This window comes from Duganella kummerowiae, from assembly GCF_053572355.1.
This window is the reverse complement of record NZ_JBKFEH010000014.1, coordinates 1-112,716: the sequence shown is the minus strand read 5'-3', so window position 1 is coordinate 112,716 and position 112,716 is coordinate 1. Positions and strand designations below refer to the sequence as shown.

The following is a 112,716-nucleotide window of genomic DNA, read 5'->3' as shown; positions in this document are numbered from 1 at the left end:
GTTCGCCGGCGCGGGCAGGGGGCAGGGCGTCCAGGTCCACGCTGCGCGCCTGCGCCCCGGCCGGGCCGGTGAATCCGCCGCTGCTGCTCAGGCGCAGGTGCATGACTACCTCCTTCAGATCACGCCAACCACTTTCCACGCCGCCTGCACCGCGTGCTGCTCGGCCGAATTGGCGCCGTACAGCAGGGCGGCGGCGTCACTGGTGGCCTGGGCGAATTCGGCAAAGGTGGCGGTCGACGTTACCAGCGGCAGGGCCTTGTACCAGATCGGCGCCGCCTTGTCCCAGGAATTGCCCTTCAAGGCGATGGCGGCCGCATAGAAGGCGTGGTTGGGGATGCCGGAATTGGTGTGCACGTCGCCGCCTTCCACATAGCCGGCCATGGTCTTGGGCTGGTCGTCGCCGGACCAGGTCAGGGCGGTGTTGCCCGGATCGGCCATCGAGCGCAGCGCCTTGCCCACGGCCGGCGCCATGATGCCGGCGCCGATCAGCCAGTCGGCCTGCTCCACGCTTTGCTTGAGACGCCATTGCTTGACCACGCTGCCGAACACGTCCGAGATGGATTCGTTCAGGGCGCCGCTCTGGTCCTCGTACACCAGCCCGCCCGGCACGGTGTACTGGGTCACGCCGTGGGTCAGCTCGTGGGCGATCACGTCGATGGCGCCGGTAAAGCCGAGGAAGGACTTGCCGTCGCCATCGCCGTACACCATTTGCTGGCCGTTCCAGAAGGCGTTGTTGAACTTCGTGCTGTAGTGGACCGTGGAATCGAGCCGCAGTCCCTTGCCATCGATGGAATTGCGCTTCAGGACTTCCAGGTAGAAATCGTAGGTGGCGCCGGCGCCGTCGAAAGCCTGGTTCACTGCCTCGTCCTTGACGGCGGCATCGGCTTCGCCGCGCGCCAGTTTGCCGGGCAGGGTGGTCTTGTGTTTCGCGTCGTACACGGTGCGGCGTTTTTCGCCTGTGCTCTGGGTGCTCAGCGACAGCTGCGGCGAGGCCATGCGCTGGCCGCGCAGCAAGGCCGAACGTTCGATCTGCAGCAGCAACTGCTTGCGTTCCTCGGCATCGCTGCAGGCCTCGGCCAGCTTGCGCAGCAGTTTGGACGGGATGATGAAGCAGGTGCAGTGGCGGGAATGGACGTGCATGGGGCGGCTCCTTGACATTGCATTCTCATCATTATGCACAGAAGTGCAATGCCGCGCCCTTGCCGTTCAACGGTGCGGCCGCAGCGGGGCCAGCAAGTGGCGCAGGTTGTTGTGGTCCAGCTCGTACATGAGGGCCAGCAGCCCGCCCAGCTCGCCGCTGGGATAGCCCTCGCGGGCGAACCAGGCCAGGTAATTGCCCGGCAAGTCCGCCAGCAGCGTGCCCTTGTGCTTCCCGAACGGCATTTCCCGCTTGACCAGCAGGGCGAGTTTTTCAGAAGAGTCCATAAAGTCCCGTTAGATTCGTCTCAATGCGGATTGTAGTGCCCCGACTACGATCATGGCATTATGCAGATTATCCAATCCAGGACGTACAGCCTGTGGTACGCAAAGTTACGGGACCGGCGCGTCAAAGACCAGATTACGGTGCGCTTATCCCGTCTGGCGAGTGGGTTGATAGGCGATGTTGCTTTTGTCGGCGAGGGCTTGCGTGAGCTGCGCATACATGCTGGCCCCGGATACCGGATTTATTATCTGGAACATGGCGGCACAGTGGTGGTCTTACTGTGCGGCGGCGACAAGAGTAGCCAGAAGCGGGATATCGAAAAGGAGCACGAGCTTGCGCGACAGTGGAGGCGCGATCATGGCTGAAGAATTCTTTCCTCTCGATTTGGCGGACTTGCTGGATAGCCCTGAAACTATCCAGTTCTTCGTAGCGGATGCTTTCGAGTCCGGTAACCCGGCTTACATTGAACAAGCTTTCGAACTGGTAGCGCGGGCCAAGGGCCTGGGTGAATTCGCCGCCCGGACCGGCTTGTCAGTCGAAGAGCTGATGGTGGAACTGAAGGCGGGCAGCGTTTACTGCCAGTTATGACTCAAGGTCAAATATTATATGAATTTTTTGGCCTATATCGAAATATCCTAAATAAGCATACTGCACGACATTATCTTTTCATGGAGTGCAGCCATGCCTATCGCTTTGCTGGCGCTGACCATCAGCGCCTTTGCCATCGGGACTACCGAATTCGTCATTGTCGGCCTGTTGCCGACCATCGCCGCCGATCTCGGCGTCGCCCTGCCTTCCGCCGGTCTGCTGGTCAGCCTGTACGCCATGGGCGTGGCCGTCGGTGCGCCCGTGCTGACCGCCCTGACCGGCAAGTTGCCGCGCAAGACCCTGCTGCTGGCGCTGATGGTGCTGTTCACCATCGGCAACCTGCTGGCCTGGCAGGCGCCCGGGTATACCTCGCTGATCGTGGCGCGCATTCTGACCGGGCTGGCGCACGGCGTGTTCTTCTCGATAGGTTCCACCATCGCCACCTCGCTGGTGCCGCGCGAGAAGGCCGCCAGCGCCATCGCCATCATGTTTACCGGCCTGACCGTGGCCCTGGTCACCGGCGTGCCGCTGGGCACCTTCATCGGCCAGCACTTCGGCTGGCGCGCCACCTTCCTGGCCGTCTCGGCCCTGGGCGTGGCCGCCTTCCTCGGCAGCCTGGCCTTCGTGCCGTCCAACATCGCGCACAGCAAGCCGGCCTCGCTGCTGCAGCAGGCAAGAGTACTGGCACAGCCGCGCCTGCTGCTGGTGTACGCCATGACGGCGGTCGGCTATGGCGGCTCCTTCATTGCCTTTACCTATCTGGCGCCCATCCTGCAGCAGGTGAGCGGCTTCAGCGAGAACGCGGTCGGGCTGGTGATGCTGGTGTACGGCGTGTCTGTCGCGGTGGGCAATATCTGGGGCGGCAAGCTGGCCGACCGGCGCGGCCCGGTGGGCGCCCTGAAGCTCATCTTCCTGGGCCTGGCCGCGGTTCTGCTGGCGCTCAGCTTTACCGCGCCGTATCAGTGGGCGGTGCTGCTCACGGTGCTGCTGTGGGGCGCGGTCGCCTTCGGCAACGTGGCCGGCCTGCAGGTGTACGTGGTGCAGCAAGCCGAGCACTATACGCCGCAAGCGGTGGACGTGGCCTCGGGCCTGAACATCGCCGCCTTCAACCTCGGCATCGCCGGCGGCGCCTGGGGCGGCGGCCTGATCGTCGACCACCTGGGCCTGGCGCACACCGGCTGGATAGGTGCGCTGACCGTGCTGGGCGCCTACGGCCTGACCGCCCTCAGCGGCCGCTTGGACCGGCTGTATCCGCGTCCGGCCGGCAGCGGCGCGCGATCGGTACACGCCGCCGCACACTAACTGGCATCAGCGCCAGTAGATGGCATCCAGGCTGCCCTTGCCGAAGTATTTTTCGTATTCCTGGGCAGCGTAGGAATCCATCATGCCGGCGATGTAGTCGACCACCAGCCGCTCGCGGCTGTCCTTCAGGCAGCGCAGCTCGGGCGGCAACAGCACGTTATTCTTGTTGTACTGGCGGTCGGTCAGCACCTCGTACAGGCCGCGGATGATTTTCTCGCCGCGCTTTTCGTACAGCTGCACTTCCTTCTTGCGCAGGATGGCTTTCCACAGCAGGCTTTTCAGGCCCTTGGCCAGCGGCGCCATGCTGCGGTAGCCCAGCTCCGGGCCGTGATCTCCGTCCACCACGGCGATGTCGCGGCACAGCTCATGCACGATCTGGCCGGTCAGCTCCTTGCGCAGCACGATGGAGTATTCCTCCGAACTGTCCTGCGCCTCGCACTTCAAGGCTTCCTCGTGCGCGTGGTGGGCGATGCGCGAGAACGGTTCGTAGGCCGCCGCAAACTCCCTGCTGATCTTGAACTCGTGGACGATCTCGCCCCAAGTGATGATGCCGAAGCTGAGCGCATCCTCGACGTCGTGCGCGGCGTAGGCGATTTCGTCGGACAGGTCCATGATTTGCGCATCGATGCTCTTGCGCTGGGTGATGCCGTGGCGCGCCAGCTCGGCCGCCAGGAAATCGTGATCTTCGTCGTACAGGAACTTGCGCCGGTTGTCGGCGCGCCGGTGGAAGTATTTCGTGATGCCGAACAGCGAACGCACCGTCAGGTTCAGACCCGGATAAGCATGATGCTTCTTCTCCAGCGTACGCAGGATGCGGAAAGCCTGGGCGTTGCCCTCGAAGCCGCCGTGCTCCGCGCAGAGCTCGTTCAATATCTTCTCGCCGTAATGGCCGAAGGGCGGGTTGCCGATATCGTGCGCCAGCGCGCAGGTTTCCGACACCACGCTGCGCTCCAGTCCCAGGTCGGCCGCGATCGAACGGGCGATCTGCGCCACCTCCAGGCTGTGGGTCAGGCGGTTCCGGTTGGAGCGGTTGGCGTCCATGCCCAGCAGCTGCATCTTTCCCTGCAGGCAGCGGAAGGAGGTCGAATACAGTACCCGCGCGTAGTCGCGCATGCCTTCCTCGCGTCCGGCGCCGCGCTGGTCGGACTGGGCGTGCACCCGGTATTCCAGCGGTAGCACCAGCGCTTCCTGTTGCTTGGCAAATGCGATGGTGTCGTCTGCGTACATGGTCTTCCTTTCATGGTCCGCCAGCGATTCTAAGCGAGGCAGTGTATATTGCTGGCGAATTTTATCTTCGCATTGAAAGTTTTACATGTCGCCAGTCTTCTTGTCCGCCATCGTGGTTGCCTATTTCTGCCTGCTGCTGGCGGTGGCCTGGGCCACCGGCCGCCGCGCCAATGACGACGGCTACTTCATCGGCAACAAGAGCAGCAACTGGGTGGTGGTGGCCTTCGGGATGGTGGGCGCCACCATGAGCGGCGTCACCTTCGTCAGCGTGCCGGGCGCCGTGGGGCGCGACGGTTTCGGCTACCTGCAGGTGGTGCTCGGCTATGTGCTGGGCTACGCGGCCGTGGCCCTGTTCCTGCTGCCACTGTACTACCGGCTCGGCCTGACCTCGATCTACCGCTATCTCGATATGCGCCTGGGGCGCCGCGCCTACCAGAGCGGGGCCGCCTTTTTCATGCTGTCGCGCACCCTGTCCTCGACGGCGCGGCTGTACCTGGTGGTGCACGTGCTGCAGGCAGCCATCCTGGACAGCCTGGGCGTGCCGTTCTGGCTGACCACCGCTGCCATCCTTGCCATGATACTGCTGTACACCTACCAGGGCGGGGTCAAGACCATCGTCTGGACCGACACCCTGCAGACCGCCGCCATGCTGCTCGGCCTGGGCGCCTGCATCGTGTTCCTGCTGCGGGCGCTGGACATGGACGTGGGCGCCAGCCTGGCGCGCATGGGGGAGCTGGACATCTCGCGCATCTGGACCTGGGATGGCGACAGTCCGGCCAACGCGTGGAAGCAGATCGCGGCCGGCTTCTTCATCGTGCTGGCCATGACCGGCATGGACCAGGAGATGATGCAGAAGAATATCTCGGTGCGCACCCTGCGCGATTCGCAGAAAAACATGCTGCTGCTGACCGTGGTGCTGACCGCCGTGCTGGCGCTGCTGGTCTACCTGGGCGGCCTGCTGCAGCTGTACCGGCCCGTGGCGGGTGTCACGGCCGGCGGCGACCAGCTGTTCCCGGCCGTCGTCATGGGCCACATGCCGGCCGCCATGCAGCTGGTGTTCCTGGTGGCCCTGGTCTCGGCCTTGTTCCCCAGCGCGGACGGCGCCATCACGGCGCTCACTTCCAGCTTCTGCAACGACATCCTGCGCCTGCCCGAGCGTGGCTTGGATGAGCGCGAGCGCCGCCGCTGGCGCCATGGCGTGCACCTGGGCTACTGCGCCCTGTTCCTCCTGCTGGTGCTGGTGTTCAAATGGGTGGACAACCCCAGCATGGTGGGCCTGGTGCTGAAGCTGGCCGGGTATACCTACGGCCCCTTGCTGGGCCTGTTCGCCTTCGGCCTGCTGACCCGGCGCGCGGTGCGCGACCGCTGGGTGCCGCTGGTGGCCGTGGCCAGCCCCGCGCTATGCTATTTGATCGACGTCAACCAGCCCTTGCTTTTGGGCAGCTACCGGATAGGCCTGGAACTGCTTATCCTGAACGGACTGCTGGTGTTTGCCGGACTGCTATTCATTTCCAAAGCGCAACGCTTGCAAACATAGTAAGATTGCCACTTCATTTGAACGACAGGAGCACAGATGTCCCGATCGCCTTTTGCTTATCTCCGTAGCGGCCTGGCCTGGTTGTGGCGGGCCGTGGACGCCGGCCGCCGCACGGTGCTCAACCTGATTTTCCTGCTGATCGTCGCGGCGCTGCTGTACGCCCTGTTTGGCGGCGGCGCCAAGCCGCTGCAGCCCAAGACCACGCTGGTGCTGGACCTCAAGGGCCAGCTGGTGGAGCAATCCAGCGTCAACGCGCGCGAAGCCCTGCTGGCCGGCGCCAGCGGCGGCGAGGTGCACAAGATGCTGCAGCTGCGCGACGTTCTGGCCGTGCTGGAGACGGCCGCCAAGGATCCCGACGTCAGCGGCGCCGTGCTGCTGGTGGACGAGATGGAAGGCGGCGGCCAGGCCATGCTGCGCGAAGTCGCGGCCGGGCTGGAACGCTTCAAGAAGGCCGGCAAGCCGGTGGTGGCCTGGGGCGCCAGCTATGACCAGCGCCAGTATTTGCTGGCGGCGCACGCCAGCGAAGTCTATGTCCATCCCATGGGCGCCGTGATGCTGCAGGGCTTCGGCCGCTACCGCAACTACTACCGCGACGCGCTGGACAAGCTGGGCGTGACCGTGAACCTAATGCGGGTCGGCACCTACAAGAGCTTTGCCGAGCCGTACATCGCCAACGGCCCGTCGCCGGCCGCCACCGAGGCCGAAAACTACCTGAACGGCGCCCTGTGGGCGGCCTACACGGGCGAGGTGGAAACGGCGCGCAAGCTGCCGCAGGGCGCGGTGATGCAGTTGATCGACGATTTGCCGGCGCGCGTCACCGCCGTCAACGGCGACCTGGCCAAGCTGACCCTGCAGGCCAAGCTGGTGGACGGCCTCAAGACCAAGGATGAAATCCGCCAGCTGATGATCTCGCGCGGCTCGCTGGACGCCGACGGCAAGACCTTCCGCCAGATCTCGTACGAGGATTACCTGTCGCGCATCCACCCCAGGCTGACCGGCGACGCCGTGGGCGTGATCGTGGCCCAGGGCGAGATCAGCGACGGCAGCGCCGGTCCGGGCTCCATCGGCGGCGACTCCACTTCCAAGCTGATACGCATGGCGCGCGAGGATGACCATATCAAGGCCGTGGTGCTGCGCGTGGATTCGCCCGGCGGCAGCGCCTTTGCCTCCGAGCTGATACGGCGCGAACTGGAGCTGACGCGCGCGGCTGGCAAGCCGGTGGTGGTCTCCATGGGCAATGTGGCGGCCTCGGGCGGCTACTGGATCTCCATGGCCTCGGATGAAGTGATCGCCGATCCGACCACGGTGACCGGTTCGATCGGCGTGTTCGCCATCCTGCCCACGGCCGAGAAAGTGATCGACAAGCTGGGCATCCACACGGCCGGTTCGCCGACCACCTGGCTGGCCGACGCCACCAATCCGCTGCGTCCGCTGGACCCGCGCATGCAGCAGGTGGTGCAGGGCTCGATCAACCACATCTACGCCGAATTCACCAGCAAGGCCGCGCAGGCGCGCAAGACCACGCCGGAGAAGATTGACGCCGTGGCCCAGGGCCGGGTCTGGACCGGGGCCCAGGCCAAGGAGCGCGGCCTGGTCGACACGCTGGGCAACTTCGGCGACGCGCTGAAGTCGGCCGCGCAGCGCGCCAAGCTGGGGCCGGACTACCGCGTGGCCTACATCGAGCGCGAGAGCAGCAAGCTGGAACGCCTGTTCAACATGTTCGGCGACTCGGCCCGCGCCAGTGTTGCCCGGGCGGTGCTGGGCGACGTGAAGCTGGGCCTGTCCACCACCGGCCTGCCGCTGGGCGCCGCCACCGGCATCGCACGCGACATGGGCTGGCTGAACGAAGTCAGCAGCGGCCGCAAACCCTTCGAGGCAGTCACCCACTGCCTGTGCGAGTCCCCGTAAGCACCGGCGCAGGCACGCGCTTGCTGCCGCGCCTGTGTCACCCCACCCTGGTGTCCACCCCACCCTGGTGTCCACCCTGGTGTCCACCCTGGCACCCTGGTGTCAGATCTGCCATTGGTACATGAGGCTGCTTCGTTAAAGCAAGCTCATGTACTTTTGGCAGATCTGACACCAAGGGGTGGACAGCAAGGGGTTCAGCGGGCGGGCAGGGTGATGATGAAGCGGCTGCGGCCTTCGGGGGCGGGGACGCAGACGGCGTCGCCGCCGTGGCGGCGGGCGATCTGGCGCACCAGGGCCAGGCCCAGCCCGGCGCCGTCGTTGTCGCGCGTGCGGCGGCGCCGGTAGAACGGTTCGAAGATGCGCTCGAATTCGTCGCGCGGGATGCCGCTGCCGCCATCCCATACAGTCAGCCTGACCTCGGCGCCGGCGCGCTCGATCAGCACATGCACCGGCGGGGCGCCGTGGCGGCGCGCGTTTTCCAGCAGGTTGCGCAGCAGGCGCCGCAGCAGTCGGGCATCGCCCAGCACCGTCGCCGGCACCCCGTCCAGCACCGCGTCGTCGTAGTGCGCGCATTCCTCCGCCGCCAGCGCCAGCAGGTCGATTTCTTCCTGCACCATGCTCTCGTGGCGCGCATCGAGCCGGCTGGCCAGCAGGATTTCGTCCAGCAGCTGGTCCAGTTCCGCGATATCCTGTTCCAGCCCGGCCTTGCGCCGGGGCGACAGCTCGTCCTCGCTCAGCTCCAGCGCCAGGCGGATGCGCGCCAGCGGCGTGCGCAGCTCGTGCGAGGCATTGGCCAGCAGCGTCTTGTGCGAGCGCATCAGCTGCTCGATGCGGTCGGCCGCGCGGTTGAAGCTGTGCGCCAGCTGGCCGATTTCATCCTTGCCCTCGACCGCCACCCGCACCGACAAATCGCCCGCGCCCAGGCTCTCGACCCCGCGCTGCAGCCGCTCCAGGCGCCCGGTCAGGTAGCGCACCAGCGGATAGGCAATGATGGCGATGGCCGCCGCCAGCAACAGCAGCACGGTGTGCAGCAGGGCGCGCGGGCGGCCATAGCCCAGCGGCTCGCTGGACAGCAGGCGGCGCCCGTCCGGCAGGCGCAAATAGGTGGCCGAGAATGGCGCCCATGCATAGCGCGCCCCGCCCCAGCGGGCCGGCCGCAGGGGCGGGCCGATGCTGGCGACCAGCCGCCAGTCGCGGTCATACAGCGACAGGTCGGCCCGTATGGTGATAGCCAGCCGCAGCAGCGCCGCCTCCTGCTCGGCCGCCGGCGCGCCGGCCGGGGCGATGCCATGCTGGACCAGGCGCGCCATGGTCATGTCCACGCGGCCCAGCGGCCCGCCGGTGCGCTGCCACATCAGGCCCACGGCCAGGGCAAACAGCAGCAGGGCGGCCAGCAGCGCCAGGTAGATGCGGAAGTACAGGCGCGAGAACGGCCAGGCCAGCCAGGCGCGCCAGTTGCGCCAGGCCGGGGCCGGACCGGGACGGGCCCGCATCAATCCTGCACCTTGGCGAACACGTAGCCGGCCCCGCGCACGGTGATGATGCGGCGCGGTTTCTTGGGATCGTCCTCGACGGCGGCGCGGATGCGCGACATGTGCACGTCGATGGAACGGTCGAAGGCGTCCATGGATTCGCCGCGTACCAGCTCCATCAGCGCCTCGCGCGACAACACCCGGCCGGCGCTGTGCGCCATCGCTGCCAGCAGCTCGAACTGGTGGGCGGTCAGCTCGCAGGGCTTGCCGTCCAGGCGCGCCTGGTGGCCGCGGGTATCGATTTCCAGGCGGCCGAAGCGCAGCACATGGCCGTCCGGCTGGCGCGCGCCGCTGTCGACGCGGCGGCGCAGGATGGCGCGCAGGCGCGCCAGCAGCTCGCGCGGCTCGAACGGCTTGGGCAGGTAATCGTCGGCGCCCAGTTCCAGGCCGATGATGCGGTCGACGGCGTCGCCGCGCGCGGTCAGCATCAGCACCGGGAGGTCGGCCCCGGGACCGCCGCTGCCGCGCAGCTGGCGGCACAGGTCCAGGCCGTCCATGTCGGGCAGCATCAGGTCCAGCACCACGGCGTCGCTCTGGCCCGTGGCCAGGTGCTCCAGGGCGGCGCGGCCGGTGGCGGCGTGGTGCACGCGCAGCCCGGCCTTGCCCAGGTATTCGGCCAGCATGTCGGCCAGGCGCGGGTCGTCTTCCACCAATAAAATACGGTCAGTCATGCGGGATGTCTCAATCTTGCAGTGTTGGAGCGATTGTCAGCGTCCAGCGTAAATCAGTGATGTCGGTTCTGTAAATATTTGTAAAGCGTTTTAAAGCCCTGGCAGGGAAAACACGGGTTTTGTAGCGAGTTTGTATCGTGCATTGGAGCCAACTGCCATTGCCTTGCGGCTTGTGCTAGAGTCCACGGATTCAGGCCTGGCACCTTTTTTGCCCAGGACAGCAAGCTTATAAAAGGATAATCGATGGATTCGCAAGTCAAGCCGCCCCAGAGTGCCGCTCAACCCCGCAGCCGCCGTTCCAAAGTGTTAGGCGGCGTCGTCGTCGTCGCCGCCATGGCCGGCCTGGCCGGCCTGGCCTGGCACCTGACCCACGGCGCCGCCGCCGGGGCGCAAGGCGGCCCTGGCGGGGCGGGCGGTCCAGGCGCCCCCGGCGGCCCTGGCGGTCCGGGAGGCCCCGGTGGTCCTGGCGGCGGGCGCCGCATGCCGTCCACCACGGTGGGCGTGGCGACCGCGCAGCTGGCCGATATCCCGGTCACCATCAACGCCCTGGGTACGGTGACGGCCGCCGCCACCAGCACGGTGCGCCCGCAGGTGTCCGGCATCCTGCAAAAAGTGCTGTTCAAGGAAGGCCAGATGGTCAAGGCCGGCCAGGTGCTGGCCCAGATCGATGCGCGCCAGTTTGAAATGGCGCTGCTGCAGGCCAGCGGCACCCGCCAGCGCGACGAGGCCCAGCTGGAAAACGCCAAACTGACCCTGGAACGCTACCGCACCCTGCTGAGCCAGGACTCGATCGCGCGCCAGGATGTCGATACCCAGGCTGCCCTGGTCAAGCAGCTGGAGGGCACGGTCATGACCGACCGCGCGGCCGAAGGCACGGCCAGGATCAACCTGGGCTACACCAAGGTGGTGGCGCCGATCTCGGGCCGGGTCGGCCTGCGCACGGTCGATATCGGCAACCTGGTCAGCTCCAGCGACAGCACCGGCCTGGCCGTGATCACCCAGCTCTCGCCCATCGACGTGGAATTCACCGTGCCGCAGGACGCCGTGCAGGAAGTGCAGGCGCGCGCGCTGGGCGGCGCCGAGCTGCCGGCCCTGGCTTTCGACCGCACCCGCACCGTGCAGCTGGCCGCCGGCCGCTTCTTCGCGCTGGACAACCAGGTCGATACCGCCACCGGCACCGTCAAGGCCAAGGCCCGCTTCAACAATGACAAGCTGGCCCTGTTCCCCAGCCAGTTCGTCAACGTGCGGCTGGAACTGCGTACCATCAAGGATGCCGTCATGGTTCCCGTCACGGCCCTGCGCCATGGCACCAAGGGTGATTTCGTCTATGTGCTGGGGGCCGACAAGACCGCCGTCATGCGCCCCGTCACGGTGGGCGAATCGACCACCGACAAGGTGCAGATACGCACCGGCGTGAAGGCGGGCGAGCAGGTCATCACGGAAGGCGCCGACCGCCTCAAGGATGGCGCCAAGGTGACCCTGCCGGGCGACCGTCCGGCCGGCGGCCGGCGTGGCCAGGGCGGCCAGGGCGGCCAAGCTGGCCAGGGCGGCCAGCAGGGCGCCGCCGCTGACGGCGCACCAGGTGCGCAGGGTGGCTGGAAAGGCCGCAAGTCCGCAGAGGGAGAGGCCTCCGGTGCTCCGGCCGCCGGGGCGCCGGCCGCCGGTTCGCCGGCCGCCGATGGCGCCAGCGCGCCTGCCGGCGCCGGCGAGCGCCGCCACCGCCAGAAGGAAGGCGCAGCGCAGCAATGAGTCCATCCCGTCCCTTCATCCAGCGTCCGGTAGCGACTTCGCTGCTGATGCTGGCGATCGTGCTGGCAGGCCTGGTCGGCTTCAAGTTCCTGCCGCTGTCGGCCCTGCCGCAGGTCGATTTCCCGACCATCCAGGTCCAGACCCTGTACCCGGGCGGCAGTCCCGAGGTCATGGGCCAGACCGTGACCGCGCCGCTGGAAGCCCAGTTCGGCCAGATGGCCGGCTTGCAGCGCATGAGTTCCACCAGCGCCGCCGGGGTCTCCATCATCACCCTGCAGTTCAACCTGGGCATAGGCCTGGACGTGGCCGAGCAGCAGGTGCAGGCCGCCATCAACGCGGCCAACTCGCTGATGCCGACCGACCTGCCGGCGCCGCCCGTGTACGCCAAGGTCAACCCGGCCGACGCGCCGGTGCTGACCCTGGCCATCACCTCGGACACCATGCCGCTGACCGAGGTGCAGAACATCGTCAACACCCGGCTGGCCCTGAAGATCAGCCAGGTCAACGGCGTCGGCCTGGTGTCGCTGAGCGGCGGCCAGCGTCCGGCCGTGCGCATCCAGGCCGACACCCGCGCCCTGGCCTCGTACGGCCTGGGCCTCGCCACCCTAAAGAGCGCCATCACGGCCGCCAACGCCAACAGCGCCAAGGGCAGTTTCGACGGCCCGACCCGCTCCTTCACCATCAACGCCAACGACCAGCTGCTGACCGCCAACGACTACAAGTCCATGATCGTGTCGTACAAGAACGGCGCCCCGGTGCGCCTGTCCGACGTGGCCCAGGTGGTGGACAGCGCCGAAAACGTCAAGCTGGGCGCCTGGTCCGGCCTGAAGCCGGCCATCATCCTGAACGTGCAGCGCCAGCCCGGCGCCAACGTGATCGCCACTGTGGACGCCATCAAGAAGCGCCTGCCCGAACTGCAGGCCGGCCTGCCGGAAGCGCTGCACGTGGAGGTGCTGAGCGACCGCACCAACGGCATCCGCGCCTCGGTCGAACACGTGGAATTCGAGCTGGTGCTGGCCGTGGTGCTGGTGGTGCTGGTGATTTTCTTCTTCCTGCACAGCGTGCGCGCCACCGTGATCGCCAGCCTGTCGGTGCCGATCTCGCTGATCGGCAGCTGCGGCCTGATGTACTTGCTCGGCTACAGCCTGAACAACCTGTCGCTGATGGCGCTCACCATCGCCACCGGCTTCGTGGTGGACGACGCCATCGTCATGATAGAGAACATTGCGCGCTACATCGAGGAGGGCGAGAAGCCCATGGCCGCCGCGCTCAAGGGCGCCAGCCAGATCGGCTTCACCATCATTTCGCTGACGGTGTCGCTGATCGCGGTGCTGATCCCGCTGCTGTTCATGGGCGACGTGGTGGGACGGCTGTTCCGTGAATTCGCCGTCACCCTGTCGATCACCATCCTGATCTCCGCCGTGGTGTCGCTGACCCTGGTGCCCATGATGTCGGCGCGCTGGCTCAAGAGCCATGACGAAGAGCGTCCGACCCGCTTCGCGCGCGCCACCCAGCGCTTCTTCGACCAGGTCATCGCCAGGTACGACGTGGCGCTGCAATGGGTGTTCCGCCACAGCGGCCTGACCCTACTGATCGCGCTGGCCACCCTGGTGCTGACCGTGCTGCTGTACATCGTCATTCCCAAGGGCCTGTTCCCGACACAGGACACCGGCCAGCTGCAGGCCCGCGTCGAAACCGCGCAGGCGGTGTCCTATGACCGCATGGCCGACCTGCAGCAGCAGGCCGCGCGCGCCATCCTGGACGATCCAGACGTGGAGTCGCTCAGTTCCCTGGTGGGCGTGGACGCGTCCAACAACACCATGCTGCATACCGGCCGCATGCTGATCAACCTGAAGAAAAAGCGCAGCACCGGCCAGCCGGAAACCATGGAGCGGTTGCGCCGCCGCGTCAGCGAGGTGGCCGGCGTCACCCTGTACCTGCAGCCTACCCAGGACCTGACCATCGACGCCGAAACCGGCCCCACCCAGTACCGGGTCTCGCTGGAAGGCGCCGACACCGTCACCGTCACCACCTGGGCCACCAGGCTGGCGCAACAGATGGCCACCCACAAGCAGCTGCGCAACGTGGTGTCGGACGCCGGCGCCACCGCGCCCGGCGCCTATGTCAGCATAGACCGCGACAGCGCTTCGCGCCTGTCGATCACCGCGTCCGCCATCGACGACGCCCTGTACAGCGCCTTCGGCCAGCGCATCGTGTCCACCATCTTCACCGAGACCAACCAGTACCGCGTGATCCTGGAGGCGGCGCCGCATACGCTGACCACCCCGCAGTCGCTGAGCGACCTGCAGCTGATCACCGGTTCCGGCAAGGCCACGCCGCTCTCGGCCGTCGCCAGCGTGATCGAGAAGCCGGCGCCGCTGCAGATCACCCACGTGGCCCAGTATCCGGCCACCACGCTGGGCTTCGACACCGCCGACGGCGTGTCGCTGGGCCGCGCGGTGGACGAAATCCGCGCCGCCGCCCAGGAAATCGGCCTGCCGGCCTCGGTCACCATGACTTTCCTGGGCGCGGCCGGCGCCTACCAGAACTCGCTGTCCAACCAGCTGTGGCTGATTTTGGCGGCCGTGATCTGCGTCTACATCGTGCTGGGCGTGCTATACGAAAGCTATATCCACCCGCTGACCATCCTGTCCACCCTGCCGTCGGCCGGCGTGGGCGCGCTGCTGGCCCTGTGGCTGAGCGGCCAGGACCTGGGCGTGATCGGCATCATCGGCATCATTCTCTTGATCGGTATCGTCAAGAAGAACGCCATCATGATGATCGACTTCGCCATCGAGGCCGAACGCGACGAAGGAAAATCGCCGCGCGAAGCCATCCACCAGGCCGCGCTGCTGCGCTTCCGCCCCATCCTGATGACCACCCTGGCCGCGTTGTTTGCCGCCGTGCCGCTGATGCTGGGCTGGGGCGAGGGCGCCGAGCTGCGCCGCCCGCTGGGCCTGGCCATCTTCGGCGGCCTGATCCTGAGCCAGCTGCTGACCCTGTTCACCACCCCGGTGATCTACCTGGGCTTCGACAGCCTGGGCCAGCGCTGGCGCAAGCGCTTTGGCGATGGCGGCAAAGGGGGCAACCCGCCGGCCGTGCCTGACGGAGCCGCACCGTGAACCTGTCGGAACCGTTCGTACGGCGGCCCATCGCCACCGTCCTCCTGACCGTCGGCCTGGCGCTGGCCGGCATAGGCGCGTTCTTCGCGCTGCCGGTGTCGCCGCTGCCGCAGGTGGATTTTCCTGCCATCTTCGTCAGCGCTTCGCTGCCGGGCGGCAGTCCGGACACCATGGCGTCCAGCGTCGCTACGCCGCTGGAGCGGCGGCTGGGCATCATCGCCGGGGTCAACGAGATGACCTCGACCTCCAGCACCAGTTCGGCCCAGATCAACCTGCAGTTCGACCTGACCCGCAATATCGACGCCGCCGCGCGCGAGGTGCAGGCCGCCATCAACGCCTCGCGCGCCGACCTGCCGGCCACGCTGAAAAGCAATCCGACCTACCGCAAGGCCAATCCATCCGATGCGCCCATCGTCATCCTGGCGCTGACCTCGCCGACCCGCAGCCCGGGCCAGATCTACGAGGCGGTATCCAACCTGGTGCAGCAGAAGATGGCCCAGGTCCAGGGCGTGGGCGACGTGGAGGTGGGCGGCGGTTCGCTGCCGGCGGTGCGGGTCGAGCTCAATCCGTATCAACTGAACCACTACGGGGTGTCGGCCGAGGACGTGCGCGCCGCCCTGCAGGCGGCCAACGCCAACCGGCCCAAGGGCGCGCTGGAAGGGGAGGGCAAGCGCTACCAGATCTATTCCGCGCCCAGCACCGCCCACGGCGGCCGCAGCGCCTCGGACTACCGCGACCTGATCGTGGCCTGGCGCGACAACGCCGCCATCCGCCTGCAGGACGTGGCCGAGGTCGAGGATGGGGTCGAGAACAAGAACACCCTGGGCCTGTTCAACGGCAATCCGGCCGTGATCGTGCTGGTCAAGCGCCAGCCCGGCGCCAACGTGATCGCCACCGTGGACGGGGTGCGCAAGCTGTTGCCCCAGCTGCAGGCGCAGTTGCCGCAGGACATCACTATCCAGGTGGCCTCGGACAGCACCAATTCCATTCGCGCCTCGCTGCACGAGATCGAAGTCACCCTCATCATTTCCATCATCCTGGTGGTGATCGTGGTCAGCGCCTTCCTGCGCAGCGTGCGCGCCACCATCGTGCCCACCGTGGCTACCATCGTGTCGCTGCTGGGCACCTTCGGCGCCATGTATCTGCTGGGCTTCAGCCTGAACAACCTGTCGCTGATGGCGCTCACGGTAGCCACCGGCTTCGTGGTCGATGACGCCATCGTGGTGCTGGAAAACACCCAGCGCCACATCGAGGCCGGCATGGACCGCTTCAAGGCGGCCCTGCTGGGCGCGCGCGAGGTGGGCTTCACGGTGCTGTCGATCAGCCTGTCGCTGGTGGCCGTATTCATTCCGCTGCTGTTCATGGGCGGCCAGGTGGGACGCCTGTTCCGGGAGTTCGCCGTGACCCTGTCGGTGGCGGTCATGATCTCGCTGCTGATCTCGCTCACCACCACGCCCATGATGTGCGCCTGGCTGCTCAAGAGCGGCCACGATCCCAAGCCGCAGGGCCGCATCGCGCGCGCCTTCGAGAACACTTTCCTGTGGACCCAGCGCATGTACGAGCATGCGCTGGACTGGGCCCTGCACAGCGCCGGCATGGTGATGCTGATACTGGTGTTCGTGATCGGCCTGAACGTCTACCTGTTCGCGGCCGCGCCCAAGGGTTTCTTCCCGCAGCAGGACACGGGCCAGATCAACGGCGGCATGCGCGCCGACCAGAGCATCTCGTTCCAGGCCATGCAGGGCAAGCTGCGCCAGCTGGTCAACATCGTCAAGGACGATCCGGCCGTGGCCACCGTGGTCGGCTTCACCGGCGGTTCGCGCGCCGGCGGCGGCTTCATGTTCGTCGACCTCAAGCCGGCCTCGCAGCGCAAGGACGCCGGCCAGGCCGTGATCGCCCGCCTGCGCCCCAAGCTGGCCAAGGTCACCGGCGTGTCGCTGTTCCTCAACCCGGTGCAGGACCTGCGCATGGGCGGGCGCTCCAGCAACTCGACCTACCAGTACACGCTCAAGAGCGACAACCGGGCCGACCTGAAAAAATGGGCGGCGCGCCTGGCCGACGCCATGAAAGCCCAGCCGGAATTGGTGGACATCGATTCCGACCAGGCCGACAACGGCGTCGAAACCTTCGTCACCATCGACAAGGACGCCGCCTCGCGCCTGGGCATGACGGTCACCAACGTGGACAACGCCCTGTACAACAGCTTCGGCCAGCGCCAGGTGTCGACCATCTACGATGAGTTGAACCAGTACCACGTGGTGATGGAAGTGGCGCCGCGCTTTGCCCAGAGCCCGCTGGCGCTGAAGGATGTGTACGTGCCGCGCGGCGTCAGCGCCAGCGTCACCAACGGCGCCGCCGCTACCGCCAACAGTACCGCCTCCACTGCCACCGCCGCCGCCACCACGGCGACTGTCACGGCCAACGGCGGCAACAACACGGCAGCGCGCGACGCCGCCACCGGCACCGCGCTCAACACCTCGGCCAGCACCATGGTGCCGCTGTCGGCCATCGCCTCGGTCAGGGAGCAGTCGACGCCCAGCGCCATCAACCACCAGGATGGCGAGCTGGCGACCACCGTGTCCTTCAACCTGAACCCGGGCTACAGCCTGGGCCAGGGGCAGGCCGCCGTCAAGCAGGCCGAGGCCGACATCGGCATGCCCAACAATGTGCGCGGCAGCTTCCAGGGCACGGCCAAGAGCGCGGAGGACAGCAACCGCGAGCAGCCGCTGCTGATCCTGGCCGCCATCGTCGTGATCTACATCGTGCTGGGCATCCTGTACGAAAGCCTGGTGCACCCCATCACCGTGCTGTCCACCCTGCCGTCGGCCGGCGTGGGCGCCGTGCTGGCCCTGTTGATGTTCAAGATGGAGTTCTCCATTATTGCCCTGATCGGCGTGTTCCTGCTGATCGGCATCGTCAAGAAGAATGCCATCCTGATCATCGACTTTGCGCTGGAGACCGAGCGGGCGCGCGGCATCAGCGCCATCGAGGCGGTGCGCGAAGCCTGTCTGCTGCGCTTCCGGCCCATCCTGATGACCACCCTGGCCGCCGCCCTTGGGGCGCTGCCGCTGGCCATCGGCTTCGGCGAAGGTTCGGAGCTGCGCCAGCCGCTGGGCATCGCCATCATCGGCGGCCTGGTGGCCAGCCAGCTGCTGACCCTGTTCACCACGCCGGTGGTCTACATCCTGATGGACAAGCTGCGCCGCCGCAGTCCGTCCGAACAACACCTGAGCCGCATCCATAGCGAGCCCACTACCGCATCGCCGACTTCGCCATGATCACACACCGTCATTTTCGCCTCACCCTGATCGCCCTGGGCGCCAGCCTGGCCGCCGGCTGCGCCGTCACGCCCGAGTACCAGGTGCCATCCACGCCGCAGGCGGCGGCCTACAAGGAAACCGTGGGCGCCGCCGAGAAGGCGGCCGCCGGCTGGGCCCCGGCCGCGCCGGCCGACACCCTGGAACGCGGTCCCTGGTGGACCCTGTTCGGCGACGCCACCCTGAACCAGCTGATGGAGGGCATCGAAGTCTCCAACCAGAACGTGGCCGCCGCCGTCGCCAACTACGCCCAGGCGCGCGCGCTGGTGGCCGAGCAGCGCGCCAGCCTGTTCCCGTCCGTGACCCTGGACGGCAGCGCCACCCGCTCCGGCGGCGGTGGCGACACCCGTACCGCCAACGCCTACCGCGCCGCCATCGGCGCCAGCTGGGAACCCGACGTGTGGGGCAAGCTGCGCGCTTCCACCAGCGGCGCCGAGGCCAGCGCCCAGGCCAGCGCCGCCGACCTGGCCGCCGCCCGCCTGTCGGCCCAGGGCGAGCTGGCCACCAACTATTTCAACCTGCGGCTGGCAGACGCCACCAAGGCCATGCTGGACGCCACCGTGGAAGGCTATGAGCGGGTCCTGAAGATCACCCAGAACCGCTTCGACGCCGGCATCGCCGCCAAGTCGGACGTGTTGCAGGCCCAGACCCAGCTGGCCAGCGCCCGCATCGACCAGGTCACCCAGCAGCGTTCGCGCGCCGTGCTGGAACATGCGATCGCGGTCCTGCTGGGCAAATCGGCCAGCGACTTCAGTCTGCCGCCGGCGCCGTGGAAGGTGGTGGTGCCGGACGTGCCGGCCGGGATCCCATCGACGCTGCTGCAGCGCCGCCCCGACATCGCCGCCGCCGAGCGCCGCGTGGCCTACGCCAACCAGCAGATCGGCGTGGCGCGCAGCGCCTACTTCCCCTCGCTCAGCCTGAGCGGCTCTTACGGTTACAGCGCGGCCCAGACCGGCGGCTTGTTCAACGCCTCCAACAACCTGTGGTCGCTGGGGCTGTCGGCGGCGCAAACCCTGTTCGACGCCGGCGCCATCAAGGCCAGGGTGGAGGCGGCCCAGGCCTCGCGCGACGCCGCCATTGCCAGCTACCGCCAGACCGTGCTGAACGCCTTTGCCGACGTCGAGGACCAGCTGGCCGCCACCCGCGCCCTGATCCAGCAGCAGGACCTGCGCCGCGCCGCCTCCGAGGCTGCCGACCAGGTCGAGGTGCAGATGCTGAACCGCTACCGTGCCGGCCAGGTCAGCTACAGCGACGTGGTGACGGCCCAGACCACGGCCCTGACCGCGCGCCGCGCCCTGGTGCAGGCCCAGGCCGACCGCCAGACCACGGCCATCGCCCTGATCCAGTCGCTGGGCGGCGGCTGGCACGCCGGGATCGCTTCCAACTGACCCGGCGCGCCGCACCGGACTGCCTCCCGCCGCGCCCCCAACGCCGGGCGGGATGTTGGAGATGTCAGCCGGCCACGCTTGGTCAGGCTTGGTTTTTGGGGGGCGTCTTTGTATAATCGTCTGACAAGATTGACAATGGCCGCCGGGCCGGCCCGCCCCCCATGAACCATCCCGCTCCCATTTTCACGACGCCAGCGTCGGACGACGCCCAGGCCGGGGCGGAGCTGGCCCAGGCGCAGGCGCGTCCGCTGCCGCTGGTGGCCCTGGGCGCCTCGGCCGGCGGCCTGGAACCCATTTCGGAATTCCTGGCCAGCGTGCCGCCCAACTGCGGCGCCGCCTACGTCGTCATCCAGCACATCGATCCGCATCACAAGGGCATGCTGCCCGAGCTGCTGCAGCGTGTCACCTGCATGCCGGTGCACGAGATCAGCGACGGCATGGAGATTGCGGCCGACAGTGTGTACGTGATCCCGCCCGGCCATGAACTGGAGCTGGAGGACGGCCGCCTGGCGTTGCGCCAACCCGGCGCGCCGCTGGGCCAGCGCATGCCCATCGACGTCTTCCTGCAGGCGCTGGCGCGCGAGCGGCAGGACCTGGCGGCCGGGGTGATCCTGTCCGGCATGGGCAACGACGGCACGCGCGGGCTGCAGGCCATCCGCGAGGCAGGCGGGCTGGCGCTGGTGCAGCAGCCATCCTCGGCGCGCTTCGAGGCGATGCCGGCGGCCGCCATCGCGGCCGGAGCGGCCGACCTGGTGGCGCCGCCGGCCGAGCTGGCGGCGCGCCTGGCCGGGCACTGGATTTCGCCGGCGGCATCGGCGGTGCCGCACCTGCTGCACACCGGCAGCCAGCGCGAGGCCCTGCAGCAGGTGTTCCAGCTGGTGCTGCAGCAGACCGGCGCCAACTTCTCCGACTACAAGCTCAACACGGTGCTGCGCCGCATCGAGCGCCGCATGAAGCTGCACGGGGTGCGCACCCTGCGCGACTACCTGGCCTTCCTGCGGCAGAACGGCGGCGAAACCGAATTGCTGTTCAAGGAAATGCTGATCGGCGTGACCAGCTTCTTCCGCGATCCCAAGGTGTGGGCCCATTTGCAGAACGTCGCGCTGCCGCACATGCTCGACAGCCATCCGGACGGCGCCGCGCTCAAGGCCTGGGTGCCGGCTTGCTCCACCGGCGAGGAAGCCTATTCGCTGGCGATCGCCTTCAGCGAGGCGGTGCGCCTGCTGCGGCCCCAGGTGCGCTACACCCTGCAGATCTTCGCCACCGACCTCGATCCGGACGCCATCGACCGCGCCCGCCTGGGCGAGTTCGGCGCCGCCGCCGTCGAGGGCATGGACCCGGAACTGCTGCAGCGTTACTTCCAGCCAGCCGAGAAGGGCGGCTACCGCATCTGCAAGGAACTGCGCAACTCCATCATTTTCGCGTGCCAGAACGTGATCTCCGATCCGCCGTTCACCAAGCTCGATATCCTGTGCTGCCGCAACCTGTTGATCTACTTCAACGCCAAGCTGCAGGAGCAGATGATCCCGTTGTTCCATTACGCCCTCAAGCCCAACGGCCTGCTGATGCTGGGCAGCGCCGATACGCCGGGCCAGTACACCGAGCTGTTCGCGCCGCTGCCGGGCTCGGGCCGGCTGTACCGGCGCATGCAGGCATCGTCGGGCCGCATGGCGCCCTATTTTCCCACCCGTGCCGGCGCCGTCACCGCCCCGGCACCCATCGAGGCCAGACTTCCATCCATGAGCAGCAACCTGCAAACCCTGGTCGAGCGCCAACTGCTGAAAAAGCATACCCCCGCCGCAGTCCTGCTCAACGCGCACGGGGACATCCTGTACATCCACGGCCGCACCGGCGTGTTCCTGGAGCCGGCCGCCGGCAAGGCCAACTGGAACATCCACGCCATGGCGCGCGACAGCCTGCGCTACGAGCTGGCCGAGCTGCTCAAGCGGGTCACGGCCGGCGCCGGCATGCTGACGGTGCGCGGCCCGGTGCTGGTGGACGCGCAGGGCAGGCCGGCCCAGCTGGTCGAGATGACGGCCGAGGCGGTCGATGACGGCGCGGTGCTGCTGACCATGATGGCGCTGCCGCTGCCGGCCGAGAAGCGCAGCGCACGCTCGGCCAACCCGCGCGTGGCGGAGCTGGAACAGCAGCTGGCCCAGGCCCGGCTGGAAATCCAGGCCGTGCGCGACGAAATGCAAGCGTCGCGCGAAGACCTGAAATCGTCCAACGAGGAACTGCAGTCCACCAACGAGGAACTGCAGTCGGCCAACGAGGAGCTGACCACTTCCAAGGAAGAGATGCAGTCGCTGAACGAGGAACTGTACACCCTGAACGCCGAGCTGCAGTCCAAGCTGGACGACCTGTCGGTGGTGAACGGCGACATGAAGAACCTGCTCAACAGCACCGACATCGCCACCATCTTCCTGGATGGCGAACTGCACATCCGCCGCTACACCGACAAGGCCACCCAGCTGTACAAGCTGATCCCGAGCGACATCAACCGCCCCCTGGGCGACATCGTCAGCGACCTGATTTATCCGGACCTGGAAAAGGATGCGCGCGAGGTGTTGCGCACCCTGGTGTTCAGCGAACGCGAGATTCCCACGCACAGCCAGCGCTGGTACATGGTGCGCATCATGCCCTGCCGCACGGTGGATAACGTGATCGACGGCGTGGTGGTCACCTTCATCAACATCACCGACGCCAAGCTGCTGGAAGCGCAGCTGCGGGCGGTGCAGCCAGACGCGGACCAGCCATGAAACGCAAGCCGCCAGCGCAGGACAGTGAACTGCGGCGCCGGTGGCATGAGCTGCAGGTCAGCCAAATCGAGCTGGAACTGCAGCATGCGGCCCTGCAGCGGCTGCAGGACGAAAAAGCCGCCGCCGAAAGCGGACTGGAGCACTATTCGGTCCTGTACGACCAGGCCCCGGCCTGCTACTACTCGGTGGACGAGGACGGCGCCATCGTGCGCGCCAACCAGGCCGCCGCCGCGCTGGCCGGCCTGCCGCGCGAGGCCCTGCTGGGCAAGCGCTACGAGCAGTTCGTGGCGCCGCAGCAGCAGACGCGCTGGCGCGGCTTCCTGGCCGCCCTGTTTGCCGGCGGCGGCCACCGGGTGCTGGAGCTGCAGCTGTTCGAGCGCGCGGCGGCCGACGGCTGCGGGCGGCGGGTGCGCATCGAGGCCAACCTGGACGGCGAAGCAGCCCAGTGCCGCATGATCGTCACCGATATCAGCAGCGAGGATGCGCGCGACCTGGAACGGCGGCGCGCCCAGCTGGTATGGGAGCACATGGGCGAGGGCGTCATGATCACGGACGCCGACCAGGCCATCGTGGCCGTCAATCCAGCCTTTACCCGCCTGACCGGCTACCCGGCCGAGGAAGTGTTGGGACGCGACGCCGCCTTCCTGCCCGACGGCCAGGCCTCGTTCGCGGCGCGGGTGGCGCTGGCGCTGCGCCGCAGCGGGCGCTGGCAGGGCGAGGCCGAGTACCTGCGGCGCGATGGCGGGCGTTTCACGGCGGCGCTGTCGGTGACGGCTGCCCATGCGCCGGATGGCAGCCTGCTGCACCACATCACGGTGTTTTCCGACATTACGGCGCGCAAGCTGGCCGAGGGCGCGTTGCGCACCCTGAGCCGCGACCTCGATGCGCGCGTCGCCACGCGCACGGCCGAGCTGAGCGCCGCCAACGAACGCCTGCGCAGCGAAATGGCCGAGCGCGAACGGGCCCAGGCCGAGCTGCACGCCTCGCGCGAGCAGCTGCGCCGGCTGGCCCGGCACATGGAGCAGGTCAAGGAGAGCGAGCGGCGCCGCATCGCGCGCGACATTCACGACCAGCTGGGACAGTCGCTGCTGGCCATGCGCATCGACCTGTCCCTGCTGCGCGAGCGCACCGGCGCGCGCCATCCGCGCCTGCATGAACGGACCGGCGCCATGCTGGAGCAGGTCGACGGCGCCCTGCGCAGTGTGCGCGGCATCATGAACGCACTGCGCCCGGCGGTGCTGGACCTGGGCCTGGAGGCGGCCATCGAATGGCAGGTGCAGCAGTTCCGCTCCCGCAGCGGCCTGGCCTGCAGCCTGGCGCTGCCGGCCCCCGGGACGCTGGACCACGTGGGCGCGGAAGGGCAAATCGCCCTGTTCCGCAGCCTGCAGGAGGCGCTGGCCAATGTGCTGCAGCATGCGCGCGCCACCCGTGTCGAGGTGGTGCTGGAGGCGGATGGGGGCGGCGTGATGCTGTCGGTGCGCGATGACGGCGTGGGCATCGCGCCACAGGAGCGCGACAAGCCGGGCTGCTTCGGCCTGATTGGCATGGCGGAACGGGCCGCCGCGCAGGGGGGCGGCTGCCAGGCCGCGCGCCGGGCGCCCGGCGGCGGCACCGTGGTGACCATCTGGCTGGCGGCCTGAAACAGTGGTCCCGGCGCGGCGTAGGGTCTATACTGCCGCAGGAATCCACACCCCGAGGTCTATCTTGTATAAAAATCTAGTCTTGCCGGTGGTCCTGCTGGCTACCGCCGCAGCCCACGCCGACGAAGGCCAGTGGCAGCCACACCAGCTGCCCCAGCTGAAATCCGAACTCAAACGCATCGGCATCCAGATCCCCGCAGAAAAGCTGGCGGACCTGTCCAAACACCCGATGAGCGCCATCGTTTCGCTGGGCGGCTGCTCGGCCTCCTTCGTGTCCGACGCCGGCCTGATCGTCACCAACCACCATTGCGGCTATGGCGCCATCCAGCGCAATTCCACGCCGGAGCACAACTACATCGCCAACGGCTTCCTGGCCAGGACCCGCGCCGAGGAACTGCCGGGCGGCCCCAACACCCTGGTGTACGTGACCGACAAGGTGGAAAACGTCACCGCGCGCGTGCTCAAGGACGTGCAGCCCTCGATGAGTGGACGGCAGCGCCACGAAACGGTGGAAAACGCCATCAAGCAGCTGGTGGCCGAATGCGAAAGCGACAAGATGTACCGCTGCTCGGTGCCGGCTTTCCACCGAGGCCTGGAGTATTACCGCATCCGCCAGATGCTGATACGCGACGTGCGCCTGGTGTACGCCCCGGCCAACTCGCTGGGCGACTTCGGCGGCGACATCGACAACTATGAATGGCCGCGCCACGTGGGCGACTACTCCTTCCTGCGCGCCTACGTGGGCAAGGACGGCCGTCCGGCCGATCCCTCGCCGGACAACGTGCCGTACCACTCCAGGGACTTCCTGGTGGTGTCGGCCGAGGGCCTGAAGAACGGTGACCCGATCCTGCTGGCCGGCTATCCGGGCCGCACCAGCCGCTACAAGCTGGCCAGCGAGATCCGCGCTGCGCGCGACGTGTCGTATCCGGCCAAGGCGGCCGACCTGATCGCCGACCTGGACGTGATCGCCAAGGCCACCCAGGGCAGCCAGGCCGACCAGGTGCGCTACGCCAGCGTGGCCAAGAGCATGCATAACGTGCTGAAGAAAACCCAGGGCCTGCTGGACGGCTTCAAGCGCAAGGACATCGCCGCCATCAAGGATGTCCAGGAAGCGGAATTCCGCGCCTGGTACGCCCGGCAGCCCAAGGTGTCGCCCACCATGCTGGCCGAACTGGACGCCGTGATCGCCGCCGACCTGGCGCTGTCCGACGAGGAATTCGGCTGGTCGGTGGCCACCAACAGCGACCTGCTGAAATCCGGCCGCACCCTGTACCGGCTGGCGCTGGAAGGCAGGAAGCCCGATGCGCAGCGGGAGCCGGGCTACCAGCAGCGCGACGTCAGCTTCATCAAGGCGCGCCTGAACCGCCTGGAGCAATCCTATGTGGGCGCGGTCGACCAGGCGCGCTACACGGCCAGCCTGCAGCGCTACGCCAAACTGCCGGCCTCCATGCACGTGCCGGGCCTGGACGCGCTGCTGCCCACCGCCGATGCGGTGCCGGCCCTGTACCGCCAGTCGCAGCTGGGCGACACCGCCAAACGCATCGGCTGGCTGGGCCAGGACGCCGGCGCCATCGCCGCCGCGGACGACGCCTTCCTGCGCCTGGCCGTCAAGCTGCACGCCGTGGGGCAGTCGCTGGAAGAGCGCCGCAAGGAAGTGGACGGCAACCTGGAACGGGTCATTCCGCAGTACATGCAAGCCGTGATCGCGTTCAAGCAGTCGCAGGGCAAGCCGGTGTATCCGGACGCGAACTCCACGCTGCGCGTGACCTACGGCACCGTGTCGCCGTACTCGCCCAGGGATGGCCTGACCAAGGGCCCATTCACCACGGTCGAAGGCATCGTCGAGAAGCACACCGGCGTGGCCCCGTTCGACGCGCCGCAATCCCTGCTGGAGGCGATCAAGGCCAAGCGCTACGGTGTGTTCAAGGACCCGGTGCTGGGCACGGTGCCGGTCGATTTCCTCACCAGCGCCGACACCACCGGCGGCAATTCCGGCTCCGCCGTGATGAACAAACGCGGTGAGCTGGTCGGCCTGAACTTTGACTCCACCTACGAGTCCATCACCAAGGACTGGTACTTCGACCGCGACATCACGCGCGCCATCCACATGGATATCCGCTACATGCTGTGGGTGATGAAGGAAGTCGACCATGCCGACAACGTGCTGGGCGAAATGACCGTCAGGTATCCGAAAAAATAATGAGCACGCCGCTGTCCCTGCTGCTGGAAGCCGCCAACCGCCCCGTATCGCTGGCCGGCCTGCCAACCACTGCGCTGGAGCTGGCATCCTTTGTGCTCTCGGTGGCCACGGTGGCGCTGAACATACGCCAGAACCACTGGGCCTGGCTGTTCGCCATCGTGTCCTCGGCTGCCTACGGCCTGGTGTTCTACGGTTCGCGGCTGTATGGCGACATGGGATTGCAGCTGGTGTTCATCGCAGTCTCCATCTGGGGCTGGCGCCAATGGCTGCGCGGCGACGGCGGGCATGACCGCCTGCCGGTCACCTGGGCCACGGGGCGCCAGCGCACCGGCGCGGCGGCGGGCTGGCTGCTGGGTTTCGCGCTGCTGGCCTGGTTCCTGCAGCGCTGGACCGACACCGACGTGCCGGGCACGGACGGCTTCCTGACCGCCGGCAGCCTGGTGGGGCAGGTGCTGCTGTCGCGGAAAAAGGTCGAGAACTGGCATGTGTGGATCTTTGTGGACGTGATTTACGTGGGCCTGTACCTGCACAAGAACCTGCTCCTGACGGCCATTTTGTACGGCGTATTCGTGCTGATGGCGGTGGCCGGCATGCGCGCCTGGGCGCGCGCCGCGGCAGATGGGGGCGGCCAGGACCAGGGGGGCGAGGGTGGTGGCGGCCGCAAGGCTGGTCCGCCGGAGCAGCCGGAGGCCGCGCCGCGCATGGTGCTGGAATGACGGACCCACGCGGCCCGCTGCGCATCGCCATCCTGGGTCCGGCATCCTCCGGCAAGTCCACCCTGGCAGGCGCGCTGGCAGAGCGTTACGGCACTTTGTGGGTGCCGGAATACCTGCGCGAATTCTGCGAGGAGCGCGGCCGTGCTCCGGTCGCGGACGAGCAATTCCCCATTGCCAGCACGCAGGCGGCGCGCGAGGATGCGGCCGCGCTGGAGGTGGCGCGGCGCGGCGGGCGCTATCTGTTCTGCGACACCACGCCGTTGATGACGGCGGTCTACAGCCGCCACTACTTTGGGGGCATCGACAGCCAGCTGGCCGTGCTGGCCGGGGCGCATGCGCGGCATTACGGCCTGACGCTGGTGATGGCCGCCGATTTCCCCTGGGTGCAGCAGGGCAGGCAGCACGAGCCGGAGGCGGTCAGCCGCATCATCGAAGCGATGCTGCTGGAGGAGCTGGCGGCGCGGGCGATACCGTATCACCTGATCGGCGGCCCGCCGCAGCAGCGCCTGGCGCAGGTGGAGCGGCTGCTATGAACAAGCGCACCGCGCTGCTGCTGGCGCTGGGCGCCTGCTGGCCGGCGTGCGCGCTGGCCGACACCGGCTACTACCTGGTCTCCACCTACGACGTGGAGGACCAGCTGGCCCTGGACTACAAATACTGGAACGCCCACTATCGCGGGCGCACCGTGGCCGCGCCGGAAATCGGCATCTCCTACGGGGTGACGTCGCGCTGGTACACCGAGGTGTACGCCAAGTGGGTCAAGCTCAATGGCGCCGCGCCGCACATGAGCGAACTGGCCTGGCAGAACGACTATATGCTGACCCAGGGCCAGTATCCCTTTGACCTTGCGCTGCATACCAAGGTCGGCAAGGCGCGCAATGCGGACAATGGCTACACCCTGGAATGGGGACCGGTGCTGCAGACCGAGGTCTGGCGCACGCAGTTCAACGCCAACCTGTTCTTGCAGCGCGACTACCGCGTGGCGGGAGGAGACGGGCCGGTGGAGCTGGTGTACCAGCTGCAGGTCAAGCAGCGCTGGCAAAGCTGGCTGCAGCCGGGCCTGCAGGCGTTCGGCGAAGTGGGGCAGTGGAACGACTGGAGCCCGTACCGGCAGCAATCGCACCGCGCCGGGCCCATGGTGTATGGCTACCGCGACATCGGCCGGCAGCAGCTCAAATACGAAGCGGCCTATCTGATCGGCCGCAATTCCGCACGCGCGGCGAAAAGCTTCACCATGCGCGTGCAGTACATCTTTTAAACCCCGAGGGTTTACAGGTCGAACTGGGCCGAGAGGCGCAGGGTGCGGCCCAGGCCCGGCATCAGGTAGCCGCCCAGGTCGGGCGTGACATCGCGCCAGTACAGCTTGTCGGCCACGTTGTCGACCCGCGCCCGCAGCGTGGTGGCGACCTGGCCGACCCTGGTCGCGTAGGAAGCGCCCAGGTTGACCACGTGGTAGTCCGGCACCATCACGCGGTTGGTGACGTCGAAGGCTTTCCTGCCCACGTATTGCCAGTTGGCGTTCAGCTTCAGCCCCGGCACCGCCGCCAGCGCATAATCCGCGTACACATTCGATTTGAACGAGGGCACGTTGGTGACGCGCTTGCCGTCGATGTCGGCCTGGCCGGTGCCGCTTTGCCGGGTGTTGAGCGCCGCCACCGACACGCCCAGCTGCAGCTCGCGCGTGGCTTTGCCATTGAGCCCCAGCTCCAGGCCGCGGTGCTGTTCCACGCCGTTGCGCACATAGGTGCCGTTGGCGTCCGTGTATTCCAGGCCCTTGCGGATCTGGAACAGGGCGGCCGTCAGGTTCAGGTCGGGCGTGATGTCGTCCTTGACGCCGACTTCCAGCTGGCGCGACTTGCTGGGGTCCAGCGCGCGCTTCTGGTTGGTGGTGCCCTTGGGCGCCACGCCGCCATGCTCCAGGCCTTGCGCGTACGAGCCGTACACCGACAGCGACGCCAGCGGGCTATACACCAGCGCCACATTCGGCAGCCAGAAGCCGCTGTCGGTCTTGGCATTGGGCAGGCCGCCGCCCACGTATTCGTCGCGCTTGACCCGGGCGTAGCGCGCGCCGGCGTGCAGCTTGAGCTGCTCGTTCAAGCTCATGACGTCCTGCGCGAACACGCCGCGCTCGTGGGTGCTGCGCCGTTCCGTCACCGGGCCGCTGCTGCCAGGGACTTCGGCCACCACCACCGGGTGGTAGATGTTGCTCACGCCCGCCCATTCATACAGGTCGTCGCCCCATTTCTCGCTATTCTGGTAGTAGGAGACGCCACCGGTCACCTCGTGCTGCACGCCGCCCGCCACGTAGCGGCCCTGCAGCATGGCTTGCACCGTCAGCGGCGATTTTTTCTCGCCCAGGCTGATGTAGTCGTACACGTCGTAGTCGCCATTGCCGCAGAAGCCGGGATACAGTTCCTGGGCGCTGCAGCCATAGGGGAAGGCGGTGTAGTCGTCGCGCTTGAACCAATGCTGGTTGGCGCTGACGGTGGCGCGCCAGTCGGACGAGAACTGGTACTCGAAGCGCGCGCCCAGGTTGGAGCTGGTGGTCTCCACCGGCTTGCTCCAGGGCTGGTTGTTGAGCATGTTGTCGGCGCTGATGTCGGGCAGGGTGGCGTTGTTGATGAGCTGGAAGCCGGGCGCGGTCACCTGCGACTTCTTCTGGAAGTCGGCGTCCAGCTGGAGCAGGGCCTGGGGAGAAATCTGCCAGTCGAAGGCGCCGGAGATGAACTTGCGGTTGCCGTCCGCGCCCTTGATGTAGGAGCGCAGGCGCTCGGCCGCCACGTTGACGCGGTAGCCGAAGCGGGTGTCGTCGAAACGTCCGCCCAGGTCCACCGCGCCGTACAGCGTGCCGCGCTCGCGCTCCTCGATGAGCACCGAACGCAGGGTGGATGCGGTGGGGCGCTTGGTGACGTAGTTGATGATGCCGCCCGGCGCCGAGATGCCGGCTTGCAGTCCGGAGAGACCTTTGAGTACTTCCAGGCGCTCCTTGTTCTCCAGCGGTATCTGGGTGTCGCCGGGGATGGCCAGGCCATCCTTGCGGTAGCTGGAGGCGTTGTCCAGCTTGAAGCCACGGATGGAGAACTGCTCGGCATAGCCGACCGCGTTGTAGGCGTCGCTGATGCTGGCGTCGTAGCGGGTGGCGTCGGTGGTGGAGCGGATCTCGCGGTCCAGCATCTGCTGGGTGGTCAGCACGCTGACCGAGGCTGGCGTCTGCAGCAGCGGCGCTTCGGCAAAGCCGGCCACGCTGGCCCGGGTGGGCGAAACGCGCGCGCCGCTGACGATCACTTCGGGCATGGCCTGGGCCTCGGCGGCAGGGGCGTCATCGGGGGCGGCGGCCCGGGCGGACAGGGACAGGGCCTGCAGCACGGCCAGGGCCAGCACGGACAGGGTGAATTGCGGTTGATGCGGTTTATACATGGTGTGCTTTCTGCGTGTGAGGCGGAAAGCCAACGCAGGAGCACTCTAGGGGCGGGGAACACGACCGTTGCGCTTTCCTTCGCTGGCATTATCCAGATCAGGTACGAAGGGTATCTCTCACCCGGAATTGCGTTCCAGGACCCCTAGCGAATGCGCGAGTGTAGCACAGGGAAACGGCGGCTGGTCAAATCCGCAACGGGCGCTAGCCGTGCGCCCCGTTTGCCGGTGGGCAGCTACACTGCTGCCATGGACGCATTGCGGCGGTAGTGCGCCATCAATCAACCATCGAACGGAGCACCATCCATGTCCATGCATTTCGACGCCACGCTGTTGCCCCGTTCGTGCGAAAGGGTAGTAATGAAGCAGTCGTATCAAGAGGGCAGCTGGTTTGCCATTCCGCTGCTGAGCGGCGGATATGGCGTCGGCCTGGTGGCCCGCCTGGCGCCCGGCAGCAAGATCATGCTGGCCTACCTGTTCGGGCAGCGCCATGCGGTGCTGCCGCGCCTGGAGGAGCTGGACGGCCTGGAGCCGCAGCATGCAGTCAAGATCATCCGCGTCGGCGACATGGCGCTGGCCAGCGGCCACTGGCCGGTGCTGGGCGGCACGCTGGACTGGAATCCGGCCGACTGGCCCATGCCGCAATTCCTGCGCCGCTCCGAGGCGCGGCGCTGGGCCTGGCGGGTGACGTATTCGGAAACCGATCCCAGCCGCTCGGAGCGCGAGGAATCCGTGCCCTATGATACCGACGGGCTGGAGCCGGATTCGCTGTACGGCTACGGCTCCACCGAATTGTTGCTGACCCGGCTGTTGGAGCTGCATTGACGCCGCGTGGCGGGCAGCTGTGCATGGGCTGCCGCCTGCGCGGCAGCGACGTATCCGGGGCGCCAGCCCTTGGCGGGCCTGTCGCTGGCAGCTCCTATACGCTGCAGTCCACGTTCCATGCCGTGAACTGGGCGCGCGCCTTGCGCACGTAGACCCGGGCGCGGCTGCCGCGGTCGCTCTGGAATTCCATCGCATACATCACCATGGCGCCGCTGGCCGGCGGCGCCGTCGCCAGCGACGCCAGCGTGAAGTTCAGCGAGCGCACCCGGGCGCAGCTGGTGTTCCCGGCAAACAGCAGGCGTGCCCGCGCCAGCAGCTCGCCGTGCTGCTGCAGCAGGCTGAGCACATCCTCGGGCGGTATGCCCTGGCCCAGCCACACCGCCTCGGCCGGCGCGCTGCAGGGCGTGGCGCCGGGCGCCATCCACACATAATGGTCGGGCGGACCGTCGGGATGCCAGCGCTGCGCCGCCGGCGCCTTGGGATCGTAGCCATAGTTGCGCTGCTCCATGCGGCACAAACTGCCCGCGTAGCGCTGCGGCGCGCCGTTGACGCGGGCGACAAGGCGCCATGCACCGCCCTGGATACGCTCGGCCGTGATGGCGGGGCGGCCCATGGGCTGGCCGGGATAAGCCGACTGGTAATACTGCTCGAAGGAGGCCGCCTCGGCGGCGCTGGCCTCCCGCTGCTGCTGCGCCTTCCCGGCCGGCGGCGCGGCGTGGACGGCGGCCGGCCCCAGCGCCGCCAAGAGCAGGAGGCGCCTCATCCCTGCGCCTTCAGCACGATCTGGATCAGCAAGCCGCCGCCCTCGCGGTTGCGCACGTGCAGCTCGGCTCCGTGGCGCAGCAGCACGCGGTCGACGATGGCCAGGCCCAGGCCGGCGCCGTTGGCCTGGCCGCGCGCCGCGTCCAGCCGGGTGAAGGGCTTGAGCAGCTGGCCGATCTGGTCTTCCGGCACGCCGGCGCCGTGGTCCTGCACTTCCACCGTGACCCGCCTGGCCGTGGGCAAGCCCTTGACGCTGCACTTGATGTCGATCTCGGCCACGTCCGTGCCCGGGGTCTTGCCGTAGCGGCGGGCGTTTTCAATCAGGTTGTTGATCACCCGTTTCAGGTCGGTGCCGTTGCCCAGCACTTGGCAGTGCGGCGCGATGTCGGTGGTGATGCGCACGTCGGGCAGGCGGCCGGCCTCGTGCGCGGTTTCGATCAGCAGTTCGCTGAGGTCGACCTCGGTGAAGCTGGCGGCCTCGGTGGGTTTGGCGTAGTCGAGGAACTGGCCGATGATGGCGTCCATCTGGCCTATGTCGGACTGCATGCCCTCGCGCGCTTCCCTGGACAGGTCGGCCATCTCGACTTCCAGCTGCATGCGGGCCAGCGGCGTGCGCAGGTCGTGCGAGATGCCGGCCAGGATCACGGCGCGGTCCGACTCGACCTGCTGCAGCTCTTCCACCATCTGGTTGAAGCTGCGGTTGGCCTCGATGATCTCGGCCGGGCCTTTTTCCGGCAGCGGCTCCGGCCGCTTGCCCTGGGCGAAGGCGCGGGTGGCCTCGGTCAATCGCCGCAGCGGCAGGTTGACCAGGCTGGAAATCACGGCCGCGCCCAGCAGCGACACCAGCGACACCACGCTGGCCCAGCCCACCCACTGGATGCCGCTCCAGCCCGGGATGCGCTCGCGCTCGAGCATCAGCCAGTACTGGTCGTCGTCGATCTTGAAGCTGACCCAGAAGCCCGGCACCCCGTTCACGCTGGAGGAAAAGCGCGTGTCGGCGCCCAGCTTGGCCTTGACCAGGGCTGCGATGTCGGGCATCAGGGCGTTGGCGGGCGGCGGATCGACCTTGTCGTCCTCCTCCAGCGTGAACACCCGTATGCCCTCATTGGCCACCAGGTCGAACAGCAATTCCTTGCGCAATTCGGGCGCGGAGTGGGTCAGGGCGGCGTGCGTGATGGTGACGATGGAAATCACCTGGGCCGAGATCTGCTGTACCTGCGGCTCGTGCTGGACCACGCTGATCATGCCGACCCAGGCCGACATACTCATGGTCATCAGGGCGCCCAGCAGCACGAAGGTGCGCCAGAACAAGCCGCTTTTCAGGCGGCTGGTGTCGAAGGACAGGGGAGACTTCATGCGCTGCCTTGTTTACCGCGGCTGCCCCTCCGGGATGAACACATAGCCCAGGCCCCACACGGTCTGGATGTACAGGGGGCTGGAGGGATCGGGTTCGATCAGCTTGCGCAGGCGCGAGATCTGCACGTCCAGGCTGCGGTCGAACACCTCGTATTCGCGGCCGCGCGCCAGTTCCATCAGCTTCTCGCGCGACAGCGGCTGGCGCGCATGGCGCGCGAACACCTTGAGCACCGAGAATTCGCCGGTGGTCAGGGGCACGGTTTCGCCATTCTTTTTCAGGGTGCGGGTCCCCAGGTCCAGCACGAACTGGCCGAACTCGAAGGTCTGCGGGGTCTCGGACGGCGCGCCGGGGATTTCATCCGGACCGCGGCGGCGCAGCACGGCGCCGATGCGGGCCACCAGTTCGCGCGGATTGAAGGGCTTGGGCAGGTAGTCGTCCGCGCCCATTTCCAGGCCGACGATGCGGTCCACGTCCTCGCCTTTGGCGGTCAGCATGATGATGGGGGTCTGGTCGCCGGCCCCGCGCAGGCGGCGGCAGATCGACAGGCCATCCTCGCCGGGCAGCATCAGGTCCAGCACCAGCAGGTCGTAGCGTTCGCGCAGCCACAGCTTGTTCATGGCGGTCGCGTTTTCAGCCGTGAACACATTGAAGCCTTGCTCGGTGAGGTAGCGCCGCAGCAGGTCGCGCAGGCGTACATCGTCGTCCACTACCATAATCTTGGCCTGGTGGCCATGCTGATTGGCGGAGGTGTTGCCGGATTCAGTCGTTGTGCTAGTCATAAGCTGGTGAGATTTGTCAGATTCATGTTGCTATGGTAACGTCATAATCGTCTTGCGAAAACGTCTTGTCCTACCCATTACAAAGTGTTACAAACTTTACGCTAACGCTCTTACCGCCCCTGGTAAAGCATTCTACACTCTGGCTATAGATTCAGTTTTTAGGAACGCCATGTCCATCCGTCCGCCATCCCATCCTGCTGTCAGCCTGCCGCGCCGCATTTGCGCGTGCGTGGCCGTGTCGCTGGTCTGCGCGGGCGTGGCGGGGGGCGTGCAGGCCGATCCCGGCGACCGCCAGCCATTGCGTGAAGCGCGCGAGGCGCAGCGCCAGCAGTTGCAGCCGGTCCCGCGTTCCGCCGAAGTCCGCAGCGAATCCCGCGCCGCCGATCCACGCGCGCTCGATCCGCGTTCCTTCGAGGCGCGCGCGGAAGAGCAGCGCAAGGCCATGCAGGAAGCGGCCAGCCGCAACGCCGAAATGGGCCGCCGCGTGGGCCGCATGACGCCTGACGAGCGCCGCGACCTGCGCCGCCAGATCAATGAGGCCGGCCAGGATATCTACGCCAGTCCTCCGCGCCGCTGATCGGCTGTTTCAAGTGGCCACTTGCCCTTGCGGCGCCTGGCCGTGCTGACGCACCGTACTGCCCCGCCCGCGGCCTGGACGTATAGTTGACGCATAACAACATTCCCGCTCATTTTGCCTAAAGTTGCCTGATAGGTAACCACATCCCCTTGACCTGCGTGTAAGATTAATTTATTAAACGCAACTCTTGGAGGACAGCGTGGCGCCAGACCTATCGCCGGCGGGGCCGCAGGCCCATGGCGGCGCCTTGCCCGCCGGCTTGCTGCAGCACGACCATGGAGTCTACCTGGATCCGGCCGCGACCGGCGCCACCCTGCTGGCGGCGGTCGACCATGTGTATTCCTCGCAAGCCTATTTCGTTGGCCTGGATTACGCCGTGCTGATGCATGGCCTGTACGGCATCGACCAGGCGCCGTCCGGAGCGGCGCGGGTGGCGGCCGGCGTGGCCCTGTTCGGCGAGGCGCGCCGCCAGCTGTACCAGGCGCCGAAGATGGGACGCGGCTATGCCGAATACGGCTTCGGGCCGCTGTACCTGGAGGCCGAGGAACTGCCGGACGGCAGCGTGCTGCCGGAACGCCCGGCCAGGCTGGATGTGGACGAGTTCGCCGCCGCCATGTGGCTGCACGGCATACGCTATGGCCTGGACCTGGCGGCGGTGGCGGCCGCCATCGCTTCCGGCAAGCCGGAGCGCATCACCATCGCCATGGACCTGGAGCCGGTACCAGGCCAGGACGCCATGGTGGTCGAGGTGTCGCAGGATCTGCATCGCAGCAATGCCCCGCGCGAGCGCGCAGACGGCCGCGTCGACCTGCTCAGTTTCCAGAACCGCTACCCGCAAATCAAGCAGGGCATGCGCCTGCTGAAGAAGCAGCCCGCCGTCCCCGGCCTGCCGGGTATCGACATGGCCGGCCGCATCACCATGCCGGCGCCGCCCAGGGACCTGGAGCTGCGCTTCTGGGCCGGCGAGGGCACCGCCGCCGAACAGCACGAGGATGGCGAATACCTGGTGTCGCTGCGCGAAGGTTTCCTCAGCGTGGACCCCAGGACCAGCCGGATCTCCATCACCGACAAGATCGTCAGCCTGGAAGGCGTCAGCGGACGCACCACCGGCAACCTGGAACTGAAGGGCGCCTACGAGGAGTACGGCGACGTGCAGGAGTTGCGCGAGCTGACCGGCGGCGACATCACGGTGCACGGCCATGTCTACGGCCATATCGTTTCGCGCGGCGGCATGGTGGTCCTGGACCGCAACCTGGTGGGCGGGAGCGTGCACGGCGCCGGCGGCGAGATCCACATCAAGGGCGTGGCCTCGGGCGCCGTGGTGCAGGCCAGCGCGGGCAAGGTGGTCATTGCGCGCGCCGAGAATTGCGTCATCGCCGCCCCGCAGGTGGAGGTGGAGCATGCCGTCAACTGCGAGATCGCGGCCGACCAGCTGCGCATCGGCGTGGCCGAGGGCTGCGCCGTGGCCGGCCGCCTGGTGGAGATCGACAGCTGCGGTCCGCGCAAGCGCGCCGAGATGCTGGTGTATGCCCTGGTCAAGGATGTGGCGCGCCATGACCGCGAGATCGCCGGACTGGAAGGGCGGCTGCAGGCGCTGCAGCGCGCCATCCAGTCCGGCCAGGCCGAACTGGAGCGCATCGCGGCGCTGCCCGATGTGCGGCGCTACCTGGCGCTGGCCGCCAGGCTGCGTTCCCAGGAGCTGCAGGTGACGGCCGATCAGGCCCGGTTCCTGCGCACGATCACGGCCGCCGTGGCGCCGCAGATGCAGGCCATGGCCCGCATCAGGCAGGAACTGCAGGCCGCGCAGGCCGACTGCAAGGTGAGCGGCGAGCGGCTGTCCGGCGCCCATGCGCAGCGTCTGCAGGCGGCCGGCGCGGGCCGCTGCACGCTCAAGCTGGTCAGTGGCGACGTCATTGCGCGCACCATGCCCAGCCAGGACGAGGCGCCGCTGTACCTGCTGCCGCCCAGGGATATCCAGCAGCGCTTGCGCGGCGCGCCGTCCGGGGAGCTGTTGTTTGCCGCCGCGCTGGGCGCGCTGGACTGGCACCTGGACCTGCGCCGCGCGGCGCCGCCCGCACAGGATGGCACGGCTTGAACACCGTGGGCGCCATCGCGGGCGTTTGCTCATGTAACATGGTGGCGCTTGCGCTGGCGCCATGAATCACGGATCATGCTAATCTGCAACAAGGTGAAAAAGGTGAAAGGCGCCGTGGCGCCTGACGTACATAATTTCGGGGATAACCGTGCCTAGCGACGACCAGGCGACAGAACAAGCCGATCACGGCGACACCGCCATCGTCCGGCGCGGCGACGGCGCGTATTTCAACGCCGCGGCCACGCCTGCGGCGCTGCTGGCGGCCGTCAACGACACCTTCCTGGGCAGCGCCTATTTCTCCGGCCTCGATTACCAGGTTTTCATCCGTGTGCTGTACAACTGCGGCAGCGAGCTGCCGGCCGCCATGCGCGGCCAGCCCTTGTGGCGTTTCGCCGATCGGGTCGAGCCGTTCGAGCCGGTGCGGCGCGCGCTGTACAAGTCGGTGCGCATCATCAATGGCGAGGCCGAATACTATTTCGAACCGGTGTACTTCGATGCGCCCGGCATGCCGGCGCAGCCGGCCAAGCTCAATTTCGACGAGTTCGTGGCCGATATGTGGATCAAGGGGGTGCGCTTCGGCATCGACGCGGCGGCCGTCAAGGAAGCCCTGGTGGCCGGGCGTGCGGCGCGCGTGGTGGTGGCGCGCCGGCTGCCGGCGCTGCCGGGGCGCGACGCCACCATTGCCGAGGTGTCGCGCGAGCTGCACCGCAGCAATGCGCCGCGCGAGACCGGGCTGGGGCGCTTCGACCTGCACACCTTCCAGAACCGCTTCCCGCAGGTCAAGCCCCACATCCAGCTGCTGCGCAAGGTCCCGCCGGTGCCGGGGCAGCGCGGCTACGAGCTGTCCGGCATGCCGATCGAACCGGCCGCGCCGCGCGACCTGGAGCTGACCAGGGTGGCGGGCGAGGGCACGGTGATACAGCATATCGACGGCGTGGACTACCTGGTGTCGGCCGCCGAGGGGTTTGTCAGCATCGATCCGGCCACCCGGCGCATCTCCATCGGTTCCAAGATCATCAGCCGCGAGGGCGTGAGCGCGCGCACCACGGGCAACTTGCAGCTGACCGGCGAGTACGAGGAATTCGGCGAGGTGCAGGAACAGCGTACCGTGGAAGGCGGTAACATCACCATCCACGGCGACGTGTTCGGCAAGTTGTCCTCGCGCGGCGGCAATATCGTCCTGAACCGCAACCTGATCGGCGGCACCGTCACCAATGCCGACGGTGACATCCGCACCAAGGGCGTGGCCTCGGGCGCGGTGCTGCAGACCAAAAAGGGCGAGATCACGGTGGCGCGCGCCGAGAGCTGCATCATTTCCGGCACGCGGGTGGTGATCGGGGAGGCCAGCAACTGCGAGATCATCGCCGACGAGGTGGTGATCAAGCTGGCCCAGGGCTGCGCCATCGCGGCGCGCAGGATGGAAATCATCAGCGCCGGGCCGCGCAAGCAGGCCGAGATGCTGCTCTATCCCCTGGTGCCGGACACGTCCAAGTACGACAGGAAGATCGCCGAGCTCGGTGGCCAGCTGGCCAGGCACGAACGGGAGGCGGCCCAGCGCAAGCAGGAGATCGATTCCATCACCAGCCAGCCCGAGATGCGCAAGTACCTGACCCTGGCCACGCGCATCCGCAAGCGCGAACTGGTGCTGACGCCGGAACAGGAGCCGTTGTTCGAGAAGATGGCGATCGGGGTAGGGCCGTCGCTGAAGGAGATCGCCAGGATCTCGCTGGCCATGAAGGCGGCCCAGGCGCAGCGCGACCAGGTGGCGGCGCAGATTGCCGTGGTGGAGCAGCAGAAGCAGACCGTGGTACGCGGCTCGCGCTGCTCGGTCAAGATGTTCAGCGGCGACGTGCTGGTGCGCGGCATGTGCTACAACCCGGACACCGGCGCTCCCTATGACTTGCCGCCCAAGGAACTCAAGGCCAGGGTACGGGCCGCGGCGGCGGCCGGCCTGCAGCCCATCTATGCGGGCGCCTCCGGCGCGCTGGAGTGGGCGCTGGAGGGCTAGGCCGCCTCAGTATATTCCACATGTCGCTACCGCGCCCATGGTGGCAGAATGCAGGGCATGGAAAACCTGATCTTCATCACCCTGGTGTTCATCCTGGCCGGCACGGTCAAGGGCGTGACCGGAATGGGGCTGCCGACCGTCGCCGTGGCCCTGCTGACCCTGCGCCTGGCGCCCATGGAGGCGGCCGGGCTGCTGATCGTGCCTTCGGTTTTAACGAATGTCTGGCAGCTGCTGTCCGGCCCCCGGCTGTATGCCCTGCTGCTGCGCATGCGCAGCCTGCTGCTGGGCTGCTGCCTGGGCATCGCCGTGGTGGGCGCCGTGGGCGTGAGCGCGGCCTGGAGCGCCGGCGCGCTGGGGCTGGCGCTGCTGGCCTATGGCGCGCTGGGACTGGGCGCCTGGCGCTGGCGCGTGCCGGCACGGCGGCAGCGCTGGATGGCGCCGCTGGCGGGCGCCGCCACCGGCCTGCTGGGCGGCGGCACCGGCGTGTTCGTGATGCCGGTGGTGCCGTATTTGCAGGCGCTGGAACTGGAGCGCGACGAGCTGGTGCAGGCCATGGGGTTGTCGTTCTGCGTCTCGACCATGGCCATGGCCGTGATGCTGGCCAGCCGCGGCCAGTGGCATCCGGTGGCGGCCGGCTCGTCCTTCCTGGCGCTGTTGCCCGCCCTGGCCGGCATGCGGCTGGGCCAGTGGCTGCGCGGCAAGATGCCGGCCCTGCTGTTCCGGCGCTGCCTGTTCGTCACGCTGATGGTGTTGGGCCTGAACCTGCTGTGGCGCGCGCTGCACAGCTGAGGCATCAGAAGCTGACCTTGCCGCGCAGCTGCTTGCGCTCCGCATCCCTGGATTTGCCCTCCAACCGGCGCCGCTTCGATCCCAACGTGGGCCGCGTGGGCCGGCGCGGCGGCGGCAGCACGGCTACGCTGTCGACCATTTCCTGCAGGCGCCGCAGCGCCTCCTCCTTGTTGGCCTCCAGGCTGCGCGCCTGCTGCGCCTTCAGCACCACCACGCCTTCCCTGGTGATGCGCTGGTCGCGCAGGGCCAGCAGACGCTCCTTGATGTGCGCGGGCAGCGAGGAACGCGCGATATCGAAACGCAGGTGCACCGCGTTCGACACCTTGTTCACATTCTGGCCGCCCGGCCCCTGGGCCCGGATGGCGCTGAACTCCACTTCGCCGGGAACGATGCTGATCATGCTTTGCCTGCGTTAAAGATTGATGGTCGTCAATATTGCTCTGCCGCTATTGGATACGATGGTCATTGCCTGCCACCCCGCGCAACCCGAAAGGAAGACCATGCAAGCCACCGTTCCCACCACGACCAGCGACAGCTCCGCGTCCCTGCAATACCTGGTATTCCGCCTGGGCGGGCTCGAATATGCGCTCGATTTCCGCAAGGTGCAAGAGCTGCGCCCGCTCAAGGCGCTGGAGCGCTTCGCCTCGGACGGCGAGATCATCAGCGGCGTGGCGGTCTCGCGCGGCGTGATCATGCCCATTGTCGACATGCGCATCGCCTTCGGCCCGCGCCCGCTGCAGCACGATCCCAGCACCGACTGCATCATCCTCAAGCTGTCCAGCTGCGTCATGGGAATGGTGGTGGACGGCGTCACCGACATCGTGACGCTGGCGCCCGGGCAAATCAAGCCGATTCCGGGTGCGGGGACGGGCGTCGGCCAGCAGGTCGATTACCTGCTGGGCCTGGGCGACATCGAAGGACGGCGCCTGATCGTGGTCGATATCGACAAGCTGATGTCGATCCGCAAAGTGCCCTACGGTGCGCGCCAGGCCGCGTAATTACCCCAAACTTTCCAGCTGTTCCTGCAATTCCAGCCACTGCGCTTCCAGCTCGCCCAGGTCCTTGGTGTAGAAAGCCTGGTCGGTCAGCAGCTGCTTGAGTTTGGCCTTGTTGGCGGCTTCGTAGATGGCCGGATCGCCCAATGCCGCATCGGTTTCCGCTTTCTGCGCGCTGCGCTTGGCGATCTGCTCGTCCAGGCGCTTGATCTTCTGCTCCAGCGGCTTGCGCAGCGCGGCCAGGCGCTGGCGCTGCTCGGCTTCCTGGCGCTTCTGGTCCTTGCGGTCCGCCACCGGGGCCGGCGGCGCCACCGGCGAGGTGGCCGGATAGGCGGTCTTGTTGGCCTTGCCCGCCGCCGGCAGCACTTCGGTGCCCTTGCCCAGCTTGGTCTGGAACAGCCAATCCTTGTAGTCGTCCAGGTCGCCGTCGAAAGGCTGCAGCTTGCCGTCGGCGACGATGATGAACTGGTCGGTGGTGGCGCGCAGCAGGTGGCGGTCGTGCGACACCACCACCAGCGTGCCCTCGAACTGGGCCAGGGCCTCGGTCAGCGCCTCTCGGGTTTCCAGGTCCAGGTGGTTGGTCGGTTCGTCCAGCAGCAGCAGGTTGGGGCGCTGCCACACGATCAGGGCCAGCGCCAGTCGCGCCTTCTCGCCGCCCGAGAACGGGGCGATGGAGCTGGTCACCATGGTGCCCGGGAAGTTGAAGCCGCCCAGGAAGTTGCGCAGTTCCTGTTCGCGCGTGGTGGGCGCGATTTTCGCCAGATGCCACAGCGGCGATTCGTCGTGGCGCAGCATCTCCACCTGGTGCTGGGCGAAATAGCCTATGGTCAGGCCCTTGCCGGTGGTGGAGGTGCCGGTGAGCGGATCGAGGTCGCCGGCGATGGTCTTGATCAGGGTGGATTTACCGGCGCCGTTCACGCCCAGCAGGCCGATACGCTGGCCTATCTGCAGCGAGAAATTCACATCGTGGACGATGGTGGTCTCGCTGATGGCGCCGGTCTTCTGGTCCTCGATGCGGTAGCCGGCGTTGACATCCTCCAGCACCAGCAGCGGATTCGGCGCGCTGAGCGGTTCGCGGAATTCGAACGAGAATTCGGCGGCGGCGCGCAGCGGCGCCAGTTCCTCCATTTTGGCCAGCGCCTTCATGCGGCTCTGCGCCTGGCGCGCCTTGGAAGCCTTGGCCTTGAAGCGCTCGATGAAGGATTCCAGGTGGGCGCGCTTGCGCTGCTGCTTTTCCAGGGCGCCGGCCGCCAGCGCCATTTGCGCGGCGCGCTGGCGTTCGAAGGCCGAATAGTTGCCCGAATAGCGTTTCAGCTTGCGGTCGTCGATGTGCACCACCACGTTCACCACTTCATCCAGGAAGTCGCGGTCGTGGGAGATGATGATCAGGGTGCCGGCGTAGCGCTTGAGCCAGTCCTCCAGCCAGATGATGGCGTCCAGGTCCAGGTGGTTGGTCGGCTCGTCCAGCAGCAGCAGGTCGGAAGGGCACATCAGGGCCTGCGCCAGGTTCAAACGCATGCGCCAGCCGCCCGAGAAACTGGCCACCGGGCGCTGCATCTGGTCCAGCGAGAAGCCCAGGCCCAGCAGCAGCTGTTCGCCGCGCGACTGCACGGTGTAGGCGTCGGCGTCGGCCAGGGCGCTGTACAGCTCACCGATGCGCATGCCGTTCTCGGCGCTTTCCGGCTGCGCTTCCAGCGCCTCCAGCTCGGCCTGCAGCTTGCGCAGGTTGACGTCGCCGTCGATGGCGTAATCGAGGGCGGCGCGCTCCAGCGGCGGGGTTTCCTGGGCCACGTAAGCCATGCGCCACTTGGCCGGGAAGTCGATCTCGCCCTGGTCGGGGTGCAGCTCGCCGCGCAGCATGGCGAACAGGCTGGATTTGCCGGCGCCGTTGGCGCCGATCAGGCCGATCTTGTCGCCGGGGTTGAGGGTGACGTCGACTTGTTCCAGCAGCGGCTTCACGCCGCGCATCAGGCTTACATTGATAAAACGTATCATCTTCTTTTCGGTGTCGTTACAGCTTGAGCTGGTCGGCGGTCAGCAGGAACACGGACTGGTCGCCGGCGCTCACGGTCAGCCAGGTCAGGCCCAGGTGGCCAAAGGCCGCTTCCGCGTAGTCATATTCGTTGCCGATTTCGACGATCAAGAGTCCATCGTCGGTCAGGCGCTCGGCGGCGCCTGCAACGATCTTGCGCACCAGGTCCATGCCATCCCTGCCGCCGTCCAGGGCCAGTTCCGGCTCGGCGCGGTATTCCATGGGCAGCTTGCTCATCGAGGCCGAATTCACATAGGGCGGGTTGGTGATGATCAGGTCATACTTCTTGGACGGTACGTTGGCGTACAGGTCGGACTGGATCAGCGTCAGCCGGTCTTCCAGTTCATAGGAGGCCACGTTGCGGCGCGCCACTTCCAGCGCGTCGGCCGAAATGTCCACCGCGTCCACGGCAGCGTCGGGGAAAGCGTCGGCCAGCATGATGGCCAGGCAGCCGGACCCGGTGCACAGCTCCAGGATGTTGGCCACGTTCTCAGGCTCATTGACCCAGGGCGCGAAGTACTCGGGGATCAGCTCGGCGATGAAGGAGCGCGGCACGATGGTGCGCTCGTCCACGTAGAAGCGGTAGCTGCCCAGCCAGGCCTCGTTGGTGATGTAGGCGGCCGGTACGCGCTCCACGGTGCGGCGCTCGATCACGGCCAGCACGGCCGCCACTTCCTCCGGCAGCAGGCGCGCGTCCAGGAAGGGATCGAGCTTGTCCAGCGGCAGCTTGAGGGTGTGCAGGATCAGGTAGGCCGCCTCGTCGAACGCCTCCGCGCTGCCGTGGCCGAAGAACAGCTGGGCGGTGTTGAAACGGGTGACGGCGTAGCGCAGCAGGTCGCGCGGCGTGGTGAAGGGCGTGGTGGTCATGGCTATCTCGGTCTGTGATCCTGGTACGTCGTACCCGCGCAGGCGGCGGTCCGCCGCTGCGGTACCCATGCTGAGCCGGATCGGATACTCGGCATGGGCTCCCGCCTGCGCGGGAGCGACGCTAGCGCAGCAGGTTTTCCAGCGTGCGGCGGTAAATATTCTTCAGCGGGTCCACGAAGCGCAGCTCGATGTGTTCATCGATCTTGTGGATGCTGGCGTTGGGAGGCCCGAATTCTATCACCTGGGGGCAGATCTGGGCGATAAAGCGGCCGTCCGAGGTGCCGCCGGTGGTCGACAGTTCCGCTTCCACGCCGGTCTCGCTGCGGATGGCGGCGCACAGGGCGTCGCTCAGGGAGCCGCGCGGGGTCAGGAAGGGCAGGCCGCTGAGCGCCCATTTCAGTTCGTAGTGCAGTCCGTGCTTGTCGAGGATGGCGTGCACGCGCTGCTTGAGGCCCTCGTGTGTGCTGGCGGTCGAGAAGCGGAAGTTGAAGTCCACCACCAACTCGCCCGGGATCACGTTGTTGGCGCCGGTGCCGGCGTGGATGTTGGACATCTGCCAGGACGTCGGCAGGTAGTATTCATTGCCCTCGTCCCAGCGCTCGGCCGCCAGCTCGGCCAGCGCCGGCGCGGCCAGGTGGATGGGGTTCCTGGCCAGCTGGGGGTAGGCGATGTGGCCTTGCACGCCCTTGATGGTCAGCTTGCCGGACAGCGAGCCGCGGCGGCCGTTCTTGATCACGTCGCCCAGGGTTTCGTCGGAAGTCGGTTCGCCGACGATGCAGTAGTCGAGCTGCTCGCCGCGTTCCTTCAGCATGTTACACACCACCACGGTGCCGTCGGTGGCCGGGCCTTCCTCGTCGCTGGTGATCAGGAAGCCGATCGAGCCTTGATGGTCGGCGTTGGCGGCGATGAATTCCTCGCACGCCACCACGAAGGCGGCAATCGAGGTTTTCATGTCGGCCGCGCCGCGGCCATACAGTTTGCCGTCGCGGTGGGTGGGGGTGAAGGGCTGCGATTGCCACTGGTCGACCGGGCCGGTGGGCACCACGTCGGTGTGGCCGGCGAAAACCAGCAGCGGCTGGGCCGTGCCCTTGCGCGCCCACAGGTTGGTCACGCCATTGGAGGCTATCACTTCGCACACGAAGCCCAGCGGCTCCAGCAGGTCGATCAGGTGGCGCTGGCAGCCCTTGTCGTCCGGCGTCACGGAGGACAGGGAAATCAGCTTTTCGGTCAGCGCCAGGGTCTTGGATGGGGTCATGGTGATTATTTATTAAAGATCTGTTGGTACTGGGCGTCGGAAAAGCCGACCGAGAACTGGCCGTCGCGGGCCAGCACGGGGCGCTTGATGATGGAGGGATTTTCCAGCATCAGGGCGATGGCGGCCTCGTCGTCGGTAATGGACGCCTTGCGCTCGTCGCTGAGGGCGCGCCAGGTGGTGCCCTTCTTGTTGACCAGGGTGTCGCGCGGGATCTGGGCCAGCCAGGCTGCCACGGTGGCGCGCTCCAGGCCCTGCTTCTTGAAGTCGTGGAAAACGACATCCTGCTGCTGGTCCGCCAGCCAGGTGCGGGCTTTCTTGACGGTGTCGCAGTTGGGGATGCCGTAGAGGGTAATGGTCATGGTGAGTCCGAAAGCGGGTGTGAACAGCGGAAAGCGTAACCCGCTAGCATACCATGCAGGCATGCCGCTGCGGCGGGTTCACCTTACGGATCGGTAAGCTGACCTGGCCGCCAAAGCGCGCTAGCATGCATGCAACCGTAGAGGAGGCTGAAGGACGCTGATGAAAACACGCTTGCATCTTGCCCTGTTGCTATGCGCCACCGCTTCGGCGGCCGGCGCCGCCTGCCTGAAATATGAGCCCGACACCGTGACGCTGGCTGGCCGGCTACACCGGGGCACATTTCCCGGCAGCCCAAACTTCGAGAGTATCGCCGCCGGCGACGAAGCCGAGACCGGCTACTACCTGACCCTGGACACGCCCATCTGCACCCAGGGCGACAACGCGGACCCTGAGGCGCATGAGGGCGTGCGCGAGGTCCAGCTGGTGCTGACGGAAAAACAATATGCCGCCCTGCGGCCGGAACTGGGCAAGCAGGTGCAACTGCATGGACAGCTGTACTCCGCGTTTTCCGGCCACCATCATGCTCCGGTATTACTTAGGGTGAAGCAATAGGGTGTTATCATATTTGTAATTTCAGGTTGGGCCGGGTATTGACAGGCAGATGCTTGGGCAAATTATTGGGTAGCTGTATCAAGGCCGCCTTATTCGGAAGGACCGAGAAACTGGGCGCATCCAGCAGGGGGAGCTATCCCAAAAATGACCGCTTTTTTCAATGCGCCATATTGCCGCGCCTGGCCGTTCGTGATGGTGTGGAGCGTGCTCGCCATATTGCTGGCGTGGGCTGGCACCCTGCCTGACGATTATTTGATTTACGTGCGGGCATCAAGGAGCCGCAACCGTACTTATTTCTGCCGGTTATCATCGCATGCGTAATCGCCGGCTTGGTACTAAGCGGAATTGCCTGGGCGCTAAGGGCCGGCGGCTGGCGGCGTATATGGCGTCTGGTATTCTGTTGGATCGCAAGCGCGATTATCGCCGTGTGCGCCATGGCGGGCGCCATGCATGCCTCCCGGTTATACGCTTATTTTATCTTGGCCATGATCCTGTTATCTCTGCTGATATTCATCGCCACCTTGGCTTTGATCGCGGCCGGTTTGCGTAGCCGCAGCCATTAATAATCGTACCCATTGATTTGCATGAACGGACTCCCGGATATGCGGCGGCCGACCTGGTCTGGCCGCGTATGCCCGACGCGCTGCGCCTGGGCGCAGCTATGTTGCCTGGACCTGATCAAACCAGAACTTGGCATGAACCTGCCGCTTTTTGGCTCGCAGCAGGGGCAAGCACGCGGCGCCAGGGTTGGCGAGGGCCGAATCGGCACCACACAGGAATGGCAGTGCAGGACGCGCCGCCGCAGAATGGCGGATGCAAGGTGAAATATTGGGGCTTGGTGCCGCAGGGGCGGAGAGTGAATCGCTGCCAAGCCTGGGGAGCCGGAGCTATCTTCAACGATGGCTGCGTTCCGTTTGGTTCGGCTAATCAGGAGAGCCCGGCAGGAAGCGGATATTATCTAGTTATATATTCTGCGGTGGGAATGGGATAGTATTCCCATTGAGTTTCAAGGGGCGGGAGTATCAGGCCTTGTCGGCCCTGATATTCTCCCGCCAGGTGGACGTTAAACGCCGCGCAGCAGTTCGTTAATGCCGGTCTTGGCGCGGGTTTGCGCATCCACGCGTTTGACGATCACGGCGCAATACAGCGAATATTTACCGTCGGCCGAAGGCAGCGAGCCCGATACCACCACGGAACCGGCCGGGATGCGGCCATAACTGACTTCGCCGGTGGCGCGGTCATAAATCTTGGTCGATTGGCCGATATACACGCCCATGGAAATGACCGAGTTTTCTTCCACGATCACGCCTTCCACGATTTCCGAGCGGGCGCCGATAAAGCAGTTATCTTCGATAATGGTGGGATTGGCCTGCATGGGTTCCAGCACGCCGCCTATGCCGACGCCGCCGGACAGGTGCACGTTCTTGCCGATCTGGGCGCAGGAGCCCACGGTGGCCCAGGTATCGACCATGGCGCCTTCATCGACGTAGGCGCCGATGTTGACGTAGGACGGCATCAGGACCACGTTCTTGCCGATGAAGGAACCACGGCGGGCCACGGCCGGCGGCACCACGCGGAAGCCGCCCTTGGCGAAATCTTCCGGGGTGTAGCTGGCGAACTTGGTCGGGACCTTGTCGTAGAACTGCATGGTGCCGTCGGACGGCATGGCAACGTTGTTTTCCAGACGGAACGACAGCAGCACGGCCTTCTTGACCCACTGGTTGACGGTCCAGTCGGCGCCGGTTTTCTGGGCCACGCGGATGGTGCCGGCGTCCAGGCCCGCGATCACGTGCGAGACGGCGTCGCGAACTTCGGCGCTGGCGTTGGACGGGTTGATGCTGGCGCGGTCTTCCCAGGCCTGGTTGATGATCTGTTCGAGTTGTTGGGTCATGATGTCGTTTCTTTATTGAGACAGGTTTTTGCAGAATTGGACGATGCGGCGGGCCGCTTCCAGGCCCTCGGCCGTCTCGGCCACCAGCGCCATGCGGATGCGGTTGCGGCCCGGGTTGATGCCGTGCGCCTCGCGCGCCAGGTAGCTGCCCGGCAGGACCGTGACATTATATTGGGCGTACAGGCGCTGGGCGAATTCGGTGTCGGACAGTCCCGTGCGGCTGACGTCGGCCCACAGGTAGAAGCCGGCGTCCGGCAGTTCGACGTCCATCACCTCCTGCAGCAGGGGCGTGATGGCGGCAAACTTGGCGCGGTATTGTTCGCGGTTCTGTTCGACGTGGGTTTCGTCGTTCCAGGCCGCGATAGACGCAGCCTGCACGGACAGGCTCATGGCGCCGCCGTGATAGGTGCGGTACAGCAGGAATTTCTTCAGGATGGCCGCGTCGCCGGCCACGAAGCCGGAGCGCATGCCGGGCACGTTGGAGCGCTTGGACAGGCTGCTGAACACCACCAGGCGGGCATATGGCGTGTCGGTCGTGGCCAGGCCCAGGATGTGGGCCGCCTGCATGGCGCCCAGCGGCTTTTCCTCGCCATGGTAGATCTCGGAATAGCACTCGTCGGCGGCAATCACGAAGCCGTAGCGCTCGGACAGGGCGAACAGGTGTTCCCATTCCGTCAGCGAGAGCACGGCGCCGGTCGGATTGCCGGGCGAGCAGACGAACAGCAGCTGCACCCGTTTCCAGATGTCGGCCGGGATGCTGTCGTAGTCGCAGCCGAAGTTGCGGGCCGGGTCGGAGTTGACGAAATACGGTTCGGCGCCGGCCAGGTAGGCCGCGCCTTCGTAGATCTGGTAGAACGGGTTCGGACTGACCACCAGCGCGCCGGGCTGGCTGGCGTCGACCACGGTCTGGGCCAGGGCGAACAGGGCCTCGCGCGAGCCGTTAATCGGCAGCACCTGGGTGGCCGGATTGAGCGGCGGCAGGCCATAGCGGCGCTCCAGCCAGCCGGCGATGGCGGCGCGCATGGCGTCCGAGCCGGCCGTGGTGGGGTAGATCGCCAGGCCGTCCAGGTTGTCGGCCAGGGCTTGCTGGATGAAGGCCGGGGTGGGGTGCTTGGGTTCGCCCATGCCCAGGCTGACGGCCTTGTATTCGGGATTGGGCTTCACCTGTTCGAACAGCAGGCGCAGTTTTTCAAACGGATAGGATTGCAGCTTGGCGAGGAGCGGATTCACGTGTGGCACCGGTGCGGATGAGTGGAGACGGCTTTGCAACTGTCCATTATAGCGCCTGGGGACGCAGCGGGCACTCCTCCATCTGCTCGCCGAGGCGGCGCGCCAGTTCACCGCGCAGCTGGGCCAGGCCGGCCATGCGCTGGTCGATATCGGCCAGCTTGCGCTCCAGCGCGGCGCGCAGCAGCGGCGCCGAGGCGGCGGGAGCGGCCAGCAGCGGCAGGTCGGCCTCGATTTCCTTCAGGCTGAAGCCCAGCGTCTGCGCCAGGCGGATATAGCGCAGCCAGTCCACCGCCTCGGGCGGATAGCGGCGGTAGCCGTTGTCGCCGCGCCTGGCCCGCAGCAGGCCGCGCTTTTCGTAAAAACGCAGGGTGTCGCGGCTGATGCCCGTTGCGTCGGCGATTTCTCCTATGCGCATGTTTGACTCCAATCAATACTTGACCTTGGAGTGTACTCCAGGCTTTAGGATGGCGTCACTTTGCAAGGAGATCACCATGACCGACTACCGCCTTCATGCGGGCCGTATCGTCCGCGCCAGCGCCATTTACGACCTGGCCGTCAGCGCGCCGTTTGCCACGCCCTGGACCTTTGCCTGGGTCCACCGCCAGCTGGACCAGGTTAACACCATGCTGGGCGGCGCGCCGCTGCCGGACTTCCATCCCTTCCATGTACTGTTTGCCTGCCTGATGGCCAGTGTGGTGCTGATGTGGTCCATATTGCGGCTGGCCGATCCGCAGCCGCGCTATGGCTTGTACGATGGCGCCGCGCGGATATTGTTCACGCTGTGGATGGCATGGGCGCTGGCCCGGACCGGGGCGCCGCTGCTGTGGATGTTCATCGTGCCGGAAGCCGCCTGGGGGTTCGCGCAGCTGGCCTTATTCTTCCTCGTCGGGCAGGCCGACCCCTTGGCGCAGCCAGGCCACCAGCACCACGCCCACCAGCAGCAGGACCGTGATGGACGGCTCGGGCAGGGCGCTTAACAACAGGGAGTAGGAGTGGTCGGCGCCGAGGTCGGCGGCCACATTGGCATAGGAACGGTCGGCATTGACCTGGCTGGCGCTGAACAGCAGCGCCAAGGCGGAAATCAGTTTGAGTCCGGTCGTCACAACACGCATCAAGGCTCCAGTGGATATGGCTACCTCGATATCATAATCGCAATGCAGCAATTAAGTCATCACCTACTTGGGCGATACGCGCAAAATTCGCTCAAACTGTTCAGTGCAGCAACTCCAGCAGTTGTTCTGTGGTGCGCACCTTGCCCAGGATGGGGAACAATTTGCGCACGGCGAACTCGTGCAGTTCTGCCGAGACGCTGCTCATGGCATCCTCCGCGAACAGCAGCGCGTAGCCCAGGTCGGTGGCGGCGCGGGCCGTCGATTCGACGCCGAAGTTGGTGGCGATGCCGCCCAGGATGATGGTGCGCACGCCGCGCCGGCGCAGCAGCTGGTCCAGCCCGGTGCCGTGGAAGGCGCCCCACTGGCGCTTGGCGATCACGATGTCGCCCTCGCGCCAGCCAGCTTCCGGCGCCAGTTCCCAGGCTTGCGGCGGGAGCGGCGGGGCCGAGGGATCGCGCCCTACCCGGACATCCGACGGAAGGCTCAGCAGTTCGTTCACGAGTACACGCACATAAACGACGGCGCCGCCTGCTTCGCGCATGGCGCTGGCCAGGGCCGCTCCGCGCTGCACCACGTCCTGGGCGGAATGGGGCGCCAGTTGGCGCGCGACGTTGCTGTGTTGCAGATCGATTAATACCAGCGCGGTGCTGGCGGGGTCCAGGTTAAGGTCGGTCATGATCGCTCCATATGTGAGGGTATCCTCAGATAATTATACGGCTGTTTTTGCTACAATGTGAGGATGTCCTCAGATATTTCTCCACCAACTCGCCGTCAGCCGCGCCAGCAGCGCGGGGAGCAGCGCCTGGCCGCCATGCTGGACGCGGCCGCCGCCGAGTTCGCGCAAGCCGGCTACGATGCCGCCACCATGACCGCCATCGCCCGGCGCTGCGGCTCCTCGATAGGCGCCTTGTACCAGTACTTCCCCAACAAGCTGGCGCTGGCGCATGCGCTGCGCGAGCGCTACGGCGAGGAAATGGGCCGGCGCTGGACCGTGTTGACGGCGGAGGCGGCGCAACTGGGCGTAGCGGCGCTGGTGGAGCGCATCTTCGGGCTGATGGTGGGCTTCTTCGAGGAGCACCCGGCCTATTTCACGCTGCTGGGCGCGACCCTGGATTACCAGCGCAATGCCGAATCGCGCCAGCGCCTGCGGGAGCGCTTCGGCGCCGTGTTCCGCGAAATCCAGCCGGCGCTGGGCGAGGACGAGGCGCTGTTGATGGCCAAGGTGTCGCTGCAAATCGTGAAGGGCCTCAATCCGCTGTATGCCGAGGCTGATGCGCAGGAGCGGCTGCGGCTGGCGGCCGAATTCAAGCTGGCGCTGGCCGGCTACCTGGAGACGCGGCTGCGCTGAGGTGGCGATGCTTTATACTGTCGCGGTTTATTTCCACCGTCAGTAAAGGCCATCATGTCTTTTTCCACCCTGGGCCTGGTACCCTCGTTGCAGAACGCCGTCGCCGCATTGGGCTACACCGAGCCGACCGCCATCCAGCAGGCCGCCATTCCGCCCGCGCTGCGCGGCGCCGACATCCTGGGTGCGGCCCAGACCGGCTCAGGCAAGACGGCGGCCTTCGTGCTGCCGCTGCTGCAGTCGCTGATCGCCCATCGCGACGGGCCGCGCCAGTTGCATGGGCTGGTGCTGGCGCCCACGCGCGAACTGGCGGCCCAGGTGGGCGAGACCATACGGCGCCTGGCGCAGCAGCTCGATTTCCCGGTCAAGCTGTGCGTGGTGTATGGCGGCGTCTCGATCAACACCCAGATGATGGCCCTGCGCGGCGGGGCCGACATCGTGGTGGCGACGCCAGGCCGGCTGCTGGACCTGCACGAGCACAACGCCGTCAAGCTGGGCAAGGTGGCCATGCTGGTGCTGGACGAGGCCGACCGCCTGCTGGACCTGGGCTTCGCCGAGGAGCTGGAGCGCATCCTGGCGCTGCTGCCGGAGCGGCGCCAGAACCTGTTCTTTTCCGCGACCTTCCCCCGGGATGTGCAGAAGCTGGCCGGCCGCATGCTGCGCGAGCCCGAGCGCATCGAAGTGCCGGCCGAGCCGGGCCAGGCGCCGGACATAGCGCAGCGCGCCATCGTGGTCGACCTGGCGCGCCGCACGCAACTGCTGCGCCACCTGCTGCGCGAGCAAAAATGGAAACGGGCCATGGTGTTCGTGGCCACCAGGTACGCATCCGAGCACGTGGCGGACAAGCTGGCCCGCAACGGCGTGCGCGCGGCGGCCCTGCACGGCGACCTGGCCCAGGGCGCGCGCACCCAGGTACTGGAGGATTTCAAGGATGGCCGCCTGCAGGTGCTGGTGGCGACCGACGTGGCCGCGCGCGGCATCGACATCGCGCGCCTGCCGGCGGTGGTGAACTACGACCTGCCGCGCTCCACCGACGACTATGTGCACCGGATCGGCCGCACCGGGCGCGCCGGCGAGCGCGGGGTGGCGGTCAGCTTCGTCCCGGCCAGCGCCGAACAGCATTTCCGCCTGATCGAAAAGCGCCAGGGCATGCGCCTGCAGCGCGAGCAGGTGGCCGGCTTCGAACCGGCCGAGACCGAAGTCACGGCCCCGGCGCACGCCGCCACCGACACCGTCAACGGCGGCATCAAGGGCAAGCGCAAGAGCAAGAAAGACAAGCTGCGCGAAGCGGCCGCCCGCGCCGCAGAGTAAGCCCGCGAGCTGGTATCAAGCCGGTGTCATGTCAACATCACCCCTAGCACCCCTAGTGTCAGCACTCCTAGTGTCCACCCCTGGTGTCACCCCTGGTGTCAGATCTGCCATTGGTACATGAGCCTGCCTTCACCCCTGGTGTCAGATCTGCCATTGGTACATGAGCCTGCCTTTGAAAGCGCACTCATGTACCAATGGCAGATCTGACACCGGCGGCGCTAGCAGAACCCGACCGGCGCGCGTGCCTGGGCGGGCGCCAGGTCGTGGTCCTGCAGGTGGACGGCGGTGTCGCCGGCGGCGACGGCGCGCTGGGCGGCGCGGCCCAGTGCTTCGTGCAGGCCCATGCGTAGTTCGCGTACTGAACTTGCCATCACCCGCCCATGCCCGGCCGGCGGCGGCTGCCGTGGCGCCTGCGGCAGGCCAGCCCCCACTTCGGCCAGCATGGACTCGGCAATGCGCAGCAGATCGTTGGGGCCGGGAACGGCGATGTCGAATACCTTGAAGCGGCTCAGTAGCGGCGCCGGCAGTGCGCCGCTGTCGTTGGCCGTGGCCAGCCACAGCACTTGGCTGGCGTCCACCGGGATGCCGGCATATTCATCGCGGAAGGCACGCGCGCTGCCTGGCTCCAGCAGCGTGTACAGCGGGCCGTAGGGGCTGGATCGGCCTTCGGCGCTGGCTTTGTCGATTGCGTCCAGCGGGATCACCGGCGCCATGCCGGGACCGTGCTGCAGCGCTTCAAACACCATCCCGGGCCGGGCCGAGGACCAGCCCCGGTCCATGCCGCCGATGGTGAAGCCGCAGCTTTGCGCCGCCATGTTGAGCACTTCATGGCGGCTGCCCAGCAGGCCGGCCAGGGCGGCCGCGAAGCTGGTCTTGCCGCAGCCCGCAGGTCCATTCAGCAGCAGCAGTGGTGGTGGCTGGAACGGTGTCTGGCTCAGCGTGGCGTAGGCGGCCTGCTCGGCCAGGAACTGCAGCGGGCGCGCGAAGTTGGGATAGCGTTCCGCCAGCCGTAGCAGGCGCGCCGGCTCCGGTGGCCGCTGGCGGGGACGTACCAGGGGCGTGTCGGTGATCCTGGCGAGAAAGCGCGCATATTCCTTTTCCGTGTCGCTGCGCTCGGCGGCGCCGGTGCCGGCGCGCTTTTTCGCCTCCAGCAGCGCTCCCAGGTCCAGCCAGGGCTTCGCCGACGGGTCGGCCAGGCGCGCGTGGGCTGCGTTCAGCAGCAGGGCGCAGCGGTCCGGCAGAGTGTGCAACTGGGCGTCGTGCGCATCGCGTTCCAGCACCTCGGCCAGCGGCCGCACGTGCGCGTCCAGCACCACCGCCAGGCCGCCCGCTACGTGGTCCAGCGCGGCGAACACCTGTTCCAGGTAGGGCGACAGCTCGGGGTCCGGCCGCACGCCGGCGGCGTCGCACAGGGCGCCGGCCAGCGCGCGGGCCTGGGCCGCGCTGAACTTCGGCGGCGTGTTGTCGCGCTCGGGCGCGGCCAGCGAGCCATCCATACGGGTCAGGGCAATGCTCATCGTTTCCTCTTTTAGTGATGCCATGCGCCTACAACGCGGCCGCGCGCCGATTTCGAGACCCGGCTTCAATTTTTTTCGCCCGCCGCGTTATGGGAATGGCACCGGCTGGCGCCAATTGAAAAGTTCACAATAGTTAGCAAATCGATTATGCTTGAGTTTTTTATTGCCGATAATCAACCTATGACGGACGCAGATGACGCCGTCCCGGCGGGCGATGACAGCCATGCCAGGATCATCGATTACTGGAACCGCCGCCCCGCGTTGAGCCGGGAGGAATGGGGTGATTTCTACCAGCGCGCAGTGCGGCTGTTGATGCGCACCCAGTTGCCCGAGGACTACCGGAGCGACGCGGCGCGGCGCGACCTGATCAATTGCTTTTTCCAGGACAAGATCTTGCTCAATGCCGAAACTTCGCGGGCCGGTCCGCTGCACAGCGCCTACGCGCTGCACGGCTACCTGAAGAATTATGAAAAAAGCCTGCGGCGCGACCAGCCGGCCGACGCTTCGCTGGACCAGTTGTGCGAGGAGGGCTATCAGCTGCCCGAGGAGGAAGCCGGGCCGCAGGCGGGCGAGGCGCATGCCGGCCTGCTGGCCGAGGCCGGCATCGACCCGCGCGCCGCCATGCACAGCGCCGACCGTTTCATCGCCGGGCTCGGCGCGCGCGAACTGGCTTACCTGCGCCACCATTCGTGCGCCGAGGGCCGGGCGGAGCCGGTGTCCAGCATCGCCCAGCGGCTGGCGCTGGGCAGTACCTTCCACCTGCGTGCCAAGAAGCTGGGCATCACGCGCGCCAAGGGCGACACTTACCGGGGCTATGAAAACACGGCCATCGGCGGCTGGCTGCGCGCGGTGGGAGCGCAGTTGCATCCCGACTGGCGCGAGGAACTGGCGGCGCTGCTGGTGCTGCTGTGCCGGCAGGTGCGCCTGCGGGCCGGGGAGGCGCGATGAGTGCCGCGCTGCATCCGCCGTTGGCGCTGATCGAGCGTGAATTGTTCGGTCCCGTGGAGAACCCCGTGGACGCCACGCCGGAGGACGGCGCCGGCCGCGATGCCGCGCCGGCCGCGATGCCGCCCTGGCTGCTGGCGCTGGTGGAGCGCAAGGTCGCTTCGGTCCAGGCCCATGGCCCGCAGGCGCTGGCGGTCGGGCAGATCCGCTGCCTGCCCGTGCTGCCGGCGCGCGCCCTCGGCCGCACCGGCGCCGTGCTGCTGGGGCGCTGCCTTGGCGGGCGGCGCTGGGCCGGCTGGCTGGTGGCGCAGGAGGTCGATTACGCTGCTGAGCGCGATCTGGTGCTGCAGGACGATGATGGCATCCTGGCGCCGGAGGCGGCGCTGGTGCAGACCTGGAATCCGGTCGAGGTGAGCCTGCGCGGCGATGAGGCGGTGCTGGGCAAGCTGCCGGCCGCCACCTTGGGTGCGGTGCTCAAGCTGGCCGACCGGGCCGGCCAGGCGCAGGAATTCGTGGCGCCGCGCCCCGGCCGCATCGGTGCCTGGGACCTGGATGGCGAGACCACGGTGGTCACAGGCACGCCGCTGGCCGGGCCGGACGACCCGCGCGCCGCCTACCAGGCCCTGTATCTACGCCTGGCCGCCGAGTGCACGGCCGCGGCCCAGGGGCATGAGCCGCTGCCGCCGCGCGCCGCGCGCAGCTGGCGCGCCTGGCTGGAGCAGGTCTTGGTGCGCCCGGTGTGGACGTTTGGCGCGCTGGCCGTGGCGCTGCTGCAGGCGGCCTGGCTGCTGGCCGGCCCATTCGGCGGCCAGGAAGCGCTGCTGTACCGTGGTGCGCCAGCGGCTCAGGCCGAGGCGTGCCGCGTCAAGATAAGGGTCATGTTCAAGCTCGATACGCCGTATGCCGAGGTGGTGCTGGCCTTGCGCCGGGTCGATGCGACCCTGGTCAGCGGTCCGTCTGAAACCGGGGAGATCTGGATACTGGCGGCAGCCGGCCAGGACCCGCACGAGGTGGCCGCCACGCTGAGGCAAAACCGCCTGGTCGAACAAACCGATGTGATCTTGCCGGAGGGCCGTTCATGCAAGCGATGATTGCCCGCGCGGCGCGCGCCGCCGCCGGCCTGCTGTGCGGCTGGCTGCTGCTGGCCGGGGCGGTCGGCGCCGCCGGCACCGGGCAGGCCGGCCCTGTCAAGCTGGCGCTGGTGATCGGCAACAGCCAGTATGCGGGCGACCGTGGCCTGCTCAACGCTGGCAACGACGCCCGCCTGATGGCCCGCACCCTGGCAAAGCTGGGCTTTGCCGTCACCGAGCAGTATGACCTGGGCCGCGACCGCTTTGCCAGCGTGGTCAACGACTTTGCCGACCGTCTGCCGTCCGGCGCCACCGCTTTCGTGTATTACGCCGGCCACGGCATGCAGCTGGGCGGCAGCAACTACCTGACGCCGGTCGATATGCCGGTCACCAGCGAGTCGTCGGCCCGGGTGCGTTCCTACGCCCTCGGCACCCTGCTGGACCGGCTGGCGCGCGCGAAGTCGCGCCTGAACATCGTGGTGCTCGATGCCTGCCGCAACAATCCTTTCCAGCCTGGCGGCGCGGTGCGCTACCGCAGCTTCAGCGACCTGGGGCTGTCGCGCGTGCAGGCGCCGCGCGGCACCCTGATCGCCTATTCGACCTCGCCCGGCCAGCTGGCCCCGGACGGCAAGGGCGGCAACAGCCTGTACACCGCCACCCTGGCCCGTGTCCTGGCCCAGCCGGGGGTGGAGTTGGAGGCGGTGTTCCGGCGCGTCGGCAACGAAGTGCGGCGCCAGACCCACGACGACCAGATCCCGTGGTACGAGTCGTCGCTGGCCGATGGCGATGTTATCAACGCCCGGGGCCAGGCCGGCGATGCGGCCGGACCCCGCCAGCAGGCCACGCGCGGACTGCGCCCGGCAGCCGATGGGGGCCTGTGGTACCGGCAGATGATCGCGGCCGAACTCAGTGAACTGGACTGGGAGGTGCAGCAGCGCGTCAAGCGCCTGACGCCGGACGAGCTGCCGGCCCTGCGCCACCAGGCCGCCGGCGGCAGCGTGGTGGCGCAGACGGTGCTGGGGCTGGCCTACCGCGAGGGTATCGAGCCGGTGCGGCTGAGCGGTTCGTCCCAGGTGGCGCGCCACAAGGCCAACAATGGCGAGGCCTGGAAATGGCTGCAGCAGGCCGCCAATGCCGGCTTCCCCATGGCCCAGGTGGAGATCGGCGAGATGTATTACACCGGCCATGGCACCGAGCGCAATCTAGCCAAGAGTCGCCAGTGGCTGGAAGCGGCGGCCGCGGCCAACTATCCGCGCGCCAAGCTGGACCTGCTGCAGTTGCAGGCCACCACCACGCCAGGCAAGGCGGATTACGGCGATGCATTGCGTTCCGTGCTGGACAGCTTGCAGGTGCCGCAGGCGCCGCGCCGCTAAAAAAATCGCATTTTTCTTCAATATCCTGGATCGGCCGAGTTATAGGCAGGAAGAGAGCGGCAGGCTTGCGATTGATTAGTCTCTAGTGTTGTTTCCCTGCATCAACTTTAAGAAAAATGCCAATTATTTGTGATTTATCTACTCATCTAGATAAGATTCCCACTACAATGTTGCGACATATCAACGTTTCTTTATCCAATATTGCTATGAGCCGACACGCTGTTTCCCATCGCTGCCGCATGAAACCGGTGGCCTCCCTGGTGATCCTCGCCCTGACCCTGCAGGGGTGCGCCCCGATGGCGCCGGTGCAGGGCGGTGCGGCCGGCCAGCGCGCCGCCGTCGATCCCTGCGTGGATCAGAGCGCCCAGCAGATCGGGACGCTGCTGGGCGCCGTGGCCGGCGGCCTGCTGGCAAAGAAGTTTTCCGACGCCAAGTATGCGGTGCCGGTCGGCGCCGCAGTCGGTGCCCTGATCGGGCATGCCATCGGCAAGGATGTCAGCCGGCGCCGCTGCGAGCTGTCCCAGATCGCCAAGAAGCACGATCTGGAGATGCGCACCGCCGTGCTGCAACTGCCCGAGGCGGGCCCCGGCGCCAAGGGCGGCGAGCAGGAAGCGGTGGGCATGACCGCGACCCTGGTGGACAAGGGCGGCAACCAGTTCCTGCCCAACTCCGACCAGTTGACCCCGGCCGCGCGCGCTTATTTCACCGAGATCGCCGCCGCCTACACGCCGCGCGCCCGCCGGCAGGGCCTGGACAACCAGGAAGCCGGCACGCTGGACCAGAGCAAGGTGCTGATCGTCGGCCATACCGACGACCAGGAGGATACCCGCCTGGCGGCCGACCTGTCCGAGCGCCGGGCGCGCGCGGTGGCCGACGTGTTCCGCGCCGCCGGGGTGCCGGAGGCGTCGATTTATTACCAGGGCGCTGGCGAGACCTTGCCGGCGGCAGACAACCACAGCGAAGCCGGCCGCGCCGCCAACCGCCGCGTCGAGATCGTCGATGTGGCCAATGACAGCGTGATGGCCAGCTACCTGCAGTCGCGGGTGGCCACGTCCAGCTATTTCCGTCCCGTGGGCACGCCCGAGGCAGATGCCGTGGCCCAGGCGCCGGCCGCCCAGCCGGCGGCCGCACCGTCGGCCAAGCCTGCCGCGCCGGCCCGCGCCGCCGCCAAGCCGGCCGGCGGCGTTGCGCTGGCCTCTGCGCGGCAACCGGCCGCTAACGATGCGCCGGCAGCGCCCGCAGGGACGGCCAGCCAGGCCCAGTCCGGCGCCAAGCCAGCCGCCACGGCCATCGCCAGCGCCGCGCCGGCCGCGCCGCGTAAGCCAGCCGCCAGCGCCAGCCGTCCGGCGCTGGCCAAGGCCGGCAACAATACCGCGAACGCCACCGCCAGCGCCGCCGACACGGCCGGTTTCAGCCTGGGCGGCGCGCGCTTCGACCAGCGCAGCCACCAGGTCAGCGTCGGCGAACCGCTGCGCAACGACGGTTTCAGCTTGCTGCCGCTGGCAGTGGCCGACGAGGCGCCGCTGCACTCCTGCGTCAACGACCGTGCGCGCGTGTCGCACGCCGTCAAGTCGCTGCGCGGCGGGAATGAATACAAGGTGGGCGACTATCAGCCGGGCGCCTATGGCACTTCGTGGGTGGGCAAGGTCAACGGCCATCTGCTGAGCCTGAACAATGTTGCCGTGCTGCGCGCTGGCGGGCTGCCAGCCAGCAATCCGACCGTGCTGATCTTCAAGAACTTCAACGAGCAGGGCGGGGTCTCGCGCAAGCCGGACTTCAGCGTCGTGCCGGTGGTGAACACCTATGCCGGCAGCCGCGGCACCTTGTACCGCGTGTTCTTCGACAAGGGCGCGCCGCTGCGCTGCATTGACGTGGTGCTGCCGGCCTCGGGACCGTTCAAGGCCGAGCAAGGCTATGTTTACCAGGACCGCAACCAGCAGACCTTCGCCTCTGAATTCCGGCCCGAAGTGCCGGCCCGCCGCCTGTGAGCGGCATGCCGCCGGCGTACGTCATCCGATTTTTTAAGGAGTTACCATGTCATTGATTTCCCTCGGGATCACCCTGCTGTGCCTGGTGCTGGGCGTCGCCATCGCCTGGTACTGCATCAACAACACCTTCCAGGGCAAGCTGTTCTACTACCGCCTGTTCAAGCTGCGCGCCATCAGCGGCAAGACCAGCACCGGCTCGGACGGCTGGACCAAGGCCGAGAACACCCTGGGCGGCGATTTCAAGAAATTCATTCCGGCCATGGACCGGGAGGAATTTGAAAACTGCAAGACCTATCTGGCGCTGGCCGGCGACAAGGGCCGCCAGCCGCTGCCGTTCTGGCTGATCGCCATGATCGGGACCCTGATCATCGCCGAGGGCCTGGGCTTTTCCTACCTGCTGGGCACCTTCATCGCGCCCGAGGGCACGGCCGACACCTACACCCTGCTGATGGTGGCCCTGGTGCTGGTGCTGTGCGTGGTGCTGGGCATGATCACGCACGCGGCCGGCCACCAGCTGTACCGTACCCGCCTGATCAACGCCAACCGCCAGGAATGGCAGCAGACCCATACCGATGACAACCCGCAGTTCAAGACCCACGAAGTGCTGCTGCTGCAACCGCAGAACTGCGACGCCAACCAGCCACCGTACACGCGCCTGGCGAACCGGGTCGGCGACAAGGGCCAGTACACCATGGTGATCATCGCCATCATCACCATCGTGACCATTGCCGTGTTCTCCACCGCGATGCGGGTCAAGGCGCACGAAAAAGCCGAAGCGGACCGTACTGTCGGCGCCGTGGTGTCGGCCGAAGCCTCGAATCCGTTCGCGGACAAGGGCGGCAATGGCCTGCCCGAGGCCGTGACCGCGCCCAACCAGCAAGCCAATGACAACGCCGCCAAACAGATCCATGACGCCGGCACCCAGGAAGCCCTGTCGGCCTTCATCATCCTGGCCGTGATCTTCGTCATCACCCAGATCGTCGCCATCTACGCCGGCTTCAAGTGGGGCTTCGGCGGCCAGGAAAGCGCCGCCGCCTACCGCCGCACCCGTGGCTTCTCCACCTGGACCGAGGCGCGTGAAGTCAAGGATGCCTTCATCGAGCCGGTCGAGGAACTGATGACGGCGCTGCACGCGAAATTCAGCGAGAGCAACCGCAAGCTGGCGGTGCACAGCTTCAAGCAATACCTGAGCAAGACGGCGGCGGCCGCTGACGCGGAAGACCGGGAAGCCGCCGACCGCGAGGCGGCGCGCAAGGCCACCGACGCGGCCCGCTCGGCCGCCGCGGCGGCTCCTGCGCCTGCCGCCGCCGCGCCGCTGGCGCCGCAGCCTGCCGACGCCGACCCGGTGCAGGCGCACCTGGACGCGATCGACCGCCTGACCGCCAAGGAGGACAAGGAACGTTACGTGCTGGAGCTGGAGGTCGGCCAGCGCGCCGCCGTGATCCAGGCCATCAAGGCGCGCCAGCAGCGCGCCGCCGCCGCCAAGGAAGTGGAGGGGCTGTTCTGATGCGCCGGCTCGCTCCCGCCCTGGCCGCGCTGGCGCTGGCGTCAGCCCTGCCGGCCCTGGCCCGTGCTGGCGACGTGCCGTCGTGCTACGCCGCCAACCGCATGACCGAGGCGCCGGCGCCGGCGCCGCGCCGCGCCGTGTTCCTGCTCATCGACGAGACGACGCTGCTCAACACCGCCCTGCAGGGCAGCGCCTGGAAAGCCGTGGCGCCGCTGATCGAGCCCGGCACCGAGCTGACCGTGGTGCGCTTCTCGGCCTATTCGCAGTCGCGCTATACCACCACCGTGTTTTCCGGCCTGGTGGAGGAGGGCGTGCCGGAGGCGGCGCGCCACGCCATCAGCGTCAAGAAACTCAAGCAGTTCGACGACTGCCTGGCCGGCCAGCGCGGCTTCGTGGTCAAGAAGGTGCAGGCGGCCATGGCCCAGGGCTTCGCCAGCGCCAGTGGCGACCTGGCCAAGTCCGACGTCATCGCGGCCATGAACGACGTGTCGGTGTCGGTGCGCGCCAGCCAGGCGCCGCAGAAGGTGGTGCTGGCCATTTCCGACATGCTGGAAAACTCCACCATCTCCTCGTTCTACGAAAACAACGGGGTGCGCGCCATCGACCCCGCCGCCGAAATGGGACGGGTGCGCAAAGCCGGCATGCTGGGCGATTTCGCCGGCGCGCGGGTGTGGGTGATGGGCGCCGGCCTGATCGCCGCCGATACCACCGGCAAGAAGACGGTGTACCGCGATCCGATCCGCCTCAAGTCGCTGCAGAATTTCTGGACCGAGTACTTCAGCCAGTCCAAGGCCACCCTGGCCGATTTCGGCACGCCCGAGCTGAAACAGCCGATCCGCTGAGGTCCGCCATGCGCCGCGCAGCTTACACCCTGGCCGCCAGCCTGGCGCTGGCCGCAGGACCGGCCCTGGCCGCCCCCGCACCGCTCAAGCTGGGCCAAATGGAGGATGGCAGCACGCTCTATCTGGCCTCCAGCGATGGCAGCGGCGAACGCCGCCTGGTACGCACCCGCCGCGTTTATGCGGCGCCGCGCCAGGTCGGCGGCGCCAGCGGCGTGCTGGCGGAGGTCGATTGGCAGCGTATCGACTGCGTTGCCCGCACCTATGAGACCGAACGTATCGAGTGGTATGCCAACGCCGAGGGCAGCGGCGCGCCGCTGCAGGAGTACGACGTGCCGCTCAACCTGCGCCAGGTCACGGCCGTGCGCCCCGACGACCGCAGCGCGGTGGGCGTGATCGTGAACACCGTCTGCCTGGGCGGCGCCACGGCGGTGGCGGCGCAGCCGGCCACGCCGGCGCGGCCGCCGGCGGTAGCCGCACCTGCCGCGCCATCCCCTGTGCCGGTACCGCGTCCCGCTGCGCCTGCCGCTGGCAGCCCCGAGGCGCCGCCTGCCCTGGCGCAGCAGCGCAATCCGCCATTGCCGTCTGCGGCCCCGGGCGAGATGCCGGCGGCCGGTCCGGGGCCGATGGCGGCCCCGCAGCCGCTACCGGGGGTGGGGCCGATCGCCGCCATGCGGCCGTTTGCCGACAGCGTGTTCACGCTGGGCACCATGGGGCGGCTGGCGCAGTACATCTATTTCGACCAGCAGCAGGAAGCGCTGCTGGCGGCCGTGTCGGACAAGATCGCGCGCGCCCGGCCGGCCCAGCCGCCCGGCCTGATGCAAAGCCTGAGCGGCATCGCGGCCGAACGCAACGGCAAGGCGCTGCGCCGCTACCAGGCCGCCATGGACGCCAAGGCCGAGATGCTGGCGCGCGAGGGCCTGGTCAGCGAGCCGCTGCCCAAGCTGGGCGCGGCCCCGATTGCGGCGTTCCGCGCCGAGCTGTATCGGCATGCCGCCAGTGGGCAGCTTATCCTGGTGTTCCGTGGCTCGCAGGAGGCGCTGGACTGGGTCACCAATCTGTGGCTGGGCGTCGACCTGCTCAAACTGGAGGCGCCGCACTACCAGGCCGCGCGCGAACTGGCCGGGTTGATCGTCAAGAGCGGCCGCAAACCCATCGTGGTGGGCCATTCCCTGGGCGGCGGCATGGCCCAGTACGTCGGCCAGCTGTATGGGCTGAAGGTGGTTGCCTTCAACAGTTCGCCGCTGCCGGCGCGCTATATCCCGGCCAGGCAGGCCGCCGCGCCGGACCATATCCGGCTGTTCTCGGCCATCGAATACTCCGACCAGCCGAACAACACGGTGACGCGCGCCGACCCGGTCTCGCTGCGCCTGCCCAGGTTTGCCGAGGACCTGGCGGCCCAGCTGGGGCATGCGGCCGATGATGGCCTGGTCAAGGCCCACCAGCACCTGGTGCAGCCGGTCTGCGTCGCTTCGCGGCCGCAGCCGTTCCGCAACGAGGAGGAGGACGAGCAGGCCGCGCTGGCGCTGAACACGATGCTGTATCCGGGTGTCTATGGCCTGCTGCTGAAAGGGCAGAACCTCAAGGCCGCGCAGGAGCAGGGCATGCAGCTGTGGATACGCCAGCAGGTCGGACGCCAGCTCGACACGCCGGCCTGGCAGCCGGACACGCGCAGCGCCTTCGACCAGCGGGTGGCGGAACAGGCCCGGAAACTGGTGGCCACGGCCGCCATCGACGCCTACCATGAGGCGCGTGCGCTCGGCAAGCTGGGCGGCGTGATGTACGACACGGCCGCTGGCAGCACCTGGAAGGCCGTCAGCACCATGGGCTTCGCGATGGGCAAGGCGCTGGCGAAAATCCAGCTGGGGCTGCAGTTCATGCCGCACTCGATGGAGCGATTCAACCGCGGCATGCAGGCCGAGGTGGGCAACGACGTGTTCGTGGCGCAGGCGGTGACGGCCCAGTGCCGCAAGCCGGCATCGACCTACTGAAGGTGGCGCTCAGGTGGCGGGTGGTCGCTCCACCAGGGCCGGGACCTGGCGCCCTCATTCCTTGGGGCCGGCCGTGCCGGCGGCAAGCGCGATGCGGCGCTCGATGCGCTCGGCTTCTGCGGTATCGCCGGCCTGCCGGGCGCGCATCTGCTGCACGCCCAGCCACGCCAGCAGCGCGCGCCGCCAGCCCTGGTCGGATGCGGTATCGGCCGCCGCCGCCAGCACGGCCGGCGTGGCCTTGCCGGCGCGTAGCAGCACGCCGGCCGCCACCAGCCGCGCCATGGGATCGGCGATCGCCTGCATGGCCGCCTGCGCGGCGGTGTCATTGGCGGCGGCCGCCACGGCCTGGTGCTGGGCCGGCAGCAGGGCCGCCAGGGCGGCGCCGGCGCGGCCGGCCAGGTAGTCGGCATAGGCCTGGTCGGCCGCGGTGGCATCCTGGCGCAGCTCTTGGTAGCCGGGGCAGTCGTCGAACGCCAGCGCCGCCACGTGGCTGGCGCAGCGTATCAGTTCGGCCTTGATCGCAAGGCCGACCTTGCCGGTGCTGGCGATCTGTTCGCGGGCGCGCCGCGATTCGGCGGACTCGACCCGGCTGTTGCCCGCCAGGTAGGCCGACACCGACCGTTGCAGCGCGTCGTGCGCGTTCAGCTGCCAGTCCGGCGCCGGCGGCTGGCTGCCGCAGCCGGACAGCGCCGCGGCGGCGGCCGCGAGGAGCAGGGCGGTTCTCATGGCAGTTTGATCTCCGTATCGCGCTTGAAGGGCCATTTGCGGTTGATCTCGTTGACCAGCTGTTCGACCCGCCGCAAGCTGCTGTCGACCTCGCCGCGCAGGGCGCCCAAGTCCTCGGTGGCGACCCGCACGTTGGCGCCCACCGCCTGGGCCTCGGCCAGCACGGCATCCATTTTCTTCAGGCTGTTGCGGGCGTCGGCCAGCAGGCCGTTCATCTGCACGACGGTGGCCTGGGCGTCCGTCATGACCCCGGCCTGGCCGAACACGCGCTCGTCGGCGTGGACTATCAGCGTATCGGCCTTGCGCGCCACAGCGTCCACCGTTGCCAGCAGCTTGTTGGCGCGCTCGACCAGCTGCTGCGAGCTTTTCTCGTCGCCGGTGATGAGACCCATGGCGCCGCTGGGACCATTGAGCTTGCCGGTCACGCCCTGCACATCCTTGAGGGCGAGGGCCAGCGCGGAATTCTCGGCCGTCAGGTCGTTCAGGTTTTGCAGCAGGTCGCGGGCAGCCGCCAGCAGGCGCGGAATTTCCGCTCCCGGATCGCCCACCAGCAGGGCGCGCTCGGCGCCGTCCGGCAGCGGCGGATCGGTGGGGATGCCAGTGAAAGCGCGCAGCTTGGCTCCACCCACCAGGCCTTTTTCCAGCGTGAAGATGCTGCTGGTGCGCAACCAGTGGGCGTCGGCGCTGGGCACGTCCACGATCACACGCGCCTTGCCGTCCTTGCCCAGTTCGATGCGGCGCACGCGGCCGATGGGGAAGCCGGCGAAGGTCACGTCCATGCCCACCACCACGCCTTCCGAATCGTCGGCGCTGAGCACCAGGCGCTGGGTGGCCTCGAAGGCGCCGCGCGCGTACATCAGGTACAGCACCGAGAACGCCAGCAGCAGCACCATCAGCGCCAGCAGCACGGCGGCCTTGAATTCCGCATTGCGCACCGGCGCGGGATCGGGAGTGATTTGTTCTGTCATGTTGTCAGTAGTAGTTACCCATCAGCGAAGCGGTTTCGATCAGCAGGATGACGGCGAACAGGCGCACCATGTCGGACAGTCCGTGCGTGACCTTGGCCCGGTAGCTGCCGCCGAAATAGAACGAGGACGCGACCGGTATCAGCCCGGTGGCCAGGCTAAAGAACACCGCCTTGAGCACCAGGATCAGCGACACCGCCGGGTTGAAGATCTGACCCACCACCCGGGTGTAGCCGGGCAGCGCCCAGGGCGTGAAGCCATACAGCGACCAGTAGGCCAGCACCAGCGTCAGCACGCAGCTGACCACGGCCAGCATCCACACGGCGAACACGCCGGCCACCACGCGCGGGAAGTACTCGGCGTGCAGTTCGGCCGCGCTGGCGGCCTCGCGGCTGTTGCGGCGCTGGGCGTAGTCCAGCGCCCCGGGCAGGGTGGCGCGCAGGGCGACAAAGGCGGCGGCGCACAGCGGCACCAGTTCCAGTGCCAGCACCCGCACCACCATCTCCAGCGCGTAGCGCGACAGGCCATAGCTTTGCGAGGTCACCACCACGATGCGGATCAGGACCAGCCCGACCAGCGCGCACAGCACGCTGAACCAGGCCAGATTGGGCAGGGTGTACAGCACCAGCTGGCGCGACAGGGCGGGGCGGTGCGTGCGCGCGTAGCTCGATGGCGAGACCGCCATGGTCAGCATCAGCACCGCGAACAGCAGCAGCCGCCACCAGCTTTGCAGCCAGGAGACGGCGCCGCGATGCAACCGGCGCAGCACGGGGGTGGTATAGGCATCTGCGATCATGTTGGCATCTTAGCATTGAGCATTGCGGATGCGCCGCACAATCAGCCGGGCAGCTGTTCCCGGGCCAGGTAGCCGACGATGGCGTCGGCGGCGGCGCGCACCCGGGCGCTGCGGCTCAAGTCGCCGTGCATCACCAGCCACACATCGTAGTGGTCGACCCGCTCCGGCCAGATGCGCTGCAGGCGCGGATCGCGGTCGGCCATGTGGCAGGGCAGTTCGGCCACGCCCATACCCAGTGCAGCCGCCTCCTGCAGCGCCAGGCCGCTGTTGACCTCCATCGCCACGCGCGCGTGGTGCACCGGCTCGCCACAGATCTTGTCGGCATGGCGCGGCGCCACGCCGGCCGAATAGATCACGATGTCGTGCCCGTCCAGGGCCTTGCCCGGCACCGGTTCGCCGCGCTCGTGCAAATAGCCGTGCGAGGCGTACAGCGCCATGCTGCGCCGGACCAGGTGGCGCGAGACCAGGTCCGGGCTGGTGGGTTTCAAGGTACGCACCGCCAGGTCGGCCTCGCGCCGGGTCAGGCTGGTGATCCCGGTGCTGGTGGAAAGCACGATGCGGATGTCGGGATGCCGCTCGTGCAGCTCGCGCAGGGCGGCAATGACGAAGTGGCGCGCCATGGTGTCCGAGGTGGTGACGCGCACCGTGCCGGACAGGCGGTTGTCGATGCCCTGCATCTGGCGCTGGAAGCGGTCGGCGGCCTGCTCCATCTGTTCGGCCGCGCTGGCGGCCAGCTCGCCGGCCGGGGTGGCGACATAGCCGGACGGGGTGCGCAGGAACAGGCGCGCGCCCAGCGATTGCTCCAGCGCGTTCAGGCGACGCCCCACCGTGGCCTGGTCTATGCCCAGGCGGGCGGCAGCGGCGCGCAGGGTGCCGGCGCGGAAGATGGCGAGGAAGATGCGGGCGTTGTCCCAATCCATGCGCAGTCCATGAGCTTTAGGTGTGCTGATGCAATTTTGCATCAGTGCGCTGATGTTATGCGTATTTACTGCATCAGGCAAGCGGCCTACCATGCCCCCAACCTGGAGACCGCCCATGACCATCACCTGCACCAAGGCGCCGCCGCGCGCCGCCCAGCCGCCAGCCATGCTGGTGCTGCTGACCCTCGCCACCGGCTTCGTGATGGCGATGATAGACCTCACCGCCGTCAACACCGCCCTGTCCGACATCGCCCGCAGCCTGGATGCCTCGCTCACCGTCCTGGTGTGGGTGGTGGACGGCTACACGCTGGCGTTTGCCGCGCTGCTGCTGGCCGGCGGCGCGCTGGCCGACCGCTATGGCCCCAAGCCGGTGTACCAGGCTGGCCTGGTCCTGTTCATTGCCGCCTCGGTGCTGTGCGCGCTGGCGCCGTCCGGCCACGCGCTGGTGGCGGCGCGCGTGCTGCAGGGCGTGGGGGCGGCCATGTTCATGCCCAGTTCCCTCAGCCTGATGACCCACGCCTTCGAGGATGAGCGGGTGCGCACGCGCATGCTGGGCAGCTGGTCGGCCCTGGCCGGCTGCTCATCCTCGTTTGGCCCGCTGATAGGCGGCATCCTGGTGCATGGTTTTGGCTGGCGCAGCGTATTCTGGATCAATGTCCCGCTGGGCCTGGTGGGCGTGGCCATGGCGCGGTGGCTGCTGCCGGCCACGCCGCGCCAGCAGCGCGGCCTGTCCGTGGCCAGCCACGCCCTGGGGGTGTTGGCGCTGGCGGCGCTGAGCGTTGTGCTGATCGAGGGGCCGACGCTGGGCTGGGGCTCGGCGCCGGTGTTGTCGGCGGCGGCCTGCGGGCTGCTGTCGGCCACGCTGCTGGTGCGGCGCGAACGGCGCGGCATCCACCCCTTGCTGCCGCATGCGCTGTTCGAGACCGGCGCCTTTGCGGCGGCCAACGGGGTCGGCTTCCTGATCAACTTCGCCGTGTACGGCCAGCTGTTTCTATTGAGCCTGTTCCTGCAGCAGTCCGGCGGCTCGGACGCCCTGCGCACCGGGCTGCAGCTGCTACCCATGATGGCGGCCTTCGCGGTGGGGAATTTCACCTCGGGCCGGATCGCGGCCCGCACCGGACCGCGCCAGCCCATGCTGCATGGACTGGCGGTGGGACTGGTGGCGGCGCTGGGCATGCTGTTCCTGCTGAGGCCCGACACTCCCTACGCCCTGCTGATGCTGGGCGCCATGGTGATGAATGTGGCGATAGGCATCGCCATCCCCGGCATGACGGCCACGGTGATGTTGGTGGCCGGCAAGGCGCACGCCAGCAGCGCCGCCGCCGCCCTGAACGCCAACCGCCAGGTCGGCGCTTTGGTGGGCGTGGCGCTGATGGGCAGCGTGCTGCACGCGGTGCCGGACTGGCAATGGCGGCTGCCGCTGGCCTTCGGCATGATCACGGCGGCCTACGCTGGCGCGCTGCTGCTGGTGTATCGCCATATCCGCCTGGGGCGTCCGGGCGGTGCGGCCTGATTATTGACCGTGCTTGCGGCGCCAGGCGATCATCTCGGCGATGGTCAGGATGGGCATGCCGTGCCCTTCGGCGAAATGCTCGATGTCGGCGCCGCGCATCATGGTGCCGTCCGGGTTCATCAGCTCGCACAGCACAGCGGCCGCATCCAGGCCGGCCAATGTGGCCAGGTCCACCGAACCCTCGGTATGGCCGGCGCGGGCCAGCACGCCGCCCGGCGTGGCGCGTAGCGGGAACACGTGGCCCGGGTGCACCAGGTCCGTGGGCCGGGCGCCGGCCGCGATGGCGGTGCGGATGGTGGTGACGCGGTCGGCCGCCGAGACGCCGGTGGTCACGCCCTCGCGCGCCTCGATCGAGACCGTGAACGGCGTGCCATAGCGGCTGCCGTTGTCGGCCGCCATGGGCGGCAGTTCCAGGGCGCGCACCTTGTCAGCGGACAGGCACAGGCACACGATGCCGCTGCACTCGCGTATCAGCAGGGCCATGCTGGAGTTGGTGATCTTCTCGGCGGCGATGATCAGGTCGGCCTCGTTCTCGCGGTCGAAATCGTCGAGCAGGATGACCGGCACGCCATCGCGCATGGCTTGCAGGGCGGCAGCCATGCGGCCTTCGAGGTCGTCGGAGAGCAAGGCATGGCGGGGATTTACAGCGGGATTTACAGCAGTAGCGGACATGTGAAACGCTCCTCGCAATAGCGAAAAACGCATCAGGGCAAGCGTAAGCACGCGCGCCCGCGCCGGCGTGCCGGTGGCGGGTTCGCGTTTGACGCACATCTTCTTTCATCCGGACTATGACCGTCGGCCCTGGAATCGCACCAGGTCTGCTGACCTCCAGCCATGGGCTGGAGCGCTCGCGGGCTTGGTTCACGGGGAACCTTACCGCCGGTGGGGATTTCCACCCCGCCCCGAAGACGTATGATTAAAATTAAATTAAAGCGCAGGCGCCATGGGGCGCGAGCGCGAAGGATACTAACCCATTTTGCGGTTTTCGGTGTAATGTACCGATCTTCTTATCTATTTTGCAGCCTACATGAAGCTTAGCCCCCTGCGTACCCTGACCGCCGCCGTCCTGCTGGCGGCCAGCATGATGGCCGGCGCCATCGAGTTGAAAGATCCGCTGCCGGTGAATCCCGAACTGAAGGTGGGCAAACTGGCCAATGGCCTGACTTACTACATCCAGAAGAACGCCAAGCCTGAAAAGAAACTGGAGCTGCGCCTGGTGGTGAAGGCCGGCTCCATCCTGGAGGACGACGACCAGCAAGGCCTGGCCCACTTCACGGAACACATGGCCTTCAACGGCTCCACCCATTTCAAGCGCAACGAGCTGGTCTCCTACCTGCAGTCGGCCGGCGTGAAGTTCGGCGCCGACCTGAATGCCTACACCAGCTTCGACGAAACCGTGTACATGCTGCCGCTGCCAACCGACAAGCGCGAGGTGGTGGAAAAGGGCTTCCAGGTGCTGGAGGACTGGGCCCACGGCCTGACCCTGAACGACGCCGACATCGACAGCGAACGTAACATCGTGCTGGAGGAGCTACGCCTGGGCAAGGGCGCGGAAGACCGCATGAACAAGGTGCTGCTGCCCAAGCTGCTCAACGGCTCGCGCTACGCCGAACGGCTCCCGATCGGCAAGGAGGAGATACTCAAGACCTTCAAGTACGACGCCCTCAAGCGCTTCTACCGCGACTGGTACCGCCCCGACCTGATGGCGGTGATCGTGGTCGGCGACATCGACCCGGCCGATGCCCAGCAACTGATCGAGCAGCATTTCGGCAAGCTGCAGAACCCCGCCAACGAGCGCCCGCGCGTGTATGCCCAGATCCCCGAGCGCCAGGAGTCCGAGGGCGTGGTGGTGACCGACAAGGAAGCCAGCGCCAACGGCCTGTACATCCGCTATCCGATCAAGCCGGTGGCGCCCGAGGTCACCCTGGCCGACTACCGCGAGCGCATGATAGAGAGCATCTACTCCGGCATCCTGAACCAGCGCATGCATGAATTGTCCCAGAAGGCCGAACCGCCCTTCATCCAGGGCGGCAGCGGCAACAGCCGCATGACCCAGGGCTACCGCTCGTTCGGGGCTGGTGCGGTGCTGGGCAAGGGCGGCGTGGCGCCGGCCATCGCGGCCCTGGTGGCCGAGGACGAGCGCGCGCGCCAGTTCGGCTTCACCGCCTCGGAAGTGGAGCGGGCCAAGAAGAACATGCTGCGCAGCCTAGAGCGCTCCTACAATGAGCGCGAGAAAACCGATTCCGGCGCCTTCGTGGCCGAATACACCCGCAACTTCCTGGAGCAGGAAGCCATCCCCGGCATCGCCAACGAGTATGCCTACTACCAGCAGCTCATGCCCGGCATTACGGTGGAAGAGGTCAACGCCGCCGTGCGCGCCGCCATCCCGGCCGGGGACAAGAAGCTGGTGATCTACACCGGGGTGCAGCGCGAGGATGCGCCGCCGCCCAAGGCCGGCGAACTGGTGGCCATGGTGAACGCGGCCGAGCAGGTCAAGGTCAAGGCCCAGGACGAGAAAGTGTTTGCCAGCAAGCTGATGGAAACCCGTCCGGCCGGCGGCCGCATCGCCGGCACCACGCACTACCAGACGCTGGGCATCACCGAGCTCACCCTGGGCAATGGCGTCAAGGTGGTGCTCAAGCCGACCGACTTCAATAACGACCAGGTGCTGCTGGCGTCGTTCCGTTTCGGCGGCCAGTCGCTGTTCGACCAGAGCGATATCCTGAACGCGCGCTACGCCAGCACCCTGGTGGCGCAAATGGGCGTGCTGGACTATACCCCGGCCGACCTGGGCAAGGTGCTGGCCGGGCAGAGCGTCTCGGCGGCCACCTCGCTGGGTTCCATGTCGGAAGGCACGGGAGGGCGCTCGGGCAGCAACGACATCGAGGCCATGCTGCAGCTGGTGTACCTGGAAATGACCAAGCCGCGCCGCGACGAGGTGATCTTCAAGTCGGCCATGGACAGCCAGCGCGAACTGGCCAAGAGCAGCATGGCGCGCCCGGAGGCGCAGTTCAGCGACACCATCACCACCACCCTGTTCAACAACAGTCCCTATGTGCCGCGCACCGCGCGCCCCGAGGATTTCGACAAGATCCAGCTGGACCGCGTGATGCAGATCTACCGCGACCGCATGTCCAGCGCCAAGGGCTTCACTTTCTTCCTGGTCGGCAGCTTCGACGTGGAGAAGGTCAAGCCGCTGCTGGCGGCGTACCTGGGCACGCTGCCGGTGGGCGAGGTGCCGACCATGTACCGCGACCTGGGCGTGCGCCCGGTGCGCGGCGTGGTCAAGAAGGAAGTGCACGCCGGGACCGAGGCCAAGAGCACCATCTCCATCACCTTCACCGGCAACGCCGAGTATTCCAGCGCGGAGCAGATGCGCCTGCAGGCCGTGATCGAGGCCCTCAACATCAAGCTGGTCGAGGTGCTGCGCGAGAAAATGAGCCTGATCTATGGCGGCGGCATGGGCGGTAACCTGAGCAAGCTCCCCTACGGGAACTACTCGATCACCATCAGCCTGCCGTGCGGGCCGGAGAACGTGGACAAGGTGATTGCCGCCACCTTTGCCGAAATCCGGAAGGTCAAGGAGCACGGCGTCGAGCCGGGCGACCTGGAAAAGGTGCGCGCGGCCTGGCTCAAGAACCACCGCAAGAACCTGCGCGAGAATGGCTACTGGCTGAACCAGCTGCAGTCGGCGCTGATCAACGGCACCGACCCGGCCAGCTTGCTGACCTATGAGGAGCGCGTCATGGCCATCCAGCCGCAGGAGCTGGCCGCCACCGCCAAGCGCTACTTCGACATGGACAACTACGTGCAGGTGGTGCTGTACCCGGAGAAGAAGCCCGATTGATGGCGCAGCCCGCACCCTTGCGCCGCGTGCGTGAGCTGCCCGGCCCGGCCGGGCAATTCATCATGGGCGCCTCGCGCGAGATCAACCGGCGCCCGCTGCACCTGGTGCTGGAGGACTGGGCGCGCGAGTACGGGCCGCTGTACCGCTTCCACATCATGGGCCGCCAGTTCGTGGTCACGTCCGAGCGCGAGCAGGTGGCGGCCCTGCTTCGCGACCGTCCCGACGCCTTTCGCCGGCCGCTGCGCACCCAGGAAATGCTGGAGGAGATAGGCACCCGCGGCCTGTTCACGGCCGAGGGCGACGAATGGCGGCGCCAGCGCAAGCTGGTGATGCGGGCCCTGACGCCGGAAGTGGTGCACGGCTTCTTCCCCACGCTGGGCGCCATGACCGAACGCCTGCGCCTGCGCTGGCAGCGCGCCCTGGACGAGGGCCGCCCGGTCGACCTGTTGCGCGACCTCAAGGCCTATACCCTGGACGTGACGGTGGGCCTGGCCATGGGGCAGGACATCAACACGCTGGAAGTGGAGGACAATCCGCTGCAGCGCGATATCGATTTCCTGTTCAAGCTGGTGGCGCGCCGCTTGACTTCGCCATTCGCCTACTGGCGCCTGCCCTTGCTGAAACGCGCCCAGGACCGCGAGGCGGATGCTGCCGCGCGCCGCATCCAGCAGGCCATCACCGGCTTTGTGGCCCAGGCGCGCCAGCGCCTGCAGGAGCAGCCGGCGCTGCGCGCCAAGCCCTCCAACATGCTGGAAGCCCTGATTGTGGCCTGCGACGAGCCCGGCTCCGGCTTCACCGACGCGGCCGTGGTGGGCAACGCCATCACCATGGTGTTCGCGGGCGAGGACACCACCTCCAACACCCTGGCCTGGCTGATCGACTACCTGGCCGACGCGCCAGAGGCGCAGGCCGCGCTGGCCCGCGAGGCCGCCGCCGCGCTGGGAACCGATACCGTTCTGCGCCGGCACGACATGCTCGATGAGCTGCCCTACCTGGAGGCGGCCGTGCGCGAAGCCATGCGACTAAAACCGGTGGCGCCCTTCCTGCCCCTGGAGGCGGTGCGCGACACCCCGGTGGGCGATTTGGTGCTGCCGGCCGGCACCACCATCTTCCTGATGATGCGGCACGCGGCCGAGCGCGACACCGACCTGCCGGAGCCGCAGCGCTTCCAGCCCGAGCGCTGGCTGGCGCAGGCCGGCGGCAGCGGCGACGACGACCCGGCGCGCAAGCACTTTCCCTTTGGCGGCGGGCCGCGCTTCTGCCCCGGACGCTACCTGGCCATGGCCGAAATCAAGATGGTGATGTCCATGCTGGCGGCGCACTTCAGCCTGCGGCGCAACACCGCTGTGGCGCCCGCGCAGGAAAAATTCACGTTTACCATGACCCCCGGCCACCTGCCCGTCGATCTGGCGGAAAAAGCATGCTAGGCTAGCACCCATAAAAACTGGGGGAGGTAGTCATGCTGAAGAAGACAGGCCTGGCCTTGGTGGTGCTGATCCTGATCGTGCTGGGACTGGCGGCCCTGCAGCCGGCCGCCTTCAGCGTGCAGCGCTCCATCGCCATCCAGGCGCCGCCGGAGAAAATCATGCCCCTCATTAGCGACTTCCGTCAGTGGAAATCCTGGTCGCCGTGGGAGAACATCGATCCTGCCATGAAGCGCAGCTTCAGGGGCGCACCGAATGCCCAGGGAGCTTACTACGCCTGGGATGGCAACGACGAAGTGGGCGCGGGCAGCATGGAAATCACCGAGATCACGCCGCCGTCCAAGGTGGTGATCAAGCTCGATTTCATCCGTCCCTTCCCGTCGCAGAACCAGACCGTGTTCACGCTCACCCCGCAGGCGGGCGGCACCCTGGTGACCTGGACCATGTCCGGCCCGCACAGCTACCTGAGCAAGCTGATGGGACTGTTCGTCAGCATGGACAGCATGGTGGGCAAGTTCTTCGAGCAAGGCCTGGCCAGCATGAAAAGCGTCTCGGAGAAATAGGCCTGGTGTACCTGCTCGCCATCGACAATGGCACCCAGAGCGTGCGTGCGCTGCTGTTCGACCTGGATGGCAACCTGGCGGCCAGGGCCCAGGTGCCGCTGCAAGCGTATTACTCCACCCATCCCGGCTGGGCCGAGCACGACGCCGACGGCTACTGGCAGGCGGCGTGCCTGGCCTGCCGCCGCCTGTGGGACGAATCCGGCATCGCGCCCGGCGCCGTGCGCGGGGTGGCCGTCACCACCCAGCGCGGCACCGTGGTCAATGTGGATGGCGAGGGCAGGGCGCTGCGGCCGGCCATCACCTGGCTGGACCAGCGCCGCACCGGCCAGGCGCCGCCGCTGGGACCATGGTGGCGCGCCGCCTTCCGGGTGGCCGGCGTGTCGGACACGGTGGATTACTTCCGGCGCGAGGCTGAAATCAACTGGATCGCCGCGCACCAGCCGGAGATCTGGCGCCGCACCCGCAAATTCCTGCTGTTGTCCGGCTATTTGAACTACAAGCTGTGCGGGCGCATGGTTGATTCCACCGGCTCGCAGGTGGGGTATCTCCCGTTCGACTACAAGCGCCACCGCTGGGCCGGCGCGCGCGACTGGAAGTGGCAGGCCTTGGCCATCCGCCCGGACATGCTGCCGGAGCTGGCCGCGCCGGGCAGCGTGCTGGGCGCCGTCAGCGCGCAGGCGGCGCTGGACACCGGCATCCCGGCCGGCACCCCGCTGGTGGCGGCCGCCGCCGACAAGGCCTGCGAAGTGCTGGGATCGGGCGGGCTGGAACCGCACGTCGGTTGCCTGAGCTACGGCACCACGGCCACCATCAACATCACCAGCCGCCGCTACCTGGAAGTGACGCCATGGATACCGCCCTATCCGGCCGCGCTGCCGGGGTCCTACAGCGCCGAGGTGCAGATTTTCCGTGGCTACTGGATGGTGAACTGGTTCAAGGAGCAGTTCGGCCAGCTGGAACAGGAGGCGGCGGCGCGCCAGGGCATGGCGCCGGAGGCGCTGTTCGACCAGTTGGTGGAGGCGGTGCCGCCCGGCGCCATGGGCCTGATGCTGCAGCCCTACTGGAGCCCGGGCATCAAGGTGCCGGGGCCGGAAGCCAAGGGCGCCATGATAGGCTTTGGCGACGTGCACACGCGCGCCCATATGTACCGCGCCATCCTGGAAGGCCTGGCCTACGCCCTGCGCGAAGGCAAGGAGCGCATCGAGAAGCGCAGCGGAACGGCGATCACGGAGCTGCGCGTAGCCGGCGGCGGCGCGCAGAGCGACGCCGCCATGCAGCTGACGGCCGATATCTTCGGCCTGCCGGCGGCGCGCGCCCATGTGGCGGAAGCCTCCGGCCTGGGCGCCGCCATGGCGGTGGCGGCAGGATTGGGGCTGCACGCGGACTTCGGCGCGGCGGCGCGCGCCATGACGCGCCCGGGCCGGGTGTTCCAGCCGGTGGCGGACCACCGCGCCGTGTACGACCAGCTGTACCGGCGCGTCTACCTGAAGATGTACCACCGCCTGCAGTCCATGTACCGCGAGATCGCGGCCATCACCGGCTATCCGGAGCAATGGTGAGCTCCCGGCGCATGCTCAGCGCATCACCAGGGCCTTGACGGCGTCCAGGGCGGCGCTGCCGGAACGGGTGGCCTGCACCTGGTTGCGGCCACCCTCCTTGGCCACGTACATGGCGCGGTCGGCCGCCACGAACAGCGACTCGATGTTGTCCAGCTGGTGCGGGTGGATGGTGGCCACGCCGATGCTGACCGTGATCCAGTGCGAGGTGGGCGAGCGCGGATGCGGGATGCGCAACGATTCCACATGGGCGCGCACGGATTCCGCCAGCAGGTAGGCGGCGTCGGCATCGGTCTCGGCGAACAGCAGCACGAACTCCTCGCCGCCGTAGCGCGCCGCCAGGTCGGTAGGCCGCAGCGCGTGCGAGGCGATGGCTTGCGCCACCTGCTGCAGGCACAGGTCGCCGGCAGGATGGCCCAGGGTGTCGTTGTACAGCTTGAAGTGGTCCACGTCCAGCACCACCAGCGACAGCGGCGCGCCGCTGCGCATGGCGCGTTGCCATTCCTTCTCCAGGAAGGTGTCGAAGTGGCGCCGGTTGGCGATCTTGGTCAGCGGGTCCACCATCGCGGCGCGCTGCAGCGCGTCCTCCGACTGCTTGTGGTGGGCGATGTCGTGCAGCAGGCCGATGAACAGCGGCTGGCGCAAATACATGGGCGTCAGGGTCAGGTCCATGCACACCGAGCTGCCGTTGCGGTGGCGGATGATGACTTCGCGCGTGCCATGGCTGTGCGCCGTTTCCGGCGAGGCCGCGTAGCGGTCGAAATAGTCCAGGTATTCCTGCGCCACCAGGGGATTGAGCAGGTCGGCAATGCGTTTGCCGGCCAGGTCGCCTTCCATATAGCCCAGGTATTTGTCGCAGGCCGGGTTGGTGAACTGGATGCGGCCGTCCTGCTCGATGATGAGCAGGCCCTCGGCCATGTTGTTGACGATGGTGCGCAGGCGTTCGGCCTGCTCTTCCTGGGTCTCGCTCTTGCTGCGGATGCTGAGCTGGGTGCGCACCCGGGCGCACACTTCCGGCAGGCGCAGCGGCTTGACGATGTAGTCGACCGCGCCGGCGTCGAAGCCGGCCACCACGTCCTCGGTATCGCTGCGGCTGCTCATGAACAGGACGGGGATGGACTGGGTAGCGTTGTGGGCCTTGAGCTGGCGGCAGGTCTCGAAGCCGTCCATGCCGGGCATCATGACGTCCAGCAGGATCAGGTCGGGATGGGCGCGGCGCGCGATTTTCAGGGCCCGTTCGCCAGAGGTCGCGACATAGGTCTGGTAGCCCTGCTGCACCATGAGCTTGCGCAGCACGGCCAGGTTGTCGGGCGCGTCGTCCACGATCAGGATGGCGGCCTCGCGCCGTGCCGCGTAACCGGAACTGCCTGGATTCATCGCGCCTCGCCGTGGTTGACCGAGCGCTTGCTCCAGGCGCGCGCCGCCATTTGCGCTCCGGGGCAAATGTTGGTATTTCGATAGGCTATCGTGCGTTTGGACAAGTGCGGGCCTGATCAAAGAGTGGTGACTATCTGTTTAAATCATACCGCTTTGTATTCCGGAAATGTGAAAAATGTTGGGGCTGTTGCCAGGCCGGGGAGCCAGAAGGCATGCGGGGTGGGACGCACGGCGTCCGTGCCGTGGTAATGTTGACTGAACAATACGGCTTTGCAGCCGTATTGTTACTTTTGGTGATAATCCAGCGCAGCCGTGCGGTCGCGCTGTTGTATTTACATCGGCGTGATTACAGCTTGGCCTTGATCAGCTTGGCCAGGATGGCGATGCCGGCGCGGATGCGTTCCGGCGGCACCGTCACGAAGGACAGGCGCAAGGTGTTGCTGGCCGGCGCATTGGCGTAGAACGGCGAGCCGGGCACGAAGGCGACCTTCTGGGCGATGGCTTCGTCCAGCAGCTTGAGGGCGTCGATGTGCTGGGGCAGGGTGACCCAGATGAACATGCCGCCTTCCGGACGGGTCCAGGTCACGCCTTCCGGGAACTGCTCGGCCATGGCGTCCAGCATGACCTGGCACTGGTCGCCGTACAGGGCGCGGATCTTGGGAATGTGCTGGTCCAGGAAGCCATCCTTGATCACGTGGTGCACCACCATCTGGGTCAGCTGCGAGGTGTGCAGGTCGGCGGCCTGCTTGGCCAGCTCCAGGCGGCGCGCCAGCGGCAGCGGGGCCACCACATAGCCCAGGCGGATGCCGGGGGTCAGCACCTTGGAGAAGGAGCCCATGTAGATCACGCCGTCCGGGTTCATGGCCACCATCTTGGGCAGCGGTTCGCCCTTGTAGCTGAGGGCGCCGTACGGATCATCCTCGATCAGCGGCAGGCCGAGGCGGGCGCAGGTTTCCACCAGTTGCTGGCGGCGCTCGACCGACATGGTGCGGCCGGTCGGGTTCTGGAAATTGGGCAGGGAGTACAGCAGGCGGGCGCCTTCGGCCACCTTGTCCACCGAGGACGGCACCAGGCCGTGGTCGTCGGTATCGACCGAGACGAATTCGGGGCGGTACACCGAGAACGCCTGCAGGGCGCCCAGGTAGGACGGGGTCTCGACCAGCACCCGGCTGCCTTCGTCGATCAGCACCTTGCCCAGCAGGTCCAGGGCCTGCTGCGAGCCGGACACCATCAGTACCTGTTCCGGGACGATGCGCGCGCCGTCGGTGGACAGGCTGTCGGCGATCCATTGGCGCAGCGGCAGGTAGCCGTCGGTCGGGCCGTATTGCAGGGCGGTGGTGCCGGTGGTGCTCAGCACGTGGTCGAAGGCGGCCTTCATGGTGTCGACCGGGAAGGTCAGCGGGGACGGCAGGCCGCCGGCAAACGAGATGATCTCGGGCTGCTGGGTGATCTTCAGGATTTCGCGGATGAAGGAGCTTTGCAGCTGGTCCGCGCGCTCCGAGAAGCGCCACTGGATGGGGTTCTTGTTTTCGATTTTCATACGGCTCTCACTAACTAAGGCTAACAGCTATCAGGCGCGCTTGTGGCGGGCTCTCGGGAACGGGCGGCGCCCGGGTAAGAGCGCTGCCTGCGGGATTACTCGACTTCGGCGATCAGCTCGATCTCGACGCAGGCGCCGAGCGGGATCTGGGCCACGCCGAAGGCCGAACGGGCGTGCTTGCCGGCGTCGCCGAACACCTCGCCCAGCAGCTCGGAGGCGCCGTTGGTCACCAGGTGCTGCTCGGTGAAGTCGGCAGTGGAATTCACCAGGCTCATGACCTTGACGATGCGCTTGACCCGGGTCAGGTCGCCGCCTACCGCCGCCTGCAGGGTGCCCAGCAGGTCGATGGCAATGGCGCGCGCGGCGGCCTTGCCTTCGGCGGTCTCCATGTTCTTGCCCAGCTGGCCCACCCACACGCTGCCATCCGCGCGCTTGGCGATGTGGCCGGACAGGAAGACTAGGTTGCCGGTCTGTACATACATGACGTAGGCGGCGGCCGGCGTGGCCGGCGCGGCCAGGGTGATGTCTAGCGCTTTGAGTTTTTCGTAAACTGACATGGTGGTTCCAGGTTGGGGCATGAAAGAATCCATTATTGTACTCTCGAGTAGCGGCCCATTCCCATCCGGGCCGGCATCGAGGTCCGTTTTGCGGTAGCGGGATGGCGGGGACGGGTGTATCCTAATCGACAAAACCAATACAGTACCAATACACTTTCAGACATAGTTTCTCATACTGTGACGGTGAAATGACCAATACACACTCCATGCCGCTGCGTGCGGCGGCGTCCACCGCATCCACGGCATCCCTGCTGGGCCTGCTGTCGCGCGAATCCGGCGAGTCGCTGACCGACCAGATCGTGCGCTCGGTGTCGGCGCGCATCGACGACCGTTTGCTGCGCAGCGGCGCGCGCATGCCGTCCATCCGCCAGTTCGCCGCCGGCCACGGGGTGTCGGCCTTCACCGTGGTGGCGGCCTACGACAAGCTGGTGGCGCGCGGCTATCTGGAATCGCGGCGCGGCGCCGGGTTCTATGTGCGCGAGCGGGCGTCCATGCTGCCCGCCGCCGAGGCGCAGATCGGCGCCGACGCCCTGGCCGGCAGCAAGCCGATCGACGTGGTGTGGCTGGTGCGTAACATGTTCCGCCAGCTGCCGCACCAGCAGATGCCCGGTTCCGGCGTGCTGCCCGGCGACTGGCTGGACGGCGCCACCATCGCCAACGCCTTGCGCTCGGTCAGCCGCCAGAACCCCGCGCTGCTGGTCAACTACGGCCTGCCGCAGGGCTTCCTGCCGCTGCGCCAGCAGCTGCAGCACAAGCTGGCCGAGCTGGAAATCGGCGCCGCGCCCGAGCAGATCGTCACCACCCTGGGCGTGACCCAGGCGCTGGACATGGTGGCGCGCGAGTTCAGCCGCCCCGGCGACACCATCTTCGTCGACGATCCGGCCTGGTTCCTCATGTTCGGCTCCTTCGCCGCCCTGGGCGCCAAGGTGGTGGGCATCCCGCGCCTGGCCGACGGCCCGGACATCGCCCGCCTGGCCGAGCTGGCGGCCCTGCACAAGCCCCGGCTGTACATCGTCAACTCGGTGCTGCACAACCCCAGCTCCACCTCGCTGTCGGCGGCCAAGGCCTTCCAGGTGCTGCGCCTGGCCGAGGAACACGACTTCATCGTGGTGGAGGACGATATCTACGCCGACCTGCATCCGGGCAGCGCGGTGCAGCCGGCCACCCGCATGGCGGCGCTGGACCAGCTGAAGCGGGTGATCTACCTGGGCGGCTTTTCCAAGACCATGGCGGCCAACCTGCGGGTCGGCTATATCGCGGCTTCGGCCGAGCGGGCCGGGCGCCTGGCCGACCGCAAGATGCTGACCACCCTGACCACCAGCGAGATCGGCGAGCGGGTGGTGTACAAGGTCCTGTCCGAAGGCGCCTTCCGCAAGCACACCGAGCGTATCCGCACCCGGCTGGACGCGATCCGCGCCAAGACCGTGCGCCAGATGGAGCGGGTTGGGCTGAAGGTGGATGCGGTCTCGCCGGCCGGCATGTTCGTCTGGGTCGACGCCGGCTGCGACACCAACGCGCTGGCCGAGCGGGCCATGGCCCACAACCTGCTGCTGGCGCCGGGCAGCCTGTTCTCGCCCCAGCAGCTGCCTTCGGCCCGCATGCGGCTGAATGTGGCGGCCATGCAGGACCCGGCCGTGTGGCGTTTCCTGGAACGTGAACTGGGGCGCTAGCCGCCCCTTGAAATCTTGTCTATCATCCCCACCTCCTGGCTTTCCTGACCAACTTGCATAAGAGGTTCACCAAGATGAGCGAAAAACAGACCCTGGGTTTTCAGGCGGAAGTGAAGCAGCTGCTGCAGCTGATGATACACTCCCTGTACTCGAATAAAGAGATCTTCCTGCGTGAACTGATCTCGAATGCGTCCGACGCGGCCGACAAGCTGCGCTTCGAGGCCATCAACAACGACGCCCTGTATGGCAACGACCATGAACTGAAGATCAAGGTCTCGTTCGACAAGGCGGCCCGCACCGTCACCATTTCCGACAACGGCATCGGCCTGAGCCGCGACGAAGCCATTTCGCATCTGGGCACCATTGCCAAGTCGGGCACCAAGGAATTCTTCGGCAAGCTGTCCGGCGACCAGCAGAAGGACGCCGCCCTGATCGGCCAGTTCGGCGTGGGCTTCTACTCCGGCTTCATCGTGGCCGACAACATCACCGTGGAATCGCGCCGCGCCGGCCTGCCGGCCTCGGAAGGCGTGCGCTGGGAATCGGGCGGCGAGGGCGATTACTCGGTCGAGCAGATCGAGAAGGCCGGCCGCGGCACCGACATCATCCTGCACCTGCGCGAAGGCGAGGACGAGCTGCTGTCGTCCTGGAAGCTGAAGTCCATCATCCGCAAGTATTCCGACCACATCTCCCTGCCCATCGTGATGCAGAAGGAAGAGTGGGACGAAGAGAAAAAGGAAATGGCCCTGAAGGACGAGCTGGAAACCGTCAACCAGGCCAGCGCCCTGTGGGCCCGCAGCAAGTCCGACATCACCCTGGAACAGTACGACGAATTCTACAAGCACGTTTCGCACGACTTCCAGGCCCCGCTGACGCATACCCACAACCGCGTCGAAGGCCGCAGCGAATACACCCAGCTGCTGTACATCCCGGCCAAGGCGCCGTTCGACCTGTGGGACCGCAACAAGCGCGGCGGCCTTAAACTGTACGTCAAGCGCGTGTTCATCATGGACGACGCCGAGCAGTTGTTGCCGACCTACCTGCGCTTCGTCAAGGGCGTGATCGACTCGGCCGACCTGCCGCTGAACGTGTCGCGTGAAATCCTGCAGGAATCGCGCGACGTCAAGGTCATCCGCGACGGCTCCACCAAGCGCGTGATCGGCATGCTGGAGGAACTGGCCAATGCCGAAGAGCAGGAGAAAAAGGACAAGTACGCCACCTTCTGGACCGAATTCGGCCAGGTGCTGAAAGAGGGCGTGGGCGAGGACGCGGCCAACAAGGACCGCCTGGCCAAGCTGCTGCGCTTCGCCTCCACCCACGGCGACAGCGACGCCCAGACCGTGTCGCTGGAAGACTATGTGTCGCGCCTGAAGGAAGGCCAGGACAAGATCTACTACGTCACGGCCGACAGCTACGTGGCCGCCAAGAACAGCCCGCACCTGGAAATCTTCCGCAAGAAGGGCGTGGAAGTGCTGCTGCTGACCGACCGCGTGGATGAATGGATGCTGTCCTTCCTGACCGAGTTCGATGGCAAGGAACTGGTGTCGGTGGCCAAGGGCGGCCTGGACCTGGGCAAGCTGGAAGACGAGGCCGAGAAGAAGGAACACGAGGAAACCGAGACCTCGTACAAGGAACTCGTAGGCAAGATGAAGGATGCGCTGGGCGACAAGGCCAAGGACGTGCGCGTGACCTTCCGCCTGACGGACTCGCCGGCCTGCCTAGTGGCGGACGAGCATGAATTGTCCGGCAACCTGCTGCGCATGCTGAAGGCGGCCGGCCAGAATGCGCCGGAGACCAAGCCCATCCTGGAAATCAACCCGCACCACCCGCTGGTGACGCGCCTGAAATACCAGGACGCCGGCGCCCGGTTCAACGATTGGGCCCACATCCTGTTTGACCAGGCGCTGCTGGCCGAAGGCGGTTCGCTCAGCGATCCGGCCTCCTTCGTCAAGCGCCTGAACGAGATGCTGCTGGGCGGCGCCAAGTAAGCCTGCCTCAGGCTGCCTCTCGCCGCCGGGCCCGCGCCGCTGATCGAGCCGCGCGGGCCTTTTATTCTGTGCCGCCGCCTGGAACGGCTACTTAATCCGACTCGGCCGCCAGGCCCACGCCTTTCAGGTAGCCGCGGATTTCACCGTTGGGATAGTTCACGCTGTGCACGTCGAAATACGCTTTGCCGCCGCTTAGCCCTGCCAACAGCGCCGCCTCGGCGCCGGCAGTGGTGCCGCCGTGGGCGGCCAGGAAGGCAGGATCCCAGGTGGCGGGAATACTGGTGTTGAGCGTACGGGTGTACGGCCCGAAGCGGCTGCCGACCGGGAAGCCGGGCAAGTTCGGGCTGTCGATGGCGATGGCGGCGTCGCCGCCGCCGCTGACCGGGGTGCAGCAGTGGATGTGGCCACCGGTGCTGTTGGCCAGCAGGCCGGCAAAGGCCGAGTTGATGGTCAACATGTGGGTGCCCGGTTCATAGATCAGCACCACCGAGCCGGTGGCCGGCGAGTTGTTCATGGGGGACTGGGTGGGGCCGTTCATGATGGTCATGTACAGCGCCGCCTGGGATGCGGCGGCTGCCGTCATCCCCGCTACCGCAAGCGCGGCATAGATTACTTTTTTCATTTTGGTACTCCTTCGGGTGTAAGAGAGCGCGCACAAGATGTGCGCTACTCTTAGAAGCCAGTGTGGCGAAGGAGTTCGGACAGGAGTTTGACCTGCCTCAAGGCGTTGGCAGCCCAGCAGCGAACCTCGGCAGGGCCGAAAGCGCGGGTATTTACAGCGCCGTGCGCAGCTCGAACAGCTCGGGGAACAGCACCACGTCCAGCATCTTGCGCAGGTAGCTGGCGCCGGCCGTGCCGCCGGTGCCGGTCTTGAAGCCGATGATGCGCTCCACCGTGCTGACGTGGCGGAAGCGCCAGAAGCGGAAGGCGGTCTCCAGGTCGACCAGCTTTTCAGCCAGTTCGTACAGGCTCCAGTAGCGCTGCGGATCGCGGTACACGGCCAGCCACGCTTCCTTGACGGACGCGTCGGCCACGGTGGGCTGGGTCACGTCCGCCTGCAGGCGCTGCGCCGCGACGGGCAAACCGTGGCGCGCCAGCAGCTGTATGGCTTCGTCGTACACGGACGGGGTGCGCAGCGCCGTGTCCAGCAGCGCGTACAGTTCCGGCGTGGCCTGGTGGACCTCCAGCAGGGCGGCGTTCTTGTTCCCCAGGATGAATTCGATCTCGCGGTATTGGTAGGACTGGAAGCCGGACGAGGCGCCCAGGTAGGGGCGGATGGCCGTGTACTCGGGCGGCGTCATGGTGGCCAGCACGTCCCAGGCGTGCACCAGCTGGTCCATGATGCGCGCCACCCGGGCCAGCATCTTGAAGGCCGGCGGCAGGTCGCCGGCGCGCAGATGGCTGCGCACGGCGCGCATTTCGTGCAGCATCAGTTTCATCCACAGTTCGCTGGTCTGGTGCTGGACGATGAACAGCATCTCGTTGTGGTTGGGCGAGAGCGGATGCTGGGCGTTCAGGATGCGGTCCAGGGCCAGGTAGTCGCCGTAGCTCATGGACTGGCTGAAGTCCATTTGCGCGCCGTGCCATTGGGCCCCGGCGGCAGGAGCGGAGGCGGGGGCGGCGCCGAAGGGGCAGCCGGAAGCGTGTTGGGGTTGGTCGCTCATGGGTATTCCTCAGGTCACGGCGCCGCGTTCGGCGTGGATGTCATAGTCCTGGCGGTCCAGGATGTCGCGCAGGATGTCCACCGCGTCCCATACGTCGGCATGGCTGGTGTACAGGGGCGTGAAGCCGAAGCGCATGATGGACGGTTCGCGGTAGTCGCCGATCACGCCGCGCGCGATCAGGGCCGCCATCACGGCGTAGCCGTGCGGATGGGCGTAGCTGACCTGGCTGCCGCGCCGGGCATGTTCGCGCGGTGTCACCAGCTGCAGCGGATGGCCGGCGCAGCGCTGCTCCACCAGGGCGATGAACAGATCGGTCAGGGCCAGCGACTTGGCGCGGATGGCGGCCATATCGGTCTGCGCGAACACGTCCAGCCCGCATTCGACCAGGGCCAGCGAGACGATGGGCTGGGTGCCGCACAGGGCGCGCGCGATGCCGTCGGCCGGGGCGAACGCGGGCGCCATGGCGAACGGACGGGCATGGCCCCACCAGCCGGACAGCGGCTGGCGGAAGGCGGCCTGGTGGCGCTGCGGCACCCAGATGAAGGCCGGCGCGCCGGGGCCGCCGTTCAGGTACTTGTAGGTGCAGCCCACGGCCAGGTCGGCGCCGCCCGCGTGCAGGTCGACCGGCACCGCGCCGGCTGAATGGGCCAGGTCCCACACGACCAGGGCGCCGGCCGCGTGCGCCACGGCGCTGGCGGCCGCCATGTCGTACTGGTAGCCGCTGCGGTAGTTGACGTGGGTGAGCATGACCAGCGCCGTGTCGGCGCCGACGGCGCCCGCCAGTTCCTCGGGCGCATCGATCAGGCGCAGCTGGTAGCCCCGGTCCAGCCAGGCGGCCAGGCCTTCGGCCATATAGATATCGGTGGGGAAGTTGCTGCGCTCGGTGACGATCACGCGGCGCGCGGCCGTGGCCGGGTTGTCGGCCTGCATGTGCAGGGCGGCTGCCAGGGCCTTGAACAGGTTGACCGAGGTGGTGTCGGTCACCGCCACCTCGCCCGGCAGGGCGCCTACCAGCGGGGCCAGGCGGTCGCCCAGGCGGCGCGGCAGGTCGAACCAGCCGGCCGTGTTCCAGCTGCGTATCAGGTCGCGGCCCCATTCCTCGGCAATGATCTGCCGGGCGCGCTCCAGCGCGGCCCTGGGCCGGGCGCCCAAGGAGTTGCCATCCAGGTAAATCACCCCGGGCGGGAGGTCGAACTGGCCGCGCAAGGGCGCCAGCGGATCGGCGGCGTCGCGCGCCAGGCAATCGTCACGTGTTGTCATTCAAATACCTTCCAGTGCGGTGGCGCCGTGGGGCAGGCGCCGAAGCCGCGAGTGTAGCCGCTCCCGAAAAAAAATCGTCTTTTTTCAAAAAAAATTCAAAAACACCCTAAAGTTCTTCGCCGGCCTGCCGTAACCGGGTTTAGATACGCGGAAAACCGCGTTGGCATGCTCGCTAGCAACTTGTAAGCAAGCGCAAAATTTCTGAATTTTTTTTGGTTTTGACCCTAAAGTTCCAGAAACACATGCCGTTAAGAACTCAGGTGTGGCAAAAAAGAGTCGCATCGTGGTCCAGTTCGGCGCTTCAGCAAGCGGGTTTTTTGATAAGCCGACCACCCCGCAAACCCGCGCCGCAAGGGCGTCGGCCCTCGATCTGCATGCGTTTGTCAGACAAACGCTGACAGGTCGTCTCCGTTATTTCCCGACAGAAAATCCAGAGCAACACCTCTGTGCGTGCATTTATTGCTCGGGCAGAATGTATCTCACTGGAAACGCAATTGTGTTCCGCAGTTCGATACAAGGAGAGGGAAATGACCGCTAACGATATGATGGCTGAAATCCGCGACGCCAACCTGAGCTATTTGATGCTGGCCCAGCAGATGATCCGCGCGGACAAGGTGACTGCGATCTTCCGCCTGGGCATCTCCGCCGACATTGCCGACCTGATCGAAGGCATGAGCAACGCCCAGATCCTGAAACTGGCTGGCGGCAATATGATGCTGGCCCGCTTCCGCTTCGACGATGGCGCCATCCTGTCCATGCTGACCAATTACAACAAGGATCGCGTGCTGGCCCAGTCGCACGCCGCCATCCTGATGGCCGGCCAGCCGGTCGAAGAAATCGTCTGAGCCGCGCCGGGAGCCTGCCATGACCAAGAAAAGCGTCGTCTCCGAAGCCCAGGAAATCCAGCTGGCGATCGAACTGATACAGCTGGGCGCCCGCCTGCAGCTGCTGGAATCGGAAGTGTCGCTGTCGCGCGAGCGCCTGCTCAAGCTGTACAAGGAGCTGAAGGGCGTATCGCCGCCCAAGGGCATGCTGCCGTTCTCCACCGACTGGTTCCTGACCTGGCAACCGAATATCCATTCCTCGCTGTTCGTTAATATCTATCAATTCCTTGTGCTGCACGCCGGCGCCAGCGGCATCCAGGCCGTCATGAAGGCTTACAAGCTGTACCTGGAGCAAATGCCGCCGGAGCCGGGCGAGGAGCCGCTGCTGTCGCTGACCCGGGCCTGGACCCTGGTGCGCTTCTTCGGCAGCAAGATGCTGGACGTGGCGCCGTGCCAGAAATGCTCGGGCAAATTCGTGGTCAACGCCATGGACCTGCACGGCGGCTATGTGTGCGGCCTGTGCCACATGCCCTCGCGCGCCGGCAAGACCAAGAAGGCGCGCGACGCCGAGGCCGAGGTGCTGGCCGCGTGACCCCAGGCCAGGCCCAGGGCCGCCGGCGCCTGCTGCGCGCCCCCGCCGTCCAGGCGCTGCTGATCCAGGGCGGCGCCTTGCTGCTGTCCGCCATCCTGCTGTATGTGCTGAACGCCTTCCAGCTCCCCCTCACCGTGCTGCACGCGGCCCTGATCCAGGGCCTGCTGGCCATGCTGCTGACCTGGAAGCTGGGCCTGGCGCCGTGGTGGCGCGCCATCCAGCTGCTGTTTCCCGTGGCCGTGCTGGCCGCGCTGGCCCTGGGACTGCCGTCCTGGCTGTTCCTGTTGGTCTTCCTGCTGATGCTGGGCTGGTACTGGTCCACCTTCCGCACCCAGGTGCCTTACTATCCCTCCACCCCGGCCGTGTGGGATGCGGTGCGCCAACTGCTGCCGCCGCCTGATGCCGTGCGTGAACATCCGTTGCGCGTGGTAGACATCGGCAGCGGCTTGGGCGGTTTCCTGCTGTATTTGGCCCGGGTGCGTCCCGATCTGGACTATACTGGGGTCGAACTGGCGCCGCTGCCGTGGCTGGCCAGCTGGCTGCGCGCCCGTCTGGCCCGCCTGCCGGTGCAGCTACTGCGGCGCGATTACGAGCAGCTCGATTTCAGCCGGTTCGATGTGGTGTTTGCCTATCTGTCGCCGGCGGCGATGGGTCCGTTGTGGCGCAAGGCCAGGGCGGAAATGCGGCCGGGCGCCATGTTGCTCAGTTACGAATTCATAGTTGAGGTCCAAGCCCCTGACCGAACTATCCTTGCCTCAGAGGAGGGCAAGCCACTGTATGTTTGGTGCTTTTAAGCATCATTTGCGGTGATTTGCTTGCCCCGGTAGCCTTAGTCACGCTATTGTAGTTCCATAGATAAATTTGTTGAAAACGGACCAAGAGCGCGTCATAATCGCGCGCTTGTTGTTGCCGTGTGGGAATGTGCTGCCTGGCGGCCACGGCGTCCCCATCGATACAGGAGTCAGGGCACTTGTTAGTCATCATCGGATATGTGATTGTTCTGGCCGGCGTGTTCGGCGGCTATGCCGCCAGCGGCGGCCACCTGGCCGTGCTGTTCCAGCCGCTGGAACTGGTCATGATAGGCGGCGGCGCCATCGGCGCCTTCGTGGTCGGCAATAACGGCAAGGCCATCAAGGCCACCCTGGCGGCGCTGCCTACCCTGTTCAAGGGCTCGCGCTACACCAAGGACCTGTACATGGAGCTGATGTCGCTGCTGTTCGACGTGTTGTCCAAGGTCCGCAAGGAGGGCCTGATGTCGATCGAGGGCGATATCGAAAGCCCGGAAAACAGCCCGGTGTTCAGCAAGTACCCGACGGTGCTGCAGGACCACCATATCGTCGAATTCATGACCGACTACCTGCGCCTCATGGTGTCCGGCAACATGGATGCGTTCCAGATCGAGAACCTGATGGACAACGAGATCGAGACCCACCACCACGAGGGCGCCGTGCCGGCCCACTGCATCGCCAAGCTGGGCGACGGCCTGCCGGCCTTCGGCATCGTGGCGGCCGTGATGGGCGTGGTGCACACCATGGAATCGGTGGGCATCCCCCCGGCCGAGCTGGGCATCCTGATCGCACACGCCCTGGTCGGCACCTTCCTCGGCATTCTGCTGGCCTATGGCTTCATCGGCCCGCTGTCCAGCCTGCTGGAGCAGAAGCTGGAAGAATCGACCAAGATGTTCCAGTGCGTGAAAGTGACGCTGCTGGCCAGCCTGAATGGCTATGCGCCGGCGCTGGCGGTGGAATTCGGCCGCAAGGTGCTGTACTCGACCGAGCGCCCCACCTTCAGCGAGCTGGAAGACCATATCAAGAAGTCCAAGTCCAAATAAGGTGAACCATGGCTGAAGAAGGCCTGCGGCCGATTATCGTCAAACGCATCAAGAAGAGCGGCGGTGGCCACCACGGCGGCGCCTGGAAGATTGCGTATGCCGACTTCGTGACGGCCATGATGGCCTTTTTCCTGCTGATGTGGCTGCTGGGCTCCACCACCAAGGGCGACTTGAACGGCATCTCCGAATACTTCAAGACCCCGCTCAAGGTGGCCATGCAGGGCGGCTCGGGCAGCGGCGACAGCTCGTCCGTCATTCCCGGCGGCGGCAAGGACCTGACCCGGCGTGACGGCCAGGTCAACGCCAGCAGCGACCCCTCGGTCAAGAAGACCTACAACCTGACCGCCGCCAAGGCCGCGCTGGAGAAGGAGGAGGCGGGCCGCCTGCAGGCGCTCAAGGACAAGCTGGAAGCGCAGATCCTGGCCAACCCGCAGCTGCAGAAGTTCAAGGACCAGCTGCTGATGGACATCACCAGCGAAGGCTTGCGCATCCAGATCGTGGACGAGCAGAACCGCCCCATGTTCGCGCTGGCCAAGGCCGAGCTGCAGCCCTATACCAAGGAAATCCTGCACGAGATCGGCCGCGTGCTGAACGACGTGCCCAACAAGATAGGCTTGTCCGGCCACACCGATTCCACGCCCTACATGAGCGACGCCGGCTACAGCAACTGGGAATTGTCGGCCGACCGCGCCAACGCCTCGCGCCGCGAGCTGATCGTGGGCGGCATGGCCGACAACAAGGTGCTGCGCGTGGTGGGCCTGGCCTCGGCCGCCAACCTGGACCGGCAGGACCCGTTCAACCCGATCAACCGCCGCATCAGCATCATCGTGATGAACAAGCGCACCGAGGATGCGGTGTTGCGCGACAGCGGGCGCCAGATCGAAGTCGGCGCAGAGGATAGCGCCGCCGCCCCCGCAGCAGCGTCACCGGCCGCCGCACAGCGTCCCGGGAAGTAAGCCGCGGAACCAGAGACAGTTATGACAAGAAAAAAGATATTAGGCTCGCACGTCAAGCGCCTGCTGTCCGGCGTGTCGGACCACGGACGGCGCCACCTGACGGAGGTCGAGACCGATTTGATACAGACCGGCCTGCTGCTGGAGGAAGCGATCGAGAAGCTGTCCTACAACTTCATGGCCATCCACCAGGCGGTGCAGGCCGAGCAGGCCACCATCCAGCTGCTGCTGGACGGCGGCACGGCCAGCGCCGAGGCGCGCGCCAGGCTGGAGGCGCTCAGCGCCCAGGTCGGCCAGCATGTGAACGCGGCCATCACCAGCATGCAGTTCCAGGACATGACCAGCCAGCTGCTGGACCGCACCCTGAAACGCGTGACCGGGCTGCGCGAATTCCTGGGCACGCTGGGCGCGCATGGCGCCGAGATGCTGCCGGAAAGCGACAATGACACTATCGTGGAATTGCTGGGCAAGGTCAGCATGGCGCTGGCAATACAGAGTCTGGAACTGCGCAGCGTGCTGCGCAAGGCAGTGAGCCAAAAACACCTGGAAAGCGGCGACATCGAGCTGTTCTGACCGCCGACCGAACCTGAAATAACCGCGGGCCGCGCGCCCCGACCTTTATAAAGCGAGAGTGACATGGCCAAGACGATATTAGCAGTAGACGATTCCAGCTCCCTGCGCCAGATGGTGGCCTTCAGCCTGAAGGCGGCCGGTTACCAGGTGGTGGAGGCGGTGGATGGACAGGACGGCCTGGACAAGGCCAGGCAGCAGGCCGTGGACCTGGTGCTGACCGACCAGAACATGCCCAAGATGGACGGCCTGCAGCTGATCGCCGAACTGCGCGGCCTGCCCGCCTACCAGAAGACCCCGATACTGATGCTGACCACCGAATCCTCCGATGAGATGAAAGCCAAGGGCCGCGCCGCCGGCGCCAATGGCTGGCTGGTCAAGCCTTTCGATCCCCAGCGGCTGATCGAGGTCGTGAAAAAGGTCATCGGCTGAGCCGGCAATCAGACAGGGTATCACCATGACCATCGACATTAGCCAGTTCTACCAGGTCTTCTTCGACGAGGCCGAGGAGCTGCTGGCTGAAATGGAAAGGCTGCTGCTGGGCATAGACGTCGAGTCCCCGGATACCGAGGACTTGAACGCCGTGTTCCGCACCGCCCATTCCATCAAGGGCGGCGCTTCCACCTTCGGCGTCACCGACATGATAGAAGTCACGCACGTGCTGGAGACCTTGCTGGACCGCATCCGCAAGGGCGAGATGGCGCTCACCGCCGAGCACGTGGACGCCTTCCTGGCCGCCAAGGACATCCTCAAGATGCAGCTGGACGGGCACCGCAACGGCAGCGCCGTGGACCAGGACGCGGTGGGCGACGTGCGCATGATGCTGCAGTCGCTGTCGCAGGACGTGCCGGTGGCCGCCATGGCCCACGTGGCTTCGTTCGCGGCCGCGCCCGAGGCGAAATCGGTGGACCACAGCGGCGGCAGGCGCTACCGGCTGGAACTGCCGGCCATGGCGCACCGCGAGGTGACCGCGCTGGGTGCGGAACTCGGATTGATGGGCGAGGTGTCCATCACGCCGCTGGACCACGAGCGCAACGCCATGGTGGTCACCACCCACGAAAGCCTGGACGATATCCTGGCCATCTGCTCCTTCGTGGTCGACACCGACCAGATGACGGTGTCCGAACTGCCGGCCCTGAGCGAGGGCCAGGCCGCGCTGGAATCGGCCGAGCGGGCCCGGGTCGAGAATGCGTTGGGCTACGGCTTCTTCGATCCGGTCGCGCCCAAGGGGGCGGAGCAGGGCGAGGGCTATGGCTTCTTCCAGCCGCTGGACGAGATCCGCGCCAATGCCGATGCCGCCTCCGACGATGCGCGCGGCTACGGCTTCTTCCAGCCCATCGAGCAGATACGCGCCGCCGCCGGCATCGTGGCCGAGGCGCCCAGCGCCGCCGCCGTGCAGGAAGAGCAGGACAAGAAGCGCCGCAAGGAAGACAAGGAAAAGGCGGAAAAGAGCGGGGGCGGCGCCGGAAGCGCCGAATCGTCCTCGATCCGCGTATCGATCGAAAAGGTGGACCAGCTGATCAACCTGGTGGGCGAGCTGGTGATCACGCAAGCCATGATAGAGCAGCGCATCGACACCCTGGACCCCATGGTGCACCAGCGCCTGCTCAACAGCGTCAGCCAGCTGACCCGCAACACGCGCGACCTGCAGGAAGCCGTGATGTCGATCCGCATGATGCCCATGGACTTCGTGTTCTCGCGTTTCCCGCGCATGGTGCGCGACCTGGCCAACAAGATGGGCAAGAAGGTCGATTTCATCACCAACGGCGCCGCCACGGAACTGGACAAGGGCCTGATCGAGCGCATCGTCGATCCGCTCACGCACCTGGTGCGCAACTCGGTCGACCATGGCATCGAGACTCCGGCCGTGCGGCGCGCCGCCGGCAAGACCGACGCCGGCAGGCTGTTCCTGTCGGCAAGCCACCAGGGCGGCAACATCATCATCGAAGTGTCGGACGACGGCGCCGGCCTGAACCGTGAAAAAATCCTGGCCAAGGCGCAGCAGAACGGCCTGGCCGTGAGCGACTCCATGACCGACGCCGAAGTGTGGCAGCTGATCTTCGCGCCCGGCTTCTCGACCGCCGAGGTGGTGACCGACGTGTCCGGCCGCGGCGTGGGCATGGACGTGGTCAAACGGAATATCACGGCCATGGGCGGGGTGGTGGACATCCGCTCGGCCAAGGGCTTCGGCACCACCATCTCGATCTCGCTGCCGCTCACGCTGGCCATCCTGGACGGCATGTCAATCCGGGTCGGCGAGGAAGTCTACATCCTGCCGCTGGGCTTCGTGGTGGAATCGCTGCAGCCGGCGGCCGAGGATGTGAAGGAAATCAGCGGCAAGGGCCGGGTGGTCAAGGTACGCGGCGAATACCTGCCGCTGGTGCCGCTGCACCAGATGTTCGACATCACCCCCAACCACACCGATCCGACCCAGGGCATCGTGGTCATCATCGAGACCGAAGGGCGCAAGGCGGCCCTGTTCATCGACGACCTGGTGGGCCAGCAGCAGGTGGTGGTGAAGAACCTGGAATCCAATTACCGCAAGGTGGCCGGCATATCCGGCGCCACCATCCTGGGCGACGGCGGCGTGTCGCTGATCCTGGACGTGGCGGCGCTGATACGTTCGGCGCGCCAGCTGGCAGACGAATCGATTTTTTCCTGATCCAACAACCTTTAGGGTGACACCATGGCAGACCTCCTTCCCAGCGCGGCCAGCGACATCGCCGGACGCGAATTCCTGGCCTTCAAGCTCGGCTCCGAGGAATACGGCATCGACATCCTGAAGGTGCAGGAAATTCGCGGCTACGAGGCGGTGACCCGCATCGCCAACGCGCCCGAATTCATCAAGGGTGTGATCAACCTGCGCGGCATCATCATCCCGGTGGTGGACATGCGCATCAAGTTCCACCTGGGCCAGGCCACCTACGACCAGTTCACCGTGGTGATCATCCTCAATATCGGCGGACGGGTGGTGGGCATGGTGGTGGACGCCGTGTCGGACGTCACCAGCCTGGCGGCGGACCAGCTCAAGCCGGCGCCGGAAATGGGCAGCAGCTTCAGTTCCGACTACATCATCGGCCTGGGCACCATAGCCGAGCGCATGCTGATCCTGGTCGATATCGACCGCCTGATGTCCAGCCCGGAAATGGGCTTGTCGGAACAATTGGCCGCCTAGGCGCACGCGCAGCACAAGATAGATAACAAGATAGATAACAAGATAGATAACAAGCGGGAAGCAAGGGGGAGAACGGAACATGAATCTGCGCGACTTCAAGATAGGCGTGCGTCTAGGCATGGGGTTTGGCAGCATACTGCTGATACTGGTCGCGATGGTTATCCTGACCAACATCCTTAACCACAACAACAAGTCCAGCCTGAACCATGGCCTGGCCCAGGCCGACGCCAAGAGCCTGCAGGCCGGCGCCATGAAAAGCGCGATGCTGGAAACCGGTATCGCCATGCGCAATATCGGCCTGCAGTCGGACGTCAGCCTGATGCAGAAGGAAGAAGCCAAGGTCAAGGAGCAGCGCGCCCGCTACGACAAGGCCCTGAACCAGCTGAAAACCCTGGGGGTGACGGACCAGGAAAAGAAAATCCTCGATGAGCTGGCCGCCACCGATGCCCAGACCGATGCCGCCTTCAAGGAAGCCATCGGCCAGATCCTGGCCTTCAACACCGAGGGCGGCACCAAGATCATCGCCGGCCGCATCGACCCCCTGAGCAGCCAGAGCCTGGTCCTGATCAACAAGCTGGTCGAGCTGCAGCACACCGCCTCGCAGGACGTGATGGACGGTTCGGTGGCCGCCGACCGCCGCCTGATGCTGCTGCTGTTCGGCCTGGGCGCCGTGGCGGTGGGCCTGGGCGTGGTGTGCGCTGCGGTCATCACCCGCTCCATCGTGGGGCCGCTGTCGGGCGCCGTGGCAGTGGCGCAGAAGGTGGCCAGCGGCGAGCTGACCTCGCAGGTGGAAGTGGAGGGCAAGGATGAAACCAGCGAACTGCTGCAGGCGCTCAAGGACATGAATTCCAGCCTGGCCCTTACCGTGGGCGAGGTGCGCGAGGGTAGCGAATTGATCACCACGGCCTCGCAGGAAATCGCTTCCGGCAACGCCGACCTGTCGGCCCGCACCGAGTCGCAGGCCAGCTCGCTGGAGGAAACCGCCAGCTCCATGGAGGAACTGACCTCCACCGTGCGCCAGAACGCCGACAATGCGCGCCAGGCCAACCAGCTGGCGGTGTCGGCGTCCTCGGTGGCGGAAAAGGGCGGCAGCGTGGTGTCCCAGGTGGTCGAGACCATGGGCTCGATCAAGGAAAGCTCGCGCAAGATTTCCGACATCATCGGCGTGATCGACGGCATCGCGTTCCAGACCAATATCCTGGCCCTGAACGCGGCGGTGGAAGCGGCCCGTGCGGGCGAGCAGGGCCGTGGTTTCGCGGTGGTGGCGTCCGAGGTGCGCAACCTGGCCCAGCGCTCGGCCGGCGCCGCCAAGGAAATCAAGGAACTGATAGGCGATTCCGTCACCAAGGTGGACAATGGCAGCAAGCTGGTGGACGAGGCCGGCCAGACCATGGAGCTGATCGTCACCTCCATCAAGCAAGTGGCCGACATCATGGGCGAGATCACGGCCGCCACCCAGGAACAGAGCAACGGCATCGAGGAAGTCAACCGCGCCATAGGCCAGATGGATGAAATGACGCAGCAGAACGCGGCCCTGGTGGAGCAGGCCGCCGCCGCCGCCGAGAGCATGCAGGAGCAGGCCATCAAGCTGGCCGCAGCGGTCAGCATCTTCAAGCTGTCGCATGACGGGCAGCGCCGCGCCGCCGCGCCAGCGCCTGTGCCGGCCGCGCCCAAGCCGTCGCCCAAGGCCGTGGCCAAGCCGGCCGTGGCCAAGCCGGCCAGCCGCGCGGTGGCGGTGGCCGCACCGGCCCCGGCTGCGAAAAAGCAGGCCACAGCAGCCCCGTCCGGCGACGAATGGGAAGAGTTTTGAAGTAACATCGGCACTGCCGGCCAGGCATTGTTCCAGTCACCAAAGGATTTAACAAATGCCGCAGACTAAAGACACGGTCAAGGAATTCGACTTTCACGCGCGCGACTTCGAGCGCGTGCGCGCGCTGATCTACAAGCGCGCCGGCATCTCGCTGGCCGACAGCAAGCAGGAGATGGTTTACAGCCGCCTGGCGCGCCGCCTGCGCGCCACCGGCATCTCGTCCTTTGCCAAGTACCTGGACGAGCTGGAAGCCGGCCACCTGGGCGAGGAGTGGGAAGCCTTCACCAATGCGCTGACCACCAACCTGACGTCGTTCTTCCGCGAAGCCCACCATTTTCCGCTGCTGGCCGAACACATCAGGAACAAGCGCGAACCGCTCAGCATCTGGTGCTCGGCCAGTTCGACCGGCGAGGAACCATATTCGATCGCCATGACGGTGTGCGAAACCTTCAACACGCTCACGCCCAACTGCCAGATCATCGCGACCGACATCGACACCAACGTGCTGGCCACGGCCGCCAATGGCGTCTACACCATGGACCGGCTGGACAAGATGTCAGCCGAGCGCCAGCGCCGCTTTTTCCTGAAAGGGAAGGGCGACCGCGAGGGCATGGTGCGGGTGCGCAACGAGCTGCGCAACATGATCACCTTCAAGCAGCTCAACCTGCTGGCCGACGGCTGGCCCGTGAGCGGCCAGTTCGACGCCATCTTCTGCCGCAATGTGATGATTTACTTCGACAAGGCCACCCAGCGCAAGATCCTGTCGCGCTTCGTGCCCATGATGAAGCCGGATGCACTGCTGTTTGCCGGGCATTCCGAGAACTTCCTGTACGTGTCGGAATCGCTGAAACTGCGCGGCAAGACCGTGTACGAACTGGACGATGCGGCCGCGTCGGCCCGCAAACGTCCCTAGGAGCGCACATGGACCTGGAACAATTCGCCACCAATGTGTATTACGACCGGACCTTCGACTGCGAGGCTGCCAAGATACTGCCCGGGGAATATTATTTCACCAACAAGGACATGCTGATCGTGACCGTGCTGGGGTCCTGCGTGTCAGCCTGCATACGCGACCGCACCACCGGCCTGGGCGGCATGAACCACTTCATGCTGCCGGACGGCGGCGGCGAAAGCGGCCCGGCCTCGGCCTCCGCGCGCTACGGCAGCTACGCCATGGAAATCCTGATCAATGACCTGCTCAAGGCCGGCGCCAAGCGCGAGAACATGGAAGCCAAGGTGTTTGGCGGCGGCGCCGTGCTCAAGGGCTTCACCGCCATCAACGTGGGCGAGCGCAACGCAGCCTTCGTGCTCAATTTCCTCAAGACGGAGCGCATCCGCGTGGTGGCCGAGGACTTGAACGACATCCACCCGCGCAAGGTATATTTCTTTCCGCGCAGCGGCAAGGTGCTGGTCAAGAAGCTGATGCAAAGCCATAACGACACCCTGGCCAAGCGCGAAATCGAATACGCCAGCCGGCTCAAGAAGGCGCCGGTGGGGGGCGAAGTGGATCTGTTCTGATAGGGTGTGTCCCGGAAAGTAGCGTTTTATGAACAAAATCAAAGTGGTGATCGTGGATGACTCGGCGCTGATACGCAGCGTGATGAGCGAGATCGTCAACAGCCAGCCCGACATGGAGGTGGTCGGCACCGCGCCCGATCCGCTGGTGGCGCGCGAGCTGATCAAGCAAACCAATCCCCACGTGCTGACCCTGGACGTGGAAATGCCGCGCATGGATGGACTGGATTTCCTGGAAAAGCTGATGCGCTTGCGGCCCATGCCGGTGGTGATGGTGTCCTCGCTGACCGAGCGCGGCTCGGAAATCACCATGCGGGCGCTGGAACTGGGCGCGGTCGACTTTGTCACCAAGCCCAAGATCTCGATCCAGGCCGGGATGCGCGAATACACCGAGCTGATCACCGACAAGATACGCGCCGCCGCCAAGGCCAGGGTGCGCGCCCGCACCCTGCCGCAGCCGGGCGCCGACGGCGCGGCCCCGCTGCCGGCCCTGCGCAACCCGCTGATGTCGTCGGAAAAGCTGATCATCATCGGCGCCTCCACCGGCGGCACCGAGGCGATCCGCGAATTCCTCATGCAGATGCCGTCCGACTGCCCCGGCATCCTGATCACCCAGCACATGCCGGAAGGCTTCACCCGCTCGTTTGCCAAACGCCTGGACACGCTGTGCAAGATTTCGGTGCAGGAGGCCCAGGGCAACGAACGCGTGCTGCCGGGCCACGCCTACATCGCACCCGGCCATTCGCACCTGTACCTGACCCGCAGCGGCGCCAACTACATGACCCGTATCGACCAGGCCGAGCCGGTCAACCGGCACCGGCCGTCGGTGGACGTGCTGTTCCGTTCGGCGGCGCAGGCGGCCGGCAAGAACGCGGTCGGTGTTATCCTGACCGGCATGGGCAAGGATGGCGCGGCCGGCATGCTGGAGATGAAAAATGCCGGGGCGTATAATTTTGCCCAGGACGAAGCCAGCTGCGTCGTGTTCGGGATGCCGCGCGAGGCCATTGCCGTGGGCGCCGCGCACGAAATCGGTGCGTTGCAGGCCTTGCCGGGGATGGTGCTCGGTTACCTTGCACAACACGGCATGCGGGCGTTGCGGGTGTAACATGGTGGCAGTGGCGTCAACTGACGTTTTACTGCTACTTTGTTCGCGTTGCCGCAACGAAAATGCTATGCTACAACTTGCTGGCACTTGCAGGCATTATTAAATAACCGCGTAGAGAAACAACGGAGTAATTCATGGCTGATCCGAAGATGAAATTTTTGGTTGTTGACGATTTTTCGACGATGCGACGCATCGTCCGGAATCTGTTAAAAGAACTGGGTTATGCCAACGTCGACGAGGCAGAGGACGGCGTCATGGCGCTGGCCAAGCTGCGCGCCGAATCGTTCGACTTCGTCGTGTCGGACTGGAACATGCCTAACATGGACGGCCTGACCATGCTGCAGAACATACGCGCCGATCCCGCCCTGGCCAAGTTGCCGGTGCTGATGGTGACCGCCGAAGCCAAGAAGGAAAACATCATCGCGGCGGCCCAGGCCGGCGCCAATGGCTATGTGGTGAAGCCGTTCACCGCCGCCACCCTGGACGAAAAGCTCAACAAGATCTTCGAGAAGCTGGGCGCCTGAGGCGGTCAGCGGCTGCCGCCGCCAGGGCCTGCGTATGACGCGGCGCACAGGCCCTGGTCCCCATCATGCACCAGACCCACTTCCTCGTCCGCGAGGCCCTGCTTGATCCGCGCCAGCGTGTGGCCGGGTATGGACTGGGCAGGCAGCAGCCGGCCGGGGCCGTCCCCTCGGCGGACGGGCTGTAGCGTTGCTCGGCTTGGTCACCGCCAGGTGCGGGGCGGCGAGCTGGGCTGGCTGCTACGTCACAAAATCCTGTTCCTGCAGGCCGTCCCGGCCATGCTGTCCACCGATGCCCTGCACCGGCTGCCGCCCGAGCGCACCGTGCTGTCGATACGCACCAGCGAGCTGGCCCATCCCGATACCCTCGCGGCCGTGCAGGCGCTGCGCGCCGGCGGCGTGGCGTGCTGCTGCGCGAGGCCGACCTGGCGCGCATCGGCAGCCGCCTGCCCTCCATCTGTTCCTATGTGGAAGTCAAGTGCTCGGGCGCCGATAAGGCGGCCCAGGCCCGTGTGTATGCCGGTCTCAAGCACAGCAGCGTGCCCATGGTGGGTCGTCCCGTGTCCACCTGGGCCGATTTCGACGCCAGCGCCGCGCTGGGGCTGGACGCCTTTGTCGGCAAGCTGCATCTCACGCCGCGTCCCGGCAACCATGCCAGGGGGCTGAACCCCGCCCAGGCCCTGGTGCTGCAACTGATGCATATGGTGCAGCAAAATGCCGACATTGCCCAGGTCGAAGCCGCGCTGGGCCAGGGCGAGGCCGAGCAGGTTTTCGTGGCCGGCATGTTTTCGCTGCTGGACCGGCTGCTGGGCATCCCCATGGCGGAGGTGCTGGACAGCGTACAGCTGTCGGAGGATGTGGTGGCGGCCCTGCTGACGCGCGGCGGCAAGTACGGCCCCTAACTGGCGCTGGCCGAGGCCTGCGAACTGAATTCCCACCTGGTGTCCTTGCTGGCGGCCTCGCTCAAGCTGAGCCCGCTGGAAGTCAACCAGGCACATCTGTCAGCCCTGGCCTGGGCCCAGAACGTGGCGGATTGACACCGGCTTGCGGCGGGACAAACGCAGGCGCGGACCGGGTTGACAGCGGCTGCCGTGCGGCCGATCATGGTTTGATGAACAGCCCCGAGGACAATTCGCACCTGAAGGATTACCTGGACGCACGGCTTGATGCGGCCCAGACCGGCACCAGTGCGCAGATCGCCAGCGTGCGCGCCGATACGGACGTGCGCTTCGTGCAGGCCGATTCCAAGATCGACGCATTACGGGCTGACATGAATGTCCGCTTCGCTCAAATGGAAGCCAAGATGGAAGCCGGCTTTAACAATATGCTGCGCTGGATGGTGGCGATGTTCCTTGCTTTTACGACCGTGAACATCACGGTCATGGCCTTCCTGATCAACAACGCCATTCCCAGGGTGGCGGCGCCGGCGCCGCCCGTTCCCAAGGCTCAGATTTCCAGGTTGTCGATCAAGCGCGTGGTGCCCAGCTTGGCGGCGGCCAGCACCACCAGCGGCGTGCCCTGCGCCAGGTCGCCGGCGTTGGGCGGCTGCAAATCGGCGCGCTTGCGGATCGAAATATAGTCCGGCTTCCAGCCGCGCTTGGCCAGGTCGTCCATGGCCCGGTGCTCCAGCTGGAACACGTCCAGGTGGCCGGCGCGCATCTCGTTGGCGACGAAGTTCAGGCTCTGGAACAAAGCCGGCGCTTCGGCGCGCTCCGCTTCCGACAGATACATATTGCGCGACGACAGCGCCAGTCCATCCTCGGCGCGGTAGGTCTCGGCGCCGATGATCTCGGTCGGCAGCGCGAACTGGCGCGCCATGTTACGCACGATCATGAGCTGCTGGTAATCCTTCTTGCCGAACACCGCCACGCGCGGCTGCACGCAGGAAAACAGCTTGGTCACCACGGTGCACACGCCGTTGAAGAAGCCGGGGCGGAATTCGCCTTCCAGCGTGTTGCCCAGGCCGTCCGGCGGCTGCACGCGGTATTCCTGCGGCTCCGGGTACAGGTCTTTCTCGGTGGGCGCGAACAGCACGTACACGCCTTCCTTTTCCAGCTTCTCGACGTCGGCCTGGAAGGTGCGCGGGTATTTCTCGAAGTCCTCGTTGGGGCCGAACTGCAGGCGGTTGACGAAGATGGAGGCCACCACCGGGTCGCCATGCTTGCGCGCCAGGCGCATCAGCGAGAGGTGGCCCTCGTGCAGATTGCCCATGGTCGGAACGAATGCGGTGCGCAGTTGGCCGCTGAGTTGGTCGCGCAGTTCTTGGATGGTGGTGATGATTTTCATGTCATGGAGCGCGGAGGCGCTGGTTCGTGCCGGCCTAGGCCGGCGAGTAGGCCAGCCGCACGTAGATCGGTGCGAACGGCTCGGCCTGGGTGATTTCAATCAGGGTTTCCTTGGCCAGCTCCAGCAGGGCGACAAAATTGACCACCACCACCGGCACCCCGCCACCGGGCTCGAACAGCTCGGCGAATTCGACGAAGCGCGATGACTGCAGGCGGCGCAGGATGGCGGTCATGTGCTCGCGCACCGACAATTCCTCGCGGCTGATCTTGTGGTGCTGGGTGAGCTTGGCGCGCTTGAGCAGGTCGGCCCAGGCTTGCCGCAGGTCGTCCGCATCCACGTGCGGCCAGGCCGTCACCAGGCTTTGCTCGATGTGGATCTGGGTACGGACCACGTCGCGCCCGACTTGCGGGATGGCGTTGAGGTCGTGGGCGGCCAGCTTGATCTGCTCGTATTCGAGCAAGCGCCGCACCAGTTCCGCGCGCGGGTCTTCGCTGTCCACTTCCAGGTCGTGCTGGCGCTGCGGCAGCAGCATGCGCGACTTGATCTCGATCAGCATGGCGGCCATCAGCAGGTACTCGGCGGCCAGCTCCAGGTTGGACAAGCGGATCTGGTCCACGTACTGCAGGTATTGCAGCGTGACCTGGGCCATGGGGATGTCGAGGATGTTGAAGTTCTGCTTGCGTATCAGGTACAGCAGCAGGTCCAGCGGGCCTTCGAAGGCTTCCAGGAACACTTCCAGCGCATCGGGCGGGATGTAGAGGTCGGTGGGCAGTTGCAGCATGGGCTCGCCGTACAGGCGGGCCAGCGCGGCCTCGGTGGTCTTGTCGGCCGGGGCAGGCTGTGCGGGACCGGTCTCGGCGGGGGCCGGGACGGCAAGTGGTTCCGGCGGCGTTTCCACGCCGGCCGCTTGTTCTGGCAACATCCCTGCCGTCCCCGAAGCTTAGAGCTTGTTCTGGTACACGTAAGCCTGTTGCTTGACAGCCGATTCGCGCAGGCGCTGCTGGTCGGCCAGCGAGGTCGAGGGACGGTCCCACAGCAGGGCGCGGCCTTCCTGCTGGCGCTGGTCGATGCCCGGATCTTTTTCCTTCAGCGCCTTGATGAACAGGGTGTGCTCGGATTCGTACTTGCGATGTTGTTTGAAAAGCAGTTTCATGGGATGTGATGGAATAGTATCGACAACTGGTTATTTTACCGCGTGCGGGGCGGCGGCGGTAATTCTATCTTTGCCACAGCGGGGCCGCCGGGAATGGCGTATGCTCTCGGCTCCGTTGTTGCATACCTGTCACACTTTATGACGATACGACTGTCGCCGCGCGCCGCCTTCCTGCTGACTGTGGCTCCTTTGCTGTGGGCCGGCAATGCGGTGGTAGGACGCATGGTGCATGGCATGGTGCCGCCGGTGCTGCTCAACTTCCTGCGCTGGGGCATCGCCTTCCTGATCCTGCTGGCGCTGGCGGGACCGCAACTGTGGCGCGCCGGCGGGCTGTGGCCGCACTGGCGCCGCTACGCGCTGCTGGGCCTGCTCGGCATAGGCTTGTACAACGCACTGCAGTACATGGCGCTGACTACCTCCACCCCCATCAATGTGACGCTGGTGGCCTCCGGCATGCCGGTGTGGATGATGCTGACCGGCTGGGTGTGGTTCGGCGTGGCCATCTCGCGGCGCCAGGTGGCGGGCGCGGTCCTGTCCATTATCGGCGTGCTGATCGTGCTGGCGCGCGGCGAGTGGCGCCATGTGCTGGAGCTGCGCCTGGTGGCGGGCGACCTGTTCATGATACTGGCCACCATCGCGTGGTCCTTCTACAGCTGGCTGCTGATGCGCACCACGGAGCCGGCCGCCGTGCGCGCCGACTGGGCCGCCTTCCTGCTGGCCCAGGTGGGCTTTGGCGCGCTGTGGTCGGGCGGCTTCGCGCTGGCCGAGCAGGCGCTGGGCGCGGCGCCGGTACAGTGGAGCTGGCAGCTGGGCGCGGCGCTGGCCTATGTGGCGGTGTTCCCTGCCGTGATCGCCTTCCGCTGCTGGGGCGAGGGCGTGCGGCTGGCCGGGCCGGCCATCGGCAGCTTCTTTGTCAACCTGACGCCGTTGTTCACGGCGCTGCTGTCCTCGCTGCTGCTGGGCGAGCCGCCGCATGGCTATCACGCGGCGGCGTTCGCGCTGATCGTGGGCGGCATCGTGGTGTCTTCGCGCGGGCGCTAGTCGGCGCCCACGGCCTGGCGCAGGGCATCGATGAAGACGCGTACTTTCCGGGCCTGGTGGCGGGTGGCCGGATAGATGGCGTGGATGTCGCCGCGCGCCAGCGTCCACTCGGGTAGCAGCTTGACCAGGCGGCCGGCCGCCAGGTCGTCCCCGACCAGGAAACCGGTGGCCATCAGCACGCCGTCGCCAGCCAGGGCGGCGGCGCGGCAGGCATAGGCGGTGTTGGTGGCGAATACCGTGTTCTGCATGCGTACCGTGCGCTGCGTACCGTCGGTATGGGTCAGGCTGAAGCTGTAAGGCTGGGGCAGCACGGTGAGGGCGATGTGGGGCAGGGCGGCCAGCTGTTCCAGGCTGCCCGGCCGGCCGTGGCGGGCGATGAAGTCCGGACTGGCCACCAGCCAGCGCGCAAAGCTGCCCACGCGCGCGGCCATGTGGCCGGAATCGGCCAGGCGGCCCAGGCGCACCGCCACGTCCACGCCTTCGGCGATCAGGTCGACCAGGCTGTCGCCGCACACCAGTTCCACCTTCAATGCGGGATAGCGCGCCCGCAGGCGCGCCAGCAAGGGCGCCACCACCATCACGCCATAGTCGATGGCGGCGGCCACCCGCAGCGTGCCTTGCGGCGCCTCCAGGCCGGTGCGGGCTTCGGTGATGGCCTGTTCGGCGGCGGCCAGCAGCTGGCGGCTGGAGTCATGGAAGCGGCGGCCCGCATCGGTCAGGCTGAGGCGGCGCGTGGAGCGCGCCAGCAGGCTGACGCCCAGCTCGGCCTCCAGTAATTGCATGTGCTTGCTGACCATGGATTTGGCCAGGCCCAGGCGTGCGGCGGCAGCCGTCAGCGATCCCGTTTCAATCACGGTGACGAAGATGCGCAAGCGGTTCAGGTTGACGGTGCCGAGGTCTGCCATGGTGATCGTATTATGCGCGATTGTGCACTTTAAGTGAACTCTGATTGCGTGGGCGGGCAGCTTATCGAGCGCCGCCGGGCTGCCTATACTCGGTCCATCCACCCACTCACAGGAGCGCATGATGATCACCTTGTACGGTTTCCCCTTGTCCGGCCACAGCCACCGCGTCCAGCTGCTGCTCAATCTGCTGCAACTGCCATTCGAGTTCGTGGCGGTCGACCTCAAGGGCGGGGAGCACAAGCGCGCGCCCTTCCTGGCGCTTAATCCGCACGGCGAGGTGCCGGTGCTGCGCGATGGCGACGTGGTGCTGGCCGATTCCACCGCCATCCTGGTGTACCTGGCGTCCAAATATGACCGGAGCGGGCGCTGGCTGCCACGTGAGCCGGTGGCGGCAGCCAAGGTGCAGCAGTGGCTGTCCACGGCGTCCGGCAAGATCGCCTACGGCCCGGCGGCGGCGCGGCTGGTGACTGTGTTCGGCGCGCCGCTGGACCACGAGCGCGCGCTGTCCATCGCGGGCCGGGTGCTGCCGGTGCTGGACGCGGAACTGGCCGGGCGCGACTTCGTGCTGGGCCAGCATCCCAGCATCGCCGACGTGGCGGGCTACAGCTATATCGCCCATGCGCCGGAGGGCGGGGTGTCGCTGCAGCCGTATCCCCACCTGCGGGCCTGGCTGGCGCGCATCGAGGCGCTGCCGGGCTTCGTGCCCATGGTGACCAGCCGTGCCGGCCTGGTAGCGTAGGAGGCCGGCATGGACACCATCAGCCACTCCGCCGCGACGCCTGGTACGCGGACATCCGCATTGGCCGGTACTGCGCCGCCCAGCGCAGTACCGCTCGCTGCGGCGCCTGCGCAACCCATGCCCGCCGCAATGCCAGCCGCGCCGCATGAGCCCTTCCACGCCGGCGAGCGCGCCTTGCAGCAGCGCGAAGGCATGCGCGAGGCGATGGAGCGCGTCGGCCGCATTGCCGTGCGCGACTACATGCCTGAGCAGCACCGCGAGTTCTACGCCGAGCTGCCATTTTTCCTGCTCGGTGCCCGCGGCCGCGACGGCCAGCCCTGGGCCACCGTGCTGGTGGGCGAACCGGGCTTCGTCAGCAGCCCCGATGAGCGCAGCCTGGCGGTAGCGGGCGGCTGGCTGGCCGGCGATCCGCTGGCGTCCCGGCTGCGCGTTGGCGACCAGGTCGGCGGGCTGGGACTGGCGCCGATGACACGGCGGCGCAACCGCGTCAACGGCGTGATCGAGCACATGGATGGCGGCGTCATGCGCATCGCCGTACGCCAGAGCTTTGGCAACTGCCCGAAATACATCCAGAACCGGCAGCAGTCGCCGCGCGGCGAGGAGGCAGCGGTGGAAGTAAGCAGCAGCGCCCTATTGACTGCGAAGGACCGCGAACTGATCGCCCGCGCCGACACCTATTTCATCGCCAGCGCCCACGCCGATTCGGGCGCAGACGTGTCGCACCGGGGCGGGCGGCCGGGCTTCGTGCGGGTGGAGGAAGACGGCACGCTGACCGCGCCTGAATTCGCCGGCAACCACTTCTTCAACACGCTGGGGAATCTGCTGGAGGATGGCCGCGCCGGCCTGCTGTTCATCGACTTCGAACGCGGCGACCTGCTGCACCTGGCGGTGGAGGCCGGGATCATCTGGGACGGCCCGGAAGTGGGGCAATTCGCGGGAGCGGAACACCTGCTGCGCTTCCACGTGCGCGAGGCGGTGCGCCGCAGCGGCGCGCTGCCATGGCGCTGGAGCGCGCCGGTGGCGTCGCCCCATCTGGAGCGCACCGGAGTTTGGATTTAGCCGAGCGGCTGGTGCTGACAAGTGGTCCAGCACCAGTATTTGGGCATTGTCAATGCGACCATATTCTCAGCTCGTATAGTGTCACTTCTGTGTGATTAACCACGTTAAGGAGCGATAACATGAAGGAACTGAATTGCACCGAAATGCTATTCGTGGCTGGCGGTATGGGAAGTCGGGGCCAGGTGGCACCCGTGGATACGCCATGCGCCAATGCGGTCATTGGCGGCGCGATTGGAGGAAGCATTGCCGGTTCTGCTGGCGGTGCGGTAGGCGCTTTGCTTGGCGCGCTGGGCGGCGCTATCGCAGGAGCGATAGCCGCCGGCCAGAGCTGCCGCTGAGCCTCCTTATTTGCCGGGAGATGAACATGCCATTCGTTAAAATTGCTGTTCTGGGCACGCTGGGCGGCGCTGCTGCCTGGGTGGTGGCCGATCCGCATCACGTCGATACCGGTCTGCTGGGAGCCTGCCTGCTGGGAGGCTGGGCGATATCCGCAGTTGCGGGCGTCGTGCACCATCGCCTGAAACGACATTCCGCTTAACTGCGCAGCTGGCGCCGCATCACCAGCGGCGCCGGTTCGAGCGGATTGGCGTCGGTGTATTCCAGTTCCTCGGCCAGTTCGAATTCGTAGGCAGCGTAGAAGTCGATCAGCTTGGGCTGGTCGGCGCGTACCGCCAGACGGATTTCTTCCACGCCGCAGGTCTGGGCGTGGTGCACCACCGCTTCCAGCAGATGCTGCGACAGATTGCTGCCGCGCCAGCGGGGCAGCACGCCCATGCGCTTGACTTCCCAGATGTCGTGCACGCCGTCCAGCGGGCACCAGCGCACCGAGCCCACCGGTTCATGATCGATTTCCAGCACGAAGCCGCCGCCGTCGCGCAGGTGCTGTCTGACCTGCACGGCTGTCTCGCGGTGGCCGCTGGAGGTGACGGCCACCTTGTTGGACCAGGCCGCGCGGGTCAGGTCCGCGATCAGCCTGGCATCGTCATCGTTGGCTTCGCGCACCACGACGTTCATGCGGCGGCCCTTAGCGGATGCGCATGCCCGGCTCGGCGCCCGGCCACGGGTTGAGGATGTAGATGCCCGGATTGGCCTTTTCGTCGGCGGCCGACGCGGCCAGCACCATGCCCTCGGACACGCCGAACTTCATCTTGCGCGGCGCCAGGTTGGCCACCAGCACGGTCAGCTTGCCGACCAGGTCTTCCGGCTGATACATGGACTTGATGCCGGAGAAGACGTTGCGGTGGCGGCCTTCGCCCACGTCCAGGGTCAGGCGCAGCAGCTTGTCCGAGCCTTCCACGTGTTCGCAGTTGACGATCCTGGCGATGCGCAGGTCGACCTTGACGAAATCGTCGATGGAGATTTCCGGCGCCAGCACTTCGATGCCGGTCTCGGTGACGGCGGGCGCGGCGGCCTTGGCCGGCTTGGCGGCTTTCTCGGCCTTGGCGGCGGGAGCTGCGGGGGCCGCTGCAGCCGCGTTGGGAGCGTCGAACAAATCCTCGATCATCTTGGCGTCCACGCGCGTCATCAGGTGGCTGTAGGCGCCGATGGTGCGGCCCAGCATGGACTGCCACACGGCGCCGCTGGCCACGTCGGTATCGCTCCACACGGGTGCGCCGTCGTTGAGGAACTCGCGCACCTTGGCGGCCACGCCCGGCAGCACCGGCGACAGCAGGATGCTGAGCTGGCGGAACAGGATCAGGGCCGCGGTGCAGACGTTGTGCAGCTCGGCGACCTTGCTGTCATCCTTGGCCAGTATCCACGGCTTGTTCTCGTCCACGTACTGGTTGGTGATGTCGGCGATTTCCATGATCTCGCGCAGGGCCTTGCCGAATTCGCGGCTGTCGAAGTTGGCGGCGATATTGGCCTGGCGCTCCACGCCCTCGGGCGTGACCAGGGCGCGCTTGATCCAGGCCTGGGCGTTGTCGGACAGGCTGGAAGCGAGCTTGCCGTCGAACTTCTTGGTGATGAAGCCGGCGCAGCGCGAGGCGATGTTGACGTACTTGCCGATCAGGTCGGAATTGACGCGGGCCACGAAGTCCTCGCCGGTGAAGTCCAGGTCTTCCACCTTGGAGTTCAGCTTGAAGGCGATGTAGTAGCGCAGCCATTCCGGGTTCATGCCCAGGTTCAGGTAGCGCAGCGGCGAGATGCCGGTGCCGCGCGACTTGGACATTTTCTCGTTGTTGACGGTCAGGTGGCCGTGCACATTGACCTTCAGCTTGTCGATCACCGGGTGGCCGGCGAACTTCAGCATGGCGGGCCAGAACAGCAGGTGGAAGGAGACGATGTCCTTGCCGATGAAGTGGATCTGCTCGGCGGCCGGGTCGTTCAGGAAGCTGTCGAAATCCATGCCTTTCTTGCTGAAGTAGTTCTTCAGCGAAGCCAGGTAGCCGACCGGGGCGTCCAGCCAGACGTAGAAGAACTTGCCCGGCGCGTCAGGAATCGGGATGCCGAAATAGGGCGCGTCGCGCGAGATATCCCAGTCGGCCAGCTTTTCGCCGGCCTCGCCCAGCCATTCGGAGACCTTGTTGACCATTTCCGGCTGCAGGCGGCCGGGCGTGTTCAGCCAGTCCTTCAGGAACTGGTAGCAGCGCGGGTCGGACAGCTTGAAGAAATACTGTTCCGAATCCTTGAGCACCGGGGTGGCGTTGGTGAACACGGAGAACGGGTTGATGAGTTCGGTCGGCTGGTAGGCGGCGCCGCACACTTCGCAATTGTCGCCGTACTGGTCCTTGGCGTGGCACACCGGGCATTCGCCCTTGATGTTGCGGTCGGCCAGGAACATGCCCTTCACGGGGTCGTAGAAACGCGGCACCACCTTGGTCTGTATCAGGCCGGCGTCGCGCAGCTTGCGGTAGATGCCCTGCGACAGCTCGACGTTTTCCGGCGAATCGGTGGAATACCAGTTGTCGAAGGCGATATGGAAGCCGTCCAGGTATTGGGCGCGGCCGGCCGCGATCTTGGCCACGAATTCCTGGGGCGTGATGCCTTCCTTCTCGGCCGCGATCATGATGGGGGTGCCGTGGGTGTCGTCGGCGCCCACGAAGTGGACTTCGCGCAGGCTGTCGCCGTCGCGCTGCATTCGCTGGAAACGGACCCAGATGTCGGCCTGGATGTACTCCATCATGTGGCCAATATGGAAGGCGGCGTTCGCGTAGGGCAGGGCGGTGGTGACAAACAGCTTGCGGGTCATGGTCTCGACGTCTAGGGTGGGTAAAAGGGACATTTTACCAGCCGAACGGGCGGCTGCGCATGGGCGGCCGCGCCGGGGCGGCCATTTTGCGCTAGACTGCGGCCATTCAAGTGCACGGAAACCCGGAGAATTACATGAGCATCACAGTCGAAGACGTCAAGGCGGCCTTGTCCAAATTGATAGATCCAAATACAACAAAGGACTATGTCAGCGGCAAGGCGGTCAAGAACCTGAAGGCCGAAGGCGGTGCGGTCAGCGTCGATATCGAACTGGGCTATCCGGCCCTGAGCCAGCACGCCGGCATCCGCCAGCAGGTGACGCAGGCGCTGTCGGCGCTGCCGGGCGTGGGCTCGGTCAACGTCAATGTCTACAGCAAGATCATTTCGCACACCGTGCAGCGCGGGTTGAAGCTGCTGCCGGGCGTGAAGAATATCGTGGCGGTGGCCTCGGGCAAGGGCGGCGTGGGCAAATCGACCACGGCGGTCAACCTGGCGCTGGCGCTGGCGGCCGAGGGCTCCACGGTCGGCATCCTGGACGCCGACATTTATGGCCCGTCGCAGCCCATGATGCTGGGCGTGTCCGGCCGTCCCGAGACGCGCGATGGCAAGACCATGGAACCGCTGACCTCGCACGGCCTGCAGGTATCGTCGATCGGCTTCCTGATCGATCCGGATGAGCCCATGGTGTGGCGCGGCCCCATGGTGACCCAGGCCCTGCAGCAGCTGCTGGAGCAGACCAACTGGAGCGACCTTGATTATTTGATCGTCGATATGCCGCCCGGTACCGGCGACATCCAGCTGACCCTGTCGCAGAAGGTGCCGGTGACCGGTGCGGTGATCGTCACCACGCCGCAGGACATCGCCCTGCTGGACGCGCGCAAGGGCTTGAAGATGTTCGAAAAGGTCGGCATCCCGATTTTGGGCGTGGTGGAAAACATGAGCACCCACACCTGCTCGAACTGCGGCCATACCGAGGAAATCTTCGGCCATGGCGGCGGCGAGAAGATGTGCCGCGACTTCAATGTCGACTTCCTGGGCGCGCTGCCGCTGACCATGGCGATACGCGAACAGACCGATTCCGGCAAGCCCACCGTGGTGGCCGAACCGGACGGCGCCGCCGCCCAGGCTTACAAGGCGATCGCCCGCAAGGTGGCGGTCAAGATCGCCGAGAAGGCCAAGGACATGAGCAGCAAATTCCCCACCATCGTCATCAAGAACGACTGATGGGCGCGGCCGCGGCGCCTGCGCGGCGTGGCGGCCGGCCAGCGTTTGGCCAGCGGGGGCGGCGGCGGCCATCGGCCCGGCTGGCAGGGGCCGGGCCGGTGGCGGTAAAATAGCCGTTTTATATCTCGGCTTTTGCACAACCAATGACCACCGCACCCGTCCGCACCCGCTTCGCCCCCAGCCCGACCGGCTATCTGCACCTGGGCGGCGCCCGCACCGCGCTGTATTCCTGGGCCTTTGCCCGCCACCACGGCGGCACTTTCGTACTGCGCATCGAGGATACCGACCTGGAGCGTTCCACCCCGCAAGCCGTGCAAGCCATCATCGACGGCATGCAGTGGCTGGGCCTGAACCACGACGAGGGCCCGTACTACCAGATGCAGCGCATGGACCGCTACCGCGAAGTGGTGGTCCAGATGCTGGAGCAGGGCACGGCCTACCATTGCTATTGCTCTCCGGAAGAAGTACAGGAAATGCGCGACCGCGCCATGGCTGCCGGCCAGAAGCCCCGCTACGACGGCACCTGGCGCCCGGAACCGGGCAAGGTCCTGCCCGCCATTCCGGAAGGCCGCAAGCCGGTGGTGCGCTTCAAGAACCCGCTGGACGGCGAAGTGAGCTGGGACGATTTCGTCAAGGGCACCATCACCATCGCCAACAAGGAGCTGGACGACCTGGTCATCGCCCGCCCGGACGGCACGCCCACCTATAACTTCTGCGTCGCCGTCGACGACTGGGACATGAAGATTTCCCACGTGCTGCGCGGCGACGACCACGTCAACAACACCCCGCGCCAGATCAACATCCTGCGCGCCATCGGCGCCCCGCTGCCGCTGTACGGCCACCTGCCCATGATACTGGGCTCCGACGGCGCCAAGATGTCCAAGCGCAAGGACGCCGTCAACGTCATGCAATACCCGGCCGAGGGCTACCTGCCGGAAGCCATCCTGAACTACCTGGCGCGCCTGGGCTGGAGCCATGGCGATGAGGAAGTATTCTCCATGGAGCAGCTGTGCCAGTGGTTCGACGGCAGCCACCTGTCCAACTCGGCGGCCCAGTTCAACATCGAAAAGCTGAACTGGCTGAACAACCACTACATCAAGCAGGCCGACAACGGACGCCTGGCCGGGCTGGCCCAGCCGCGCATGCTGGCCAATGGCGCCGTGTTCGACGGCGCGCCGTCGCTGCCGGCCGTGCTGGGCCTGATGAAGGAACGCGTCTACACCGTCAATGAGCTGGCCGACGCCGCCATGCTGTTCTTCCGCGAGCCGCAGCCGGATGCCGCCCTGCTGGCCCAGCACCTGACGGACGCCGTCAAGCCTGCCCTGGCCCAGTTCGCCGAGCGCGTGCAGACGGTGGACTGGACCAGGGAAGCGCTGTCGGCCCTGCTCAAGGAAGTGCTGGCCGCCAACGGCCTGAAGATGCCGCAGATCGCCATGCCGCTGCGTTTGATCGTCACCGGCCAGCTTCAAACCCCGGCCATCGACGCCGTGCTGGCGCTGTTCAGCCGCGAGGCGATTGTGGCGCGCCTGGCACGTTTTGCCTGAGGGGGAATTAAACCCGCAGCAAAGTTGCAAAAGGGTATTTGCATCCTGCGGAGCCTTTGCTATAATTCTGGCTCTGCAGCACACGGGGGTATAGCTCAGCTGGGAGAGCGCTTGCATGGCATGCAAGAGGTCAGCGGTTCGATCCCGCTTACCTCCACCAGTGTGGCAGATGTAGTACGGTAGTCCAGGGTCCCCATCGTCTAGAGGCCTAGGACATCACCCTTTCACGGTGAGTACCGGGGTTCGAATCCCCGTGGGGACGCCAGTAGTAGCGAGTTGTAAAGCAGTAGGTCGTTGTTGTACTGATTGTTTTTAAGGTTTAAAACAAGTAGTCTGACAAGGGTCGCGCAAGCGACTTTTTTGTTTCTGTGCCCAGGGGGTATAGCTCAGCTGGGAGAGCGCTTGCATGGCATGCAAGAGGTCAGCGGTTCGATCCCGCTTACCTCCACCAA

Annotated in this window: 99 protein-coding genes, 3 tRNA genes and 2 riboswitches (1 of these 104 only partly in view); of the genes, 64 read left to right on the top strand and 38 right to left on the bottom strand. The window is 66.6% G+C overall.

Annotated features, from left to right (window positions below; all coding sequences use genetic code 11):
• The 3 genes from ACLB1G_RS18705 to ACLB1G_RS18695 all read right to left on the bottom strand — a co-directional run.
• Positions 1 to 103, bottom strand: the 5' end (the start) of a protein-coding gene (locus ACLB1G_RS18705) for a protealysin inhibitor emfourin (RefSeq protein ID WP_491628747.1). 200 nt of this gene lie to the left of the window's left edge; only the first 103 of its 303 coding nucleotides appear in the window; its start codon is at positions 101 to 103; its stop codon lies beyond the left edge, outside the window.
• An 11-nt stretch (positions 104 to 114) separates the two neighbouring features.
• On the bottom strand, positions 115 to 1,140 hold the full coding sequence (locus ACLB1G_RS18700; protein WP_491628746.1) for a M4 family metallopeptidase: 1,026 nt from the start codon (positions 1,138 to 1,140) through the stop codon (positions 115 to 117).
• Between the two features lie 66 nt (positions 1,141 to 1,206).
• On the bottom strand, positions 1,207 to 1,425 hold the full coding sequence (locus ACLB1G_RS18695) for a DUF3820 family protein (protein WP_491628745.1): 219 nt from the start codon (positions 1,423 to 1,425) through the stop codon (positions 1,207 to 1,209).
• Positions 1,426 to 1,485: 60 nt separating this feature from the next.
• On the opposite strand from ACLB1G_RS18695, the gene ACLB1G_RS18690 reads away from it, so the two are divergent.
• The 3 genes from ACLB1G_RS18690 (at position 1,486) to ACLB1G_RS18680 (ending at position 3,313) form a co-directional block, all read left to right on the top strand.
• On the top strand, positions 1,486 to 1,788 hold the full coding sequence (locus tag ACLB1G_RS18690; RefSeq protein ID WP_491628744.1) for a type II toxin-antitoxin system RelE/ParE family toxin: 303 nt from the start codon (positions 1,486 to 1,488) through the stop codon (positions 1,786 to 1,788).
• Positions 1,781 to 2,011 carry a helix-turn-helix domain-containing transcriptional regulator gene (locus ACLB1G_RS18685; protein ID WP_491628743.1) on the top strand — a complete coding sequence of 77 codons (231 nt, stop codon included), beginning with the start codon at positions 1,781 to 1,783 and terminating at the stop codon, positions 2,009 to 2,011. The genes ACLB1G_RS18690 and ACLB1G_RS18685 overlap by 8 nt, the downstream gene beginning before the upstream one ends.
• 93 nt (positions 2,012 to 2,104) lie before the next feature.
• On the top strand, positions 2,105 to 3,313 hold the full coding sequence (locus ACLB1G_RS18680; protein WP_491628742.1) for an MFS transporter: 1,209 nt from the start codon (positions 2,105 to 2,107) through the stop codon (positions 3,311 to 3,313).
• Between the two features lie 6 nt (positions 3,314 to 3,319).
• On the opposite strand, the gene dgt is transcribed toward ACLB1G_RS18680, so the two are convergent.
• Positions 3,320 to 4,540: a dGTP triphosphohydrolase gene (gene dgt, locus ACLB1G_RS18675; protein ID WP_491628741.1), complete on the bottom strand. Its 1,221-nt coding sequence runs from the start codon at positions 4,538 to 4,540 to the stop codon at positions 3,320 to 3,322.
• Between the two features lie 85 nt (positions 4,541 to 4,625).
• Between dgt and ACLB1G_RS18670 the strand changes: the two genes are divergently transcribed.
• Positions 4,626 to 6,077, top strand: a complete 1,452-nt coding sequence (locus tag ACLB1G_RS18670) for a sodium:solute symporter (protein ID WP_491628740.1) — start codon at positions 4,626 to 4,628, stop codon at positions 6,075 to 6,077.
• A gap of 36 nt (positions 6,078 to 6,113) precedes the next feature.
• The gene (gene sppA, locus ACLB1G_RS18665; RefSeq protein WP_491628739.1) at positions 6,114 to 7,985 is read left to right on the top strand and encodes a signal peptide peptidase SppA; all 1,872 of its coding nucleotides are present in this window, start codon (positions 6,114 to 6,116) and stop codon (positions 7,983 to 7,985) included.
• A gap of 194 nt (positions 7,986 to 8,179) precedes the next feature.
• On the opposite strand, the gene ACLB1G_RS18660 is transcribed toward sppA, so the two are convergent.
• Together ACLB1G_RS18660 and ACLB1G_RS18655 are read right to left on the bottom strand one after the other, a co-directional pair.
• Complete coding sequence (locus tag ACLB1G_RS18660) at positions 8,180 to 9,478, bottom strand: sensor histidine kinase (protein WP_491628738.1); 1,299 nt, start codon at positions 9,476 to 9,478, stop codon at positions 8,180 to 8,182.
• Positions 9,478 to 10,188, bottom strand: coding sequence for a response regulator (locus tag ACLB1G_RS18655; RefSeq protein ID WP_491628737.1), 711 nt, complete (start codon positions 10,186 to 10,188; stop codon positions 9,478 to 9,480). Before ACLB1G_RS18655 ends, ACLB1G_RS18660 begins: the two co-directional genes overlap by 1 nt.
• Before the next feature lie 243 nt (positions 10,189 to 10,431).
• Between ACLB1G_RS18655 and ACLB1G_RS18650 the strand changes: the two genes are divergently transcribed.
• From ACLB1G_RS18650 to ACLB1G_RS18605, 10 genes are all read left to right on the top strand, one after another.
• Positions 10,432 to 11,937 carry an efflux RND transporter periplasmic adaptor subunit gene (locus ACLB1G_RS18650; protein ID WP_491628736.1) on the top strand — a complete coding sequence of 502 codons (1,506 nt, stop codon included), beginning with the start codon at positions 10,432 to 10,434 and terminating at the stop codon, positions 11,935 to 11,937.
• Positions 11,934 to 15,059 (top strand): efflux RND transporter permease subunit, encoded by a 3,126-nt coding sequence (locus ACLB1G_RS18645; protein WP_491628735.1) that lies wholly within the window; start codon positions 11,934 to 11,936, stop codon positions 15,057 to 15,059. The genes ACLB1G_RS18650 and ACLB1G_RS18645 overlap by 4 nt, the downstream gene beginning before the upstream one ends.
• On the top strand, positions 15,056 to 18,337 hold the full coding sequence (locus ACLB1G_RS18640) for an efflux RND transporter permease subunit (protein WP_491628734.1): 3,282 nt from the start codon (positions 15,056 to 15,058) through the stop codon (positions 18,335 to 18,337). The genes ACLB1G_RS18645 and ACLB1G_RS18640 overlap by 4 nt, the downstream gene beginning before the upstream one ends.
• On the top strand, positions 18,334 to 19,764 hold the full coding sequence (locus tag ACLB1G_RS18635; RefSeq protein ID WP_491628733.1) for an efflux transporter outer membrane subunit: 1,431 nt from the start codon (positions 18,334 to 18,336) through the stop codon (positions 19,762 to 19,764). The genes ACLB1G_RS18640 and ACLB1G_RS18635 overlap by 4 nt, the downstream gene beginning before the upstream one ends.
• Before the next feature lie 161 nt (positions 19,765 to 19,925).
• Entirely contained in the window at positions 19,926 to 22,523 is a 2,598-nt protein-coding gene (locus ACLB1G_RS18630) for a chemotaxis protein CheB (RefSeq protein WP_491628732.1), read from the top strand.
• A complete protein-coding gene (locus ACLB1G_RS18625) occupies positions 22,520 to 24,163 on the top strand; it encodes a PAS domain-containing sensor histidine kinase (RefSeq protein ID WP_491628731.1) in 1,644 nt (547 codons plus the stop codon). The genes ACLB1G_RS18630 and ACLB1G_RS18625 overlap by 4 nt, the downstream gene beginning before the upstream one ends.
• Positions 24,164 to 24,227: 64 nt before the next feature.
• A complete protein-coding gene (locus ACLB1G_RS18620; protein ID WP_491628730.1) occupies positions 24,228 to 26,363 on the top strand; it encodes a S46 family peptidase in 2,136 nt (711 codons plus the stop codon).
• Positions 26,363 to 27,079 carry a nicotinamide riboside transporter PnuC gene (pnuC, locus tag ACLB1G_RS18615; RefSeq protein ID WP_491628729.1) on the top strand — a complete coding sequence of 239 codons (717 nt, stop codon included), beginning with the start codon at positions 26,363 to 26,365 and terminating at the stop codon, positions 27,077 to 27,079. Before ACLB1G_RS18620 ends, pnuC begins: the two co-directional genes overlap by 1 nt.
• A complete protein-coding gene (locus tag ACLB1G_RS18610; protein WP_491628728.1) occupies positions 27,076 to 27,612 on the top strand; it encodes an AAA family ATPase in 537 nt (178 codons plus the stop codon). The genes pnuC and ACLB1G_RS18610 overlap by 4 nt, the downstream gene beginning before the upstream one ends.
• Entirely contained in the window at positions 27,609 to 28,337 is a 729-nt protein-coding gene (locus ACLB1G_RS18605) for a hypothetical protein (RefSeq protein WP_491628727.1), read from the top strand. Before ACLB1G_RS18610 ends, ACLB1G_RS18605 begins: the two co-directional genes overlap by 4 nt.
• Before the next feature lie 11 nt (positions 28,338 to 28,348).
• On the opposite strand, the gene ACLB1G_RS18600 is transcribed toward ACLB1G_RS18605, so the two are convergent.
• Positions 28,349 to 30,496 (bottom strand): TonB-dependent siderophore receptor, encoded by a 2,148-nt coding sequence (locus ACLB1G_RS18600; RefSeq protein ID WP_491628726.1) that lies wholly within the window; start codon positions 30,494 to 30,496, stop codon positions 28,349 to 28,351.
• A 57-nt stretch (positions 30,497 to 30,553) separates the two neighbouring features.
• A riboswitch (TPP riboswitch) is annotated at positions 30,554 to 30,651 on the bottom strand.
• Positions 30,652 to 30,799: 148 nt separating this feature from the next.
• Here ACLB1G_RS18600 and ACLB1G_RS18595 point away from each other — a divergent pair.
• Positions 30,800 to 31,318: an Imm26 family immunity protein gene (locus ACLB1G_RS18595; protein ID WP_491628725.1), complete on the top strand. Its 519-nt coding sequence runs from the start codon at positions 30,800 to 30,802 to the stop codon at positions 31,316 to 31,318.
• A 94-nt stretch (positions 31,319 to 31,412) separates the two neighbouring features.
• Here the strand turns inward: ACLB1G_RS18595 and ACLB1G_RS18590 are convergent, their stop codons facing one another.
• The 3 genes from ACLB1G_RS18590 to ompR are packed head-to-tail and all read right to left on the bottom strand — an operon-like array spanning position 31,413 to position 34,216.
• Positions 31,413 to 32,081, bottom strand: coding sequence for a hypothetical protein (locus ACLB1G_RS18590; protein WP_491628724.1), 669 nt, complete (start codon positions 32,079 to 32,081; stop codon positions 31,413 to 31,415).
• Positions 32,078 to 33,436: a sensor histidine kinase gene (locus ACLB1G_RS18585; protein WP_491628723.1), complete on the bottom strand. Its 1,359-nt coding sequence runs from the start codon at positions 33,434 to 33,436 to the stop codon at positions 32,078 to 32,080. Before ACLB1G_RS18585 ends, ACLB1G_RS18590 begins: the two co-directional genes overlap by 4 nt.
• A gap of 12 nt (positions 33,437 to 33,448) precedes the next feature.
• Entirely contained in the window at positions 33,449 to 34,216 is a 768-nt protein-coding gene (gene ompR / locus ACLB1G_RS18580) for an osmolarity response regulator transcription factor OmpR (RefSeq protein WP_491628722.1), read from the bottom strand.
• Between the two features lie 169 nt (positions 34,217 to 34,385).
• On the opposite strand from ompR, the gene ACLB1G_RS18575 reads away from it, so the two are divergent.
• From ACLB1G_RS18575 to ACLB1G_RS18560, 4 genes are all read left to right on the top strand, one after another.
• Complete coding sequence (locus tag ACLB1G_RS18575; protein ID WP_491628721.1) at positions 34,386 to 34,793, top strand: hypothetical protein; 408 nt, start codon at positions 34,386 to 34,388, stop codon at positions 34,791 to 34,793.
• A gap of 199 nt (positions 34,794 to 34,992) precedes the next feature.
• Entirely contained in the window at positions 34,993 to 36,888 is a 1,896-nt protein-coding gene (locus ACLB1G_RS18570) for a flagellar assembly protein A (RefSeq protein WP_491628720.1), read from the top strand.
• Positions 36,889 to 37,036: 148 nt separating this feature from the next.
• Positions 37,037 to 38,896 (top strand): flagellar assembly protein A, encoded by a 1,860-nt coding sequence (locus ACLB1G_RS18565; RefSeq protein ID WP_491628719.1) that lies wholly within the window; start codon positions 37,037 to 37,039, stop codon positions 38,894 to 38,896.
• 57 nt (positions 38,897 to 38,953) lie between these two features.
• Positions 38,954 to 39,685 carry a sulfite exporter TauE/SafE family protein gene (locus ACLB1G_RS18560; RefSeq protein WP_491628718.1) on the top strand — a complete coding sequence of 244 codons (732 nt, stop codon included), beginning with the start codon at positions 38,954 to 38,956 and terminating at the stop codon, positions 39,683 to 39,685.
• A 4-nt stretch (positions 39,686 to 39,689) separates the two neighbouring features.
• On the opposite strand, the gene arfB is transcribed toward ACLB1G_RS18560, so the two are convergent.
• Positions 39,690 to 40,085 (bottom strand): alternative ribosome rescue aminoacyl-tRNA hydrolase ArfB, encoded by a 396-nt coding sequence (gene arfB, locus ACLB1G_RS18555; RefSeq protein WP_491628717.1) that lies wholly within the window; start codon positions 40,083 to 40,085, stop codon positions 39,690 to 39,692.
• A gap of 100 nt (positions 40,086 to 40,185) precedes the next feature.
• Here arfB and ACLB1G_RS18550 point away from each other — a divergent pair, with 100 nt between their 5' ends.
• The gene (locus tag ACLB1G_RS18550) at positions 40,186 to 40,683 is read left to right on the top strand and encodes a chemotaxis protein CheW (protein WP_491628716.1); all 498 of its coding nucleotides are present in this window, start codon (positions 40,186 to 40,188) and stop codon (positions 40,681 to 40,683) included.
• Here ACLB1G_RS18550 and ACLB1G_RS18545 read toward each other — a convergent pair whose 3' ends face one another.
• From ACLB1G_RS18545 to ACLB1G_RS18530, 4 genes are all read right to left on the bottom strand, one after another.
• Entirely contained in the window at positions 40,684 to 42,675 is a 1,992-nt protein-coding gene (locus tag ACLB1G_RS18545) for an ATP-binding cassette domain-containing protein (RefSeq protein ID WP_491628715.1), read from the bottom strand.
• A 16-nt stretch (positions 42,676 to 42,691) separates the two neighbouring features.
• Positions 42,692 to 43,579, bottom strand: a complete 888-nt coding sequence (prmB, locus tag ACLB1G_RS18540) for a 50S ribosomal protein L3 N(5)-glutamine methyltransferase (RefSeq protein WP_491628714.1) — start codon at positions 43,577 to 43,579, stop codon at positions 42,692 to 42,694.
• Between the two features lie 121 nt (positions 43,580 to 43,700).
• The gene (dapE, locus tag ACLB1G_RS18535; protein WP_491628713.1) at positions 43,701 to 44,834 is read right to left on the bottom strand and encodes a succinyl-diaminopimelate desuccinylase; all 1,134 of its coding nucleotides are present in this window, start codon (positions 44,832 to 44,834) and stop codon (positions 43,701 to 43,703) included.
• A gap of 5 nt (positions 44,835 to 44,839) precedes the next feature.
• On the bottom strand, positions 44,840 to 45,193 hold the full coding sequence (locus ACLB1G_RS18530; protein WP_491628712.1) for an ArsC family reductase: 354 nt from the start codon (positions 45,191 to 45,193) through the stop codon (positions 44,840 to 44,842).
• 160 nt (positions 45,194 to 45,353) lie between these two features.
• On the opposite strand from ACLB1G_RS18530, the gene ACLB1G_RS18525 reads away from it, so the two are divergent.
• Complete coding sequence (locus ACLB1G_RS18525; RefSeq protein ID WP_491628711.1) at positions 45,354 to 45,746, top strand: DUF4431 domain-containing protein; 393 nt, start codon at positions 45,354 to 45,356, stop codon at positions 45,744 to 45,746.
• Positions 45,747 to 46,809: 1,063 nt separating this feature from the next.
• Here ACLB1G_RS18525 and dapD read toward each other — a convergent pair.
• The 3 genes from dapD to ACLB1G_RS18510 are packed head-to-tail and all read right to left on the bottom strand — an operon-like array spanning position 46,810 to position 49,282.
• Complete coding sequence (gene dapD / locus ACLB1G_RS18520; RefSeq protein WP_491628710.1) at positions 46,810 to 47,637, bottom strand: 2,3,4,5-tetrahydropyridine-2,6-dicarboxylate N-succinyltransferase; 828 nt, start codon at positions 47,635 to 47,637, stop codon at positions 46,810 to 46,812.
• A 12-nt stretch (positions 47,638 to 47,649) separates the two neighbouring features.
• On the bottom strand, positions 47,650 to 48,867 hold the full coding sequence (gene dapC / locus ACLB1G_RS18515) for a succinyldiaminopimelate transaminase (protein ID WP_491628709.1): 1,218 nt from the start codon (positions 48,865 to 48,867) through the stop codon (positions 47,650 to 47,652).
• Between the two features lie 46 nt (positions 48,868 to 48,913).
• Positions 48,914 to 49,282, bottom strand: coding sequence for a MerR family transcriptional regulator (locus tag ACLB1G_RS18510; protein WP_491628708.1), 369 nt, complete (start codon positions 49,280 to 49,282; stop codon positions 48,914 to 48,916).
• 76 nt (positions 49,283 to 49,358) lie between these two features.
• Here ACLB1G_RS18510 and ACLB1G_RS18505 point away from each other — a divergent pair, with 76 nt between their 5' ends.
• Entirely contained in the window at positions 49,359 to 49,844 is a 486-nt protein-coding gene (locus tag ACLB1G_RS18505; protein WP_491628707.1) for a hypothetical protein, read from the top strand.
• Here ACLB1G_RS18505 and ACLB1G_RS18500 read toward each other — a convergent pair.
• Complete coding sequence (locus ACLB1G_RS18500) at positions 49,740 to 49,979, bottom strand: hypothetical protein (RefSeq protein ID WP_491628706.1); 240 nt, start codon at positions 49,977 to 49,979, stop codon at positions 49,740 to 49,742. The genes ACLB1G_RS18505 and ACLB1G_RS18500 overlap by 105 nt on opposite strands.
• A gap of 100 nt (positions 49,980 to 50,079) precedes the next feature.
• Positions 50,080 to 50,655, bottom strand: coding sequence for an isochorismatase family protein (locus ACLB1G_RS18495; RefSeq protein WP_491628705.1), 576 nt, complete (start codon positions 50,653 to 50,655; stop codon positions 50,080 to 50,082).
• A 63-nt stretch (positions 50,656 to 50,718) separates the two neighbouring features.
• Between ACLB1G_RS18495 and ACLB1G_RS18490 the strand changes: the two genes are divergently transcribed.
• Together ACLB1G_RS18490 and ACLB1G_RS18485 are read left to right on the top strand one after the other, a co-directional pair.
• On the top strand, positions 50,719 to 51,327 hold the full coding sequence (locus tag ACLB1G_RS18490; RefSeq protein WP_491628704.1) for a TetR/AcrR family transcriptional regulator: 609 nt from the start codon (positions 50,719 to 50,721) through the stop codon (positions 51,325 to 51,327).
• Between the two features lie 54 nt (positions 51,328 to 51,381).
• Positions 51,382 to 52,635 (top strand): DEAD/DEAH box helicase, encoded by a 1,254-nt coding sequence (locus ACLB1G_RS18485; RefSeq protein WP_491628703.1) that lies wholly within the window; start codon positions 51,382 to 51,384, stop codon positions 52,633 to 52,635.
• A 218-nt stretch (positions 52,636 to 52,853) separates the two neighbouring features.
• Here the strand turns inward: ACLB1G_RS18485 and ACLB1G_RS18480 are convergent, their stop codons facing one another.
• Positions 52,854 to 54,152, bottom strand: coding sequence for an AAA family ATPase (locus ACLB1G_RS18480; RefSeq protein WP_491628702.1), 1,299 nt, complete (start codon positions 54,150 to 54,152; stop codon positions 52,854 to 52,856).
• Positions 54,153 to 54,332: 180 nt separating this feature from the next.
• On the opposite strand from ACLB1G_RS18480, the gene ACLB1G_RS18475 reads away from it, so the two are divergent.
• The 7 genes from ACLB1G_RS18475 to ACLB1G_RS18445 all read left to right on the top strand — a co-directional run bounded on the left by ACLB1G_RS18475 (position 54,333) and on the right by ACLB1G_RS18445 (position 63,865).
• On the top strand, positions 54,333 to 55,100 hold the full coding sequence (locus tag ACLB1G_RS18475; RefSeq protein ID WP_491628701.1) for a hypothetical protein: 768 nt from the start codon (positions 54,333 to 54,335) through the stop codon (positions 55,098 to 55,100).
• Positions 55,097 to 56,188 carry a hypothetical protein gene (locus ACLB1G_RS18470; protein WP_491628700.1) on the top strand — a complete coding sequence of 364 codons (1,092 nt, stop codon included), beginning with the start codon at positions 55,097 to 55,099 and terminating at the stop codon, positions 56,186 to 56,188. Before ACLB1G_RS18475 ends, ACLB1G_RS18470 begins: the two co-directional genes overlap by 4 nt.
• Positions 56,176 to 57,540, top strand: coding sequence for a caspase family protein (locus ACLB1G_RS18465; protein ID WP_491628699.1), 1,365 nt, complete (start codon positions 56,176 to 56,178; stop codon positions 57,538 to 57,540). The genes ACLB1G_RS18470 and ACLB1G_RS18465 overlap by 13 nt, the downstream gene beginning before the upstream one ends.
• Before the next feature lie 239 nt (positions 57,541 to 57,779).
• Positions 57,780 to 59,528 (top strand): OmpA family protein, encoded by a 1,749-nt coding sequence (locus tag ACLB1G_RS18460; protein ID WP_491628698.1) that lies wholly within the window; start codon positions 57,780 to 57,782, stop codon positions 59,526 to 59,528.
• Positions 59,529 to 59,574: 46 nt separating this feature from the next.
• Positions 59,575 to 61,035, top strand: coding sequence for a hypothetical protein (locus ACLB1G_RS18455; protein ID WP_491628697.1), 1,461 nt, complete (start codon positions 59,575 to 59,577; stop codon positions 61,033 to 61,035).
• Positions 61,035 to 61,877: a hypothetical protein gene (locus tag ACLB1G_RS18450; RefSeq protein ID WP_491628696.1), complete on the top strand. Its 843-nt coding sequence runs from the start codon at positions 61,035 to 61,037 to the stop codon at positions 61,875 to 61,877. The genes ACLB1G_RS18455 and ACLB1G_RS18450 overlap by 1 nt, the downstream gene beginning before the upstream one ends.
• 8 nt (positions 61,878 to 61,885) lie before the next feature.
• Positions 61,886 to 63,865, top strand: a complete 1,980-nt coding sequence (locus ACLB1G_RS18445) for a YqiA/YcfP family alpha/beta fold hydrolase (protein WP_491628695.1) — start codon at positions 61,886 to 61,888, stop codon at positions 63,863 to 63,865.
• Positions 63,866 to 63,919: 54 nt separating this feature from the next.
• Here ACLB1G_RS18445 and ACLB1G_RS18440 read toward each other — a convergent pair whose 3' ends face one another.
• From ACLB1G_RS18440 to ACLB1G_RS18425, 4 genes are read right to left on the bottom strand one after another with little or no spacing between them, the layout of a single operon-like run.
• On the bottom strand, positions 63,920 to 64,591 hold the full coding sequence (locus ACLB1G_RS18440) for a hypothetical protein (protein ID WP_491628694.1): 672 nt from the start codon (positions 64,589 to 64,591) through the stop codon (positions 63,920 to 63,922).
• The gene (locus tag ACLB1G_RS18435) at positions 64,588 to 65,559 is read right to left on the bottom strand and encodes an MlaD family protein (RefSeq protein WP_491628693.1); all 972 of its coding nucleotides are present in this window, start codon (positions 65,557 to 65,559) and stop codon (positions 64,588 to 64,590) included. The genes ACLB1G_RS18440 and ACLB1G_RS18435 overlap by 4 nt, the downstream gene beginning before the upstream one ends.
• Before the next feature lie 4 nt (positions 65,560 to 65,563).
• Positions 65,564 to 66,352 (bottom strand): MlaE family ABC transporter permease, encoded by a 789-nt coding sequence (locus tag ACLB1G_RS18430; RefSeq protein ID WP_491628692.1) that lies wholly within the window; start codon positions 66,350 to 66,352, stop codon positions 65,564 to 65,566.
• Positions 66,353 to 66,393: 41 nt separating this feature from the next.
• Positions 66,394 to 67,272, bottom strand: a complete 879-nt coding sequence (locus ACLB1G_RS18425; RefSeq protein ID WP_491628691.1) for a LysR family transcriptional regulator — start codon at positions 67,270 to 67,272, stop codon at positions 66,394 to 66,396.
• Between the two features lie 115 nt (positions 67,273 to 67,387).
• On the opposite strand from ACLB1G_RS18425, the gene ACLB1G_RS18420 reads away from it, so the two are divergent.
• Positions 67,388 to 68,785, top strand: coding sequence for an MFS transporter (locus tag ACLB1G_RS18420; protein WP_491628690.1), 1,398 nt, complete (start codon positions 67,388 to 67,390; stop codon positions 68,783 to 68,785).
• On the opposite strand, the gene ribB is transcribed toward ACLB1G_RS18420, so the two are convergent.
• Positions 68,786 to 69,385 (bottom strand): 3,4-dihydroxy-2-butanone-4-phosphate synthase, encoded by a 600-nt coding sequence (gene ribB / locus ACLB1G_RS18415; protein ID WP_491628918.1) that lies wholly within the window; start codon positions 69,383 to 69,385, stop codon positions 68,786 to 68,788.
• 165 nt (positions 69,386 to 69,550) lie between these two features.
• Positions 69,551 to 69,699: riboswitch (FMN riboswitch) on the bottom strand.
• A 113-nt stretch (positions 69,700 to 69,812) separates the two neighbouring features.
• On the opposite strand from ribB, the gene ACLB1G_RS18410 reads away from it, so the two are divergent.
• The 4 genes from ACLB1G_RS18410 to ACLB1G_RS18395 are packed head-to-tail and all read left to right on the top strand — an operon-like array spanning position 69,813 to position 76,178.
• Positions 69,813 to 72,632, top strand: coding sequence for a M16 family metallopeptidase (locus ACLB1G_RS18410; RefSeq protein WP_491628689.1), 2,820 nt, complete (start codon positions 69,813 to 69,815; stop codon positions 72,630 to 72,632).
• On the top strand, positions 72,632 to 74,059 hold the full coding sequence (locus ACLB1G_RS18405; RefSeq protein WP_491628688.1) for a cytochrome P450: 1,428 nt from the start codon (positions 72,632 to 72,634) through the stop codon (positions 74,057 to 74,059). Before ACLB1G_RS18410 ends, ACLB1G_RS18405 begins: the two co-directional genes overlap by 1 nt.
• 32 nt (positions 74,060 to 74,091) lie before the next feature.
• Positions 74,092 to 74,619 (top strand): SRPBCC family protein, encoded by a 528-nt coding sequence (locus ACLB1G_RS18400; RefSeq protein WP_491628687.1) that lies wholly within the window; start codon positions 74,092 to 74,094, stop codon positions 74,617 to 74,619.
• Positions 74,620 to 74,624: 5 nt separating this feature from the next.
• Positions 74,625 to 76,178, top strand: coding sequence for an FGGY-family carbohydrate kinase (locus tag ACLB1G_RS18395; protein WP_491628686.1), 1,554 nt, complete (start codon positions 74,625 to 74,627; stop codon positions 76,176 to 76,178).
• Positions 76,179 to 76,193: 15 nt separating this feature from the next.
• On the opposite strand, the gene ACLB1G_RS18390 is transcribed toward ACLB1G_RS18395, so the two are convergent.
• From ACLB1G_RS18390 to ACLB1G_RS18380, 3 genes are all read right to left on the bottom strand, one after another.
• Positions 76,194 to 77,552: a diguanylate cyclase gene (locus tag ACLB1G_RS18390; RefSeq protein ID WP_491628685.1), complete on the bottom strand. Its 1,359-nt coding sequence runs from the start codon at positions 77,550 to 77,552 to the stop codon at positions 76,194 to 76,196.
• 346 nt (positions 77,553 to 77,898) lie between these two features.
• The gene (locus tag ACLB1G_RS18385) at positions 77,899 to 79,092 is read right to left on the bottom strand and encodes an aminotransferase-like domain-containing protein (protein WP_491628684.1); all 1,194 of its coding nucleotides are present in this window, start codon (positions 79,090 to 79,092) and stop codon (positions 77,899 to 77,901) included.
• A gap of 95 nt (positions 79,093 to 79,187) precedes the next feature.
• Positions 79,188 to 79,649, bottom strand: coding sequence for a RidA family protein (locus ACLB1G_RS18380; RefSeq protein ID WP_491628683.1), 462 nt, complete (start codon positions 79,647 to 79,649; stop codon positions 79,188 to 79,190).
• A gap of 188 nt (positions 79,650 to 79,837) precedes the next feature.
• Here ACLB1G_RS18380 and ACLB1G_RS18375 point away from each other — a divergent pair, with 188 nt between their 5' ends.
• Entirely contained in the window at positions 79,838 to 81,319 is a 1,482-nt protein-coding gene (locus ACLB1G_RS18375; protein WP_491628682.1) for an aminotransferase-like domain-containing protein, read from the top strand.
• 74 nt (positions 81,320 to 81,393) lie between these two features.
• Complete coding sequence (gene htpG, locus ACLB1G_RS18370) at positions 81,394 to 83,304, top strand: molecular chaperone HtpG (RefSeq protein ID WP_491628681.1); 1,911 nt, start codon at positions 81,394 to 81,396, stop codon at positions 83,302 to 83,304.
• Positions 83,305 to 83,395: 91 nt separating this feature from the next.
• On the opposite strand, the gene ACLB1G_RS18365 is transcribed toward htpG, so the two are convergent.
• From ACLB1G_RS18365 to kynU, 3 genes are all read right to left on the bottom strand, one after another.
• Positions 83,396 to 83,926, bottom strand: a complete 531-nt coding sequence (locus tag ACLB1G_RS18365) for a CHRD domain-containing protein (RefSeq protein WP_491628680.1) — start codon at positions 83,924 to 83,926, stop codon at positions 83,396 to 83,398.
• 151 nt (positions 83,927 to 84,077) lie between these two features.
• Entirely contained in the window at positions 84,078 to 84,968 is an 891-nt protein-coding gene (kynA, locus tag ACLB1G_RS18360; RefSeq protein ID WP_491628679.1) for a tryptophan 2,3-dioxygenase, read from the bottom strand.
• A gap of 9 nt (positions 84,969 to 84,977) precedes the next feature.
• Positions 84,978 to 86,228 (bottom strand): kynureninase, encoded by a 1,251-nt coding sequence (gene kynU, locus ACLB1G_RS18355; RefSeq protein WP_491628678.1) that lies wholly within the window; start codon positions 86,226 to 86,228, stop codon positions 84,978 to 84,980.
• Positions 86,229 to 86,755: 527 nt separating this feature from the next.
• Between kynU and flhD the strand changes: the two genes are divergently transcribed.
• From flhD to ACLB1G_RS18280, 15 genes are all read left to right on the top strand, one after another.
• Entirely contained in the window at positions 86,756 to 87,073 is a 318-nt protein-coding gene (gene flhD / locus ACLB1G_RS18350) for a flagellar transcriptional regulator FlhD (protein WP_491628677.1), read from the top strand.
• 19 nt (positions 87,074 to 87,092) lie between these two features.
• A complete protein-coding gene (gene flhC / locus ACLB1G_RS18345; RefSeq protein WP_491628676.1) occupies positions 87,093 to 87,644 on the top strand; it encodes a flagellar transcriptional regulator FlhC in 552 nt (183 codons plus the stop codon).
• On the top strand, positions 87,641 to 88,438 hold the full coding sequence (locus ACLB1G_RS18340; RefSeq protein WP_491628675.1) for an SAM-dependent methyltransferase: 798 nt from the start codon (positions 87,641 to 87,643) through the stop codon (positions 88,436 to 88,438). Before flhC ends, ACLB1G_RS18340 begins: the two co-directional genes overlap by 4 nt.
• A gap of 176 nt (positions 88,439 to 88,614) precedes the next feature.
• Positions 88,615 to 89,475, top strand: a complete 861-nt coding sequence (gene motA / locus ACLB1G_RS18335) for a flagellar motor stator protein MotA (RefSeq protein WP_491628674.1) — start codon at positions 88,615 to 88,617, stop codon at positions 89,473 to 89,475.
• A gap of 8 nt (positions 89,476 to 89,483) precedes the next feature.
• A complete protein-coding gene (gene motB, locus ACLB1G_RS18330) occupies positions 89,484 to 90,431 on the top strand; it encodes a flagellar motor protein MotB (RefSeq protein WP_491628673.1) in 948 nt (315 codons plus the stop codon).
• Between the two features lie 21 nt (positions 90,432 to 90,452).
• Positions 90,453 to 91,001 (top strand): chemotaxis protein, encoded by a 549-nt coding sequence (locus ACLB1G_RS18325; protein WP_491628672.1) that lies wholly within the window; start codon positions 90,453 to 90,455, stop codon positions 90,999 to 91,001.
• A gap of 63 nt (positions 91,002 to 91,064) precedes the next feature.
• Positions 91,065 to 91,430: a response regulator gene (locus tag ACLB1G_RS18320; protein ID WP_491628671.1), complete on the top strand. Its 366-nt coding sequence runs from the start codon at positions 91,065 to 91,067 to the stop codon at positions 91,428 to 91,430.
• A gap of 25 nt (positions 91,431 to 91,455) precedes the next feature.
• Positions 91,456 to 93,660 carry a chemotaxis protein CheA gene (cheA, locus tag ACLB1G_RS18315; RefSeq protein WP_491628670.1) on the top strand — a complete coding sequence of 735 codons (2,205 nt, stop codon included), beginning with the start codon at positions 91,456 to 91,458 and terminating at the stop codon, positions 93,658 to 93,660.
• A gap of 24 nt (positions 93,661 to 93,684) precedes the next feature.
• Complete coding sequence (locus ACLB1G_RS18310) at positions 93,685 to 94,173, top strand: chemotaxis protein CheW (RefSeq protein WP_491628669.1); 489 nt, start codon at positions 93,685 to 93,687, stop codon at positions 94,171 to 94,173.
• Between the two features lie 79 nt (positions 94,174 to 94,252).
• Positions 94,253 to 95,983: a methyl-accepting chemotaxis protein gene (locus tag ACLB1G_RS18305; RefSeq protein ID WP_491628668.1), complete on the top strand. Its 1,731-nt coding sequence runs from the start codon at positions 94,253 to 94,255 to the stop codon at positions 95,981 to 95,983.
• Between the two features lie 55 nt (positions 95,984 to 96,038).
• Positions 96,039 to 96,896 carry a CheR family methyltransferase gene (locus ACLB1G_RS18300; protein ID WP_491628667.1) on the top strand — a complete coding sequence of 286 codons (858 nt, stop codon included), beginning with the start codon at positions 96,039 to 96,041 and terminating at the stop codon, positions 96,894 to 96,896.
• Between the two features lie 8 nt (positions 96,897 to 96,904).
• Positions 96,905 to 97,501 (top strand): chemoreceptor glutamine deamidase CheD, encoded by a 597-nt coding sequence (cheD, locus tag ACLB1G_RS18295; protein WP_491628666.1) that lies wholly within the window; start codon positions 96,905 to 96,907, stop codon positions 97,499 to 97,501.
• Positions 97,502 to 97,529: 28 nt separating this feature from the next.
• Positions 97,530 to 98,603, top strand: a complete 1,074-nt coding sequence (locus ACLB1G_RS18290; protein ID WP_491628665.1) for a protein-glutamate methylesterase/protein-glutamine glutaminase — start codon at positions 97,530 to 97,532, stop codon at positions 98,601 to 98,603.
• A gap of 134 nt (positions 98,604 to 98,737) precedes the next feature.
• Entirely contained in the window at positions 98,738 to 99,127 is a 390-nt protein-coding gene (gene cheY, locus ACLB1G_RS18285) for a chemotaxis response regulator CheY (RefSeq protein ID WP_008450066.1), read from the top strand.
• 401 nt (positions 99,128 to 99,528) lie between these two features.
• A complete protein-coding gene (locus ACLB1G_RS18280) occupies positions 99,529 to 100,026 on the top strand; it encodes a YuxH family protein (RefSeq protein WP_491628664.1) in 498 nt (165 codons plus the stop codon).
• Positions 100,027 to 100,570: 544 nt separating this feature from the next.
• Here the strand turns inward: ACLB1G_RS18280 and panC are convergent.
• From panC to ACLB1G_RS18265, 3 genes are read right to left on the bottom strand one after another with little or no spacing between them, the layout of a single operon-like run.
• Positions 100,571 to 101,410: a pantoate--beta-alanine ligase gene (panC, locus tag ACLB1G_RS18275; RefSeq protein ID WP_491628663.1), complete on the bottom strand. Its 840-nt coding sequence runs from the start codon at positions 101,408 to 101,410 to the stop codon at positions 100,571 to 100,573.
• A 34-nt stretch (positions 101,411 to 101,444) separates the two neighbouring features.
• On the bottom strand, positions 101,445 to 102,332 hold the full coding sequence (locus tag ACLB1G_RS18270) for a segregation and condensation protein A (RefSeq protein WP_491628662.1): 888 nt from the start codon (positions 102,330 to 102,332) through the stop codon (positions 101,445 to 101,447).
• An 18-nt stretch (positions 102,333 to 102,350) separates the two neighbouring features.
• Positions 102,351 to 102,563: a DUF3460 family protein gene (locus tag ACLB1G_RS18265; protein WP_491628661.1), complete on the bottom strand. Its 213-nt coding sequence runs from the start codon at positions 102,561 to 102,563 to the stop codon at positions 102,351 to 102,353.
• Between the two features lie 138 nt (positions 102,564 to 102,701).
• Between ACLB1G_RS18265 and ACLB1G_RS18260 the strand changes: the two genes are divergently transcribed.
• Complete coding sequence (locus ACLB1G_RS18260; RefSeq protein WP_491628660.1) at positions 102,702 to 103,604, top strand: DMT family transporter; 903 nt, start codon at positions 102,702 to 102,704, stop codon at positions 103,602 to 103,604.
• Here ACLB1G_RS18260 and ACLB1G_RS18255 read toward each other — a convergent pair.
• Positions 103,601 to 104,509: a LysR family transcriptional regulator gene (locus tag ACLB1G_RS18255; RefSeq protein WP_491628659.1), complete on the bottom strand. Its 909-nt coding sequence runs from the start codon at positions 104,507 to 104,509 to the stop codon at positions 103,601 to 103,603. The genes ACLB1G_RS18260 and ACLB1G_RS18255 overlap by 4 nt on opposite strands.
• A gap of 118 nt (positions 104,510 to 104,627) precedes the next feature.
• Here ACLB1G_RS18255 and ACLB1G_RS18250 point away from each other — a divergent pair, with 118 nt between their 5' ends.
• From ACLB1G_RS18250 to ACLB1G_RS18235, 4 genes are all read left to right on the top strand, one after another.
• Complete coding sequence (locus tag ACLB1G_RS18250) at positions 104,628 to 105,248, top strand: glutathione S-transferase family protein (RefSeq protein WP_491628658.1); 621 nt, start codon at positions 104,628 to 104,630, stop codon at positions 105,246 to 105,248.
• A 117-nt stretch (positions 105,249 to 105,365) separates the two neighbouring features.
• On the top strand, positions 105,366 to 106,307 hold the full coding sequence (locus ACLB1G_RS18245) for a pyridoxamine 5'-phosphate oxidase family protein (RefSeq protein ID WP_491628657.1): 942 nt from the start codon (positions 105,366 to 105,368) through the stop codon (positions 106,305 to 106,307).
• 119 nt (positions 106,308 to 106,426) lie between these two features.
• Entirely contained in the window at positions 106,427 to 106,645 is a 219-nt protein-coding gene (locus ACLB1G_RS18240) for a hypothetical protein (protein ID WP_491628656.1), read from the top strand.
• A gap of 26 nt (positions 106,646 to 106,671) precedes the next feature.
• Entirely contained in the window at positions 106,672 to 106,845 is a 174-nt protein-coding gene (locus tag ACLB1G_RS18235; RefSeq protein ID WP_491628655.1) for a hypothetical protein, read from the top strand.
• Here the strand turns inward: ACLB1G_RS18235 and ACLB1G_RS18230 are convergent.
• Positions 106,842 to 107,321, bottom strand: a complete 480-nt coding sequence (locus ACLB1G_RS18230) for a GNAT family N-acetyltransferase (RefSeq protein ID WP_491628654.1) — start codon at positions 107,319 to 107,321, stop codon at positions 106,842 to 106,844. The genes ACLB1G_RS18235 and ACLB1G_RS18230 overlap by 4 nt on opposite strands.
• A gap of 10 nt (positions 107,322 to 107,331) precedes the next feature.
• The gene (gene metG, locus ACLB1G_RS18225) at positions 107,332 to 109,497 is read right to left on the bottom strand and encodes a methionine--tRNA ligase (protein WP_491628653.1); all 2,166 of its coding nucleotides are present in this window, start codon (positions 109,495 to 109,497) and stop codon (positions 107,332 to 107,334) included.
• 134 nt (positions 109,498 to 109,631) lie between these two features.
• Between metG and apbC the strand changes: the two genes are divergently transcribed.
• From apbC to ACLB1G_RS18200, 5 genes are all read left to right on the top strand, one after another.
• The gene (apbC, locus tag ACLB1G_RS18220; protein WP_491628652.1) at positions 109,632 to 110,720 is read left to right on the top strand and encodes an iron-sulfur cluster carrier protein ApbC; all 1,089 of its coding nucleotides are present in this window, start codon (positions 109,632 to 109,634) and stop codon (positions 110,718 to 110,720) included.
• 143 nt (positions 110,721 to 110,863) lie between these two features.
• Positions 110,864 to 112,264 carry a glutamate--tRNA ligase gene (gene gltX, locus ACLB1G_RS18215; protein ID WP_491628651.1) on the top strand — a complete coding sequence of 467 codons (1,401 nt, stop codon included), beginning with the start codon at positions 110,864 to 110,866 and terminating at the stop codon, positions 112,262 to 112,264.
• Positions 112,265 to 112,348: 84 nt separating this feature from the next.
• Positions 112,349 to 112,424: transfer RNA gene (locus ACLB1G_RS18210), tRNA-Ala, on the top strand.
• Between the two features lie 29 nt (positions 112,425 to 112,453).
• Positions 112,454 to 112,529, top strand: a tRNA-Glu gene (locus ACLB1G_RS18205).
• Positions 112,530 to 112,639: 110 nt separating this feature from the next.
• Positions 112,640 to 112,715 (top strand) — tRNA-Ala (locus ACLB1G_RS18200).
• Position 112,716 lies beyond the last annotated feature (1 nt).

Excerpts from the sequence above, each read along its gene's own strand:
- ACLB1G_RS18265 (WP_491628661.1), bottom strand. The coding sequence starts at position 102,563 with ATGAAACTGCTTTTCAAACAACATCGCAAGTACGAATCCGAGCACACC.
- prmB (WP_491628714.1), bottom strand. The coding sequence starts at position 43,579 with ATGACCACCACGCCCTTCACCACGCCGCGCGACCTGCTGCGCTACGCC.
- metG (WP_491628653.1), bottom strand. The coding sequence starts at position 109,497 with ATGACCCGCAAGCTGTTTGTCACCACCGCCCTGCCCTACGCGAACGCC.
- ACLB1G_RS18630 (WP_491628732.1), top strand. The coding sequence starts at position 19,926 with ATGAACCATCCCGCTCCCATTTTCACGACGCCAGCGTCGGACGACGCC.
- cheA (WP_491628670.1), top strand. The coding sequence starts at position 91,456 with ATGACCATCGACATTAGCCAGTTCTACCAGGTCTTCTTCGACGAGGCC.
- kynA (WP_491628679.1), bottom strand. The coding sequence starts at position 84,968 with ATGAGCGACCAACCCCAACACGCTTCCGGCTGCCCCTTCGGCGCCGCC.
- ACLB1G_RS18470 (WP_491628700.1), top strand. The coding sequence starts at position 55,097 with ATGAGTGCCGCGCTGCATCCGCCGTTGGCGCTGATCGAGCGTGAATTG.
- ACLB1G_RS18325 (WP_491628672.1), top strand. The coding sequence starts at position 90,453 with ATGACAAGAAAAAAGATATTAGGCTCGCACGTCAAGCGCCTGCTGTCC.
- ACLB1G_RS18400 (WP_491628687.1), top strand. The coding sequence starts at position 74,092 with ATGCTGAAGAAGACAGGCCTGGCCTTGGTGGTGCTGATCCTGATCGTG.
- ACLB1G_RS18670 (WP_491628740.1), top strand. The coding sequence starts at position 4,626 with ATGTCGCCAGTCTTCTTGTCCGCCATCGTGGTTGCCTATTTCTGCCTG.
- ACLB1G_RS18490 (WP_491628704.1), top strand. The coding sequence starts at position 50,719 with ATGTCCTCAGATATTTCTCCACCAACTCGCCGTCAGCCGCGCCAGCAG.
- ACLB1G_RS18550 (WP_491628716.1), top strand. The coding sequence starts at position 40,186 with ATGCAAGCCACCGTTCCCACCACGACCAGCGACAGCTCCGCGTCCCTG.
- ACLB1G_RS18530 (WP_491628712.1), bottom strand. The coding sequence starts at position 45,193 with ATGACCATTACCCTCTACGGCATCCCCAACTGCGACACCGTCAAGAAA.
- ACLB1G_RS18455 (WP_491628697.1), top strand. The coding sequence starts at position 59,575 with ATGTCATTGATTTCCCTCGGGATCACCCTGCTGTGCCTGGTGCTGGGC.
- ACLB1G_RS18310 (WP_491628669.1), top strand. The coding sequence starts at position 93,685 with ATGGCAGACCTCCTTCCCAGCGCGGCCAGCGACATCGCCGGACGCGAA.
- sppA (WP_491628739.1), top strand. The coding sequence starts at position 6,114 with ATGTCCCGATCGCCTTTTGCTTATCTCCGTAGCGGCCTGGCCTGGTTG.
- ACLB1G_RS18625 (WP_491628731.1), top strand. The coding sequence starts at position 22,520 with ATGAAACGCAAGCCGCCAGCGCAGGACAGTGAACTGCGGCGCCGGTGG.
- ompR (WP_491628722.1), bottom strand. The coding sequence starts at position 34,216 with ATGACTAGCACAACGACTGAATCCGGCAACACCTCCGCCAATCAGCAT.
- flhD (WP_491628677.1), top strand. The coding sequence starts at position 86,756 with ATGACCGCTAACGATATGATGGCTGAAATCCGCGACGCCAACCTGAGC.
- dapD (WP_491628710.1), bottom strand. The coding sequence starts at position 47,637 with ATGACCCAACAACTCGAACAGATCATCAACCAGGCCTGGGAAGACCGC.
- ACLB1G_RS18545 (WP_491628715.1), bottom strand. The coding sequence starts at position 42,675 with ATGATACGTTTTATCAATGTAAGCCTGATGCGCGGCGTGAAGCCGCTG.
- ACLB1G_RS18300 (WP_491628667.1), top strand. The coding sequence starts at position 96,039 with ATGCCGCAGACTAAAGACACGGTCAAGGAATTCGACTTTCACGCGCGC.
- ACLB1G_RS18610 (WP_491628728.1), top strand. The coding sequence starts at position 27,076 with ATGACGGACCCACGCGGCCCGCTGCGCATCGCCATCCTGGGTCCGGCA.
- ACLB1G_RS18475 (WP_491628701.1), top strand. The coding sequence starts at position 54,333 with ATGACGGACGCAGATGACGCCGTCCCGGCGGGCGATGACAGCCATGCC.
- ACLB1G_RS18255 (WP_491628659.1), bottom strand. The coding sequence starts at position 104,509 with ATGGCAGACCTCGGCACCGTCAACCTGAACCGCTTGCGCATCTTCGTC.
- ACLB1G_RS18700 (WP_491628746.1), bottom strand. The coding sequence starts at position 1,140 with ATGCACGTCCATTCCCGCCACTGCACCTGCTTCATCATCCCGTCCAAA.
- ACLB1G_RS18560 (WP_491628718.1), top strand. The coding sequence starts at position 38,954 with ATGGAAAACCTGATCTTCATCACCCTGGTGTTCATCCTGGCCGGCACG.
- motB (WP_491628673.1), top strand. The coding sequence starts at position 89,484 with ATGGCTGAAGAAGGCCTGCGGCCGATTATCGTCAAACGCATCAAGAAG.
- ACLB1G_RS18645 (WP_491628735.1), top strand. The coding sequence starts at position 11,934 with ATGAGTCCATCCCGTCCCTTCATCCAGCGTCCGGTAGCGACTTCGCTG.
- ACLB1G_RS18420 (WP_491628690.1), top strand. The coding sequence starts at position 67,388 with ATGACCATCACCTGCACCAAGGCGCCGCCGCGCGCCGCCCAGCCGCCA.
- ACLB1G_RS18235 (WP_491628655.1), top strand. The coding sequence starts at position 106,672 with ATGCCATTCGTTAAAATTGCTGTTCTGGGCACGCTGGGCGGCGCTGCT.
- ACLB1G_RS18465 (WP_491628699.1), top strand. The coding sequence starts at position 56,176 with ATGCAAGCGATGATTGCCCGCGCGGCGCGCGCCGCCGCCGGCCTGCTG.
- ACLB1G_RS18595 (WP_491628725.1), top strand. The coding sequence starts at position 30,800 with ATGTCCATGCATTTCGACGCCACGCTGTTGCCCCGTTCGTGCGAAAGG.
- cheY (WP_008450066.1), top strand. The coding sequence starts at position 98,738 with ATGGCTGATCCGAAGATGAAATTTTTGGTTGTTGACGATTTTTCGACG.
- ACLB1G_RS18410 (WP_491628689.1), top strand. The coding sequence starts at position 69,813 with ATGAAGCTTAGCCCCCTGCGTACCCTGACCGCCGCCGTCCTGCTGGCG.
- ACLB1G_RS18230 (WP_491628654.1), bottom strand. The coding sequence starts at position 107,321 with ATGAACGTCGTGGTGCGCGAAGCCAACGATGACGATGCCAGGCTGATC.
- ACLB1G_RS18245 (WP_491628657.1), top strand. The coding sequence starts at position 105,366 with ATGCCCGCCGCAATGCCAGCCGCGCCGCATGAGCCCTTCCACGCCGGC.
- kynU (WP_491628678.1), bottom strand. The coding sequence starts at position 86,228 with ATGACAACACGTGACGATTGCCTGGCGCGCGACGCCGCCGATCCGCTG.
- ACLB1G_RS18460 (WP_491628698.1), top strand. The coding sequence starts at position 57,780 with ATGAAACCGGTGGCCTCCCTGGTGATCCTCGCCCTGACCCTGCAGGGG.
- ACLB1G_RS18440 (WP_491628694.1), bottom strand. The coding sequence starts at position 64,591 with ATGAGAACCGCCCTGCTCCTCGCGGCCGCCGCCGCGGCGCTGTCCGGC.
- flhC (WP_491628676.1), top strand. The coding sequence starts at position 87,093 with ATGACCAAGAAAAGCGTCGTCTCCGAAGCCCAGGAAATCCAGCTGGCG.
- ACLB1G_RS18480 (WP_491628702.1), bottom strand. The coding sequence starts at position 54,152 with ATGAGCATTGCCCTGACCCGTATGGATGGCTCGCTGGCCGCGCCCGAG.
- ACLB1G_RS18365 (WP_491628680.1), bottom strand. The coding sequence starts at position 83,926 with ATGAAAAAAGTAATCTATGCCGCGCTTGCGGTAGCGGGGATGACGGCA.
- ACLB1G_RS18260 (WP_491628660.1), top strand. The coding sequence starts at position 102,702 with ATGACGATACGACTGTCGCCGCGCGCCGCCTTCCTGCTGACTGTGGCT.
- ACLB1G_RS18680 (WP_491628742.1), top strand. The coding sequence starts at position 2,105 with ATGCCTATCGCTTTGCTGGCGCTGACCATCAGCGCCTTTGCCATCGGG.
- cheD (WP_491628666.1), top strand. The coding sequence starts at position 96,905 with ATGGACCTGGAACAATTCGCCACCAATGTGTATTACGACCGGACCTTC.
- ACLB1G_RS18290 (WP_491628665.1), top strand. The coding sequence starts at position 97,530 with ATGAACAAAATCAAAGTGGTGATCGTGGATGACTCGGCGCTGATACGC.
- ACLB1G_RS18375 (WP_491628682.1), top strand. The coding sequence starts at position 79,838 with ATGACCAATACACACTCCATGCCGCTGCGTGCGGCGGCGTCCACCGCA.
- dapE (WP_491628713.1), bottom strand. The coding sequence starts at position 44,834 with ATGACCCCATCCAAGACCCTGGCGCTGACCGAAAAGCTGATTTCCCTG.
- ACLB1G_RS18590 (WP_491628724.1), bottom strand. The coding sequence starts at position 32,081 with ATGAGGCGCCTCCTGCTCTTGGCGGCGCTGGGGCCGGCCGCCGTCCAC.
- ACLB1G_RS18500 (WP_491628706.1), bottom strand. The coding sequence starts at position 49,979 with ATGCGTGTTGTGACGACCGGACTCAAACTGATTTCCGCCTTGGCGCTG.
- ACLB1G_RS18450 (WP_491628696.1), top strand. The coding sequence starts at position 61,035 with ATGCGCCGGCTCGCTCCCGCCCTGGCCGCGCTGGCGCTGGCGTCAGCC.
- ACLB1G_RS18690 (WP_491628744.1), top strand. The coding sequence starts at position 1,486 with ATGCAGATTATCCAATCCAGGACGTACAGCCTGTGGTACGCAAAGTTA.
- ACLB1G_RS18305 (WP_491628668.1), top strand. The coding sequence starts at position 94,253 with ATGAATCTGCGCGACTTCAAGATAGGCGTGCGTCTAGGCATGGGGTTT.
- ACLB1G_RS18240 (WP_491628656.1), top strand. The coding sequence starts at position 106,427 with ATGAAGGAACTGAATTGCACCGAAATGCTATTCGTGGCTGGCGGTATG.
- htpG (WP_491628681.1), top strand. The coding sequence starts at position 81,394 with ATGAGCGAAAAACAGACCCTGGGTTTTCAGGCGGAAGTGAAGCAGCTG.
- ACLB1G_RS18250 (WP_491628658.1), top strand. The coding sequence starts at position 104,628 with ATGATGATCACCTTGTACGGTTTCCCCTTGTCCGGCCACAGCCACCGC.
- pnuC (WP_491628729.1), top strand. The coding sequence starts at position 26,363 with ATGAGCACGCCGCTGTCCCTGCTGCTGGAAGCCGCCAACCGCCCCGTA.
- ACLB1G_RS18390 (WP_491628685.1), bottom strand. The coding sequence starts at position 77,552 with ATGAATCCAGGCAGTTCCGGTTACGCGGCACGGCGCGAGGCCGCCATC.
- ACLB1G_RS18635 (WP_491628733.1), top strand. The coding sequence starts at position 18,334 with ATGATCACACACCGTCATTTTCGCCTCACCCTGATCGCCCTGGGCGCC.
- panC (WP_491628663.1), bottom strand. The coding sequence starts at position 101,410 with ATGAAAATCATCACCACCATCCAAGAACTGCGCGACCAACTCAGCGGC.
- ACLB1G_RS18525 (WP_491628711.1), top strand. The coding sequence starts at position 45,354 with ATGAAAACACGCTTGCATCTTGCCCTGTTGCTATGCGCCACCGCTTCG.
- ACLB1G_RS18660 (WP_491628738.1), bottom strand. The coding sequence starts at position 9,478 with ATGCGGGCCCGTCCCGGTCCGGCCCCGGCCTGGCGCAACTGGCGCGCC.
- ACLB1G_RS18585 (WP_491628723.1), bottom strand. The coding sequence starts at position 33,436 with ATGAAGTCTCCCCTGTCCTTCGACACCAGCCGCCTGAAAAGCGGCTTG.
- ACLB1G_RS18485 (WP_491628703.1), top strand. The coding sequence starts at position 51,382 with ATGTCTTTTTCCACCCTGGGCCTGGTACCCTCGTTGCAGAACGCCGTC.
- ACLB1G_RS18600 (WP_491628726.1), bottom strand. The coding sequence starts at position 30,496 with ATGTATAAACCGCATCAACCGCAATTCACCCTGTCCGTGCTGGCCCTG.
- ACLB1G_RS18605 (WP_491628727.1), top strand. The coding sequence starts at position 27,609 with ATGAACAAGCGCACCGCGCTGCTGCTGGCGCTGGGCGCCTGCTGGCCG.
- ACLB1G_RS18270 (WP_491628662.1), bottom strand. The coding sequence starts at position 102,332 with ATGTTGCCAGAACAAGCGGCCGGCGTGGAAACGCCGCCGGAACCACTT.
- apbC (WP_491628652.1), top strand. The coding sequence starts at position 109,632 with ATGAGCATCACAGTCGAAGACGTCAAGGCGGCCTTGTCCAAATTGATA.
- ACLB1G_RS18430 (WP_491628692.1), bottom strand. The coding sequence starts at position 66,352 with ATGATCGCAGATGCCTATACCACCCCCGTGCTGCGCCGGTTGCATCGC.
- ribB (WP_491628918.1), bottom strand. The coding sequence starts at position 69,385 with ATGGCTGCCGCCCTGCAAGCCATGCGCGATGGCGTGCCGGTCATCCTG.
- ACLB1G_RS18505 (WP_491628707.1), top strand. The coding sequence starts at position 49,359 with ATGACCGACTACCGCCTTCATGCGGGCCGTATCGTCCGCGCCAGCGCC.
- ACLB1G_RS18510 (WP_491628708.1), bottom strand. The coding sequence starts at position 49,282 with ATGCGCATAGGAGAAATCGCCGACGCAACGGGCATCAGCCGCGACACC.
- ACLB1G_RS18435 (WP_491628693.1), bottom strand. The coding sequence starts at position 65,559 with ATGACAGAACAAATCACTCCCGATCCCGCGCCGGTGCGCAATGCGGAA.
- ACLB1G_RS18685 (WP_491628743.1), top strand. The coding sequence starts at position 1,781 with ATGGCTGAAGAATTCTTTCCTCTCGATTTGGCGGACTTGCTGGATAGC.
- arfB (WP_491628717.1), bottom strand. The coding sequence starts at position 40,085 with ATGATCAGCATCGTTCCCGGCGAAGTGGAGTTCAGCGCCATCCGGGCC.
- ACLB1G_RS18405 (WP_491628688.1), top strand. The coding sequence starts at position 72,632 with ATGGCGCAGCCCGCACCCTTGCGCCGCGTGCGTGAGCTGCCCGGCCCG.
- ACLB1G_RS18695 (WP_491628745.1), bottom strand. The coding sequence starts at position 1,425 with ATGGACTCTTCTGAAAAACTCGCCCTGCTGGTCAAGCGGGAAATGCCG.
- gltX (WP_491628651.1), top strand. The coding sequence starts at position 110,864 with ATGACCACCGCACCCGTCCGCACCCGCTTCGCCCCCAGCCCGACCGGC.
- ACLB1G_RS18425 (WP_491628691.1), bottom strand. The coding sequence starts at position 67,272 with ATGGATTGGGACAACGCCCGCATCTTCCTCGCCATCTTCCGCGCCGGC.
- ACLB1G_RS18495 (WP_491628705.1), bottom strand. The coding sequence starts at position 50,655 with ATGACCGACCTTAACCTGGACCCCGCCAGCACCGCGCTGGTATTAATC.
- ACLB1G_RS18385 (WP_491628684.1), bottom strand. The coding sequence starts at position 79,092 with ATGAAAATCGAAAACAAGAACCCCATCCAGTGGCGCTTCTCGGAGCGC.
- ACLB1G_RS18575 (WP_491628721.1), top strand. The coding sequence starts at position 34,386 with ATGTCCATCCGTCCGCCATCCCATCCTGCTGTCAGCCTGCCGCGCCGC.
- ACLB1G_RS18320 (WP_491628671.1), top strand. The coding sequence starts at position 91,065 with ATGGCCAAGACGATATTAGCAGTAGACGATTCCAGCTCCCTGCGCCAG.
- ACLB1G_RS18445 (WP_491628695.1), top strand. The coding sequence starts at position 61,886 with ATGCGCCGCGCAGCTTACACCCTGGCCGCCAGCCTGGCGCTGGCCGCA.
- ACLB1G_RS18650 (WP_491628736.1), top strand. The coding sequence starts at position 10,432 with ATGGATTCGCAAGTCAAGCCGCCCCAGAGTGCCGCTCAACCCCGCAGC.
- ACLB1G_RS18655 (WP_491628737.1), bottom strand. The coding sequence starts at position 10,188 with ATGACTGACCGTATTTTATTGGTGGAAGACGACCCGCGCCTGGCCGAC.
- dgt (WP_491628741.1), bottom strand. The coding sequence starts at position 4,540 with ATGTACGCAGACGACACCATCGCATTTGCCAAGCAACAGGAAGCGCTG.
- ACLB1G_RS18380 (WP_491628683.1), bottom strand. The coding sequence starts at position 79,649 with ATGTCAGTTTACGAAAAACTCAAAGCGCTAGACATCACCCTGGCCGCG.